This window comes from Paenibacillus sp. JT22N15 (genome assembly GCF_059383755.1).
Genome location: NZ_JBXENV010000004.1, coordinates 1 through 115,343 on the forward strand (window position 1 = coordinate 1; position 115,343 = coordinate 115,343).

91 protein-coding genes and 2 pseudogenes (1 of these 93 running past the window's edge) are annotated in these 115,343 nt (G+C 46.1%); 19 read left to right on the forward strand and 74 right to left on the reverse strand.

The window, feature by feature from the left end; translation table 11 throughout:
* Positions 1–342: 342 nt before the first annotated feature.
* The 8 genes from AC50X8_RS08595 to AC50X8_RS08630 all read right to left on the reverse strand — a co-directional run bounded on the left by AC50X8_RS08595 (position 343) and on the right by AC50X8_RS08630 (position 9,092).
* Entirely contained in the window at positions 343–1,077 is a 735-nt protein-coding gene (locus tag AC50X8_RS08595; protein ID WP_494857628.1) for an IclR family transcriptional regulator, read from the reverse strand.
* Positions 1,078–1,224: 147 nt separating this feature from the next.
* On the reverse strand, positions 1,225–3,039 hold the full coding sequence (locus AC50X8_RS08600; protein ID WP_056043096.1) for a B12-binding domain-containing radical SAM protein: 1,815 nt from the start codon (positions 3,037–3,039) through the stop codon (positions 1,225–1,227).
* A gap of 160 nt (positions 3,040–3,199) precedes the next feature.
* A complete protein-coding gene (locus tag AC50X8_RS08605) occupies positions 3,200–4,741 on the reverse strand; it encodes a stalk domain-containing protein (RefSeq protein WP_494857626.1) in 1,542 nt (513 codons plus the stop codon).
* A gap of 621 nt (positions 4,742–5,362) precedes the next feature.
* Entirely contained in the window at positions 5,363–5,737 is a 375-nt protein-coding gene (locus AC50X8_RS08610) for a hypothetical protein (RefSeq protein WP_494857624.1), read from the reverse strand.
* Between the two features lie 12 nt (positions 5,738–5,749).
* Positions 5,750–6,358, reverse strand: coding sequence for a hypothetical protein (locus tag AC50X8_RS08615; RefSeq protein WP_494857622.1), 609 nt, complete (start codon positions 6,356–6,358; stop codon positions 5,750–5,752).
* A gap of 181 nt (positions 6,359–6,539) precedes the next feature.
* Entirely contained in the window at positions 6,540–7,781 is a 1,242-nt protein-coding gene (locus AC50X8_RS08620; protein ID WP_494857620.1) for an IS110 family RNA-guided transposase, read from the reverse strand.
* 268 nt (positions 7,782–8,049) lie between these two features.
* A complete protein-coding gene (locus AC50X8_RS08625) occupies positions 8,050–8,304 on the reverse strand; it encodes a hypothetical protein (RefSeq protein WP_494857619.1) in 255 nt (84 codons plus the stop codon).
* An 11-nt stretch (positions 8,305–8,315) separates the two neighbouring features.
* Complete coding sequence (locus tag AC50X8_RS08630) at positions 8,316–9,092, reverse strand: recombinase family protein (protein ID WP_494857617.1); 777 nt, start codon at positions 9,090–9,092, stop codon at positions 8,316–8,318.
* Between the two features lie 151 nt (positions 9,093–9,243).
* Between AC50X8_RS08630 and AC50X8_RS08635 the strand changes: the two genes are divergently transcribed.
* A complete protein-coding gene (locus AC50X8_RS08635) occupies positions 9,244–9,450 on the forward strand; it encodes a helix-turn-helix domain-containing protein (RefSeq protein WP_338552529.1) in 207 nt (68 codons plus the stop codon).
* Between the two features lie 260 nt (positions 9,451–9,710).
* Here the strand turns inward: AC50X8_RS08635 and AC50X8_RS08640 are convergent, their stop codons facing one another.
* The 17 genes from AC50X8_RS08640 to AC50X8_RS08720 all read right to left on the reverse strand — a co-directional run bounded on the left by AC50X8_RS08640 (position 9,711) and on the right by AC50X8_RS08720 (position 36,637).
* Entirely contained in the window at positions 9,711–10,619 is a 909-nt protein-coding gene (locus AC50X8_RS08640; RefSeq protein ID WP_494857615.1) for a hypothetical protein, read from the reverse strand.
* Positions 10,620–10,733: 114 nt separating this feature from the next.
* Positions 10,734–11,402 carry a helix-turn-helix domain-containing protein gene (locus tag AC50X8_RS08645; protein WP_494857613.1) on the reverse strand — a complete coding sequence of 223 codons (669 nt, stop codon included), beginning with the start codon at positions 11,400–11,402 and terminating at the stop codon, positions 10,734–10,736.
* A gap of 142 nt (positions 11,403–11,544) precedes the next feature.
* A complete protein-coding gene (locus AC50X8_RS08650; RefSeq protein ID WP_494879336.1) occupies positions 11,545–12,060 on the reverse strand; it encodes a HEAT repeat domain-containing protein in 516 nt (171 codons plus the stop codon).
* On the reverse strand, positions 12,038–17,620 hold the full coding sequence (locus AC50X8_RS08655; RefSeq protein WP_494857610.1) for an RHS repeat domain-containing protein: 5,583 nt from the start codon (positions 17,618–17,620) through the stop codon (positions 12,038–12,040). The genes AC50X8_RS08650 and AC50X8_RS08655 overlap by 23 nt, the downstream gene beginning before the upstream one ends.
* Positions 17,621–17,635: 15 nt before the next feature.
* Entirely contained in the window at positions 17,636–20,254 is a 2,619-nt protein-coding gene (locus AC50X8_RS08660) for a carbohydrate binding domain-containing protein (protein WP_494879338.1), read from the reverse strand.
* A 19-nt stretch (positions 20,255–20,273) separates the two neighbouring features.
* Positions 20,274–22,514, reverse strand: coding sequence for a hypothetical protein (locus tag AC50X8_RS08665; RefSeq protein WP_494879339.1), 2,241 nt, complete (start codon positions 22,512–22,514; stop codon positions 20,274–20,276).
* A 569-nt stretch (positions 22,515–23,083) separates the two neighbouring features.
* Entirely contained in the window at positions 23,084–23,488 is a 405-nt protein-coding gene (locus AC50X8_RS08670) for a LamG-like jellyroll fold domain-containing protein (RefSeq protein ID WP_494879341.1), read from the reverse strand.
* 30 nt (positions 23,489–23,518) lie between these two features.
* Complete coding sequence (locus AC50X8_RS08675; RefSeq protein WP_494879342.1) at positions 23,519–25,036, reverse strand: LamG domain-containing protein; 1,518 nt, start codon at positions 25,034–25,036, stop codon at positions 23,519–23,521.
* Between the two features lie 620 nt (positions 25,037–25,656).
* The gene (locus AC50X8_RS08680) at positions 25,657–26,358 is read right to left on the reverse strand and encodes a metallophosphatase (protein ID WP_494879343.1); all 702 of its coding nucleotides are present in this window, start codon (positions 26,356–26,358) and stop codon (positions 25,657–25,659) included.
* Between the two features lie 20 nt (positions 26,359–26,378).
* The gene (locus AC50X8_RS08685) at positions 26,379–26,558 is read right to left on the reverse strand and encodes a hypothetical protein (RefSeq protein ID WP_494879345.1); all 180 of its coding nucleotides are present in this window, start codon (positions 26,556–26,558) and stop codon (positions 26,379–26,381) included.
* A gap of 5 nt (positions 26,559–26,563) precedes the next feature.
* Entirely contained in the window at positions 26,564–29,440 is a 2,877-nt protein-coding gene (locus tag AC50X8_RS08690) for a carbohydrate binding domain-containing protein (RefSeq protein WP_494879346.1), read from the reverse strand.
* 43 nt (positions 29,441–29,483) lie between these two features.
* On the reverse strand, positions 29,484–29,630 hold the full coding sequence (locus tag AC50X8_RS08695; protein WP_494879696.1) for an RHS repeat domain-containing protein: 147 nt from the start codon (positions 29,628–29,630) through the stop codon (positions 29,484–29,486).
* Complete coding sequence (locus tag AC50X8_RS08700) at positions 29,584–30,486, reverse strand: hypothetical protein (protein ID WP_494879348.1); 903 nt, start codon at positions 30,484–30,486, stop codon at positions 29,584–29,586. The genes AC50X8_RS08695 and AC50X8_RS08700 overlap by 47 nt, the downstream gene beginning before the upstream one ends.
* A gap of 603 nt (positions 30,487–31,089) precedes the next feature.
* The gene (locus AC50X8_RS08705; protein ID WP_494879350.1) at positions 31,090–32,370 is read right to left on the reverse strand and encodes a class II aldolase/adducin family protein; all 1,281 of its coding nucleotides are present in this window, start codon (positions 32,368–32,370) and stop codon (positions 31,090–31,092) included.
* A gap of 298 nt (positions 32,371–32,668) precedes the next feature.
* Complete coding sequence (locus tag AC50X8_RS08710) at positions 32,669–34,087, reverse strand: NAD-dependent malic enzyme (protein WP_494879352.1); 1,419 nt, start codon at positions 34,085–34,087, stop codon at positions 32,669–32,671.
* Positions 34,088–34,190: 103 nt separating this feature from the next.
* A complete protein-coding gene (locus tag AC50X8_RS08715) occupies positions 34,191–35,048 on the reverse strand; it encodes a response regulator (RefSeq protein ID WP_494879354.1) in 858 nt (285 codons plus the stop codon).
* Positions 35,045–36,637 carry an ATP-binding protein gene (locus AC50X8_RS08720; protein WP_494879356.1) on the reverse strand — a complete coding sequence of 531 codons (1,593 nt, stop codon included), beginning with the start codon at positions 36,635–36,637 and terminating at the stop codon, positions 35,045–35,047. Before AC50X8_RS08720 ends, AC50X8_RS08715 begins: the two co-directional genes overlap by 4 nt.
* Before the next feature lie 106 nt (positions 36,638–36,743).
* On the opposite strand from AC50X8_RS08720, the gene AC50X8_RS08725 reads away from it, so the two are divergent.
* Together AC50X8_RS08725 and AC50X8_RS08730 are read left to right on the forward strand one after the other, a co-directional pair.
* Positions 36,744–37,784 (forward strand): DctP family TRAP transporter solute-binding subunit, encoded by a 1,041-nt coding sequence (locus AC50X8_RS08725; protein WP_494879358.1) that lies wholly within the window; start codon positions 36,744–36,746, stop codon positions 37,782–37,784.
* A 115-nt stretch (positions 37,785–37,899) separates the two neighbouring features.
* Positions 37,900–39,222: a dicarboxylate/amino acid:cation symporter gene (locus AC50X8_RS08730; protein ID WP_494862959.1), complete on the forward strand. Its 1,323-nt coding sequence runs from the start codon at positions 37,900–37,902 to the stop codon at positions 39,220–39,222.
* Positions 39,223–39,386: 164 nt separating this feature from the next.
* Here the strand turns inward: AC50X8_RS08730 and AC50X8_RS08735 are convergent, their stop codons facing one another.
* The 12 genes and pseudogenes from AC50X8_RS08735 to AC50X8_RS08790 all read right to left on the reverse strand — a co-directional run bounded on the left by AC50X8_RS08735 (position 39,387) and on the right by AC50X8_RS08790 (position 47,812).
* Positions 39,387–39,794: a hypothetical protein gene (locus tag AC50X8_RS08735; protein WP_494879359.1), complete on the reverse strand. Its 408-nt coding sequence runs from the start codon at positions 39,792–39,794 to the stop codon at positions 39,387–39,389.
* 411 nt (positions 39,795–40,205) lie between these two features.
* Complete coding sequence (locus AC50X8_RS08740; RefSeq protein ID WP_494862963.1) at positions 40,206–40,622, reverse strand: DUF4279 domain-containing protein; 417 nt, start codon at positions 40,620–40,622, stop codon at positions 40,206–40,208.
* A gap of 297 nt (positions 40,623–40,919) precedes the next feature.
* A complete protein-coding gene (locus tag AC50X8_RS08745; RefSeq protein WP_494862965.1) occupies positions 40,920–41,324 on the reverse strand; it encodes a hypothetical protein in 405 nt (134 codons plus the stop codon).
* Positions 41,325–41,348: 24 nt separating this feature from the next.
* A complete protein-coding gene (locus tag AC50X8_RS08750) occupies positions 41,349–42,482 on the reverse strand; it encodes an RHS repeat-associated core domain-containing protein (protein ID WP_494879361.1) in 1,134 nt (377 codons plus the stop codon).
* Between the two features lie 69 nt (positions 42,483–42,551).
* On the reverse strand, positions 42,552–43,421 hold the full coding sequence (locus AC50X8_RS08755; RefSeq protein WP_494879362.1) for a hypothetical protein: 870 nt from the start codon (positions 43,419–43,421) through the stop codon (positions 42,552–42,554).
* 30 nt (positions 43,422–43,451) lie between these two features.
* Positions 43,452–44,330: a hypothetical protein gene (locus AC50X8_RS08760; RefSeq protein ID WP_494879364.1), complete on the reverse strand. Its 879-nt coding sequence runs from the start codon at positions 44,328–44,330 to the stop codon at positions 43,452–43,454.
* A gap of 185 nt (positions 44,331–44,515) precedes the next feature.
* Positions 44,516–44,887 carry a hypothetical protein gene (locus AC50X8_RS08765; protein ID WP_494862972.1) on the reverse strand — a complete coding sequence of 124 codons (372 nt, stop codon included), beginning with the start codon at positions 44,885–44,887 and terminating at the stop codon, positions 44,516–44,518.
* 13 nt (positions 44,888–44,900) lie between these two features.
* A complete protein-coding gene (locus AC50X8_RS08770) occupies positions 44,901–45,167 on the reverse strand; it encodes a hypothetical protein (protein ID WP_494879366.1) in 267 nt (88 codons plus the stop codon).
* A gap of 27 nt (positions 45,168–45,194) precedes the next feature.
* Positions 45,195–45,434, reverse strand: a pseudogene (locus AC50X8_RS08775) (polymorphic toxin-type HINT domain-containing protein); the annotation flags it as partial.
* A 192-nt stretch (positions 45,435–45,626) separates the two neighbouring features.
* Positions 45,627–46,864: pseudogene (locus AC50X8_RS08780) on the reverse strand (IS110 family RNA-guided transposase).
* A 133-nt stretch (positions 46,865–46,997) separates the two neighbouring features.
* Positions 46,998–47,246: a hypothetical protein gene (locus AC50X8_RS08785; RefSeq protein ID WP_494879368.1), complete on the reverse strand. Its 249-nt coding sequence runs from the start codon at positions 47,244–47,246 to the stop codon at positions 46,998–47,000.
* Positions 47,247–47,257: 11 nt separating this feature from the next.
* Positions 47,258–47,812, reverse strand: coding sequence for a recombinase family protein (locus AC50X8_RS08790; RefSeq protein WP_494879369.1), 555 nt, complete (start codon positions 47,810–47,812; stop codon positions 47,258–47,260).
* Between the two features lie 383 nt (positions 47,813–48,195).
* Between AC50X8_RS08790 and AC50X8_RS08795 the strand changes: the two genes are divergently transcribed.
* On the forward strand, positions 48,196–48,402 hold the full coding sequence (locus AC50X8_RS08795; RefSeq protein ID WP_494879371.1) for a helix-turn-helix domain-containing protein: 207 nt from the start codon (positions 48,196–48,198) through the stop codon (positions 48,400–48,402).
* A gap of 5 nt (positions 48,403–48,407) precedes the next feature.
* On the opposite strand, the gene AC50X8_RS08800 is transcribed toward AC50X8_RS08795, so the two are convergent.
* The 4 genes from AC50X8_RS08800 to AC50X8_RS08815 form a co-directional block, all read right to left on the reverse strand.
* On the reverse strand, positions 48,408–49,460 hold the full coding sequence (locus AC50X8_RS08800; RefSeq protein WP_494879373.1) for a replication initiation factor family protein: 1,053 nt from the start codon (positions 49,458–49,460) through the stop codon (positions 48,408–48,410).
* A gap of 327 nt (positions 49,461–49,787) precedes the next feature.
* Complete coding sequence (locus AC50X8_RS08805; protein WP_494879374.1) at positions 49,788–50,318, reverse strand: hypothetical protein; 531 nt, start codon at positions 50,316–50,318, stop codon at positions 49,788–49,790.
* Positions 50,315–56,644, reverse strand: a complete 6,330-nt coding sequence (locus AC50X8_RS08810) for a polymorphic toxin-type HINT domain-containing protein (RefSeq protein WP_494879376.1) — start codon at positions 56,642–56,644, stop codon at positions 50,315–50,317. Before AC50X8_RS08810 ends, AC50X8_RS08805 begins: the two co-directional genes overlap by 4 nt.
* 80 nt (positions 56,645–56,724) lie before the next feature.
* Positions 56,725–58,302: a carbohydrate binding domain-containing protein gene (locus AC50X8_RS08815; protein WP_494879379.1), complete on the reverse strand. Its 1,578-nt coding sequence runs from the start codon at positions 58,300–58,302 to the stop codon at positions 56,725–56,727.
* 409 nt (positions 58,303–58,711) lie between these two features.
* Here AC50X8_RS08815 and AC50X8_RS08820 point away from each other — a divergent pair, with 409 nt between their 5' ends.
* Entirely contained in the window at positions 58,712–59,674 is a 963-nt protein-coding gene (locus AC50X8_RS08820) for an RluA family pseudouridine synthase (RefSeq protein ID WP_056041445.1), read from the forward strand.
* Between the two features lie 117 nt (positions 59,675–59,791).
* Here AC50X8_RS08820 and AC50X8_RS08825 read toward each other — a convergent pair whose 3' ends face one another.
* The 6 genes from AC50X8_RS08825 to AC50X8_RS08850 all read right to left on the reverse strand — a co-directional run bounded on the left by AC50X8_RS08825 (position 59,792) and on the right by AC50X8_RS08850 (position 66,404).
* Positions 59,792–60,430 carry a PepSY domain-containing protein gene (locus tag AC50X8_RS08825; protein WP_494862988.1) on the reverse strand — a complete coding sequence of 213 codons (639 nt, stop codon included), beginning with the start codon at positions 60,428–60,430 and terminating at the stop codon, positions 59,792–59,794.
* Positions 60,431–60,559: 129 nt separating this feature from the next.
* Positions 60,560–61,375, reverse strand: coding sequence for a PepSY domain-containing protein (locus AC50X8_RS08830; protein ID WP_494879383.1), 816 nt, complete (start codon positions 61,373–61,375; stop codon positions 60,560–60,562).
* 127 nt (positions 61,376–61,502) lie between these two features.
* Complete coding sequence (gene ilvD, locus AC50X8_RS08835; protein WP_494862992.1) at positions 61,503–63,194, reverse strand: dihydroxy-acid dehydratase; 1,692 nt, start codon at positions 63,192–63,194, stop codon at positions 61,503–61,505.
* Positions 63,195–63,218: 24 nt separating this feature from the next.
* Entirely contained in the window at positions 63,219–63,884 is a 666-nt protein-coding gene (locus AC50X8_RS08840; RefSeq protein WP_494862994.1) for a GntR family transcriptional regulator, read from the reverse strand.
* A gap of 340 nt (positions 63,885–64,224) precedes the next feature.
* Positions 64,225–65,700 carry a sensor histidine kinase gene (locus AC50X8_RS08845; protein ID WP_494862996.1) on the reverse strand — a complete coding sequence of 492 codons (1,476 nt, stop codon included), beginning with the start codon at positions 65,698–65,700 and terminating at the stop codon, positions 64,225–64,227.
* Positions 65,697–66,404 carry a response regulator transcription factor gene (locus tag AC50X8_RS08850; protein WP_494862998.1) on the reverse strand — a complete coding sequence of 236 codons (708 nt, stop codon included), beginning with the start codon at positions 66,402–66,404 and terminating at the stop codon, positions 65,697–65,699. Before AC50X8_RS08850 ends, AC50X8_RS08845 begins: the two co-directional genes overlap by 4 nt.
* Positions 66,405–66,820: 416 nt before the next feature.
* On the opposite strand from AC50X8_RS08850, the gene AC50X8_RS08855 reads away from it, so the two are divergent.
* On the forward strand, positions 66,821–67,117 hold the full coding sequence (locus tag AC50X8_RS08855) for a DUF6509 family protein (RefSeq protein ID WP_099519187.1): 297 nt from the start codon (positions 66,821–66,823) through the stop codon (positions 67,115–67,117).
* Positions 67,118–67,184: 67 nt separating this feature from the next.
* Here the strand turns inward: AC50X8_RS08855 and AC50X8_RS08860 are convergent, their stop codons facing one another.
* The 7 genes from AC50X8_RS08860 to AC50X8_RS08890 form a co-directional block, all read right to left on the reverse strand.
* Positions 67,185–70,127, reverse strand: a complete 2,943-nt coding sequence (locus tag AC50X8_RS08860) for an S-layer homology domain-containing protein (protein ID WP_494863000.1) — start codon at positions 70,125–70,127, stop codon at positions 67,185–67,187.
* 1,132 nt (positions 70,128–71,259) lie between these two features.
* The gene (locus tag AC50X8_RS08865; RefSeq protein WP_056041432.1) at positions 71,260–71,529 is read right to left on the reverse strand and encodes a glutaredoxin family protein; all 270 of its coding nucleotides are present in this window, start codon (positions 71,527–71,529) and stop codon (positions 71,260–71,262) included.
* A 23-nt stretch (positions 71,530–71,552) separates the two neighbouring features.
* On the reverse strand, positions 71,553–73,583 hold the full coding sequence (locus AC50X8_RS08870; RefSeq protein WP_494863002.1) for an ABC transporter ATP-binding protein: 2,031 nt from the start codon (positions 73,581–73,583) through the stop codon (positions 71,553–71,555).
* Between the two features lie 62 nt (positions 73,584–73,645).
* A complete protein-coding gene (locus AC50X8_RS08875) occupies positions 73,646–74,542 on the reverse strand; it encodes an ABC transporter permease (RefSeq protein ID WP_494863004.1) in 897 nt (298 codons plus the stop codon).
* A gap of 28 nt (positions 74,543–74,570) precedes the next feature.
* Positions 74,571–75,497: an ABC transporter permease gene (locus AC50X8_RS08880; RefSeq protein ID WP_056041425.1), complete on the reverse strand. Its 927-nt coding sequence runs from the start codon at positions 75,495–75,497 to the stop codon at positions 74,571–74,573.
* Between the two features lie 48 nt (positions 75,498–75,545).
* Positions 75,546–77,228, reverse strand: a complete 1,683-nt coding sequence (locus AC50X8_RS08885; protein ID WP_081419077.1) for an ABC transporter substrate-binding protein — start codon at positions 77,226–77,228, stop codon at positions 75,546–75,548.
* 13 nt (positions 77,229–77,241) lie between these two features.
* Entirely contained in the window at positions 77,242–78,579 is a 1,338-nt protein-coding gene (locus AC50X8_RS08890; RefSeq protein WP_056041424.1) for an LLM class flavin-dependent oxidoreductase, read from the reverse strand.
* A 296-nt stretch (positions 78,580–78,875) separates the two neighbouring features.
* On the opposite strand from AC50X8_RS08890, the gene AC50X8_RS08895 reads away from it, so the two are divergent.
* The 3 genes from AC50X8_RS08895 to AC50X8_RS08905 are packed head-to-tail and all read left to right on the forward strand — an operon-like array spanning position 78,876 to position 81,230.
* Positions 78,876–79,274, forward strand: coding sequence for a hypothetical protein (locus AC50X8_RS08895; RefSeq protein WP_494879385.1), 399 nt, complete (start codon positions 78,876–78,878; stop codon positions 79,272–79,274).
* A complete protein-coding gene (locus tag AC50X8_RS08900; RefSeq protein ID WP_494879387.1) occupies positions 79,256–79,597 on the forward strand; it encodes an ABC transporter substrate-binding protein in 342 nt (113 codons plus the stop codon). Before AC50X8_RS08895 ends, AC50X8_RS08900 begins: the two co-directional genes overlap by 19 nt.
* Positions 79,566–81,230, forward strand: a complete 1,665-nt coding sequence (locus tag AC50X8_RS08905; protein ID WP_494879388.1) for a helix-turn-helix domain-containing protein — start codon at positions 79,566–79,568, stop codon at positions 81,228–81,230. The genes AC50X8_RS08900 and AC50X8_RS08905 overlap by 32 nt, the downstream gene beginning before the upstream one ends.
* Before the next feature lie 520 nt (positions 81,231–81,750).
* Here AC50X8_RS08905 and AC50X8_RS08910 read toward each other — a convergent pair.
* The 7 genes from AC50X8_RS08910 to AC50X8_RS08940 all read right to left on the reverse strand — a co-directional run bounded on the left by AC50X8_RS08910 (position 81,751) and on the right by AC50X8_RS08940 (position 91,287).
* Entirely contained in the window at positions 81,751–83,466 is a 1,716-nt protein-coding gene (locus AC50X8_RS08910; protein WP_056041417.1) for an ABC transporter ATP-binding protein, read from the reverse strand.
* 219 nt (positions 83,467–83,685) lie between these two features.
* A complete protein-coding gene (locus AC50X8_RS08915; RefSeq protein WP_494863021.1) occupies positions 83,686–84,567 on the reverse strand; it encodes a carbohydrate ABC transporter permease in 882 nt (293 codons plus the stop codon).
* A gap of 13 nt (positions 84,568–84,580) precedes the next feature.
* On the reverse strand, positions 84,581–85,462 hold the full coding sequence (locus tag AC50X8_RS08920) for a carbohydrate ABC transporter permease (RefSeq protein WP_494879390.1): 882 nt from the start codon (positions 85,460–85,462) through the stop codon (positions 84,581–84,583).
* 95 nt (positions 85,463–85,557) lie between these two features.
* A complete protein-coding gene (locus AC50X8_RS08925; RefSeq protein WP_494879392.1) occupies positions 85,558–86,883 on the reverse strand; it encodes an ABC transporter substrate-binding protein in 1,326 nt (441 codons plus the stop codon).
* Between the two features lie 110 nt (positions 86,884–86,993).
* Positions 86,994–87,782 (reverse strand): response regulator transcription factor, encoded by a 789-nt coding sequence (locus tag AC50X8_RS08930; RefSeq protein WP_494879393.1) that lies wholly within the window; start codon positions 87,780–87,782, stop codon positions 86,994–86,996.
* A complete protein-coding gene (locus tag AC50X8_RS08935) occupies positions 87,757–89,538 on the reverse strand; it encodes a cache domain-containing sensor histidine kinase (RefSeq protein ID WP_494879395.1) in 1,782 nt (593 codons plus the stop codon). The genes AC50X8_RS08930 and AC50X8_RS08935 overlap by 26 nt, the downstream gene beginning before the upstream one ends.
* Positions 89,539–89,913: 375 nt before the next feature.
* Complete coding sequence (locus AC50X8_RS08940) at positions 89,914–91,287, reverse strand: aldehyde dehydrogenase (protein WP_494863031.1); 1,374 nt, start codon at positions 91,285–91,287, stop codon at positions 89,914–89,916.
* A gap of 132 nt (positions 91,288–91,419) precedes the next feature.
* On the opposite strand from AC50X8_RS08940, the gene AC50X8_RS08945 reads away from it, so the two are divergent.
* From AC50X8_RS08945 to AC50X8_RS08955, 3 genes are all read left to right on the forward strand, one after another.
* Positions 91,420–91,755 carry a DUF1904 family protein gene (locus tag AC50X8_RS08945; RefSeq protein ID WP_494863033.1) on the forward strand — a complete coding sequence of 112 codons (336 nt, stop codon included), beginning with the start codon at positions 91,420–91,422 and terminating at the stop codon, positions 91,753–91,755.
* Positions 91,756–91,917: 162 nt separating this feature from the next.
* The gene (locus AC50X8_RS08950) at positions 91,918–92,070 is read left to right on the forward strand and encodes a DUF1540 domain-containing protein (protein ID WP_074905010.1); all 153 of its coding nucleotides are present in this window, start codon (positions 91,918–91,920) and stop codon (positions 92,068–92,070) included.
* Complete coding sequence (locus tag AC50X8_RS08955) at positions 92,046–92,387, forward strand: cysteine-rich CWC family protein (protein WP_494879396.1); 342 nt, start codon at positions 92,046–92,048, stop codon at positions 92,385–92,387. Before AC50X8_RS08950 ends, AC50X8_RS08955 begins: the two co-directional genes overlap by 25 nt.
* A gap of 23 nt (positions 92,388–92,410) precedes the next feature.
* On the opposite strand, the gene AC50X8_RS08960 is transcribed toward AC50X8_RS08955, so the two are convergent.
* The 4 genes from AC50X8_RS08960 to fur all read right to left on the reverse strand — a co-directional run bounded on the left by AC50X8_RS08960 (position 92,411) and on the right by fur (position 98,954).
* Positions 92,411–94,516, reverse strand: a complete 2,106-nt coding sequence (locus tag AC50X8_RS08960; RefSeq protein ID WP_494879397.1) for a putative bifunctional diguanylate cyclase/phosphodiesterase — start codon at positions 94,514–94,516, stop codon at positions 92,411–92,413.
* A 25-nt stretch (positions 94,517–94,541) separates the two neighbouring features.
* A complete protein-coding gene (locus AC50X8_RS08965) occupies positions 94,542–97,010 on the reverse strand; it encodes a putative bifunctional diguanylate cyclase/phosphodiesterase (protein ID WP_494879399.1) in 2,469 nt (822 codons plus the stop codon).
* 113 nt (positions 97,011–97,123) lie between these two features.
* Positions 97,124–98,275, reverse strand: coding sequence for a response regulator (locus tag AC50X8_RS08970; RefSeq protein WP_056041403.1), 1,152 nt, complete (start codon positions 98,273–98,275; stop codon positions 97,124–97,126).
* A gap of 196 nt (positions 98,276–98,471) precedes the next feature.
* Positions 98,472–98,954 carry a ferric iron uptake transcriptional regulator gene (gene fur / locus AC50X8_RS08975; protein ID WP_056041400.1) on the reverse strand — a complete coding sequence of 161 codons (483 nt, stop codon included), beginning with the start codon at positions 98,952–98,954 and terminating at the stop codon, positions 98,472–98,474.
* A 587-nt stretch (positions 98,955–99,541) separates the two neighbouring features.
* On the opposite strand from fur, the gene AC50X8_RS08980 reads away from it, so the two are divergent.
* Positions 99,542–101,143, forward strand: a complete 1,602-nt coding sequence (locus tag AC50X8_RS08980; RefSeq protein WP_494879400.1) for a sensor domain-containing diguanylate cyclase — start codon at positions 99,542–99,544, stop codon at positions 101,141–101,143.
* A gap of 97 nt (positions 101,144–101,240) precedes the next feature.
* Here the strand turns inward: AC50X8_RS08980 and AC50X8_RS08985 are convergent, their stop codons facing one another.
* Together AC50X8_RS08985 and AC50X8_RS08990 are read right to left on the reverse strand one after the other, a co-directional pair.
* Complete coding sequence (locus tag AC50X8_RS08985) at positions 101,241–102,023, reverse strand: SDR family NAD(P)-dependent oxidoreductase (RefSeq protein WP_494879401.1); 783 nt, start codon at positions 102,021–102,023, stop codon at positions 101,241–101,243.
* Positions 102,024–102,183: 160 nt separating this feature from the next.
* Entirely contained in the window at positions 102,184–102,603 is a 420-nt protein-coding gene (locus AC50X8_RS08990; RefSeq protein ID WP_162241938.1) for a helix-turn-helix domain-containing protein, read from the reverse strand.
* 216 nt (positions 102,604–102,819) lie between these two features.
* On the opposite strand from AC50X8_RS08990, the gene AC50X8_RS08995 reads away from it, so the two are divergent.
* From AC50X8_RS08995 to AC50X8_RS09010, 4 genes are read left to right on the forward strand one after another with little or no spacing between them, the layout of a single operon-like run.
* Complete coding sequence (locus tag AC50X8_RS08995) at positions 102,820–104,361, forward strand: spore germination protein (protein ID WP_494879403.1); 1,542 nt, start codon at positions 102,820–102,822, stop codon at positions 104,359–104,361.
* Positions 104,362–104,414: 53 nt separating this feature from the next.
* A complete protein-coding gene (locus tag AC50X8_RS09000) occupies positions 104,415–105,521 on the forward strand; it encodes a GerAB/ArcD/ProY family transporter (protein ID WP_494879405.1) in 1,107 nt (368 codons plus the stop codon).
* The gene (locus AC50X8_RS09005; RefSeq protein WP_056041391.1) at positions 105,518–106,738 is read left to right on the forward strand and encodes a Ger(x)C family spore germination protein; all 1,221 of its coding nucleotides are present in this window, start codon (positions 105,518–105,520) and stop codon (positions 106,736–106,738) included. The genes AC50X8_RS09000 and AC50X8_RS09005 overlap by 4 nt, the downstream gene beginning before the upstream one ends.
* A gap of 29 nt (positions 106,739–106,767) precedes the next feature.
* Complete coding sequence (locus AC50X8_RS09010) at positions 106,768–106,983, forward strand: hypothetical protein (RefSeq protein ID WP_056041389.1); 216 nt, start codon at positions 106,768–106,770, stop codon at positions 106,981–106,983.
* A 32-nt stretch (positions 106,984–107,015) separates the two neighbouring features.
* On the opposite strand, the gene AC50X8_RS09015 is transcribed toward AC50X8_RS09010, so the two are convergent.
* From AC50X8_RS09015 to AC50X8_RS09025, 3 genes are all read right to left on the reverse strand, one after another.
* The gene (locus AC50X8_RS09015; RefSeq protein ID WP_235533292.1) at positions 107,016–107,627 is read right to left on the reverse strand and encodes a DUF1349 domain-containing protein; all 612 of its coding nucleotides are present in this window, start codon (positions 107,625–107,627) and stop codon (positions 107,016–107,018) included.
* Positions 107,628–107,640: 13 nt separating this feature from the next.
* Entirely contained in the window at positions 107,641–108,105 is a 465-nt protein-coding gene (locus AC50X8_RS09020) for a GNAT family N-acetyltransferase (RefSeq protein WP_056041387.1), read from the reverse strand.
* 97 nt (positions 108,106–108,202) lie between these two features.
* Positions 108,203–108,766: a GNAT family N-acetyltransferase gene (locus tag AC50X8_RS09025; protein ID WP_056041385.1), complete on the reverse strand. Its 564-nt coding sequence runs from the start codon at positions 108,764–108,766 to the stop codon at positions 108,203–108,205.
* 85 nt (positions 108,767–108,851) lie between these two features.
* Between AC50X8_RS09025 and AC50X8_RS09030 the strand changes: the two genes are divergently transcribed.
* Complete coding sequence (locus AC50X8_RS09030; protein WP_494863046.1) at positions 108,852–110,915, forward strand: ATP-dependent helicase; 2,064 nt, start codon at positions 108,852–108,854, stop codon at positions 110,913–110,915.
* A gap of 56 nt (positions 110,916–110,971) precedes the next feature.
* Positions 110,972–111,976 carry an HD-GYP domain-containing protein gene (locus AC50X8_RS09035; RefSeq protein WP_494879407.1) on the forward strand — a complete coding sequence of 335 codons (1,005 nt, stop codon included), beginning with the start codon at positions 110,972–110,974 and terminating at the stop codon, positions 111,974–111,976.
* Positions 111,977–112,354: 378 nt separating this feature from the next.
* On the opposite strand, the gene AC50X8_RS09040 is transcribed toward AC50X8_RS09035, so the two are convergent.
* The 4 genes from AC50X8_RS09040 to AC50X8_RS09055 form a co-directional block, all read right to left on the reverse strand.
* Entirely contained in the window at positions 112,355–112,858 is a 504-nt protein-coding gene (locus AC50X8_RS09040) for a ferritin (protein ID WP_056041379.1), read from the reverse strand.
* 81 nt (positions 112,859–112,939) lie between these two features.
* A complete protein-coding gene (locus AC50X8_RS09045) occupies positions 112,940–113,170 on the reverse strand; it encodes a DUF1450 domain-containing protein (RefSeq protein WP_056041378.1) in 231 nt (76 codons plus the stop codon).
* Between the two features lie 139 nt (positions 113,171–113,309).
* A complete protein-coding gene (locus AC50X8_RS09050) occupies positions 113,310–114,725 on the reverse strand; it encodes a S41 family peptidase (protein WP_494879409.1) in 1,416 nt (471 codons plus the stop codon).
* A 74-nt stretch (positions 114,726–114,799) separates the two neighbouring features.
* A protein-coding gene (locus AC50X8_RS09055) for a Gfo/Idh/MocA family protein (protein WP_494879411.1) crosses the window boundary here: on the reverse strand, positions 114,800–115,343 show its 3' portion. The gene runs 443 nt beyond the window's last position; only the last 544 of its 987 coding nucleotides appear in the window; the start codon falls outside the window, past its right edge — the gene reads right to left on this strand; the stop codon is at positions 114,800–114,802.

Here is a 115,343-nt window from a genome sequence, read left to right on the forward strand (position 1 = left end):
TTGGCGAATTTGACGGTACACCCCCTCTTCTATCCGAATAGCGATTTATCTATTGGAGAGATCCTGCGAATAAGCGAGCATTCGTGAGAAAACTACATTTTACCGAGGGAGTTCAATAAAAAGGACGCTCCCGCGCCTTCGCTTGGGCTACGTCCTCCTCATTATATCCATTTCCAATTACTAATTAAAGAACGTACGCGGGTAGCATGTAGTGCTTAAACAGGGGACTTATCTTAGCCTAAGCACTAAGAAAATACTTTATTTACTTTTGACAATTGGAAAAAGAGGGCTAGATAACCGGCGAGCAAACGCCACCTTCCCTCAAATAACGGATTAGCGGACTCAGCCGCCAATCGTCGTCGTTATTTCGTGAGCACCTTGTATAACCTGCTTGCTGAGAAAATCCAGACGCTCCTCTGTCAGCTGGTCCGTCGTGACGCCGACCCCAAGAGCTCCCACAACTTTTCGCCCGAAGCCGATAATTGGAGCTGCAATCGCCGCCGTACCTTCCGTAAGCTCTGCATAGCTAACTGCATATCCCGCCTTCTTGATGCCGGGCAAAGCCGACAACAGCTGCTTGCGCTTCTCTTGGTCATCCACCAGCCGAATCAAAATCGCTTCCGCTTCAGCCAGTTTCATATTGGCCAACATCACTTTATTCGGCGCGCCAATATGCATCGCAATCCGCTCGCCCAAGCTTTCTACAACCCGGAGCTTCACCTTACCGTCTACTTTATCGATTCCCATCGAAAACTTGCCGTAAGGGATGCTTAAGAAAACCGTTTCTTTCACTTCAGCCGCCAGACGTTCCATTATCGGCCTAGCTGCCGTGCGCAAATCCATCTGCTCGACCTGCTGCAAGCCGACTTCCATCCACTTTGGCCCCGGCCGATAACGTTTCGTCTCCGGAAGCTGAACAACGAGCTCATGCCTTACCAATGTACTAATTAGTCTATGCGTCGTACTTAGCGGCAAGCCTACCCGCTCCGAAATATCTGATATCGCCCAGCCAATGCGGCTGTTGTCCGACATGAGCAGCTGAATAATTTGCATCGCGCGATCAATAGATTGAACCAATAGTATCCCTCATTCAACAGTCTCTGATCTTTTCTTCTCAAAACCTAACATACAATAATCGTTTTACGATTAATATAGGTGTCAGCATTTTGTTTGTCAATAAAAAAACAGCAGTTCACGTCACTTTACGTGACATGAACTGCATATTTACGCGGTTACCGCATCATTATGCAGCTTTAGCATGTACGGCTTTGGCGTCGGCTTGCTGCTGCCAGCCTCCATGGCATAGAGGACAACGAGCAGCGTATGCGTATTTTTCTGGATCGAGCCGTCCGCAAAATACGCTTCCAGATCAAATGGCAGCCGCTCGATAACGGCATGCTTATGCAGCTCCTTCTCCGACATGCCGAGCGCCGCAAACGAATCCGACACCTTCTCCGGCCGCTCGACGAGGCTGCGCATATGGCTTCCCCATACGGCTTTGTCCATCGTGAATTCCCACCATGTTTTGCGCGGCTTGTATTTGTGGTTGAGGAAATAGTCATATTTCATCAGCCCCATAATGACGTCCATATCCGGCCTAGCTTCGCCAGCCAATTGCTGCTCATGCTGATAGCTGTTCAGGAACGACCACAGCCGGGAAAATAAATCCTCCAGCTGATGCCCGATTTTCTGCCAGCCCCGCTCCTCCCAATAGTCGCCAAAGTCCTGGAAGAAATCGAACGGCGACGGGAAAACCTGCTCCACCAAATACATGAGCGTACGGTCCATCCGGTGCGCATTCCAATATTTCTCCAGCACATCCTCTACCCGCTTCATGCGCACAATGTCGCCGAAAGGCATCAGGTCATTGCCGAGCATTTCGTAAGGCGCACGGTCCATGTAGATGTAGCCCCATTTGTCAGCGTCATTGCGCAGCCCGGTGCCGCGCAGCATTTTCAGGAATCCGAGCTGCATTTCTTCAGGCCCGAGCGCAAACACATCGTTGAAGGTGCCTTTGAATGTATCGTAGTTTTCGAGCGGCAATCCGGCGATTAAGTCGAGATGCTGGTCGATTTTGCCCGATTCCTTCACCTTCGTCACCGTCCGCACAAGCTTGGACCAGTTCTGTCTGCGCTGAACCGCCTCATTCGTCGGATCATTCGTCGACTGCACGCCAATTTCGAAGCGGAACACACCTGGAGGCGCATGCTCAGCCAAATAGTCGAGCACCTCAGGGCGCATAATATCTGCCGTAATTTCAAATTGGAAGACGCAGCCGTTATGATTTTCGATCAAAAATTGAAAAATTTCCAGCGCGTAATCCCGCTTAATATTAAACGTCCGATCGACGAATTTAATCAGCTTCGCTCCGGCATCAATCAAATACAAAATATCCGCCTTCGTCCGCTCCTTGTCAAAATAACGCACGCCTACCTCAATACTGGAGAGGCAGAACTGGCAGCTGAACGGACAGCCCCGGCTCGTCTCAAAATAAACGACGCGGCTGGCCAAATGCGGCACATCCTCGGCAAACCGATGCGGCGACGGCAGCGTAGCCAGATCCAGCTTCGGACGACCCGGATTAACCAGCGCCTCAATATAGCCCTCGCGCTGCTTACGATAGGCGAGCCCGAATACCATATGGTACTTGCCCGCGCCCTCGATCTCGGTCAGCAGATGATGGAACGTCTCCTCGCCTTCGCCGACGACGATAAAATCAACCTCGGGAATGCGCTCCATCCAATGATCGGTGTCGTAGCTTACTTCCGGTCCGCCGAGTATGATTTTCACCTGCGGGCTGACCTTGCGCAGCATATTGATGACCGTGATCGTCTCTTCAATGTTCCAAATGTAGCAGGAGAAGCCGACTACATCCGGCTGGCGGGAGTAAATATCCGATACAATGTTCATAACGGGATCTTTAATCGTGTATTCGGCAATATCAATATCGAATTGCTCGCCGCTGTAGGCTTTCAGGCAGCGCAGCGCTAGCGATGTGTGAATAAATTTTGCGTTTAATGTGGAAAGTACAACCTTCATCTCGTTACCTCGCTCATTGTTTTGTCACTATTGTCTATCATTGTACTACAGATGAGGGTTCCCGCACAAAAGAAAAGGCTGCCGGTGGTCGCTTACGCTCCCGCCAACAGCCCGATCATTTAGCTGTGAAGATTAAGATGAAGGAATTAAATAATAAGTGCTAGTCTTTCATGCTAATATAAAGCTGGTCTTTCAGCTGCATATCGAGAACCGGGAAGCGAACCTTCCACTTGTTGTCGCCAAGCGCTGTCACTTCATTTTCTGCAAAGCCGCGCGGCTGGAAGCCGAACGTACGATCGAAGGAGATGATAACTTGAATCGTCTCGCCCGGAAGCATGCGGTTCAGCTCATGGCCAAGGTTAATGGCCCAGCTGCGAATATCGTTAGCGGAAGAGCCGCCATAATAGGTGTAAAAGCGCGGATCAATATCAGCCGTCAGCACGATCCAGCCCTGCGAATCCCGCTTCACTTCCCAATTGCTGAAGCTTGCTGTGCCATCGCCTGTCGATACGGAGCCAAATTCTTTCTTCATCAGCGCTGTGATCGTTTCCATCGAAGCGCCTTTCAGCGTATCTGGCAAAATCGCCGGCAGAAACTTCACATCCTCCTGCGGGCTTTCCGGCAGCAATCCCATCAAGAGACTTGCATGGGCAACCGATACAGCAAAGTTCAGGTCGGCCTGCGATGTATAGCCAGCGGTCGTAATGCCGACCAGATCGCCATATTCATCGAACAGCGCTCCGCCGGAGCTGCCGTGGTCGATTGGCGCACTTGTCTGGATATAAGTGAGGCCATCTTCGTATGAAATGTTACTTACCAGACCGTCAGATACCGTGTTTTGGATACCGAGCGGACTGCCGATGGCTACGACTTTATCGCCTTTCTCAGGAACCGTATAGCCTACGCTCACTGGCTCCAAATACAGCGACTCATCCGTCTGAATGATCGCAAGGTCTGAGCTTGGGCGGTTGACAACAACGCCTTGAACCTTGTATTCATCGCCATAGATCGACGTAATCGTTGCCGAGCTCGCATCCTCAATGACGTGATTGTTAGTCAAAATCCAACGATCGCCGATAACGACGCCGCTGCCAAGCGCCTTATTCGTTGTGATCAGCACGACGCTTTCGTCGTTTTGCTCAACGATTTCCTTAGGCGTCAGCTTTGTACGGTCATCCTCAGGCGTTTCCTCGTACTCCTCGTAAGCTTCTGCCCACTGCTGTTCTATGGAAGTAATGCGAACGGCTTGCGCCGCGTTATCCCATTTCACTTTGGCGCCAAGCGCTTCGGCTACGAAACGGGCCGGCACGAAGGTGGTGCCATTTTTCACGGCTGGGGCTGCATCAAGCTTAACGGTCTTCCCGTCGACAACCGCTTCTTTCTTGCCTACGGTCAGCGATACCGTCGTTGTGTTTTTGCGTACGATAATCGTCTGCGTCTTCTCCACCCAAGTGATGGAAGCGCCCAGCGCCGTGAAAATCTGACGCATCGGCACGAACGTCACGCCGTTTTTTACATAAGGGGCAGCCGGAAGCGAAAGCTTGCTCCCGTCAATATAGACTTTAATAGCCTGCGTCGTGGACGCTGCTGTCGTAACAGCGCTTGCAGCAGAAGCCGTCGAAGTCGTTCCAGCCAGCGGCGACAGCAGCAAGCCAGTAACGAGCAACGGGGCTAGCAGCGTTTTTGCTAGTTTTGTTTTCACGTATGTAGTTCCTCCAAATTTTTGTCGATTACCTGGGGCGTTTTTAATGATAGATTGAGTCCCGTCCGCAAATGATAGAGACACCAAAAGAAAGGCGGAACCTAGCCAAACAGATACTCTCATGGTACCATTTTCTGTTGTTGGTTGTCTATTGGAATGGGAGTGGGGACTCGAGAGATTTAGAGGTGGCAAAACAGTAAAACACTTTAAATAGAATTTATAATGCTCATAGTACTCAACCTATGATGAATTAAAGTTTAAAACTCATTAAGGATACGCTACTCAAAAAACAAAATAAGAAAGCATCGTCTTGTGGCATAAAGTCTGTTTTTGGCAGACTCCATTAACACTTTGCCCCCTACAAATTTTATAATATTTCTTTACAAATTCCCGTTTTTAAATTCGTAATTTTTGCGGTAAACTTCAACTAAAAGATGTTCCTCTCTTTGGGAAATGTACTCTCAACAAATAATAATCCACCAAAAGCATGGGTAATTTTTTTGCTTTTCACTTTCGTTATTCATGCTAGATTCAATTAGCGTATATCGTACTAGCGCATATCCATAAAATATGGACATGCGCTAGTACATTTAGCGATTGATCCTCTCAAAACATTGAGCCTTATTCCATTAATAATTCTTCGTTTTGGGCCTTTATTATTTGCAAGGATTGGTTCATTTGCTCCATATTAAAGCTTCCTTCTCGATTATAGGACAAAAATATTAGTTTTAACCAAAAAGCGTTTTCTTCTGCATAACTAGTGAGGGCGTTTCTAATATTATCTTCTGTAAGACTCTTAACAATAATTTTAGGTGGAGCTGCTGGAATATATTCCTTTCCCTCTTTATTCATATACCACTGTAGATTAAGAGGGGTACTTACTACTACACTATAGTTAATACCATCCTCTAATTCCACAAAAACATCAATATTATCATTATGAATATCCTCTATTTCATTTAATGGTACAGGATAATAAATTTTTATTATCTCCATGCTCTAACCTCATTATTTATAAATTTTTTTAATAATATCAATTACTGTTTGTTCATTGTGTTTATTTGCCTTTGCTAAAATCTGCATTGACCCATTTTCCATTCTAAAAAATACGCGAGCACCCTCATCTCCTCTTAAATAATTTATATTTTTAATCAAGTATTTATTACCTAATCCTGGATTAGTATTTCCCGCTAGAAACTTCGCAATAAGATCATCAGCTTCTTTTTGAACTCTAGGGTCCTTTCCCATTTCCTTGGCCGCTTTAATAAGTCTTGCTTCAGCTTTAATCAAACTTGATGCACGCGGCCCTACACGCCCAATACTTCCGATACCACCAACCATACCATCAACTACAGCATTTAAAGTATCTTCCTTACTCCCTGCTTTTTCAAACATTTTTTCTAGTTGAGCTTTAGCCCAATTCGCTACACCCTCTTTATTTTTTTTATTATGATTACCCGTTGCTAAATCAAATAAATACTTAAACTGATTATTGTTGAAATTGTCTGGATCAAACGAATATTGTGTTTCTTGACCCATGATACTTCTAATTTTCCACCAAGCATCAGTATTATGCCCTTCGTTACTTGCTATTTGAAGATAAATATCTAGCTCCATACTATTAATTTTATTTCCAGTCGGATCGTTATAAATTAACGGATTATTATGTACATACGTATATAAGTTTAAACTTAACGGGTTTGTAATTTCCCCCTCATACGTATCCTGATTGATAAAGCGCTCATACAGGATAGAAATGACGATACCTTACTAATAGAAATATCGCCACTCCATTAAATTATACAGCATTTTCCTTTGTTGTTACTGGTAAACGATACTCCGTCTTATTCTTCATCATCTTAAACACGATATTAACCAGCTTGCGCATCACGCATACAATAGCTTGTCCTTTCGTCTTGCCTCCCGCCTGTTTTTTGAGATAGTAATCCAACAATATTGGATTGCGCGGGGTTTGATTTCGCTTGGATACAACCAATTGGCGGCAAGCAAGCTGAAAAAACAATTCGTGAAGGGTTCGGTTGCCCTGACTCGTCTTCACATGCTTCACCTTACCTCCTGAGCCTACATCGACAGGAGCAACACCTGCGAACCTTGCAAGCTGATTGGCTGACGAGAAGCGATGTATGTCCCCTATTTCAGCAACCAAGCTTGCCGCGCTGACCAAATCAATACCCGTCATGCTCTCCAGCTTGTAGCCTAATCCCTCCATCAACGGCTTTAGTTCTCGCTCCGTTTGCATTATCTCTTTCTTATGGAAGCGAATTTCTTTCACCAAGCTTCTGACAATGAAATCTCGCTTATCTTGAAATTCATTCCTCTGCTGCCCGTCACTTTGGACAAGTGCCAAAATGGTAGCCGCTTTTTTCGTGGAACAAGCATAGTTGCTCAACCTCTGTAAGAAATAGGTTAGCTCCTCCAAAGAAATGTCCTCCAAGTGCAGAGGCGATGGGAAACGGTGAAAAAAGCCTAATGACGTTTTGCCATCCAACTCCGTAAAAAATTTGCGGTAGGTCGGATAATGATGCTGCAACTGTGCATGGAGTTTCTTAATCGAAAACGACAATCCCTTCGTGCTGGCTTTACGCCGCGATACCAATTGTTGAATCGCCCAATAATGGTCTAGGGGCTTCGCAATCGGAAGGCGATCCAATTCCTCCATTAATACCGTCGCTATACATTGCGCATCCCACGCATCCGATTTGACGACCGTTAGCTGACTCTTCCGTTTGGCGCTAGACAGCTTGCTGCTCACTTCTCTAACGGCAAACGACTTTCTGTCCAGAAATACAGCCAATGTCCTGCCAAAATTATTGGTATCTTCTAAACTGATTATGATTTGGCTCAGTCCCGATTTCACACGATGCTTCTCCATGATTTTCAACAGCTTTGGAAATTCCGAAGGTTTATTCGGAAACGTGTATTCAAATACCTTCTGGCGAAAAAAGTCCATACCTACAGCCGTATGCTGGTGCTTATGCGGATCAATGCCCACGTATAAATAATCCAGTCTCTCCTTCAAACACATCCATCCTTTGTATGTAAAATAATGCACTTGAGTGACTGCTAGAGAGCAGCTTGCAACCTCCCATTTCGAGCGTTAATCCGTTAGATTCGCAATGATACCTAAGCAATGCCGCCCTGTAGCAGTCACTCAAATACGTTTGATTTTAAATGACACAGACTCTTAAAGAGAGGTTTGCAACCTGAGAACAAGCGTTCACCGCTATTTTACACGATGCGCAACGATACTATAGCAATATCCATCTCTTCTTCAATCTGTTTCTTTCTCACGATGTGGCATTCATTTCATACGCAAGAAAAGCTTTCGTTAATCGTAACTGCAATAATTGCAAACGTAATTGAACTTCTGACTGATGTAAAGCGTCTAAAACTTCTTCTACTGAACACTTTTCAAACTGTTCTCCATATCGAAAAATATGATCGAATATGGCGCTTTGACAATGCTCTAACGTCTCCAAACGTTTATAGAAGCAATCTTCCTGTTCCACATAGCTGTTATAGGTCTTCATGGCTTCGTCCATGTCGTCACCGCCTATAGAATGGCTTGGTGAAGCCCTACAGCTTCAATATCGGCATAACGGTAGATGCCACTATAGAACGCTCTGCGGTCAAGAATACGCTTGATCTGCATTTTGGTAAACGCTTTGCCTTGCTGCGTTTTGTAATGTTCAAGATTCATTTGATACGCCAGTTGAGAAAGCGACCAATGCGGGAATAACTCGCGCAACTCAAACACGCGCTCCACAACAACCGCCTGTTCTGTATCAACCTCCAACACCTTTGAACCACGTTTCGCCTTATATCCGAAAGGCTTGCGACCTCCCGCATACCCGCCTAATCTGGCTTTCTGGCTGCGTCCCTTTCCGAGTTTCATCGCAATTTCCAACCGCTGGTACGCATCCAACAACTCCAGCAATCCATTCACCAAAAAATCATTGGGATTGGCTTTGTAGATGGAATAAGTGGGCTGTTCAATGGCTTTAACATCCACCTTGAACTTCTTAAACTCCCGATGAATCAACACTTTGACAATATCGCTGCGCCACAAGCGATTCGTATTCAGTACGATCACATAATCAACAGCATGGGTTGCCACCATCGCCAGCATGTCTTGAAAACCTTGGCGATTGACTTCCATCGCCTCTTCATCTACTTTTGCACCGCTGATTCCTTCATCCATAAATACATGAAGCAACTCCCAGCCCTGTTCTTTGCAATAGCATTCAATCTCTTCCTGTTGGTACGCCAACGAATACCCTTCTTTCGCTTGCCCCTGTGTGCTTACCCGTATATATCCAATGACATTCATCCTGTTTCCTCCCCTTCCGTAACAATAATCTGAATTATCGTTACGCTTATGACTACCACATCTTCATTATAGTACGGTTAAGACTACCATTCAATGATTTCCTCTGAAAAACATGGTATTATTTATTTCATAATGACGAAGGGGAAGCGCTATGAAAATAAAAATCCGACTACGAGAAATTTTGGAGGAACGGAACGTTTCGCAACGGGAACTTGCCCGAATGATGGGAATACGCCACCCGACAATTAATCACCTATGTTCCGACTCCGTAGACCGAGTCTACATCCGTACACTGGAACAAATCTGCGAAGCCCTGAATATTAAAATCCATGAACTCATTGTGGAGGAAACCGAATAGACTATCGCTCGGCTGTTTCATTTCAGGTTGCCTCGGCGGGTGAATGTGTTCCTCCCCTGCCGTAAATAGTGATTCATATTAATGATTTAAACTATCCCCCGATGGTGGGCTATCGTGGTTCTATACTTTTCTCCGCATCGGGGATTGTTTTTTCTTTGTTTTCAAGTACAATAAGAGCTATGTTATTAATATTTCATCCAACATACGGGACTTTTTATCGTTATCGGCAAAATAACGTGTCCGTCTGTGAGGATGTGTCTTTACTGGTTAATTGCCAGCGGTTTCAGACAGTTCCCTGCGGGAATTGTCATTTTTTTTGCTAACGCTTTTCGGCTGGCGAACGTGGATGATGAATACAGTCCTCTATGTGTCGCTTCGTCAAGCATATGTTGCAAGCATTGGAAACCGAGAATGGTTTCGATTTTGGATATATTAGCTTTGTTTTCCTGCAACCACGCTGTATCTATTGCGCTTTGCGTTGAGGGATATTCGATCTGACTTAGCGCTTTTGCCGTCATATAATCAAATAACGGTTTGCCGAGCAATTCAGCGGCATTTTTAGTCGATGAAAACTTCTTCATATCGCTATCGCTTGGTCTGATTTCAAGACGCAGAATACCTTTTGACTGCTCAACAACTTCAGGCAGTACTTTTTCTTTTTGTACCTGTCGCTGCTTATCATAGAAGATAATTCTGCTGCTCTTATTGGAAAACTCAACCGTCTGATCTTGGTTGTAGCTTCTTGTATTCTTAAACGCTAGCTTTTGCTTGCTTAGCATTCGTATGTACTCACTAACATCTTTGCCAACTTGAAAGTTCCAACATATATCTGCTCGGCTTATCGACCATGCCGAATGGGGAATACTAATCGAAAAGAGTTGTTGAATACGTTGCTGAACGCTCTCAAAGAAGCTAGGAATGTCATGTTCGGCAATAAGGGTTACATTGTTGCCATACAACAACTTTGGTATGGAGACTTGAATGGACAATGTCTGACTGCCATCAAGATACTTGATATATGACAATTGCTCATCATATATTTCATATCTCGTTTGGAGTACGCCCGTTTCCTTGTTTAGAAATGTAACTGACTTACAGTTCTTCATGCTTAATAATGCATCTGAATCAAGGTAAATCGGCTTTGCTTTTATCACAACCGTATCAAACATTCATTTCCTTCTTTCTATTTTCTGTATGGATTAATATTCTGGATCAAATTAGCTATGTTATAAGAAAAGAACATTTGCCTATCTCATCCTCACCTCCCTTCCGTTTTTCTTGTCTTACGCTTTCATCCACAGCAAATCATGCTTTTTCAGGAGCTTAAACAATTCGTTATGAAAGCTTTCTTCCTCTTCGTCCCATACCGAAAATCCTGTAATACCCATGAAATACATCATGGAACGCAACGCCTCAGTACGCTTATCGTGCTTCCTCTCCCATTGCAGTTGCTGCTCAGCATCCAGATTATTGGGAGCAGATTCATCTAACAGGTTTGAAGTCCTTTCCAGTATTTCATATGCTTTATTGCCCTGTTCAACAGCATAGAGTTCATTGTACAACGTACCTTGAAGCGTAAGGATAATCCTCTCTATCTTTAATTCATCGTACATCATTCGTTTATCTTCCTCATAAGGATCAATTAACCTTGTGTATTCATGTTCTTTTCCATCCATATCCGTAAAATAGTCAGGTATTTCAAACGAGTCACGTTTAGAAATTCGATTTAAATAATCCAATCTCAGCTCGATCTCTTCTATTTTCGATAACTCTTTTTGAAAGTATTCTGCTTCCAGATTGAATAGCTTAGACAGCGCTTCTAGCTTGGCTTTTGGAATGGGTCTACGCTTACTCAGCCAGTCCGTAACTGTTGATGGTGTAATCCCCAGCTTCTCCGCTAATTTCTTATATGTTCCGTTGTACAGCCTTACGATGTATTCTAAACCAATCATAAATACCCTCCCCAAATGACGTGACGATACGTCTTAACACAATATAGCACTGACGTTTCAATACGTCAATAGGGGATTAGTAAATATTTTAAGCAAAAAAAGAAACCACATGGAGTTGTTACACTCTCATGTGGTAAAGATATTATTGGAATAACTCTAATGCCTCTTCAAGAAATTCATCTTTATTGTTCTCAATTTTTGTTTCGATAATATTTATGCATTGGTTTCTTGTTTCTTCTGAAATTCTATCTACAATAGAAGCCAATAACTGAAACGAATGTCGGCTAACCTCAAAACTTGAACTATCTAACAAATTTGTTAACAATTCAGCATGCAAGCAATAATCGAGATTCTCTAAAGCATATAATAAAGTCCCTCTGCTTCCTTCAGTTTTTGGATTTGTTAATAATTCTATTATAGGCTTTACCACAATATTATCTCCAATATCAGATAATGCAATTGCAATTGAATTTCTTAACATTTTGTTTTCAGTGCTTCCTAAATGTTTTAATAATATGGGTAAATATGCTCTATTTCTCATTTCACCAATATTTTCAACCATTGAAATAGCCATTTCAATGTTTCCTTCACATATATATTGATCTAGGTTCTTTAAATCCAAAATATCAACTCCTTTATTTAACTCTTGGCTTACCAATTGATACCCAGTAATCATATACTGCTTTTGCCTCATTGGAATCATCTATATCATTACCACCGAACTCTTTTTTCCCTTGCCTATGCCACCAATTTTGAAAATCTTTATCATTATAACCATACCATTTATCTCTGGACGATTTAGAACCACCTCTAAGCTCTCTCCCTTTTTTTATAGCTAGCATAGCTGTAATACCTTGCTTAGCTAACTTTTGTCCCCAAAGAAAACCACTAATAAAATCAGGGAAACCTCTATTAATTTGATCTTCCATGTAGTTTGTGAGATGCCTGTCTCTCAATCTTAACTGTGTTTCCCGATCAAGGCTATAGTAGTAATCATTATCTCCTGCTAGCCATCTAATATAAGAGTAGTCATCAGTATACAAACTCCAATAGTTACCTGAATAAAAAGAATACATGCCGTTACTACTGGAACCTAATTTACCTACAACAAAACCATTTTCGATAATTGGCCTACCTGCAAACTTACTATCTTCACCCAAATAAAGACTATCGTCTGAACGACAAGCCCCCGCTTGAGCCCAGTTGCCATTTTGTGAAACACAGTAATTTCCTGATGGGTCAGCATACATTAATGGACTATTAAGAACGTAAGTATAGAGGTTGAGGGACAATGGATTTTCAATCTCCCCTTCATACGTATCCTCATTTATAAACCGTCCTATACTCGGATCATAATACCTTGCACGGAGATAGTAAAGTCCGCTTTCCTCATCATATACTTCTCCCGTATACTTAAAGGGATTCGGCATCCCTTCTGTCTGCGAAAGCATATTTCCCCAGATGTCATAATCATAAGAGTTTATGGTTTTTCCGCTGTCATTAGTAATTTTCACTACATCTCCATGACCATTATACGAATAGTATCCTTCTTTTCCTGATACATAGTCTTGTCGATACAGCAACTCGTTGCCCCAGACATTTCGAGCCTTTACGTTACCACTTCCATCGAGCTCTTCAATGATATGACCATTTAGATAAACGTATCGAGTTAATTTCCCATCTACTTTCTTCGTTGCCCGGAGACCATCACCGTAATACGAATAGATAGCTTGTTTACCATTTGAAGAGGAGTACGTTTTAAGCATGTTCAAGGCGTTATAAGTATACGTCGTCGTGTCCTCTGTTAATTCAGGTGAATTTCCACTCACCGTCAAACGATTACCTCGATCATCGTACGTATACATACGTTGGCCTTCTGCGGTGTTCTCCTCCTTGATTCGATTAAGCGCATCATAACTGAATGCCTGAGTCGAGCCATTTCGATTAATGCTGGTAATGTTACTAAAACCATCATATCCAAACGTTTCATTCCAGTTGGATACGTTCCCAGGCGAAGCTTGAGTGTATGATTTCAATTCTCCAAAACTATTTGTTTTTCTTTGCTGCGTTACACCATTGGGATACGTCAATGTATTTGTATACTCATTTTGACCTACCGTATAGTTATATCCTACCGTGCCCATATCCGGTGTCGTTACTGTCAACAAACGGTCCAAGATATCATAAGTATAAGTTACTTTTTGATTATCTGGATACTTCAATGCAGTCATGCGATCAAATCCATCATATTCAATTCCATATTGTCGACCTGCCACCGTTTGACTGCTCAGACGTTTCCACAAATCATATTGATAACCTAGCGTTTCTCCTTCTTTTGTAATTGTAGCCAATGGAAGACGCGTAGCCGAATCATAGTTATATTGCTCCCAGTAGGTCTCTGTTCCAGCCGAATCTTTTACTGTTAATCGATTGAGCTCATCATATGGCGTATACGAATATTGATGTTTTTGCAGCATTTCGTCGGTACGTGTATCCAATAGTCCCGTATTCGTATACTGGAAGCTTTCTTTTTTCCCTTCTGCATTCGTCTTCGTCAATTGCCAACCAACTTCGTTATATTCGCTTTGCTTTTGCAGCTTATCATTCGTATAAGTAGCAATAAGCTGGCCCATGCGATTATACACATAACGATTGACCTGATTGTTGTTATCCTTCAAATAGATCAGATTTCCATTCGTATCATAGCTGTACTGTGTCGTTTGCGTAACACCATCTGCAATGACTTGACTCTGTGATAAGGCTCCAAGCGGAGTGTATGTGTTTAACACCGTTCTCGTCTTTGTTCCAGCTTTCTCCACTTGCTTTATTGTTCTACCCAAACGATCCTGGTAATTCCAGGCTTCTTTCCCATCCGGACTAACTACTTTAGTCGTGTTTTGCAAATAATACGATGAGCCATCCAGCTTGGCCGCAGCGTTCGAAAAATAAGTATTCGTTACTTGACCCAATGGGTCCGTTACTCTTCTAACTTCACCATTACGATCATAGGTATATTTTACTTCTTTTTCAGTCACCCCAAACGGTAATGTGCTTTTCAATACCTTACCTGTCAGATTCGTTTTATTCACAACAAGCACACGAGAACTGTTCCCTACGACTTGCTCTTGTCTTTCAACATCGCCATAAGGGGTATAATACGTATTCAATTTCTCTCCATCTGGCTTTGTTTGCACAACAAGGCGCTGAGCGTCATTATAAGAATAGCTCGTCGTTCGAACAGCTCCAGGATTCGCCGCAGATGGAGTATAACTTTCGGTCGCCAACCGGCCGCTCAGATCGTAGCTATACGTAACTAGACTGCCATCGGGGAAAGTCTGCTTCTTTAGCTGATCCTTGTTATCATACTCATAATGCACAACTAGCGGAGTAGGCGTCTTTCCTTTTCCTAAAGTGACATTCGTTGTTTCTTTAATCACATGCAGGTTGCTGGCATCATATTGCAGATCCACAATTGTTTCTGTAGGCTGCTGGTCGTACTGACTGCCTGACCCGGTCGTCCGAATACGTGTTGGCTGCTTGACACTGTTATAATTTAAATATTCCATAATCGTTTGATCCTGGCGGGCAACCGCTTGTGCAGCAGGATCCCGATAAGTTCCCACCTGCGTTGTACGCAATAACGTTCCATCTGCATTATAATCGTACGCTATTTCCGTTTTCGTTAATCCATCTGCTGCTGTCTGCTTCTGAGAACTAATTTGATGAAAAGGACCACCATACGTTATTTCTGTTTTGTTCCCATACGGATCTTCTTGATAGATGACATAGCCGTAATTATCATATTCCGTACGGTAAAGCGTTGCATATTTGTCCAAATTATTGGGCAAGGTGCGCGTATTGCCATACCACAAAAATGTGTTAATATCCGCCGGTTTATTATCTAGTCCAAATTGTTTAGTTAAATACGGCTTCGTCTTCCCCGCATCATATTGATAACTTTGCATCTCTTGTCCAGAGACACCATACTTCGTATCTCCCTCCTCCTGAAACAATCCATTATCATAATAGAAAGGTACCTTCATTTCATAATTCGCAACGAATGATCCCTTACCTATTGGACGATAGCTATAACTCAGTCCTTCACTATACTCTAAGAAGTCTAAACTAATGGACACCTCTGCCTCAGGCTGACGAAATTTATTGCTATTTTTCAAGCGAAAATTTTCTACAATGCCTCCTGTTTTCGGAGTGGACCAAATTTCTTGCGCAACCGATCCTTTTAATGCAACATATTGGGTAAGCGCCTTTTTCTCACCGGCTTGATTAGTATAGCTATAATACACATTCGTTACCGGGTGATAGCCAATATAGGTTAGGTTCCATGGATCCAAGTACAATCGCATCGTCCCTCTTCGCTCTTCTCTTTTATACCCATTTGTTTCCATAAACCAATCCCAATTGTATTGACGATATTTAAATTTGGTTTCTAATCCACTGGAATCAGTAGCCTTTTCTAATAGCAGATAATAGATTTCACCATGAACCGCATTATCACGTTGAATAATAGGGCTTGCTTCCGCACCGTCTAAAAAATCCAAAACGGGTTGACCATTTTGAGTGTAATAGAAATAATCGTCCTCAAAGTTGAAATCCGCTCTAGTTGTAAGATCGGGAGTAAGATAGGTATACGACTTTAAGGTTTTGCTAGCTAACAAATCAACTACACTATTCAGCTTATAATATAAAATGCTTCTTGGCTTCTCATCGTTTCGATACTGATCGTAGCTTCCGAATACATATGTTCTAGCCTGAAGGACAGGATTATCAGAAGTAATGTTATATTTCATCTTATGGGTCACATTCCCTTGCGGGTCAGTTACCGTAAATCCCTGTATGCCATAAGGCTGAATGCTATAAGGCCCATCCGTCTGAATCTTTCGTCCAATGGAGTCTGTAATAATGATTCGATTAGCCGAATATTGATAGTCATACGTAATTTGGTCGCCATAACGATTGCTTTTAGATAATATTTGCCCATCGCTATTAAATTTATAAGTGATTTTATCATCTACAACCAAGCTGTAACCCGTTCCATTATGGAAATAGGTCACATTGCTATATGGATTGTTATAAGGGGTCTTTATATTATTTCTGAACTCATATGAAGATCCATCGTCCAGATCGAACGTAATTGTATCGGTTGTAGAATAAGTAGCACGGTTGTAATAATTAACATTAGTGCTGGTTAAAGTAGAGCCTATTGTCGCACTAACGCTTCCCTCTGTCATTTTAGGAATATTCAAAGACCAGCCTGTTGCAATAAAGCCTAAATCATCGCCATAACCGTAATCATAGTAGCTAGGATATGGAAAATTGCCCAAACAATCTGGAGCTCCAGCCGCATATAAAGAATTATCAGGATGACAGCTTGGATAGCCTATATCTCCATCTAAACTTGGCTGCATAATTTTTGCACTCATTGAACTATAGCTGCGTACTAAGGTGAAATCCAAGCCATTTCTGCCTGGCAAATATAAATCGACATCTTTTTGATTACTTGTCTTATAAATAGGGTCAACGTTTCCATCTGTATTTGATTGATACTTAAATTCGCTATTCTTCTCAGTGAAACGATAGCTATTTCCTGTGCTTGCAATAGCTACTTTACCGCTTGCTTTAGCCTGAATGCTGCTATAAGTGGATTGTGTCACACTCTCGTGCTGCTCTACGATTGCTTCCAATTTCGGATTTCCGTCCGCTTCGATAAAAGGAGCTTCCACAGGTGTATTCTGTGAAGCCAGTACTTCCTCACGATTGTGGTCATAATCGTACTGTTGCATCGTTAGAGGCGTAAGCTCTCTTAATAAAGCACGTTGTTCCTCCGAAAGTTTTATAATCAGCGCTGGAAGCTCTTTTCCATTCCAGTCTAATACTTCGAAAAATTGTTCGGTATCCAAAAGCGGTGTCAATTCGGTATAGAAGTAAACCGCCATCTTTTTCATATCGGCCGTATACTGCTGAGTAATCGTTTCTACTTGCTCCTCTGAAAAAATACCCCATTTTTTCTCATATACCGACTCGTCGACAGAGAGTTCCCCATCAAGCAAAGGATTAACATCAGGAACATAGACGGATTCTTCTACCGTTACTGCAGCTTCACCGGTTTCCAAATTAGCATAGGCAACTGGATTTCCCATGTCTGCGAAAATAGATAATAGCAAGCTAATGACTAATAAATAACTTATGACCTTCTTCAAGTTGACCGATCTCCTCTATTTATCTAGTAAAATAATAAAATCATCGATATAAAAGCTGCTCGTTGCATTGTTGCTTTCTACGTATAAAGAAAGATTTTTTGCGGCAATATCGCTATATTTATAAGTTCCGTTAATGATGACCCATTCGCCATCTGTTACCGTTGCTGCACTAACATTTTCGTAGAAATGCGTGCCGTTTGGAGATTCACGATGGATAGTAAACAACAAATCTGATGGTGCTGTACCTGAAACTAATCTTACAGCTGCCTTGATTTGATATTTAGTATCTGGTTTAATCAGGCTTGTTAGATCAAGAAGCGGACCTTGCCACTGAGCGGTTCGATTGGTTACCTTCATGCTTCTAACTCCATTTTTTGCGGTATCTCCTGAGATTTGAAGCGTTACTCCTTCTCCTTGAGCCGTCCAGCCCTGCAACGTTTCATCTTCAAAATCATGACTGACGACAGGCGGGGCTTCTACATATTTCTCTACTTTGAACTCATCTAAATAAAAACTTGCAGTCGCATTAGAGCTTTCCATATATATAATTAAATTTGCTATTGAACCAGTAAAGGTATATTTCCCTTCAAAAACAACCCATCCATCTGTTGTCACGTGACTTGCACTGATATTATCGTAGTGGGAAGCACCATTTCCGTCTCCCCTGTTCATTGTAAGTAAAATATCAGAAGAGGTTGTTCCTTGAGGAAGAAGGAGTTTGCCCGAGATCGTATAAGTCACACCCGGCTTCATATAACTGGTTAAGTCAAGAGCAGGACCTTGCCAATTCGCATTGCGATTTGTTATTTTCAGACTGTGGCTTCCCTCGCTTGCTGCCTCATCTGTATTCGTTACCAATACTCCATCTCCCTGAGGGAACCAGCCTTGTGTAGTTCCATCCTCAAAATTATGAATAAGCGGTGCCGGCCCCTCCGTGTATGCTTCTAAGCTAACATTATCAATAAAAAATGAAACATTAGGACTAGCACTCTCCAAATATAAATACATACTCGTTGCCGGTTCATTTAATTGATAAATGCCCTCAAGCGTGACCCATCCTCCAGAAGTAACCATTTTGGTACTAATATTATCGTAGTAGCTATTACCATCTGGCATTGTTCGATGAATGGTCATCATCACTTGAGATGCAGCTGCACCTTGTGGAAGACGTACAAATGCTTTAATTTGATAACTCTTTTGTGCCACTATATTATTTTTCACATTAAGAATAGGGCCATGCCATGTAGCATTTCGATTGGAAACTTTCAAGCTTTTGTTTCCCCCATGCGCTGCCTCTAAGGAAGTATTGAGTATTACCCCTTCCCCTTGCGGTAGCCAGCCCTGCACATTGTCACCTTCAAAATCAAAGTACAAATTACCAGATGGAATAGTAGGTGGTACAGTCGTATCATCTATTCCTGATTTAATAAAGGTCTTGGATAATGTATTGCCATTAGCATCATATTTAAAAGTGTATGAGCCTTTTTTTGTATCCAATTTAATTAATCTACCATTTGCATCATAATTATATTCACTTGCATGTTTAATATTATTGATGACCAACTGCGATACTTCGGACACATTTCCTAGTTGATCTGCTGCCCTAGCATATATAATCGTGTTGTAATCAATATGCAGCTCTTTCGTATACGGCTGCCAAGTGCCGCTGCCAATTCGAAACTCTTTTTTTGTTGAATCTGAAGAGTAATTAATAGTAACTGTATAATCATAAGCAGGTTCAGCCGGACTTTTCAAAATAACGGGTTTAGTTGGAGGATCTCTGTCAATATTGGAAATCTGTATGGTTTTCACTGACATTAGCCCTGCATTGTTTTTTGCATATACGGTATATGTCCCATTTTCATAAACTTGAAAATTTGTTGAAAAGCTTGATATTGAGGTACCTATTCCATTTTGAGACATATACGCAGCACTATAATTACCTAGAGCATATTTTTTATCTAATATACCAAGCTTATCTGTAATATTTGCTGTAATGGTTACGAAACGAGCAAGCGCTGTCGTGTTAACACCTAAATCAATTTGTGGCGGAGTTGTATTTTGAAAATAGCCTATACTCGATACATGCCCAAATTTATCTGCACCTACCGCTTCAATTCCGCTCGTCGTTGATAAGGGGACTGTGTAATTTTGCCATACTCCTGAAGCAATACGGTATTTTCTATGAATCGCATTCTCAGGAAATATAACAGAAACTAAATCGCCACTTTTAGAGAAAGTCGGTGTAGTTACAGTACCAGCAACAAGTCTGCTTATGTTCTCCTGATATATTTTTTGGATCGATCCCGTATTTCGGTATTGCGTCCAAGTAACGACTAAAACAGGTTGAGGTATTGAATAACTATCGATAATGGTCTGTACAGTAACATTATTGATAGACATAATATAGACATCATAATCCTCAACCTCTTGTTTCGTATTCACTAGCGTCCTAGTCCGTTCTACTCCATCAATATAAATGTCAATATAGTCTTGATTATGACTAACACTAAAAGTTTTCCCTTCGTATGCAACAGAGGTAGCAGCAAATACAGCTTTTGGTGCAGGTAATACAGATAAAATCAATAATGCACATAATAGTATGATACTAGGAGTTTTAAAGAATTTACTCATTATCTCATTTCCCTTTCATCTAGCTGTAATAAAACGCTGCTTTATCCACATAAAAAATCCCCGCAGCATCTGCTTCATTGGCTCTTAGTAAGAAATGCAGCTTTGCAAAACTAGCTTGGTTAGGCGTTTGCCCTTGATTCTCTAGCAACATATATTGCCCATTCGTTAGTACAGCATTGGTTATATTGCTCGAAATATAATTTCCGGAAAAATCAAAGAAATCAATATACAATTGCAGCTTTGAGTTATGAAGCATTTCCACATTTACATGACCTGACACTTTAAAGGATAGATTCGGTTTAACTATGAAGGTTTGAGAAATGCTATAAAATTCTTTTTTAGGAATCCAAGAGCCGGCTACCTTCTGCGACTTACCCCCTTGATAAATTAGTGATTGACTATTAATAGCTAACAAGCTAAGCTTTTTTATCAAGTTTCCATTTAAATCATATTTATAAAAGGTGTTTAATCGTTTTTCATTTTTAGCTTGGGTCGAATAATTAAGCAAGCCTGAACTGGAGTAAACATTCATTTGTCCATCAGGCTGGAACTGATACTGAATCACCTGATTAACCTCAATCGAACTTACAGGCTTCACAAGCTTCCAATCCTGAACAACATTTTCCCCGAATTTTTCCCGTTCAAAATTTGCATTACGCAAGAGATTGGATTCCTGACTAAATCTCATGTCATCTACGAAGAATGTGCCCGCTCCGTCTGAATCTAGCGAACGGATAATAGCGTATATTCGAACAAACACTGCGTTTTGCGGCACTACCCCCATATTAGAAACATTAATATATTCGCCAGAGGTCGTAACAGGGATGTCGATGATATTGGCCGAAACAAATGAATTAGTAGTTGAAAAATCTAAATATAGCTGTACCTTGGCATGATGAATTTGATCAACTTTAAATCGTCCGCTTACTGAATAGGCTTCACCAGGGGTGACTTTTAAAACTTGACTGATACCTACATACTGATTATTAGCTAACGTAGAAGTCGTAATTTTTTGTGCATAAAGCCCATCCGATACTTGATCTGTAACAAGCTCAAATCCAGAATGGGCACTGCTTGTATATAACCAGCTGTCTGCATTCATGCCCGAATTATTATTTCCCTGATTTAGTAATTCAAAGCTGCCATTTTTCAATTGATTTTCTTCGGCCGCATATTCAAAATTTATATTATCAATATAAACTACACCTGAAGCATTATCATTTTGTGCCCTAATCATCACATGCAGAGTAACACTTGTCGTTGATTCAGGTATTTCACCAAAACCAGATATTGTCGCATAGCCTCCGGAAGTAATATTTTCTAAATCTACTATTTTCGCGCCCACAAAACGGCTTCCATTCATAAAGTCTGCATAAATTTGGACCTTGGCATTTGTTAAAGATTCAACTAATACTCGACTATTAACATTAAACAATTGTTTTGGGGAAACATTAATCACTTGATATATACTGCTGAATTCGTTTTTCTTTAGATTAGATACCGCTATTTTTTGAAGCTTTTTTCCAATTGATGATGGGTTATCCACTAATGAAAATTGAGAAGTATTAGAATAAACCTGGGACCATGAGTTTGCTAGATTATTGCCCGGTGTAGACTCTTTAAAATCCGAATTCACAACTAAATTTTTGTCAGTTGTATATGCTAATTTAATAGAATCTACATATATGTTGCCCGCTCCGTTACCTCCTGTAGAACGAATTAATGCATAAATCCTCATTATAGTAGCTTTGTCAGGAATTTTATCATGACCAGATAGAGTGATAAAACCATTTGTACTTATTTGAGGAAGTTCAAGTACTGTTGAAGAAAGATAGGCATCAGGGCTATAAAAATCAGCATGGAGTTCAGCTTTAGCATTCGACAATGATTGGATGTTAAAGCGTCCACTCAATACAAATGGAGTGTTCGGAACTACTTCAACAATCTGATCCACAGAAACTGCATTACCTATAGCTAGATTAGATACCGTTATTTTTTGAGCCTTTGAGCCGCCTATCCCTTGATTACTGACTACACTAAAATCTGCAGCACCATAAATCCCCCAATTTTTAGCCCTTCCATTTTGCTCCATCAATTCAAAATCTGAATTTATAATAAGGTTTTCATTATTATGCGCTAATAATGCCTCTTTGGATGAATTTGATAAGTTCGCAAATGTCTTTGGAGTAAGTGTTGCTATAATTGAAATTAAAAGCAGTAAAGTGATAGTTATTTTTTTATAACTAAAATCGGTAAGCATAATACCCCTCCAATTCGGATAATCTCGAAAAATCCAATAATTATATAAAGTAAAACCTATAAAGTGGCATATATTATTTCCCTACGCAAAAAGACCCAGTGATAAATATATCATGGTTATATCCTTTTATTCATTAGGAGATTTTGTCGAATTTTGTCTTTAGATGTCTATTTTCAATATGAATTTATTATTTTTGCTCAACAAAACAAAATCTTCTATCTTTTTCATCTTATTTCTACAATATTAGCTTTGATTTTCTATTGAAAATCTAGCCCATTTGATATTTTTGGGCAGAGTCCTAACTGTGATGTGCAAGTTTTCCCATTCGGGTCACGATCTTATCCTAGATATTTTATTAGGCTCAATCTAGAACTAAAAGACAACAGCCCTCAACCATTCGACATAGCAAGAGCTGTTAATTCCAAACATGATGATATTTGTATATTACTTATCATTTATTTAAAAACAATTTGTTTTCCCTTAACATCGATATAGTAATAATACGAACTACCGACAAGCATATATGAAGCTAGCAACTTCATCATATTGAGGTTCTTATTGAAGCTATATTAAGTTTCAGACAGTATATACTCGTAATCATTAACTTTCCAATTCATGACTAATCCCGTTTCATTACCATATAGTTTTTTGAAAATATTGAACTTAATTTGGCTTTGAGATAATCCCGTATTCCATATTCGCAAATCAGACAGCTTGCCTTTAAACGTGTAGTGGTTCGTTCCGCCTTCTACATACCCGCCAATATTTACTTTATTCCCAACACTTACAGGGTGTTTGCTAGACGTTGCTGCAAAATCCCTTAAAGTTTGTTTTACACCGTCTATATACAGTTCGACATTGGTCGGGGTTATTTCTCCGTTATAAAAAACCGCTGCTACATGCACCCATCGGTTTTTCAATGTTGCCGACGGCACTCCCATAATATCTCCGTTGAAAATATTAAATCCGAACATACCCCCCGCTATATATAAATCATATCCTGGTTACCAAGCAAACGGCATCGCAGCTTCTGTACCATCCCAGTACATCCAAAATTCGACGGTATTTTTCCCACCTACTGCTGTATTGACATCGTTACTTGAGAGCTCTAGTACCTGATTCCCGTTAAATTGCTTAGACTCTAGAGGGTTGTCAGACAAGACCCATTCTCCCACAAGCCCCTGCTCATTTCCTGCTAGCTTGCGATACATGCTGGATTGAATTTGACCAGCAGACAACCCCGTATTCCATATTCGCATATTGGCCAGCTTGCCTTTAAACGTGTAGAGATTCGTTGCGCCTTCTGCATAACCGCCAATATTTACTTTATTGCCCACACTTACAGGTCGTCTGCTCGAGGCTGGCGCAAAATCCCTTAAAGTTTGTTTCACTCCATCTATGTAAAGCTCGACATTGGTTGGGTTTATTTCTCCGTTATAAAATACCGCTGCTACATGTACCCATCGGTTTTTCAACGTTGCTGACGGTACTCCCATAATATCTCCATTGAAAATATTAAATCCGAACATACCCGATGCTAAATACAAATCATATCCTGGATACCATGCAAATGGCATTGCAGCATCTGTACCATCCCAGTACATCCAAAATTCGACAGTGTTTTTTCCGCCTGCTGCTGTATTTACGCCATTACTTGAGAGCTCCAGCACTTGATTCCCATTAAATTGCTTTGATTCTATCGGGCTTTCGAACAAGACCCATTCTCCCACAAGTCCCTGCTCGTTTCCTGCTAGCTTGCGATACATGTTAGATTGAATTTGATCAGCAGAGAGCCCTTTATTCCATATTCGCATATTGGACAGCTTACCTTTAAACGTGTAGTGGTTCGCTCCTCCTTCTGCATACCCGCCAATATTCACTTTATTGCCTACACTTACAGGACGCCTGCTTGAGGTTGCTGCAAAATCCTTTAAAGTTTGCTTCACTCCATCTATGTAAAGCTCGACATTGGTTGGGTTTATTTCTCCGTTATAAAATACCGCTGCTACATGCACCCATCGGTTTTTCAATGTTTCCGACGGCACTCCCATGATATCTCCGTTGAAAATATTAAATCCGAACATACCCGATGCTAAATACAAATCATATCCTGAATACCATGCAAACGGCATCGCAGCATCTGTACCATCCCAGTACATCCAAAATTCGACGGTATTTTTCCCGCCTTCCGCTGTATTTACACCACCACTTGAGAGTTCCAGCACTTGATTCCCATTGTAAGTCAACCTATTAGTCGGACTCATTAAAATGCTCTTTTTTTGAAGCAAATTCCCATTCTCATCATAGTTATTTTTCATAAACCGCCCTGATGGTAAATGAATATATTCAAGTAAACCATTTTTATCATATATATATTTTGTTCCTGATTTAATAGCAGGCTGCCCTTGTGGAGCTTGAAGATTAATTGTAGAAGCATAAATACTTCCAACCGAATGGTACTGATCTAACATCACAAATATACAAATACTTATTATCATTTTGTAGCCATATGAATTTTTCACTTCTCTGCTCCTTTTATAATAATCTTGTTTCCCTTCATTTCCCTAAAAGACCCAACAACAAATATACCATTCTCCATTCCTATATTTCATTAAGATATTTTGTCGAATTTTAGCTTTAAATGTCGTAAAAATAGAAGTATAAGGTTATTAACACTTATTTTGATGGATTTCTAGATGTACTCTTCAACTATTAATGAGAGTACAATAAACTGAACATTAAAAAAAGCCCAGAGCCAATTCTTATGCAGGAGGAAGTCATTTACCCCTACACAAAATCAGCCTTGGGCTAGAAACAAGTTAATTAAACATCTTTCAATCTGTTTTTTACGGTATTTTCCTTTGTATGAACTCAATATTATCTATATCCAAGTAAGCCTTTTCCGCACCACTAGTTCCATTATAAACCCTATTCATTCTTGCTAAATTGCACTAAAGCGCAAGCGTCATAGGAGATAGTACTCCTGAGTGTAACCTACGCAGATATTCCTTTGGAGGCCTGTCTTATAGACTGCCGTGAATACGATCATTTTTGTAACAGCGAACGAAACGGTCCACTTCGGCAAAGATTAACCATTTATTTCACCTATTCGTAATTTTGTAACCGCAGCTTACTTTTATAATCAGGTCAACCTAATCATATCGTCATACAACAAATGTTGATGCTCTGGCAGCTCTTGATTATGATGAAAATGACCAAAAAACCATTTTTCATACTCAAGCTTACCTTTGATTTCATTGAAATAGTCATGCATTTGATCATTGTCTACGTGATTTAAATTCTCGAAGTTCAAGGATAGCCACTTCAAAGCGTCTGCTGCACAGGTATGGATAATGATATAGTCCACTTTCCATGAGCTTTGATCGAGGTTATGGAGACCCTCTTCATATTCCGCATAAGATGGCATTTCCCTCGGCCACCAAGAGATGTCAGCCTTGCAATATGGTTTGTCATGTGAAGCTGCTCCGCCAAATGTAAAAAGCTTTTTCCCTTCAAGCTTGAATATCTGGCCTCTCATCAAATGAATGATGCTTGGAGTAATTTTATGAACCTTGCCGCCATTCCACTGCTCAACCGGATAGGCTTCAAGAAGATTGAAATTTTCGTGGTTCCCATCTATAAATAAAGTAGTCCAAGGTTTATTCGTTAGCCACTTCAGCCAATACCAGTCTTCTCGATCCCCCGCCCACAGCAAACCAAAATCACCAGCAATAATGACATAATCATTTTTGGTCAGCGTTTTTCCGACAGGAAAATTTTTAGAGTTAAAACGTTTCCCAACGCTGATTGATCCATGAATATCGCCCGTTATGTATATGGACATCCTACCCATCCTTTTCTAAACTAACATTCTTCGGAAAATATTACCCATTCTTCAATGTTTTGTGTTTTCTCGACAGGCGTTTGCCCCTTGATCAACTGATTATTCCCATCATAAAAGAACGCAATCACAGAGAACTTCGAATCCTTCATGTCAGCCAGCTTCATGATCCCTTTTACGTTATAACTTTGACTGCCTTTCATAATCATCACCTGTGAGACATTCGCACCATCTCCAATATTGGGAAAGCTAGTTTCTGAGCTTGTCGTCCTTCGGGTATCGCTGCAGTGATGATTCCGTAAGTTCCCGTGACCCCTGACGCCATATATCGATCCCAGCCATCTGCTCCCCCATTTTCTCTTTTATCTGATTCAAAACCACCATTGAACACTTGATTAGTATCTTTCTGTAAGGTCGCAGTTACTCCATCCAGATATACCGTGCCTTGGGCATTGCTTGCCATTGCGCTTAAGTGAAGATGTACCCGTGCTGAGGTTGCATTTGCTGGGGCGGTGACATTTCCAGAAAACGTTGCCCAGTCTGCAGTGTTTTGGGTATACTCGACAGGCGTTTGCCCCTCGATCAACTGATTATTCCCATCATAAAAGAACACAATCACAGAGAACTTCGCATCCTTCATGTTAGCTAGCTTCAGCATCCCTTTTACGTTATAACTTTGACTGCCTTTCATAAACATCACCTGTGAGACATTCGCACCATCTCCAGTATTCGGAAATGAGGTTACCGTTAGTTTCTGGGCTTGTCGTCCTTCAGCTACTGCTGCGGTGATGATTTCGTAAGTTCCCGTGACCCCTGACGCCATATACCGATCCCAGCCATCTGCTCCCCCATCTTCTCTTTTATCTGATTCAAAACCACCATTGAACACTAGATTAGCCTCTTCCTGTAAGGTAACAGTTACTCCATCCAGATATACCGTGCCTTGGGCATTGCTTGCGGTTGCGCTTAAGTGAAGATGCACCCGTGCTGAGGTTGCATTTGCTGGGGCGGTGACATTTCCAGAAAACGTTGCCCAGTCTGCAGTGTTTTGGGTATACTCGACAGGCGTTTGCCCCTCGATCAACTGATTATTCCCATCATAAAAGAACACAATCACAGAGAACTTCGCATCCTTCATGTTAGCTAGCTTCAGCATCCCTTTTACGTTATAACTTTGACTGCCCTTCATAAACATCACCTGTGAGACATTCGCACCATCTCCAGTATTCGGAAATGAGGTTACCGTTAGTTTCTGTGCTTGTCGTCCTTCAGCTACCGCTGCGGTGATGATTCCGTAAGTTCCCGTGACCCCTGACGCCATATACCGGTCCCAGCCATCTACTCCCCCATCTTCTCTTTTATCTGATTCAAAACCACCATTGAACACTAGATTAGCCTCTTCCTGTAAGGTGGCGGTTACTCCATCCAGATATACCGTGCCTTGGGCATTGCTGGCAGTTGCGCTTAAGTGAAGATGCACCCGTGCTGAGGTTGCATTTGCTGGGGCGGTGACATTTCCAGAAAACGTTGCCCAGTCTGCAGTGTTTTGGGTATACTCGACAGGCGTTTGCCCCTCGATCAACTGATTATTCCCATCATAAAAGAACACAATCACAGAGAACTTCGCATCCTTCATGTTAGCTAGCTTCAGCATCCCTTTTACGTTATAACTTTGACTGCCTTTCATAAACATCACCTGTGAGACATTCGCACCATCTCCAGTATTCGGAAATGAGGTTACCGTTAGTTTCTGGGCTTGTCGTCCTTCAGCTACTGCTGCGGTGATGATTTCGTAAGTTCCCGTGACCCCTGACGCCATATACCGATCCCAGCCATCTGCTCCCCCATCTTCTCTTTTATCTGATTCAAAACCACCATTGAACACTAGATTAGCCTCTTCCTGTAAGGTAACAGTTACTCCATCCAGATATACCGTGCCTTGGGCATTGCTTGCGGTTGCGCTTAAGTGAAGATGCACCCGTGCTGAGGTTGCATTAGCTGGGGCGGTGATATTTCCAGAAAACGTTGCCCAGTCTGCAGTGTTTTGGGTATTCTCGACAGGCGTTTGCCCCTCGATCAACTGATTATTCCCATCATAAAAGAACACAATCACAGAGAACTTCGCATCCTTCATGTTAGCTAGCTTCAGCATCCCTTTTACGTTATAACTTTGACTGCCTTTCATAAACATCACCTGTGAGACATTCGCACCATCTCCAGTATTCGGAAATGAGGTTACCGTTAGTTTCTGGGCTTGTCGTCCTTCAGCTACTGCTGCGGTGATGATTTCGTAAGTTCCCGTGACCCCTGACGCCATATACCGATCCCAGCCATCTGCTCCCCCATCTTCTCTTTTATCTGATTCAAAACCACCATTGAACACTAGATTAGCCTCTTCCTGTAAGTTGGCGGTTACTCCATCCAGATATACCGTGCCTTGGGCATTGCTGGCAGTTGCGCTTAAGTGAAGATGCACCCGTGCTGAGGTTGCATTAGCTGGGGCGGTGATATTTCCAGAAAACGTTGCCCAATCTGCAGTGTTTTGGGTATACTCGACAGGCGTTTGCCCCTCGATCAACTGATTATTCCCATCATAAAAGAACACAATCACGGAGAACTTCGCATCCTTCATGTTAGACAGCTTCAGCATCCCTTTTACGTTATAATTTTGACTGCCTTTCATAAACATCACCTGTGAGACATTCGCACCATCTCCAGTATTCGGAAATGAGGTTACCGTTAGTTTCTGTGCTTGTCGTCCTTCAGCTACCGCTGCGGTGATGATTTCGTAAGTTCCCGTGACCCCTGACGCCATATATCGATCCCAGCCATCTGCTGCATTCTCGGAACCCGAATAATTCTCAAACCCAGAATTAGATAATAGATTATCGATCATTGATTTACTCAGTAAATTCCCATTTCTATCGTATTTCATCTCAATGGTACCGTTCGAATTAGTTAATTCAACTAGCTGCCCATTTTTGTTATAAATATAATTTGTTCCTGATTTCGCTCCTACAACTGGAATAACTAATATAAAAACTATTATTAAGCAAATAAACAAAAAGGCTGATTTTCTTAGCATCATTTTTCTCCTTCATTTTACAAATCCCAATCTTTCAAACTTTTCAATCCACATTGGTAGTTATTAAATTTCCGTTCTGATCATAAGAGTATCTAATAACTTGATTATCCGGCAATCTAATTTGAACTAATCTTCCATTATCATCATATTGATAGGTTGTTAATTGCCGAATGATAGTAATTATCTTGATCTCCCGTTGTGAAAGTTACGGTTTTCATTCCTTTGGTGCCTGTAACATCGTTCCATGTGGTCCAGCCTTGCATTTCAGTATTATCTATTCCACGGGCAGTAAAATAAAAATAACGATTGATATCACCAGGCTGCATATCTACTGCTTTATAAGCAAAGCTCACGGTGTAGGTCGTATTGCGCTGAAATTTCACTTTGTTAATATCCGTGCTTGCGAAGTCTTTTCCTCCATTGGCTGTAGTATGACTTAAGAAGGCGGAGTATGATCCGCTGACTACTTTTGAAGGATCGCTAGTAATTATTCCGGATACCGAAAAAAAGTTGGTTGCGCTGTAAGATCCTTGCTCAAAGGATTCACTGACTTTCTCGATTTTGATATCATCCAACGATAGAGCCCCGCCTTGATGTATCCCCCAGATTAAATAGTAATTCTCTTTATTTCCTGTTGTAAAAGTCATCGTTCTGATTCCGCTATTCCCGACTTCATCCGTCCAAGAGGTATATCCTTTGTCCTCCTGAGTATCATTATCAGTGCTTCGAGCTAGAAAGTAGAAAAAGCGATTAGCATCTGAGGGATTCATCTCTATTGATTTATAGGAGAAAGTAACAGAATAGGTTGTATTCTTCTCGAATTTAACTTTACTTGAATCTGTATAATTAAATTCTTTCCAGACTTCTGACGGAAGAGAGCTTAATAATGCCGAGTATCTCCCATTCACTACTTTTTGTGGATCGCTAGTAATCGTTCCATAGATCGGAATATAGCTGGTGCCAGCATAAGCCCCACTCTCGAATGTTTCTCTAGGCGTGATAATATTTTCTGCTGCAAATGCTTTAATCTGACTAATACTTAGCATAAAAATAAAAAAGACGGTCTGTAGCAAATAAATTAGTTATCTAGTTCTTTTCAATACATTCACACTCCTGAGGTTATTTAGGTAATCTGAAGACAATTAGCAGATACCGCATTATTACTGCTTTGAATTTTAAATTCTTTGGGGAAAGAAAACGTTTCTCGAGGGATCCGGCTAATTCTCTCTCCATGTACCAAATTGTTTAGAGCCATAGATAAGCGTCCTAACTTATGGAAACAATAACTTCCTCAACAATCATAAGTCACCATCTCATCTTTTGAAACGGTGGTATTTTGTCGATTAATCAGTTTTTTTGTCAATTAAACAGATTTATTGTCGATTAAAATAAAAATCAATTAAATTTTAAAAGAGTATTAAATGATTTTTAGAGTTAATGCGAAAAACCCGCAACTTTCTAATAAATTATTGTAACTACTTAGGTAGATTAAAAACTGAACTAGTATCTTTGAGCTTACTATTGCAGTGTTATTATCTGAATTTTCATGACTTTCTACTGAAATGGCAAGGGAGCATAAAAAAGCCCACTCCACAAATTCATGGACTGGACAATTTCTACTATGTCATGTCTATCTACCTAGCATCCTGCTACTTCAACCCAAAAGCCTGCTCCAGCTCCACAATACGCGATTGCTCCATATGCACAATAGCACCAATGTTTTTCGCTGATATGGTCGCCTTCGCGCTATATTCGGCGACCTCCAGGCGGTCGAAGGCGTTCAGCAGGCTTTGCCCGGTGACGATGACACAGTCATTTTCGGCAATGACGATGGGCGTATTCTCCTGAAAAAGCTGCGCCGCCTCCTGCGGCTTCGTATACAAATCCCCATACGGAAGCTTCGGAATATTCCGCAGCAAAATATAGCTTTCCGGGATCGTCCGCGAATCCAGCATCTCCTCCGTAACCGCAAACGCCATAATGTTGGGCGGATGGGCAATAATAACCGAATTTACATGCGGCTGTGTCTCATAAATATGCTGGTGAAACTGTACCGAGCGGCTTGGCACCTTGCCTGCCTCTTTCTTTCCACCGTCAATACGCACGAGATCCGCTGGCTCCACATATTTACGGTCCTGATTAAACGGCGTAATAATGAAGGAATTTTCACCGACCCGATGGGAAAACGTTCCCTGCGTACTCGTAAACAGCCGCTGATCGTAAGAACGCTTAATAAGCTTGCACATCTCCCGGCGTGCTTCCTTCTCCTCACTGCTGTAAAAATCCGGTACAAACTCCTCCAGCAGCACCTCGCGCGTATCCGCCAGCTGATCGGCCAGCGACGTTACCGGCTTGCCAATCCGGTTCGCCTGAATTTCCATGCGCGCGCAATATTCCAGCGTTTCGAATCTTTGAAAGGCTTCAAATAAATCGCGGCCGCCTACAACAACACCGTGATTTTCCAGCATAATCGTGTTCAGCCCTTCGCTGAATACGTCCGCTATATTTTCGCCCAGCTCCGCGCTTCCCGGCAAGCCGTATTTCGCTATGCCTACCTCGCCGCAGATCAAATAGTCATTCGGCAGCAGACGAACATTAGGCACTTTACGCACCATGCTGAACGCCACAAGTGCAGGTGGATGTGCATGAACAACCGCCCGAATATCCGGCCTTCTGCGATAAATCATCTGATGAAACGGGTATTCGCTCGATGGCCTGTGATTGCCCGCAATCGTACCATCCGCCTTCACACAAACGATGTCCTGACGCGTCAGCTCTCCCTTGTCGATCCCCGCAGGCGTAATCCAAAGATCGCCGTTATCGTCCAAAATCGATAAATTGCCGCCTGAGGTCGTCGTCATCCCATAACCGTAAATGCGCTCCATCATCATGACAAGCTGATCGGAAGGATGTAATAAGGTGAATTCCATGTGCGTGTCCCCCTTTTTTGCATTCAATATCTTTGTTTATATTGTATTACTTTTGTTTGTTTTTGAAAGTGACTTTTCTTACATATCTTTTAACCTTTTCTCGCAAAAATAAAGCGGCGTCCAGCAGCGTATCATCTTGCTTTACACGTCAAAAAGGAATGCCTCAGGTTCATAGATAGCCCCGAAGCATTCCCACTTTTCAATCTATATACAAATCTATATACAAATCTATATACAAATCTATATACAAATCTATATACATCATTGTCCCATATCCAACACTTTCACCAATTACAAACTACAGCTTACGCTCCCGCCTGCGGGCAACGCCTGAAGCATAAGCCGCTTCAATGACCGCCTCTTTGACGCGATCCGCTACATTCGGATTAAAAATGCTCGGAATGATGTAATATTCATTCAGCTCATCCTCGGTAACCACCGCAGCAATCGCTTGGGCGGCAGCGAGCTTCATTTCCTCCGTCACCCGCGAAGCCCGGCAGTCCAATACGCCGCGGAACAATCCGGGGAAGCATAATACATTGTTAATCTGATTCGGATAATCCGACCGTCCCGTCGCAATGACGCGCACAAGGCCTTCCGCCTCCTCCGGCGTAATTTCCGGCGTTGGATTCGCCATCGCGAACACAATGGCATCCTTCGCCATTTTGCGAACATCATCAGCCTTCAGCACGCCCGGCCCCGATACGCCGATAAAAATATCTGCGCCCGCAATGACTTCACTCAGCTTGCCCTGCTCCCGGTTCGGATTCGTATGCTCCGCATACCAACTCCACGCTTCATGCTCGTAGCTGTTACCAGCCACGAGTGCGCCGTCACGGTCAACCCCGATGATGTTCCGCACACCTGCTGCTAACAAAATCTTCGTGCAGGCAATTCCTGCCGCCCCTACGCCGCACAGCACAACCTTGCAATCTGCGAGCTGCTTGTCTGCCAGCTTGACCGCATTAATAAGGCCTGCGAGCAGCACGACAGCTGTACCATGCTGGTCATCGTGGAATACCGGAATATCCAGCTCCTCAATGAGACGCCTTTCAATTTCGAAGCAGCGTGGCGACGAAATATCTTCGAGATTAATGCCGCCGAATGTGGGGGCAATGCGCTTAATGGTCGCAATAATCTCTTCCGTATCCTGTGTATCGAGGCAGATCGGGAAAGCATCGACTCCCGCGAGCTGTTTGAACAGCATCGCCTTGCCCTCCATGACCGGCATCGCTGCGAGCGGGCCGATATTGCCGAGCCCTAATACCGCGGTTCCGTCCGATACGACGGCAATCGTATTTCTTTTTATCGTGAGCGAGTGTGCCCGCTTCGGGCTTTCATGAATCGCCATGCATATATTCGCCACGCCCGGCGTGTACACTCGCGATAGATCATCGCGCGTTTTAATCGTCATTTTTGGCGTTACTTCGATTTTGCCGCCCAAATGCATAAGAAAGGTCTGGTCCGATACCTGAAGCACCTTTACGCCCGGCGACTTATTTAATACGCTTACAATTAACTCTTTGCGCTGCGTATCCGTAATATTGACCGTCACATCACGAATCGTCGATGTTTTGCTTGTCCCGCTGACGTCAACGGCTACAATGTCGCCGCCCGCTTCCCCAATTGCCGTAGCAATCCGTCCAAAGGTTGACGTTTCCTTGTCCATTTCCAAACGCAGTACGATATTCGTGCTTCCCGTTGCTGGCACCGCCATCCTGACCACACTCCCATGCAAACGCTTATGCGCTTGCTATTTGCCTTCATGTTAACGGTTACATGAAAACGTGGGAAGCTTTTGACCATATTGTTGGTTTTGGTCATTTTGGTCTTTGCTGCAATACGTAGCGATTGATCGGACGCCCAACCCCGCCATAGTTGATTTCCAGCTTCACATAACCGCTCTTCTCCAAAAAATCCAAGTAACGCCGTGCCGTCACTCTGGCGATACCGATTCCCTCGGCTGCTTCCTCCGCGGAAACCCCACCCTCCAAGCGATGCATGACCTCGACGATTTGCCGCAATGTAGCCGCATTAAGACCTTTCGGCAGGCTGCTTTGCTGCTCATCCAGCCCAGCAAGTCCGGCTTGCCTTGCTTGTCCTGTTTGTTCAGCTTGTCCAACTTGTCCTGCTGGCCCTGTTTGTCCAGCCTGCCCAGCTTCCTGCTGCCCATAACCGTGCTTCTGCCCTTGCACCCAGTTTTCCCCACTCAGCAGCATTCGATCAAGCTCATCCTGGGTAACAGCATCTTCTGCTGCCAAGCTTTCGTGGCGGTCACGATAACGCTCCAATGTCTGGCGAATCCGCTCCAGCTTGAACGGCTTAATAATATAATCCATCGCGCCTCCGCGCAGCATTTCGCGAATCGTCTCCGGATCTTTCGCCGCCGTTACCACAATAACGTCAACCGGCATTGCCGCCGAACGCAGCTCCCGCAGGGCAGCCATCCCATCAAGCGCAGGCATAAAAACATCAAGAAACACCAAATCCGGCGCAAGCTCACGGATGAGACGCAAGCCCTCCTGCCCGTTCCCCGCAATGCCCACGACCTGAAAACCGTCTACTTGCTCGACAAACTGGCGGTTCACCTCCTGCACCATTGGATCATCTTCAATTAACACCACTTTGAAAAAGCGTCCGTCATGCACCTTGTCCTTGTCCTCCGCTTTCACGTTCATCCGCCAGCTCCTCCCATTGGAAATGTTAGCTCTATAGCCGTGCCGCTTCCTAGCTCCGACTGAATGCGCAGCTCCCCATCGCCCTTATCCACGATGCTGGCCACCAAATACAGTCCAATGCCGCGATTATCGCTGCCTTTCGTCGTAAAGCCCCGCTCCATCACACGAGCCTGTACTTCCTCTGTCATGCCGCAGCCATTATCTTCAACAAGAATGGACAGCAGTTCTTCATCCTGCTCCATACTAACATAAATTTCCTTTTGGCCACGTTCTACTTGTGCCAGTGCATCAAAAGCATTTTCGATCAAATTGCCGATAAGCAGCACCATATCATGCTGATCCAGCATGGCGGGGAATTGCTTTACCTCCATATGAGGATCAAGTTTAACTTGAATGCCCAGCTCCTTGCCCCGGCTGATTTTGCCAAGCAGCAGGCCCGCCAGGCTGTCATCGGCAATATGCTGATGAAGAAACTGCATCAGTTCCTCCTGCTGACCGGAAATATCATACACATATTGGAGCGCCTGCTCTTTTTTATCCAGCTGAAGCAGCCCGGCAATCGTATGCAGCTTGTTGCTATGCTCATGATTTTGCACCCGCAGCGCATCGATGAACTCCTGCACACCCGTCAATTCCTCTGCCATTCGCGCCACCTCGGTCCGATCTTGAAAAATCGCGATGGCCCCGATCATTTTTCCCTGCTCACGAATTGGAATGCGGTTGCTCCAGATCAGCGCATTGCCCACTCGCAGCTCCTGATTGAACACGGGCCGCTCCAGCTCCATAATTTCCGGCAGCCGCGTATCCGGCAGCACTTCACGGATTGGCAAGCCCACTACGTCGCGGGATACGCTGAAAATCTGCTTTGCCCGCTCATTAAAAATCGTAATCCGCTCAAGGCGGTCAATCGCAATGACCCCTTCATGCATCGCCTGAAAAGCCGCCGAGCGTTCCCCATACATGCGGGCAATTTCATGCGGCTCCAAATTGTACATTTGCCGCTTAATATGGCGGGCAAGCAGCGCAGACCCGAAAATCCCAAACAATAAAGCGATCAGCAGCGTAAGCGCAATCGAGCTTTTCTGCTCCTCAATAAGCTTCGCCAGCCCAGGCAGCAGCCCGCCGGCCACGACGACGCCTACCTGCTCATGCGCCTCATTCATAATCGGGACATAAGCGCGCAGCGCAACGCCCGCCTCCCCTTTCAGCTTGGACATATACGTGTGCTCGGCAAACGCCGCGTCCGCATCCGATGATTCAAACCTGCCGCCGATCCTCGCCGCCAATGGATGCGAAAGCCTCATCCGGTTCATGTCCAGCACGACGACATACGCCACATTGTTGATGATGCGGATATTGTCCGCCACAGGCGCAATCCAGCTTGCGCTATCCGGTTCATTGATCTGATTTTTAATGCTCGGCAGCTCGGCAACGGTGCGGGCCGTAATCAGCAGCCGCTGCTTAAGCTCGTCCTCCTTCATGCGGGTGACGCTCCCAATGACGACAATGCCACCGATAAGCAGCGAGAGGAGAACGAGTCCAAACGATAGTAAAATCATTTTCCAATAAATTCGCAGGCGGCTAAGCATCGCTTCTCCTCCGTATTTTACGTTTTTTCTCTATTGTGAAATAATGAGGGTAAAATAGCAACTGCGGCAAACGCTGCTAATCTGGCCAAAGGGAGGTGGTTCAAAAATGAAAACCGCAATCGGAATAATCAGCTTTATTGCTGTTGGTTTGCTGGCGGCCATTTTGTTCGGCTTTCGTCCCGAGGCGACTCGTTCCCTGCCCTTTGATGATGAACAGACGGGACTGAAAGAGCGGATCGTCATTAAATTCAGCCATGTGGTCGCGGAAAATACACCGAAAGGACTGGCGGCAAGCCATTTCGCCAAGCTCGTGAAAGAAAAGACCAATGACGCCGTCGAAATTCAAGTATTTCCGAACGGCATGCTGTATACCGAGGATACGGAGGTCGCGGCACTCAAACGTGGTGATATCCAAATGATTGCGCCGGCTTACTCCAATCTCAGCGTTATTGACCCCGCTTGGCTCATTATGGACCTGCCGTTTGCTTTCGCTGATCAGCATGCCGTCGATTCGGCGCTTGATGGCACATTAGGCGAGCTTTTATTTGCCTCAATGGAGCGGCATCATATAAAGGGTGCTGCCTTCTGGAGCAACGGCTTCAAGCAAATGACCGACAGCGTCCGTCCACTGCGGGTTCCCGAGGATTTTAAAGGGCTGAATTTTCGCATATTGCCAAGCGACGTGCTGGTCAGCCAGTTTCAGGCACTAGGTGCCACTACAAGCAAAATTCCCTTCAACGAAGTATTTGCAAGCTTAAAGAAAGGCACTGTAGATGGACAGGAAAATACGATTTCCAACATTTTTACGAAGCAGCTTTACCAGACGCAGCATTATATGACGATTAGCAATCATGGTTATCTCGGCTATGGCGTCATGTTCAACGAAAGCTTCTGGGACGGGCTCCCCCCGGGCATTCAGGCCGAGCTGCAAAGCGCGCTTGCAGAAACAACCGAGTGGATGAAGCAAAATACAGCAGCCATGCAGGAGCAGCAGCTTCGCCAGCTCAAGCAATTGAAGGATATTGACATTCATACGCTAACTCCGCAGGAGCGTGCGCAATGGGTACAGGCTTTTCTGCCGATTTATGACCAATACCGCGAGATTATCGGGGAACCGCTGATGAATGAAATCGCGCGACCAAAATAACCAAAACGAACAATATGACCGTATGCTTGTGACAGGGGCTCTCCTTCTTTTACAATGAGGACGCAAACGAAAATAAAGCGTTTTCATTTTGATAAAAGAAAGTGGGGACCTCCTCATGAAGCTGAAATTCAACCTGAAAAACCTAACCGTCCAAGTCGTGTGTGCTATCGTTGTTGGTATTTTATTCGGCCATTTCTTCCCGGAGTTTGGCGAGAAAATGAAAGTGCTTGCTGATGGATTTATTAAGCTGATCAAAATGGTTATTGCGCCCATCGTCTTTTTCACCGTCGTAAACGGCATTGCCAATATGGGCGATATGAAAAAAGTCGGCCGCATCGGCGGCAAAGCGCTGCTCTATTTTGAAATTGTGACGACGGTGGCGCTTGCGATCGGTCTCCTCGTCGTCAATATCGTGAAGCCGGGCGCAGGCATTGATGCCAGCAAGGCGAGCGGCGACATTACGAAGTACACCGACGCAGCTGCCCAGTCCAGCCACAGCATGGTTGATTTTATTCTCGGCATTATTCCGGATAACGTCATTTCGGCCATGGCTGGCGGCGATTTGCTGCCGATTCTCCTATTCGCAATTTTGTTCGGCTTGTCGCTAACGGCGATGGGCGAGTCGGCAAAACCCGTTATCCAGCTGTTTGACAAGCTGTCGCATGGCTTTTTCGGCATCGTCAATATGATTATGAAGCTTTCGCCGCTTGCGGCTTTCGGCGCTATGTCCTACACCATCGGCAAGTTCGGCATTGGCTCACTGACCTCGCTGGGCAAGCTGATGGGCTCCGTCTATATTACGATGGCGCTGTTCATTATTATTGTGCTTGGCTCGATTGCCCGTTTTTATGGCTTTAGCATTTTCAGCTTTATCCGTTATATCAAGGATGAAATCTTCCTCGTGCTTGGCACTTCATCCTCCGAATCGGCGCTGCCGCGCATGATGGATAAGCTTGAAAAATACGGCTGCTCCAAGCCGGTCGTCGGGCTCGTCGTTCCAACCGGCTACTCGTTCAACCTTGACGGTACGGCGATTTATTTGTCCATGGCCGCAATGTTCGTCGCCCAAGCCTCCGGCGTTGAGATGTCGCTGTGGCAGCAAATTACGCTGCTCGGCATACTGATGCTAACGTCTAAGGGAGCCGCAGGCGTTACGGGCTCCGGTTTTATTACGCTGGCAGCAACGCTTGCCGCATTCCCGAGCATTCCCGTCGCTGGCATGGCGCTGCTGCTCGGCGTTGACCGCTTCATGTCCGAAGCCCGTGCCATCACGAACCTGATCGGCAACGGCGTCGCAACCGTCGTCGTCGCCAAAATGGAAAATGAATTTCATCCAGGCGGCGCGCCGGAAGCGCCTGTAGCCGCGAAAGTTGAGCCTACTACTGCAAGCACAAGTCTCGCTGGTAAGTTGGTGAAGCCTGCTGCGGAGCAGTCTTAAGCTGGTCCCCAACTAACTTGCTCACAAAAGCATAAAAAAGCGCAGCGTCCTGCAAATACAGGGAAACTGCGCTTTTTTTAGATAGTAGAAACAATCAATATACATATAGCTCGGTTTATCATTTCAATTTCATATTCATGTTGCTGGAAAATCCAATCTGTTCATTATTTTATGATCAAGATCATTTCTAGATATTCTTCACCAAGTTCATCTAATGGGCCAAAAATAAACCTTGCTCCGTTTATAGAATACTCATCTTCTATAACGTCGTAGACTAACTCCCTAGAATAAATTCGTTTTAATTCCGTAAGCGTTGAGCCTAATCCAATTCCGTTAGATAGCTTACCACTGAAATTCTTTTCAACAGAGATGCAGATAAGTTCCTCTTGATCAATTGAAAACCATAATGTAATGGATTCAGATTCATAAGCAATATAATCATGATAAGTAACGATGGAATATTGAAATTCAACATAGGAATCGACTATAGCTTTATGATTCCCTAATTGAAACGGTCCAATTCCAACTTTGGGGTATGTATCATAATGCAAATAGTAATTCAAACTGAACATCATCTAACCTCCCCAATATGTGCTAACCTCTCTTCAAATTCATGGCGGATTGTCAATCTAAGTGCGACACTTCAACCCTAAAAGCTTCGTATGGTGTTTTCCATCCCAGACATTTTCGTAGTCGATTATTCAGGAGAAACAAAGCGCACGTTAAGTCCTCTTCTGAAACATCTACAAAACCAAAGCCTTTGGCAAACACTCTCTTAGCAGTCAGTCTGCATTTTCATTTGTACTTCGCTGCTAGGATGAATACGGATCAGCAAAATAAATCTTTATGCCTTGTAGAGCGGTTAAGCGCTCTACAAGGCATACGCTCTAGCCGACCATCCCAATTGATGCAGCAATTCTAGCTGACTTCGCTCTCTTGTGGTAAGATGTTGATAGCTCATGGCTGATACTCCTGTGTAGGGTTTATGTGGTAACTTCATCCTCCACCCCTCCCCAAGACAATATTGAAACTTCAAACCGTATTTTTAATTTTGCTAAATCGTTTAAAACACTGGGCTGTAATTCAAAATACATTTGAGCCAAATCAGATTGTAGATATAACCGAATACAAATATTTTCGAAGGATGTTTCGGAGATATATTTTTCAGATTGCTGTAACTCTGAAACAAGTTTATGCAGAATAGTGTTTGGAGACTCGTTATTTTCAATTTCTATCTTATAACTCCAAACGTCCTTAGGTGCTTTGTATTTTGTCTTGTTGATAGTTTGTCCTTTGAACGTATAATTTGATGGATTGATATTCAATCCTTCGGAAATACTTTCTTTGTTTAGGTTCTCGCCTCTAATTATTAATGAGCAAGCTCCAGAAATAAAACTCAATAGTTACACCCTCCTTATTTTTCGACAAATTGTCTAGCTATCTCCTGAAGTTCTTTCCATGTGAAGTTATCATCCCCACGTTTTCCAACTTCACCTTTCAGATTCAATCGTGAGAAAAGATGAAATATCGAGCAATTCTATGCAATAAATCGAATAAGAAGTGCAGTATCTGATATTATAAACAAAAAGAAACCACACGGAGCTTACACTCGCATGTGGTCGGATTATTTCATGTGAAATTATCTTAGAATATTATAATCAAACACATAATAATGAGAGTGGTAATTTAGCTGAATGTCATTCTATCGATTTCCATATTACCATATACTCTAAAAACCTTTCACCCTGTTCATTTTTTAATGAAAAGCAAAATGTAAGACCTTGCATATTATATTCGTTTTCCATTGAATCATACTCTAAATCTACTATATCTAAATCCTCTAAATCCATTAATGTTGAACCTATGCAAATCTTACTTAAGTATTTCCCTTTATAATCACCAAATACAGTTATCGTTGATAATTCTCCCGTTTTTTTCGATACAAAGAAGTGAATATTATCTATATCTATATTTATTGTATTCGAGCTCTCTGATATGACATAAGGAGATTCAATCACTTCAAGTAATTCCTCCAAACTACTCCCCAATTTATACTTCCCTACTCGCTCGCCTGCAACTATGTCACCGAAATTAACATTCATATTCCCCGACCTTTACTATAAGTATTATTTAACTGCAATGCTGACCGTCATAAGGATGGCTGTATAAAAATGACGAGTAGTATTCGCATTATCGTAGCTATTTCTCCAGTCCGCCATAGTCCCAAATGCCTTCTGTGCGGCGGCAGTCGGAGCAATTGAAACATGTCCGTTACCATCAAAAACGACGCTAAATAACCCCGTTGCAGTAATAGCTTCTGCAGTAGATACCCAACCAGGCAACATCATATTAGTCGACCAAGATAATGCCTTATCATCCTTACCTTTTGCTTGCAATACTCCTTTCCTCATTTTCAGAACATCTCTATGTTCTGCTGTCATACTTTGAGAATCGGTATTGTCATATCTCCTATAAATGAAGGTTACATCATCGTCCATAGATTTAACAAACATTTTTATTATTGACTTTGATGCATTCTTTATGGCACTCCTTGGGTTAGGTATGGAATCAGCAATTGCCTCAACAAAATCATCATTTAGCTTCGCCCTAGTTTGATTAGCTACGTTTATAAAGTGATCTATCCTAAGATTTTGAGCTGCTTGACTTAAATTTGCTTGTAAATCTTTATTGCCTTTGGCCTTATACCAATCAGAAGTAAGTTGCCTTATTTTAGTCTGATCCGATACTGATAATTGATTATCAATACCTTCAATCCAATGACCTAGAGAGTCAACCCAGTTAAGAGGATTATTATGCACATACGTATAAAGGTTTTGACTTAAAGGATTCGTCAGATCCCCTTCATACGAATCCTCATTAATAAACCTTCCCATCCCTGGATCATACCAACGAGCGCGAAGATACTGTAAATCTGTCGTATCATCCCAGTACTCGCCGGAATAACGGAAAGAATTTGTCACACTCTCGGTTGCTTTGAGCGAATTTCCCCAAAGATCATATTCGTATTCATTTAATATTGCACCAGATGTATCTCGTATTGATACTACATCACCATGCCCGTTTTGCGAATAGTATCCTTTTGCTCCTGTAACATTCTCCTGCATGATAAGTCCGTTCCCACGTAAATAACTCACTTTTTCCTTGACTGTCCCATTTGATTGTAAACTACCCTCTGCAATCAAATAATTACCATCATAATAATAACGAGTCGTTACGGCATTTTCCTGCCGCTCCACCATTAGATTATCTCCGTTATAACGATAAGTCACATTCTTCCCATCAGCCTTAACGACTTTCTTTAAGCGGTCTCACTCATCATACTCATAGGAAACATTATCTGTAAGCCCTACTTCACTGTCACTAGATAGAGTTTTCCTATTTCCCCGACTGTCATAGGTGTACGATTCATTTAACTTCGTAGATGTCTTAATACGGTTTAATATATCGTATGTGAAAAGGCTATCCACTTCTGGCTTATCTGAACCCTGCTCATTAATGCTTGTGATGTTGTTGTTCGCATCATACTGGTAACTATAATTAGATGAAATCCCACCATCCATTTTCAACTGCTTCAAGTTCGTCAGTTTTAAATCGGTATAACTATATTCTGTCAATAGCCCATTCGCCTGCTGCTTCCTGGCAAGTTGACCGCCTGCATCATAGGTGTAGCTTTCCTGAACGGCCCCATTCCACGAAACAAGGTTTAGTTGATTGTTATTGGTATAGCTATAAGATGCAGTATCCCCAAATGGTGTGGTTACACTCGCTACTTGACCACGTATATCATAACCATATTCTAGCTTCTTCCCGTCTGGATAGATTACGGAAGCCAACTCCGCTGTATATGGCTTATACGTATATTGAGTCGTCCCCGTGCTATCCGTCATCGTTTTTCGTGAACCATTATCGGTATAAGTAAAGGAAATCGTTTCACTTGGTCCTTGCTTAGACAACAACAAATTTCGGTTAGTATAAGAATATTGAAATACCTTACCTGTTTTATCAATCACTTTGCTTCGATTACCATTGGCATCATAATAGAATTTTTCACTATTCTGCTGTGCATCGGTACTACGAATAACGCGTCCAAGTTCATCATAAGCCTTCGTTTGCACATTTGCATCAGGAAAGATTGTTTTTATCAAATTACCTGCATGATCATATTCATAACGCGTCATTTCATTCTTCGTATTCGTAACCGAAGCAAGCTATCCCAATATTGTATACGTAAACGTCGTAACTTGCTGCTTAGCATCCAACTGCTGCACGATTTGTCCATTAATTGGGTGATACGTGTTTTTAAGCAATGGAGTAATAATTCCTGTCGCTTGTGCCTGTTCTTCTGCTTTCTCCAATCGGCCAAACTTATCATAGGTTTCAATGTTTCTATTGCCTAGTGGATTAGTTGTCATCTTTCTATGCAGGCTATCATCATAAGTTGCTGTCGTTTCTGATCCATTCGGCAAAATAGTTTTGGTTGATCGCTTCCAATTATCAAATTCATAGCGAGTCCGATATCCTAAAGCATCTTCCGACCATTCCACACGTCCATAGGCATCATAATCGTTTCTGGCTTTCATCTCATAACCAGCTTGATTGATTATACCGGATTCTATTTCCCAACCTAAACCATTCCAACTTCTCTGTGTTTGATATCCTCCTTCATCTGTAACAAGCAAGGTATTCCGAACATCATTATATGCCGCCCGCAGCAATTTCCCATCGGGATGAGTGACTTGTTTAATACGCCCAAGTTTATCATACTGATAAGCCGTACGTGCATTTTTCCCATCTGTGGAGGCAATCATCATACCAGTGCCTAAGTCGTACTCCGCTTTCGTCACTATGGTACTCTTTTGATTGCTGGCATCCGTTACCGTCACTCCTTGGCTCGTTGGGAATGCAAATTGATAGGCGCTATCATATGCTACTGTCATTTGCAGCGTCTTATCCCCATAGGAGATCGTACGAAGGGTCACATTACCGTATATCATTATTTTAATATTATTATATAGGGTTGAATGGTCACTATTAAATTTGTGAATCTCCATAAGTTCAAATATATTTTTCAGATGAAGACCGCCCATAAAGGCTGGTCTTCTATTTTTTGAGCAAAAAGAAACCACCTGGAGTTGTTAGACTCACATGTGGAATATTAGTTCAATCCGTTTTACATAAGTTGGATGTGTTATTGGTTGAATAATGGATTAATTCGGCACTGGGTGGGGGTAAAAGAAAGACCTTGAGGATGACATCCCCAAGGTCACTAAGACTATTTTTCCTTTAGTTTGCTTCGAAACATATATTCCGAGTATGCTTCTTGTATCTTTTTTTTGCAAACCTCTCTCCAGAGTTCCTTTAACTCCACATCTTTAATTTCAGAATAAATTTCCGGCTCCATGTCCCCACCAAATCCAATCCAAGCGTCATCCTCTACTTCTCCGTTGTCATCTGAAAAAGCTATTTCATGTGGAGCAGGAGCGTGCCCAACATAAGGACAATTGTTTTTCAAGCAATGATAACCTGGATTTTTAACTCCGTATCTGCAGTACTCAGGAATAGTCCCATGTTCCTCACTCTCAACTAAACCATACAAACAGTGCACTTCAACAATAACATGATTAAATGGAATAACAATCTCCACTCTTTCCTATTTATTATTTCATATGTTTCAAATCAATTTCAGTAATAGTTATTTTACCATTTTCCATTTTGAAGTAAATCCTCGCATTTCCGCGCCCTCCTCCAAAACCTTTGAAATCCGCTGACCATAGCCCTTTTTTATCTGCAGTTAATAGGTGAACATTTAATCCTGAATGGTCTCCGCTTGCTAGCTTTGTTACTATATTATCAAAACTTTCCTGTTGTTTCGCACTTAAACTCTTTAACTGATTAGTTACACTCTTCTCCTCTACAACCGTCATCCAAGAACAATTTGTATTATGAACCCAAATGCCCAAATCCGTTACATAATACGTATGGAAGTCAGCAACCGTAAAGTTGTAAACCGTTACTGGCTTATCCAGTTTAACGAACTCAACCTTATCGATCGTCAGATTGCTTCCGTCTGCCTTTTCGAGTTTATTGCCAACCTGGAGGTCGTCTGCGAAGACCCACCCTTTACCTTCTACCCAAAACGGATGGTTATCTGTCGTTTCGATTATTTGCTTCCCAACATGTAACTTTATAATATCATCACGTTGGTTGCGCTATAAAGCCAATACTTCTTTGTAAGCTAATTCTCCATTAGGGTTATTCTCATCCTTGGCAAGAACCTTATCTCCGACCTCAATGTCTTCGATATTTTTCTCCCCTTCGTTAGTTATAAACTTGATTCAGGGAAGAATGAAGGCGGCAACTGTTTCAGCTACCACCATTATATCTCAACTTGCCAATGGTTCGGGTAAAGAAGCAAGCCTATATTCTGTCTTGTACTTCATCATGCTGTAAAGGATGTTCACAAGCCTTCTCATAATGCAAATGATTGCCTGTTTCTTCTTTTTGCCTTCATTCAATCGCTTCTCATAGTACGCATGGAACAGCGGATTGAGCGGCTTTTTGGACGTTCTAGCGGTCTGCACTTGTCTAACGGCTAGCCCCCACAGAATCTTGTTCAACGCCCTGTTTCCTTGCCGTTGATTGCGGTCTTTACCTCTACCGCCGCTACTCATTTGACTTGGTGTCAGACCTGCATACTTGGCTAGCTTGTCAGCATTCGTAAAGCGGCTTATGTCTCCGATTTCCGCCACGATAGCCGAAGCGGTTATGTTATCAATGCCAGTGAACGTGTTCAGCTTAAAATCTAGCTTCTGCATGATGTCACGTATATTGTCCTCCACGTCATTCATTTCACGTTGAACGTCACGAATTTGGTTCACATGGCTTCGGACAAGGAAATCACGGTATTCTTGACCGTTCCGTTTCGTATTGCCGTCCGCTTGAACACTTTCAAGGATGAGTGTGGCTTTCTTCGTTGAACATACATTATTGCTGTTTTCTCGAAGAAATTTCGTCAGTTCTTCCAATGAAACGCCCTCCAATAGATACGGTGAAGGATATTCATGCCATACGGCTAAGGCTGTTCTCCCATCCACTTCGGAGAAGAATTTGCTGTAACTCGGATAGTTGTAGCTTATTGCGTATGAAGCTGATTCTTGAGCATGACAAGCGTATCTCGTAAGCTGTACCGCCGCATAACCAACTGTTTTAGAATCCAGTAATCATCATGCGGTTGAGCCGTTGGCAACCTGTCCAACTCATCCAGTAACAGCTTGGCAATGTTCTCCGCATCCCAACTGTCATGCTTCTCCGTCATAGCATAGCTTCGACGCTTCCAGTTGGATAAAGCGGCGTTAACCTCTTTGACAAGGAAGTGATTTTCGACCAAATAAACGGCTAATGACCTGCCATAGCCACCCACATCCTCAAGTCCAAAGACAATCGTCATACCGTCCTGCACATGCTTCTTAACTTTGTTTATCACCGCCGGAAATGCCTAAGGCTTTTTCTCGAACTCGATAACTTCTAGCTTCTCATTCCAACAGTTGATAACAACAGCGGTATGCGTCCGCTTATGTAAATCAACGCCAACATAGATAAATTGCTCTTTACGGTGTCTCACTGTTATTGTCCCCTTCGCCCTTATAGCGTTTAGGGAAAAAGAATAGCCGCATCGTCTGTTTAGTATTCGCCCGAAGGCGTACATTGAAGGGTAAGCGTGTCTATTCTTCCTCTTTAAACGCTATAAGACAACGTTATTGATGTTTCATGTCATACGCTAGAAATGCTTTCTCCAAACGCAGATGCAACAATTCCAATCGTACATTCACTTCCAGTTGATGGACGTTCAGTAATACTTCCTCGACCATCGGTCTATGAAACTGATCGCCATACCGAAAGATATGGTCGAGCATGGCACTTTGGCATTGTTCTAATGTTTCCAACTGCTTGTAAAATGTATCTTCCTGTTCGACGTAGCGATTATAAGTCTTCATCTTCTCCATGCCGCCACCGCCTATATAATCGCTTGGTGAAGCCCATCCGCTTGAATATCGCCGTATAGATAAAGTCCTTGGTAGAACGCCTTGCGGTCAAGGATTCGTTTGACCTGTACTTTCGTAAACTTCTTGCCTTGAGCCGTAGTAAAACGGTCATAGTTCATCTGATATGCCAATTGGGATAATGACCAATCAGGGAATAATTCCTTTAGTTCAAATACTCGTTGTACGGCTAATGCTTCATCGAGATTAATTTCAATTGCCTTGTGTCCTTTACTAGCTTTGTAGCCAAATGCCGCTCGTCCACCTGCATAGCCGCCCTGCTGTGCCTTTTTGTTACGCCCTCGACTTAGCTTCATCGAGATTTCCAAGCGTTGGTACGCATCAAGCAGTTCCATAAGACCATTGATTAGAAAATCGCTTGGGTCTTTCTTGTAGATGCTGTAAGTCGGTTGTTCGATGCTTTTCACGTCCACGCCGTGCTTCTTAAACTCCCGATGAACAAGAACCTTCACGATGTCAGACCGCCATAAACGGCTTGTATTGAGGACGACGACTGCATCCACATTCATGGGCGACAATAGCGCTTAACATCGTTTGAAAGCCAATTCTGTCCACCTCAAGCGCATCCTCGTCAATCTTTGCCCCACTAATTCCTTCATCCGTAAAGATGTCCTGCAAGTACCATTCTTGCTTTCACAGTAGGAACGGATTTCGTCTTGCTGATAGGACAAGCTGTAACCGTCTTTCGCTTGTCCGCTTGTTGAAACTCTGACATACCCGATGACTTTCATACTGTTTCCTCCCCCACCGTTACGATAACTTTGATTATTGTAACGGTATTCCGATATTGAAACAATTATATATCGCAATACCGATATAATCAACCTTATTTTATTGAATCTCACTCTGTAACGGTATATAGTTATAGAAACACTACTGGAGGAAATTTTATATGCCTGTACGACTACGGTTGAAAGAAATCCTTGAGGAAAAAGGACTGTCTCAAAGGGAATTGGCTCGGCTAATGAATGTCCGTCCAAATACTATTAGCCATCTCTGCTCCGATAAAGTTAATGCCGCTTATTTTGATACACTGGAGCAACTATGCAAAACACTCAACATTCAACTACACGAACTGATTGTTATGGAGGATGACTAGTCTTACTATGCGACAGGGACTTTATTAATTCCGCCGCCCAAAATCGCACATGGAATGGTTGTTGCTTCCTCCCACTGTTCTGCCGCTACCGTATCGAAGTCGAGAACCTTACGTTTGTTCATCTCTGCTTTTATCTGACTCCGATAATAGTAAGTCACGTCCTTCTGCTCCAGTTCACCACGCATCATGCCTTGAACCTGCCGCAACAACTTTGGCTTTACTTGTTCAAGTTCAGTTGCATGGGCGCATAGATATAACCTACCGAACTCAGGTGAATGCTGAACAAGCTTGTCCATCGGTATCTTGTCATCCGGCTTATACACGATTTCAAACCTCGTTAATTCTCCTTTAATGGCTATTCCTCGCCTTTGTAACAGTTCCAACCTTTTGTCATACACCCTGCAATATCCGGCAACTTGCCGTTGATAACGCTCGTTTGAGTAATACGTTCCTTCTCTTTTCTTCATGTTCCGCCCAGTCAACGACAGAACGAACAGTTCAGATAAAGACAGAGGGATGTCAAAGGCCACCTCGGAACGAACATGCAGAATGTCTGTCGCATGATCTCCAATCTCAGAAATCCACGAACGAAAGTGAATGAGCGATTCCGGCGGACATTCTAGCCGAAGCGTATGCTTCCTTGCCATTTTTGCATAGACGAGCTGATAAGAAAGATGCACCCAATATCTGCCTTCCCTCACTCTTACATGATACTTAAATCCTCTATCTTTCACGTAGAATGCGGCATTGCAGTAATGACATAGTCTTTGACGAAGTGGATTAAAGAACGTCCACTGTACATTCATAAAATCCACAACAATACGGTCTATTGATACTTTCACGCCTTCCATGTTCAGCCCCCATCGGAAATTTTTAATGAATTTCCGTCTATAATTAGAGGGCAAGGCGGCTAGCCTGAACGTTACCTTACCTGTATATGTAAACTGGTCGTCACCAAATTGCTTTTGCACAGTAACTATCGGAGTAAATGGACAAATCGTTGCAGATGAAAATCCTCGAATTTCCTTACCCTCGCTATAGTGGTCGAGTTCTCTCATTGCAGAGTTGCGGCTTAATCGGTAAAACAGCAAGGATTTCTTACATTTTCATTGGATTTTGAGAAAGCTGTGAGAAAACAAAGGTAAGGTTTTGACATTCAAATACGGTGGTATCTGACGATTTTAAGGCTATAACGGGAATGCAGATTTAGACAAAGGGGTTATATTATCAAGCATTTTGTGTGTGCGTACAGTTGTTTCGGAGAAATATCATACGGAGGTGATGAGGGTTAAGTTCTTCCTGTATATGCCACCCGATTCACTCGGCACTGGGTGGGGGCAAAAGAAAGACCTTAAGGGTTGCCGCCCTTAAGGTCTTCAGATTAGCTATTCTATTAATAAGACCTCGAATCTCTTTTTAATCTCATCCAATGAATTAGCAAGAAACAAATCCTTATTTGTAAAACCTAAATAATAATCGTAATCTTCCTCATCAATAGAAGAATAATATTCCTGATGAAATAACACAGTAGAATATTGTTCAAATATTGCCCCCTTCTTAATAACAATACATCTAAATAAGTTATCAATTTTGATTGCTTGAATTATATCTTCTTTTTGTAATACCGAAAACCATATGATTTTCGGCGGTGTTTGATTGGGTTCATCCCAATGTGGTGGAGTTTCACTCCATGGTAATACCCATTCAGAATTCTCAAAAACACATCTCTTCCAGATAAAATCCTGTGTACTTGCGTCAAATAACTCCATATTCCTTTCATAAAAGGAAAACAATAATATCGAATCATTTACGGTGAGTAAACTTAACAAGTCTGCAATTTGTTCTGTTGACATATTGTGCTTAATCACACCATAAGTTCTTTTAAGATTTATTTCCAAATTCATCATCCTATTCATTTGAAATAATAATGTTGCGATGCGGTTTGACCTGTCTTAGGGTCAATATATTGAAAATGCGTTGGAGTAAATTTGCTAGGATCATTATAGTCCTTTTGGAAATAATGAATCTCGCCGATCTTTTTACCGTTGCTATCAAACACATCCGTTTTTAATATATCGGTTCTATATTGCTTTCCTTCTTTATAACCCTTATCTTTCAACCAGTCTTTTTGAGTCCCTGCAAAAGTCCATTTCTTGTAACTACTTACATCGACAACCTCACAACCCGTATTATGCACCCAAATGCCCAAATCCGTCACATAATACGTATGGAAGTCCGCAACCGTAAAGTTGTAAACCGTAACTGGCTCATTCAGTTTAATGAACTCAATTTTATCAATCGTCAGGCTGCTTCCATCAGCTTTTTGGAGTTTATCACCTACTTGAAGTTCATCAGCGAACATCCAACCCTTACCTTCCACCCAAAACGGATGGTTATCTGTTGTTTCGATGACTTGCTCCCCGACGTGCAACTTAATAATATCATCACGTTGGTTACGAAATAAAGCAGTGACTTCCTTGTAAGCTGTTTTTCCATTAGGGTTATTTTCATCCTTGGCAAGAACCTTATCTCCGACCTCAATGTCTTCGATATTTTTCTCCCCTTCATCTGTTAATACCTTTGTTCCGGATGTAAAACAATTACAACCTTTATTTTTGTTATTTTTACCTGTTTTACCAAATCTGCCTATTGTAACGCCTGCTATGAAGTATTCCAGTGCCATACCATTTTTAAAAACTTCGGAAAATGCAGAACTTTTTAATATTTGCTGCAGCTCTGCAGGAGCATTCCGGTAAACAGCGTCTCCATAAGTACTCCAATCATTGTATATAGATCCCATTTGAGTTTCTGTGTAATAATTATATGTTCTCAATGGTCCCATGAAGTTTTTCCCGTTTTTTACTGATTTTCCGTTGTTTTGGTAGTCGGGACTCTCTTTTGAAGAAGAACTGTTACACGAACCTGGATGAGACCACGTCTTATCTTTAGATTCACACCAATTCCCCGTAGGATCAAAATATATTAAAGGGTTATTATGCACATAAGTATAGAGATTCTGACTTAATGGGCTGGATAACTGCCCTTCATACGTATCCTCATTAATAAACCTTCCCATCCCTGGATCATACCAACGAGCACGAAGATACTGTAAGTCTGTTGTATCATCCCAATACTCGCCGGAATAACGGAAAGAATTGGCTACACTCTCGGTCGCCTTGACCGAATTTCCCCAAATATCATATTCGTATTCATTTAATATAGCACCTATTGTATCCCGTATTGAAATGATATCACCATGACCATTTTGCGAGTAGTATCCTTTGGTTCCTGTCGAATTTTCCTGCATAACCAGGCTATTTCCACGCAAATAGCTCACTTTTTCCCTAACGGTTCCATCGGATTGTACGATACCTTCCGCAATTATTTGATCACCGTAATAATAATAGCGAGTCGTTACGCCATTCGCCTGTCGCTCCACCATCAAGTTATCTCCGTTATAACGATACGTTACATTGTTCCCATCGGCTTTAACGACTTTCTTTAGGCGATCCCGCTCATCATACTCATAGGATAGATTATCTGTAGGCCCTGCCTCATTATCACTTGATAACGTATTCCTATTCCCCCGATTGTCATAGGAATAAGACTCATTGAATGGAGTAGCTGTCTCGATTCGATCCAATACATCATACGTGAACAGTTTATCAACCTCTGATTGATCGTTATTCTGTTCATTAATACTCGTAATATTGTTGCTCACATCATATTGGTAACTATAATTTAATGTTATACCACCGTCCAATTTCAACTGCTTCAAGTTCGTTAGGTTTAAATCGGTATAACTATATTCAGTCAATAGCCCATTCGCCTGCTGCTTCATTGCAAGCTGACCACCTGCATCATAGGTATAGCTTTCCTGAACAGAACCATTCCACATAACATTATTTAGTTGACTGTTCTTAGTGTAGCTATAAGCTGCAGTATCCCCAAATGGTGTCGTTACACTTGCTATTTGACCTCGTATATCATAACCGTATTCAATCTTCTTACCGTCTGGATAGATAACGGAAGCCAGCTCCGCAGTATATGGCTTATAAGTATATTGAGTTGTCCCCATGCTATCCTTCATCGTTTTTCGTGAACCGTTATCGGTATACGTAAAGGAAATGGTTTCACTCGGTCCTTGCTTCGACAACAACAAGTTACGGTTACTATAAGTATACTGGAATACCTGACCTGTTTTATCAATCAATTTGCTTCGATTACCATTGGCATCATAGTAGATTTTTTCACTATTTTGCTGTGCATCCGTGCTGCGAATAACGCGTCCAAGTTCATCATAACCCTTCGTTTGCACATTCGCATCAGGAAAAATGGTTTTCGTCAGATTACCTGCCTGATCATATTCATAATGCGTCATTTCATTTTTCGCATTCGTAACGGAAGCTAGCTGTCCTAGCATGGTGTACGTAAACGTCGTAGCTTGCTGCTTTGCATTCAGTTGCTGCACAATTTGTCCATTAACCGGGTGATACGTATTTTTAATGATTGGGGTAAGGATTCCTGTCGCTTGGGCCTGTTCTTCTACTTTTTCCAATCGGCCAAACTTATCATAGGTTTCGATATTCTTATAACCAAGTGGGTCACTTGTTATCTGCTTACGCAAACGATCATCGTAGTTTACTACAATTTCTGAACCATTCGGTAAAATCGTTTTGGTTGATCGCTTCCAATTGTCATATTCATAGCGAGCCCGGTTTCCTAAAGCATCCTCCGACCATTCCACACGCCCGTAGGCATCATAATCGTTTCTGGCTTTCATTTCATAGCCAGATTGATTGATTATACCTGATTCTACTTCCCATCCTAGACCATTCCAGCTTGTCTGTGTTTGATATCCTCCCTCATCTGTAACAAGCAGAGTATTCTGAACATCATTATACGCCGCTCTCAGCAATTTACCATCAGGATGCGTAACTTGCTTAATACGGCCCAGTTTGTCATACTGATAAGCCGTACGTGCATTTTTCCCATCTGTGGAAGCAGTCATCATACCCGTGCTAAAGTCATACTCCGCTTTCGTCACTATGGTGCTCTTCTGATTGTCAGCATCTGTCACCACCACTGCTTGGCTAGTAGGAAATGCAAATTGATAGGCACTGTCATAGGCTACCGTCATTTGTAGTGTCTTATTCCCATAAGAAATTGTACGGAAGGTCACATTACCATATGCATCGATATTTTTGTTGTTAATCTGCTGGATAACTTCTCCAGACGCATTATTTTTACGTATTGTGGTTTCAATGATATCCCCTTGCGCATTACGACCAAAGGAAGTGTACAAGAAAGTACCCGTATCAACAGGCGTCGTCTCGCTGACTTGCCATTTTTTCACACTGTCATAGCCGTACGTAGTAGTTAATCCCGCCGCATCCGTTGCTTGCAGCACATTACCATAATCATCATACTGAGCGCTCATGATTAACGTAGAACTAGACATATTATCACTTAAAACGGTTTTTGTTGGAACTGGGACTGGGTAACTTCGACTACCAACATTTTTGCCATACGTATACGCCGTTGTCTTCTGGAGAGTCCCACCCTTGTCCACCTGCTGCTCCAGGTAATACATTGCCCCGGTAGCTTCATCAATATAATCCTTCTTATAGTTAAAGGTCGTTTGCGTCAATCCAAAATCAATTTGTGTGGAGAAGGACATGTCCTGTCCATAAGGACCGCTGAAATCATTTGTATAGAACATAGACTGTCTATTAAAAATCTCGGTTGTTCCATTTTCATAGGTCAGCTTGTCCCGACGCTCTGACACGCGATAAGCCTGATTGGTCGAGCTTTCACCCAAATAACGAGTCACTGCACTCGGCTCATATACATATTCACTCAATGCGCCTGTCGGATGCTGCACACTCGTTAACAAAGCATACGGATTTGATCGTGCCCGCTCTGGATATGCGCCCATTAGATTAAACTTCGCTTCACTTAAACTATAAGAATAGGATGTTTTTCTTCCTTCTGCATCGGTTACGGAATCCAGCAATTCTATGCCTGAGGCGGCATCTTTACGCTTCTGGTAAGTTACGCTTTGGTTTCCTTTTGTCACTACAACTTCGGATGCACTATAGGAGATTGTAATGGTGTTTCCAATCGCATCCTTGATTTGCGAGAGCAGCCTACGTCCATAAGCAGCATCTTGAGCATACAAAAACTGAAGTGTATTTCCATAGGCATCCGAAATCCGAATTAGCCTTCCATCCACAGTAAAATGCTGTTTCATCGTGCCATCCACGGTCGTTACGACATACTGTGACGTTTCGCCGTTGACTTGTACCGTCGTATCCGTTGCAAACGAAACACCTTCCCAATCCATTCCCTTAATCGTATTACCCACAACTTCATAACGTCCGCCATCTGCCGGATAAAAATATTGCTTATTGTTCGCTGTCACTATATGTGGCAATCGCCATGACCAGCCTTTTCCAATTGGATACCACTGTTCATTTAATGGCTTTGAAATATCATTGAAATAAGATACCGTTGTATAAGAACCAACTTGGTAACTCATAACAGTCGCTTGAGGAGAATAGGAGATATAGTAATTATATCCACCTTCACTTTTATAATGAATTCCCGTGCTGCTGTTAACGGTATTTCTGAACTGCGTTGCATCTGTGCTACTTTCAAATAAATCAGTAGTTTGTGGAACCTCCCTACCAGCACCCTCATATAACTCTATATCTACATATAAGTCTCCCTTAGGGGCATACGCATATCTCCATCTTTTACTTCCATTAGGCATCCAACCGCTAAAGTTTGTATTACTAACATAGCTCGGCTTCGTTACTGTACCTCTATAGTTCTGCTCCCAAGTTCTCGTATCAGAACCAGGTTTCGTTACGGTACCCGAATAATTAGCCCGAAACTGTTTTGTACAAACATAATTTTTTGTCCCATTAGTTGGGCAGCTTTTAATAATATCTGGTGGACCCGACAATCTATATAGCGTGCCTTTAAAGCCGCCACTATCATAGATTTTATAATTTGGGCAATCCACACCTGATGAAGTAGCTTGCCAAACCCCATTATTATTATATACACCCGGAATATTGTTATAGCATTCCGCCTTTTCTATTCGAGAAGCAGCAAACGTTTCGCTTCCTGAAATTGCAGTAGCACTTCCAGTAGGATACAGAGTCCCACTATACCCATTTTGATTATAAAGAATATACGTATTTGCAAAATTATTTGTTGTGCTCGTCTTTTTTGCTGTCTCAGTACGTGAATCTGCTGGTATCGTATAACTAATTCCAGCTGTCTTTACTTGATTGGCCTGTGCCTGATCTGCATAGGTTCCTTTCGTCTTAATTTCTGTTCTCATCACTTCCGTATTTAAATCCGGTATTCCATCCCCATTATTATCTTCTTGCACCCATGTTTTCTCCACATATCTCACATGATATTGGGTAAGCAGTTGTTTGCGTGTGGCATTAAATTGGACATAGTATTTATATACACCTTGATTATAATAATTCGCCCCAAACTCTGGTTCATAGAACTGAGAATCATTTGAATCATATTGCCGAGTTAAAGCAAACGACAATCCGTTTCTGCCAGGCAGCGTCATATCTGCTTGGTTCAAGGAAAGGCTGCCCGACAAACTGGAAATGGATTCATTATTCCCACCTACGCTATAAGGCGCCTCATTCATTGAAGTTTTAGAATAAACAGGTGGCTTTTCCATAACAGGTGCAGGGGTATCGGCTAAGGCTTGCATCGCCATTAAGTTGCCTTTTTCAGAAGCACTATTTTTCCCAGCACCAAAATCTTCTTCGTACACACTATCTGTGACCGCAGCATCAGGATCGTAAACACTTCCAGCTACAGATGATTCGCTGAGATCTACCACTGTCGTATTTCTAAAAACAGGATCAATTAAATCGTCGTATACACTTCCTGTAACGGTAGAGGATACGTTTACCTCTGCTGGATACATGGCTTGAACAGCTTCCTCGTAAGAAATACTTTCAAGCTCCGCCTTAAATAGCGCTGAATATACTTGGCTAAGCGTAAAACCAGCATCCAACTGTTGCTGTACAAAAGATTCCGTTACAGCAAATCGGTCTATTACGGTTTGCATTGTAAAATCAATATTCTCTTCTTGCTCTTGCGCGCTTACGGTCTGTCTTTCATAGCCGCCTACGGTTCCTACTAAGAACGAAAGAATAAGTATGATGGCTAGGTTGCGCATCAAATGCTGGAATTTCAACGATGATCTCTCCCATGACTTAACAGAATAGGTTTTGTTATTTAATAGTTAATCTAGATCTCATGTATCTTCCTATTTTTTTATAGCTTCGTAATAATGAAATCATCGACATAGAAGCCGCCCGTTCCATTTACACTTTCCACATACAAGGAGAGAGTAGTCGCGGTACCACTGTACTCGTAATTCCCTTCCATATAGACCCATTCGCCATCCGTAACCGCAGTAGCGCTCACATTGTCATAATCATTAACACCGCCCTGAGACTCGCGATGAATCGTCATCAATAAATCGGTCGAAGGAACTCCTTGCTGCAAGCGGAACGCCGCTTTGACCTTATATTTGGTACTAGGAAGCAATTTGCCTGTTAAATTGAGTAGTGGTCCCTGCCACTGTGCCGTACGGTTGCTCACTTTCAAGCTGCGTAGCCCACTGTTGGCTGTCTCACCTACATTGGTCAAGACGACCCCATCCCCTTGCGCGTTCCAGCCCTGAAGGGTCTCATCTTCAAAATCTGTCTTCACAACTGGAGGTGGAACAACATACTTCTCAACCTTAAATTCATCCAAATAAAAGCTTGCAGAGGCATTAGCACTTTCCATATAGATGTTCAAACTAGCGACTGGTCCTGTGAAGGTGTACTTCCCTTCAAAAGCAACCCAGCCGTCCACGGTTACATGACTTGCACTCACATTGTCATAATAATGCAAACCGCTGCCATCACCGCGATTCATGGTTAATAGAATATCTGAAGCTGCTACTCCTTGTGGTAAACGAAGCTTGCCAGAAATCGTATATGTTAATCCTTTTTTCATATAGCTAGTTAGATCTAGGGCTGGACCTTGCCAAGTGGCTGTCCTATTACTGATTTTTAAGCTGTTGCTTCCACTGCTTGCAGCTTCTTGCGTATTGGTTACCATTACGCCTTCACCTAGCGGGTACCAGCCTTGCGTAGTGCCATCTTCGAAATCATGAACCAGCGGTGCTGGCTCTGGCGTATAGGCTTCAATGCTAAAGTTATCTATAAAAAATGAAGCATTAGGGCTAGCGCTTTCCACATATAGATATAGGCTGCTTGCCGCGTCATTCAATTGATAAATGCCTTCAAGGACAGTCCAATCACCAGACGTTGCTGTTTTTGTATTAATATTATCGTAGGAGTTGCTGCCATCTGGCATCGTCCGGCGGATTGTCATCATCATCAAGGAAGCAGGAGTACCTTGAGGTAAACGTATGAATGCTTTAATCCGATAGCTTTGTTTCGGAGCAATTTGATTTTTCACATTCAAGATCGGCCCCTGCCATGTAGCGGTTCGATTGGAAACCTTCATACTTCGCATGCCTCCGTAGGCAACTTCTTGCGAATTGGAAAGTAAAACTCCGTCCCCTTGGCCTATCCACTCATAAACACCTTCATTTTCAAAATCTTGGTATAAATCAGGCCCCACTTCAACTGGAGGTTCTGTCGATGGTTCTTCCGTTGTTTTGGTGACCGCAGCGGTTAACCTATTCCCATTAGCATCATAGGTGAACTCCACATGATCCCCATTCGAATACTCAATTTTGGTCAAACGATTTAATGAGTCATACGTATACGTTGCCGCAAAAATCGAGGAACTGGCCAAACAAAAAATAATAACAGCAAGCATACCGATTTTCACGATAAATGCCCTGTTATTACCCTTAAAAATCTGTTCTCTTTTTAACTTTCCCTCTCTTGCCAACCCTTATCACCCTTTTGACTTCGAATTATGTACAAACATTACTATATGTTAATGTTTATTATTTTTCCTTAGCTTTTTTTGTCGAATTAACAATTAATTTGTCGAATTCATAAAATATTTTACTTGATTCGACATTTCACTTATGCTCGCTACTAAAACCACCCTAACAATAGTAAAAAATCACAGTTTCTCTACCCATATAGGGGCTTTGCGCTTTTCCTATTGCATACACACAAGTTAGAGATGCCTCAGCCCATCCGCCATTTTTCAACCGCCCTACATAGAATTATCCCTTCCAACCGTGGTATAGTGATAGCAGCAGTGAACAAGCAGGGGGTATTTAAGCATGTCTAGGAAACAAAATGAAGGCGGCAAGCCGCGTAAAGCCGCGCAGGCCAAGCAATTCACGGTTAACGAGCCGTCGGAGCTGCTGGCTTTTTTATTGATCCACTTGGCCAGCATGGGACGCAATTCGGTAAAATCGGTTTTGGCGCGTGGGCAAGTATCGGTCGATAAGCGCGTACAAACGAAGTATAATTTTCCGCTCGAAGTCGGGCAGACGGTTTCCATAAATACGGAAAAAGCGGTAGAAGCGCCGCCGCTGATGGGTCTCACCATTTTGCATGAGGACGACGCCATTATCGTCGTGCAGAAGGATGCGGGACTGCTGTCCATCGCTTCCTCCAAGGACGAGCAGGAGGTTACCGCTTACCGCCAGCTGACAGCGCATGTTCGAACCTTTGATCCGAAAAATCGGATTTTCGTCGTGCATCGCCTGGACCGTGACACCTCGGGTGTCATGATGTTTGCCAAAACCGAGAAGGTGCAGCAATCGCTGCAAAACAATTGGCAGGAAGCCGTCAAGGAACGCTCCTATGTAGCGCTTGTCGAAGGCAAAGTACGCAAGCCCGAAGGCACGATCCAATCGTGGCTCAAGGAAAGCAGCACGCTGAAAATGTATTCCAGCTCCCATCCGAATGATGGACAGCATGCTGTAACCCACTATAAGATGATTCAGGCCAACGACAGCTTCTCCTTATTGGAAGTGCATCTGGAGACTGGCCGCAAAAATCAGATCCGCGTCCACATGGAGGATATCGGCCATCCGATTACCGGAGACAAAAAATATGGAGCGCGGCTCAAGCCAATCGGCAGACTTGGCCTGCATGCGCGCGTGCTTGCTTTCGAGCATCCGCACACCGGCAAGCTGCTCCGTTTTGATACGGGCATTCCCAAGCTGTTCCTTAATCCGTTTAAAAATGCTGCTCCAGCCCCGCAGGCTGGGCAAGCACCGAGAAAACAGCGCTAAAGCTGCATAAGCAGCTTTATGCCTGCTTATAAAAAAGGGAGCATCCGCAGATGCCCCCTTTTTTTTCCATTCCATCGCTTTATTTTCAAAATAAATACGCTCGCTTGCTATGATTGCTTAATCCTCATCATAATGATCATCGTCATCGTAGTCATCATCATCGTGGTAATCTTTATCCACGGACAGCACTTTTCCCGTTGCTGCATCGACTTCTACTTCAGCTTTACCGCCAGTAATGCGCAAATCGACCTCGTAAATGATTTTGCCATCTTCACGATCGCGTTCAACCTTAACTACCGTTCCTCCAACTTTAGCAACCGCAATGGCTCCGGCTTGCTCAGCCGTCTTTAAAGCTGCCGTTCCCGTACTTGTTGATGGGCTCGCTGCTGGCTGATTCACTGTCCCTGCGTTCGACGCTGTTCCTGCTCCAGTTGTCGCTTGATCTGCACGGCGATCGTCGTCATCATCGTCGCTGTCATAAATGCCTAGCAGCTTGCCGCTGTAAGCATCGATATGCACATCGACTTCATTCTTATAGGCTCCGCGCTCGACTTCCACCTCGTAAAAGATGCCTGTTTGATTCCGCTCCAGGTCTACACCGTCAATACGGCCGTCTACATGCTTCAAGGCGATTTTTTTGGCTTCGGCTTTGCCGATCAAGGTTTTCGTATTTGAAGCAGCCGTTGCTGCACCGCCCATTGCGCCGAGCGCCAAAGTAACCGATACAACGCCTATCCAGATTTTTTTATTCATCATCATCATGTTCCTCCCATTCTCAAATGTCGCTCGCTTGTCTCACCTTTACTTTACCTGCGGCAAATGAGATGACCATGACAGCAACATTAGAATTTGATGATAAAAAGCTGAGCTGGCGCTCATTTACACTTAGTCGTCTTCTCGATCGTCGTCGTCCTCATCCCATGTGATCGACATAATGGCTCCCGTTACAGCATGCACCTGTACCGTTGCCTCACGGTCATCTGGCGTATCGATTTCGACTAAATAATACCGGCTGCGGTCGGAGCTTTTCAGCTCAATATCCTCCACCTTGCCTTTAATTTGCTTGAGCGCAATCGCTTCCGCTTCATCTGGAGATATGCCCTGTTTGGCAGGAGACGCCGCTGGTGTTTTTCCTCCGTTGCCGTTGCCGTTTCCGTTTCCGTCACTCGGCTTCGGACTTGGTTTTGGGCTTGAATTCGTTGCTGGACTTGAGCTTTGCCCTGGGCTTGAATTTGGTCCCGGACTTAAACTTGTCTCTGGGCTGGGATTTGGCGCTGGACTTGTGCTTGGCTCCGGGCTCGGCGTTGCCACTGGGCTCTGGCCCAGCGTCGGCTCTGCCGCTTGCTCTGAAGCTGAGGGATCAGTTGGCTGATTTGATGAGGAAATAGGAGGTGTTTCCCCAGCAGCAGGCAGCCCGCCATCTATTAGCTTTATCGAAACGATGCCTCCGCCTTTCGCATCGACAGCGACATCGTACATACCCTTCTCAGCCTGCAGCTTAACTTCATAGACGTTGTCGCCCAGCTTAGCGCTAACGATTTTCCCCGTATATTGCTGAAGAACCTGCTCGCTTGCTTGCTCCTCCGAAATAGAAGGCCGCGCGTCAGCAACGGATTGCCACCATAATCCTCCCGCTATACAGACAATGACCATACAAGCTATCGTTATACCAAGCATCAGTTTCTTTCGCTGTTGTCCCATCGTTACACCCCATTTAGATCAGAAACATGCCTTTCAAGCTCATAGCTCGAAAGGCATGCTGTATTACAACCTATTATATAACCTGTGGATTAGAATTTGGTGAGAACTACAACCTAGTCCATGCTGTTTACAAATCCAGATCGGTTACCGCGCCTTTTGAAGCGGAGGATACGAGCCGGGCATATTTGCCGAGCACGCCTGTTCTTACTTTGAGCGGCGGCTGCACCCACTTCGCAAGTCTCGACTCAAATTCCTGCGACGAAATTTCCATGTTCATTTCCTGCGTCTCGCTGTCGATCGTAATGATATCGCCCTCTTGCAGCAAGCCGATTGGCCCGCCAACCTGGGCCTCAGGCGTGACGTGTCCGACAACAAAGCCGTGCGAGCCGCCCGAGAAGCGGCCATCGGTCATAAGCGCAACTTCGCCGCCGAGCCCTTTTCCGCTAATCATCGCCGTAATGGAGAGCATTTCCGGCATGCCGGGTCCGCCCTTCGGCCCGACATAACGAATGACGAGCACATCGCCTTTTTTGATGTCATCACGCGCAATCGCATCGGCAGCCTCCTGCTCGCTGTCGTATACTCGGGCGGGGCCGCTAAAACGCATCTTTTTAAGGCCCGACATTTTAGCCACTGCCCCTTCAGGCGCCAAATTGCCTTTCAAAACAACCAAAGGTCCTGTCGGCTTTAATGGCTGCTCGAAGGAACGAATCACATCCTGTCCGCTGTCCAGCGGATCGGCTTCCGCCAAATTCTCTGCAAGCGTTTTGCCTGTTACGGTCATGCAGTCTCCGTGCAGCAGCCCTTTTTCCAGCAGCAGCTTCATAACGCCCGGCACGCCGCCGATATTGTTCAAATCCTGCATCACATATTTGCCGCTTGGCTTCAAATCGGCCAGATGGGGAACGCGGCTGCGCACCCGTTCAAAATCATCCAGCGTCAGCTTCACGCCAGCCGAATGCGCGATCGCCAGCAGATGAAGCAGCGCATTGGTTGAACCCCCGAGCGCCATCACGACGGTAATCGCATTTTCGAAAGCTTTCAGTGTCATAATGTCGCGGGGCCGAATATTTTTTCTCAGCAGCTCAATAACCGCTTTGCCCGCTTCCGTACATTCCACCGATTTATTCGGGGCAATGGCTGGCGTGGAGGAGGAGCCGGGGAGTGCCATGCCCATCGCTTCTGCCGCCGAAGCCATCGTATTCGCCGTGTACATTCCGCCGCAGGCGCCAGCACCGGGACAAACGCTGCACTCTACCTCATGCAGCTCCTCATCCGTCAGCTGTCCTTCCTGATATTTCCCTACCGCTTCAAAGGCAGTAACGATATCAACATCCTTGCCATGCAGCTTGCCTGGCTGAATCGTTCCGCCATATACATAAACAGACGGAAGGTTCATCCGCCCAATGGCCATCAGGCAAGCCGGAGTATTTTTGTCACAGCCGCCAATCGCCACCAGCCCGTCAAACCGCTCAGCATTAACGACCAGTTCAATGGAATCGGCAATCGTTTCCCGGCTCGGCAGCGAGAACAGCATCCCCTCATGTCCCATCGAAATGCCATCCGACACCGTAATGGTATTAAAAATAAGCGGAGCCCCGCCGTGCTGCTTGACCCCCGCCTTCGCTTCCCGCGCCAGCTGGTCGATATGAATGTTGCAAGGCGTTACTTCGCTCCATGTGCTGGCGACGCCAACCATCGGTTTTTTGAAATCCTCATCCTGAAACCCTACCGCCCGCAGCATGGCCCGGTTCGGCATCCGGTTTACCCCTTCGCTTATATCCTTGCTGCGTCCACGCAAATCTTCCTTCTCGGACATGTCCATCCATCCCCTCATCGTTGGTTAAATAATGGCATAAAGCTCGCGCATAGGGCGCAATAAATTTTGCTTCATCATGGCTGCCGCCCGTTCAGGGTCGCCAGCCTCCATAGCTTCAATAATTGCCTGATGTTCTTCGACTGATACATGCGTCGCCTGAACAGGCTGTTTTAGAAACACATATTTAAAGCGGCGAATATGTACCTGAAGCGAGGCGCTGTAAGAGGCCAGGTATTCATTATCTGCGGCTTCCACGATCACATTATGAAACTGCTCGTCCAGCTCCATCGCCTGAAAGGGCAGCCCCTGTTCAATCGCCGCTGAGAATTCGGCATTCAGCTGCTTCAGCTGCTCAATTTGTTCGGGCACAATGACACTGGCAGCCGTCTCTGCCGCTAAAGCGTGCAAGGAGGCCAGCGTCGAATACATTTTCAAAATATCGGACTTCTCCAAGCTTTTGACCTTCGTATAGTTGCCCGGATACACCTCGACGAGCTTCTGCACTTCAAGAATTTGCAAGGCTTCGCGGACAGGCGTCCTGCTGACCCCTAAAGCTTCCGCCAGCTCTGCATCGCCAATCTTCTCGCCGGGAAGCAAGGTACCATCAATAATCCATCGCTGAATTTGGGAAAGCGCTCGTTCTTTCGCTGAAATTTTAATCGGTGTTGTAAAATGGCTCGGAATAGGCATGCGCATCTTCCTTTCTTGTATGTAATATATCGCATACATATACGTATATCAATCTTTTTTTTATCCATTCCTTTGTTTCCCCGTTTAGACAAGGTGAAACGGCTTTCGCCGTCCTCTGGCGGCGCAGCGCGTTTCAGTCCGAGAAATATAGAGAAAGGATGGAAAAATCATATCCTTCCCTATATTTCAAGGTGAAACGGCTTTCGCCGTCCTCTGGCGGCGCGGCGCGTTTCAATCCGAGAAATATAGAGAGAGGATGAGAAAATCATTTCCTTTCCTATATAAAAAAAGAAAGCAGCCCTCCGGACTGCTTCGGGCTGCTTCTAGCATCGGGTAGCTGTTATTTTCCAGCTTCCGTTCTTTTCACTTTAATCGTCGCCGTCGTTCCGACGCCCTCCTCGCTTGCAAGCGTTAGGCTTGCGCCAATAGCTGCCGCGATTTCCTTCGCCAACGCGAGCCCAAGACCAGCGCCGCCAACGTCCTGGCGGCTTCTTGCCTCATCGACCCGGTAAAAGCGGTCGAATACTTTAGAGAGCGCCGCTTGCGGAATGCCGATTCCCCGGTCAATGACCCGGATCACGCTGTAATCGCCGCTCGCGCCAATTTCCAGCGTAATCGCAGCGCTGCTGTATTTGCGCGCATTATCCAGCAGGATGAACAGCAATTGACGCAGCTTATTCGCATCTGCATACCCGTAAATGCCCGGCTGGCGGCCTTCCACCCCGATCTCCGAAGTGTGCGAATACTCTGCTGCCTCTAAGTCCGCCCCAGCCAGCTTGCCGCCACTGCTGTCGCTGCTTCTGCTGCTTTCATTGCTTGCAAGTCGCACCTGAATATCTCGTCCATACGCCTTCTGGAAGGCTTTGGACGACTCGCCGGCGAGCTGCGCCAGATCAACGCTCTCCATCGTTAAGTTCCACTGCTCCTTGTTGCGAGCCAGCATCAGCAGCTGTTCGGTCATCTCCTTCATTCGCACCGCCTCGGAGTGTATCGCATCGATCGATTCTACGAACAGGTCGGGACGATCCAGCCCCCGGCGCTTCAATAAGCTGGCGTAGCTTTCAATGACCGTAAGCGGCGTTTTTAGCTCATGGGAGGCATTCGAAACAAACTGCTCCTGCTTCTCAAAATTCGTTTCCAGCAAGGCGATCATCTCATTGAAGGTCGCTCCCATTTCCGCAAGCTCATCCTGCGACTGGCCTTCCGGCTGGATTTTGATAAACGTGCCGCTGCGCTGGATTGCCCGCATCGTATGCGTCATATGGGCGATGGGACGCACGATGATGCTTCCGAGCAGACGCCCTGAAGCCACAACAGGAATCATCGCGATGGCCGTTACCGCCAGCAAAACAATTTGCAGCACCTTCAGCTGGTCTGCCGTGCCCTGCACACTTTCCGTCACCTGAATATTGACGACCGCGCCATCCGTCCAAATGACGGGAATCGATACAAGCGCGTAGCTATTCCCCTTGAAATCAATGTTTTCAATCCGCTTCTCCGCTGCATAAACAGCTTCCCGCTCGCTAAGCAGCTGCTCGCCTGGCGCAGTGACCAGCAGCTTGTCCGCCCCTTCGGCTGTCACCATGCGCAGCATGCCATTCAAGGGCACATACGCACGCAGCAAATCTGCGATCGGCACCGTCCCGGCCGACTTCAGCATGCCTTCGGAAATTTTCAGCGCTTCTGCCTCCACCCGCTCCATTTGGCTTGTCATCGTCAATTTGCTGAATAGCGCATAAACGGACAAGTTCATAGCTACGAGCAGAACCGCGAATAAGGCAGAGGAATAAAGATGAATCCGGCTGCGCAGCTTCATTGCGCTTCCTTGAGCACGTAGCCGACTCCGCGCACCGTATGGATGAGCTCGCTGGCAAAGCCTGTATCGACCTTTTTGCGCACATAGCGAATGTACACATCAACGACGTTCGTGTCGCCGTAGTAATCGTAGCCCCAGACTGCCTCAACTATTTGCTCGCGCCCCAGCACTTGGCGCTGATGCTTCAGCAGGTAGCTGAGCAAATCAAATTCGCGCGGCGTCAGCTCGATGCTTTTGCCCGAACGAATAACCTCGCGCGTCGTCTCATTCAGCTTTAAATCGCCAGCCAGCAGCCATGTCCCGTCCACTAATTGTGCGCCGCCTGCCTCTGCGGGAATCAAGCGCTGTCTAAGTGCCGCCCGAATTCTCGCCAGCAGCTCCTCAATTTGAAAAGGCTTCGTCATATAATCGTTAGCGCCCAGATCAAGCCCAGACACCTTGTCCTCTACGGAGCTTTTCGCCGTCAGCAAAATAACAGGCGTAGCAGCATCGGTCGCCCGGATTCGCCGTAAAATTTCGATGCCGCTAATGCCTGGAAGCATAACGTCAAGCAATACTAAATCCCATTCGCCTGTTCGGTACAGCTCAAGCGCCTGCAAGCCGTCATTCGCCTTGGAGACGCGATAACCTTCCGCTTCCAGCTCAATCTCCAGCACCCGGGCGATTTTTTGCTCATCCTCTACAATTAATATGGACTCATTCATTGCTGTCCCTCCCTGTCTCTCCGCTCCTGCCCACATCCTCAATCCAGCATGTGTGATTACGTTTATATTAGGCTATTTGTGGCAGAGGAAGCAACAACCGAGCCAAGCAGCAACCGCGAATACCCAAATGACAAACTGTTATTCCAATAAATTGGAATACTTCTGTTTCAAATTTCGACAACGCGATTAATAATAACTACAAGCTTGTATATGATTATGCGAGGGGGTCCATGTGATGAAGCTCCGCCGTTATTTGGCACAACTTGTAATCGCTATCTCCGTCCTGCCGCCTAAAGGCGACAATACCGACAAAGCACATAAATCGAGCTAATAAATCCAGCTTATACATAGGAAAGCCTGCCTTCGCGAAGCAACTCTGCTATAATGGAGGGAAAACCACATCAAAGGATGATACGATGATAGAAATTTCCAGCTATAGCGTGCAATATATTAAAGACCCTTTCGGCATTTTAACCGGTAAACGCTACGAGTTTATTATCGATATTGAAGCAGCCGAGGACGATGATATTTATTCGCCTAAAGGGCTTTATGTACGTGCTGTATTTGCCAAGGATGGCGACCAAGCCAAAATTGCCAAGCACGAAATCATCGAGCGCGAGACGGAGCGCATTTTGGATTTTGAGCTGGAAGACGAGGAGGAGCAGCTTGTGCTTGCCTTCTGCCAGGAGCATTGGCACGAAGCAGACGAATAAAAGGCTGTTGAAAAATAGGGCTGGCCCGCAAGCATATACATCTGCTTGCGGGCCAGCCCTTCGTTTATTACTCTGTTTTTGCAGCCTGAGCTTGCGAGAATAGCGTATGGAGCCTGTAGATGACGACCGTCGCATCCGCACGGTTGGTCGGATCAATCGCGCCGAAGCTGCCGTCCGGCTTGCCTTTCATTAATCCCGCTTGTGCCACAAGCGCTACAGCGTCCTTCGCATAAGCAGCAATGGTCTGACTATCGGTGAACACAGGCACACTGCCAGCAGGCAGTTCCGGCAGCGTCTGGCCTGTCGCTTTCCAGCCGCTGGCAAGCATTACCGCCATATCCTGCCGTGTAATCGGCTCGTTCGGCTCAAATAAGCTGCCTTCTCCGCCGCTTGCTTGCGCCAGAAGCGCTGTAATGCCCGCTTTCTCAGCTGCGGCAATATAAGGCGCATACCATGCGCTTGCAGCTACATCCGCAAAGCTTGACGTACCCTCTGGCACAAGTCCGAGCGTACCCACCAGCAGCTTGACGAACTCTGCTCTAGTTACCTGCGCACCCGGCTGGAACTCCGTATCATTTTTCCCTGTTATAACGCCCTTGCCATATAAAAAAGCAATCGCTTGCTGCGCTTCCGCGTACACGCCGCTCAAATCCGTGAATTCATAGCTAATGCCATCCTTCAATTCGCCAACGACAATCCCCAGCCCATTCGTCGCCATATACACACGGCCGTAGACCCTTGGATCGCCTGTAATCGCCGTATTAGCCGAACCGAATTGATGCTGGTCATCATTGATGCGAACCCAGTTTTTGCCGAGATCCTTCGAGCGGAAAATGCCATATGTGCCGCCGATCTTCGCGTAGGAATAAAGCGTCATATTTGTTTTTCCCGGTGCCGCTTTGCCAAAACCAATCGTTGCCGCTTCCTCCACGCCTGCAACCTTCGCAAACGTCTTGCCTGCATCGGTCGAATGCCATAAGCCATAGGCACTTTCGACTTTTTTGTTGTCTTTGGCTCCAGCGATCCAAATGTCGCCTTCTTTGCCTGGCATCGCCTTGAAGTTGCTTGTAATCACTTGCGGCAAGCCTGTCGCCTTCGATGCAGTGAACGTCGCTCCGCCATCCTTGCTGACGTAGAACACACCCGCGGCGAAGCCGTAGAAGAGCTTCGGATTTACCCGATCTGCCGATACGCGAGCCTTTTCCGGCAAGCCCTTCGAAGCCGTCCACGTTTTTCCTAAATCGGTGGAGTAGCTGACTGGCCGCGCTGTCTGTTCATCCGCGCTGCTCGGGCTCCATACGATTGTACTGCCGTCTGCGCTTACAGCAGCAAAGCCGCCGCTTGTTTTGTCCTCTTCCGCCGCTGTCCAGGCGTTCGCTGCCGGCGTCCACGTTTTGCCGTTATCTGTGGAAACACCCATTCTTGCTGCTGTCCCTTCCGCATGTCCGACACGTACGACGATATCTGGCTTCAGCTCGGCAAAATCAATATCCGTGCTCGTACCGATATACGGGCTCGTGATCATCTCCGGCGCTTGGTCCAGGCTTTCATGGCGGAAGCCGCCAATATCGCCCATCGCGCTCAGCAATGGCGCCCCTGACGGCGGGCTGATGAGGCCAAGTACAGCTGTTTCTTCAATACCGTCTGCCATGACGGTAATATCGACCTTTTTGTCTTTATCAAAATCCGTTAAGTTGCTCGCGCCGAACAGCGTTGCGCCCGTGCCGTACATCATATTGTCCGAATTAAACGGATCAATTTCCAGATCGCCAATCATCCAGCCAAGCTTCGGCGCGATTTCGGGAAGCTCTTTTTTCTCGCCCCAGTCCAGCCAAGGGGAATCCGCATATTCAATCGTAAAACGATTTTCCCGGTTCGGATTTTTCGAGAAATCGAGCGTCCAGAAAGGCTCCCACGTCGCACCGCCATTTGTACTGCGGTAAATGACATCATCCGGCCACCACTTGTTCATCGTCGCTACCATTAGCGTATTCGGCTGCCGCGCATCTACAGCCAGTCCGCCATACGGATTGTCCGTATTTCCGGTAGGGCTAATATCGGTCCATGCGCCGGTTGCCGTATCCAGCTTCCACACGGCGCCTTTGCCGCCATCATAAGGGCCGACAAATTCATTGTATGTAACGTATAGATGGCCTTTGCCGTCCAGCACCCCATGATGCGGTACAAAACCTTGCTTCGGCTGCCCCGCTACTGCTTCCCATGTTTCCCCGCCGTCCGTGCTGCGGTATATGCTTTGCTCATTGTCAGCCACGCCGACATAAATCGTTTGCGACTTTTTGCCCTTCGAGCCCGTCGCTTGATCGAACGTAATCCAAGCCACGCCAACGATATCGTCAAAATAATCCTTTACGTTGCCGCTCGCTGTAAAGCTGTCCACTTTGCTCCAGGTTTCGCCGTAATCCGTACTGCGCCACAGACCATTGCCGCTGCGCGCCCCGAGATACAAAATTCGATTGTCATTCGGATCGATGACCAGCCGCTCGCCCATCGAGCGCCCCGGCATATTGCCGCCAAGCTTGAACGGGAGCACTGTCCGCTGCCAGCTGTTTCCTTTGTCCGTCGAGCGCAAAATCATGCCCGGCGTATCTGTCCAATCATTCGTGTACGTGCCTACCGCCGCATAAACCCGATTCGTCTCCACAGGGTCCGTCGCGATGCTTTCCACGCCCAGCATGCTCCATTCCTCGAAGCCTACAAAATCCAAGAGCTGAATCCAGCTTTGCGTCGCGGAATCGAAGCGATAAGCGCCGCCAATGTCCGTCCGCGCATAAATCAAATCCTTCTCGGAAGGATTATACACAATGCCGGGAACAAAGCCACCACCCACGACCTTCGCCCTTCCCCAATCATAGGCGGGCTGCTGCCCCGCTGTTTTGCTGCTGTTTTTGTCTGCCGCTGGAGCTGGGGCCGGAGCCGCCGCTGCGCTTCCTACTAGCGAAGCCGTTAATGCCGCTGCTGTCAGCAGACTGCCAAATGTCCGAATAACCATTATAAATTCCACCCTTTCCATCATAAAGTTCCTGTTTCTGTAAGCGCAAACATTTGTGCGAATCGACATTTGCCTGCGCCAGCTTCGTTATCTAAACTATTTTACTCTATTTAAGGCTGGTATTTATACCCTTAAAATTGATTTTTATATCATGGAAAAATCAGGGGAAGAAAATTGTAAGTTGAACCATTTTCGGTGGTCAGGTGCGATCGTCGCTGCTGCGAGAAAGATTGGGCTTCCGGCCGCTGTTGTTTTCCGATTTCTTTTATTATTCCTCGCTGAGGAAGAAATCCGAAAACAATAGTCCATGCTTACGAAGATGCTTTCCTCCGGAAAGCTTTAGGCGGACACTGAGCATATGCTTACGAAGCAGCTTTCCTTCGGAAAGCTAAGCTTAGCTTTAACTCCTCCAGCTCCAACCTTTCTCTCCGCCGCTCTCTGCACCTTCCCACTCAAACAAAAAGGGAAAAACCATCCATCAGTAACATAAACCTACTGACGGACAGTCTTTCCCTCTTAAAGCTTCAAAAGGTTACGCTTTTGGAATCTAAATACTTTTCACCATAAGCCCTACTAAGCTACTAATTTAGAGTTTTTAGGGTGTATATGCAAACATAAGCAAGCCAGATCCAGATCGAATTTAGCGTCAAATGCATTCCCTCTCCTGCTGGGAATATCCGCCTCATGAATAGAATCATATGACCGAAAATATGTACCGGAAGGAAGTCTCATGTTTTTGTTTCAGTGGTTAACTCCCGCGTATAGCTAGACTTGGCGGACACAGCAGCCGCTATTTCAACAAAATCAAGGGTTAAGGCACAGGCTGAGGACTCAGGAGCCGCTAATGAGCTGCTTTTAACCATTTTGACGGGTTTATGAGGACGATAGCGGTTTTCCTGTCCGCTTACCGCCTAAAATCGAATCAAAATCCAGAATAGCGGAAGCTGAGTCCTCCAAAAAAAAGGGAGCGCCAAGAGCTCTAGGCTCTTAGCAACAATTGCATGCTCCAGTTTGCATATACACCCTAGAGCTATAAGTGCTTCTTCCCGTCTCTGCCCCTAGACCGTCAACTCAGGTGTAGCAAGGTACATCTGAGTTGACGAGCAGTGGGCTTCTCACGATTTCGAACCCCTTAGCCTGCTACGGGAGCAGGTGAGATTAGCGCTTTGATTTTTTCCAAATCCCAGTCCGTAACGGCGGTGTAGACGCCGTCGCTGCCGATTTCCACTACAGGAACGTGGCGGATGCCATATTTGGCTTCAAGGACGTCGCGCAAATAATCTTTGCCTTCAATATCGATATTTTCATAGGGCTGGTTGTTTTGCTCCAAAAATTGTTTCACTGTGCCACAATACTGGCAGCCTGTTTTGCTCCATACAATTACCTTTTTTGCTGCGGACATCGTTACAGCCTCCTTTATAAATATTAACCTAATACATAGTGGCAAGCGGCATAATGCTCGCTGCCAATGAGCTGCAGTTCGGGCTCCGCCTCCCTGCAGCGCTCCGTTGCCATAGGGCAGCGCGTATGAAAGCGGCAGCCGGAAGGCGGATTGGCCGGAGAGGGGATTTCTCCTTCAATCGCGCGAAATGTTCGCGTTCGCCCGGGGCCGGGCTGGGGGATGGAAGCAATTAATCCTTGCGTATACGGATGCGCTGGGTGGAGGAACAGTTCCTCGCTGGGCGCAATTTCGACCAGCTTGCCCAAATACATGACGCCGATCCGGTCGGAAATATGTCTGACGATATTCAGCCCATGGGCGATAAACAAATAGGTCAGATTCATTTTTTGCTGCAAATGCTGCATGAGGTTGACGATCTGTGCCTGCACCGACACATCCAGCGCCGATACCGCTTCATCCGCAAGAATAAAGCTTGGATTAAGCGCTATGGCACGGGCAATGCCAATACGCTGGCGCTGCCCGCCGGAAAATTCATGCGGATAGCGGCTGTACCAGTCTGCCTTCAGCCCGACAAGCTCCATGAGCTCCTCTACGCGCGCTTTTCTTTCCTTGCTGCCAGCATGGTCATGGACGCGCAGCGGCTCGCCGATAATGTCGCCGATACGCCAGCGCGGATTAACCGAGCCATACGGATCCTGAAAAACAATTTGCATATCGCGCCGCGCCTGCCGCAGCTCCGAGCTGCTTTGCCCGGTCAGCTCCCTGCCCTGAAACTTAACGCTGCCAGCCGTCGCCTGCTCTAATTGCAAAATGACCCGCCCAAGCGTCGATTTGCCGCTGCCAGACTCCCCGACGAGGCCAAAGGTTTCCCCTTTTCTAATGGAAAACGAAACATTGTCCACCGCTCTGACCTGCGGGCCTGAACGATGCAGCAAGCCTCTCTGGATCGGATAAAATTTGCTTAGCCCGCTTACCTCGAACAGATTTTCGCCTTGCCGGCCAGCTTCTTGGAGAGCCACAATCGGTGACTCAGCGCTTGTTGCATTTGTTAGCTCAGCACTAGCCGTCCACTCCTCGGATTGAACGAGCTGCTCGGCATGCCAGCATGCGCTCAGCCGTTCGCCTATCGCAAGCAGCGGCGGGCTTTCGCTGCGGCATCTATCCGTCGCATAGGAACAGCGAGGGTTAAAACGGCAGCCGGACGGCAGCTCCGACAAGCTCGGGATAGAACCCTCGATGGAATGAAGCTTGACGCTGCGGTCGCTGTCCATCGTCGTAATCGATTGCAGCAGCCCTCTCGTATACGGATGATGCGGCTGCCCGAACAGCTCGGCTGCGGTCGCCTGCTCGACAACCTGCCCGGCATACATAACGATAATGCGATCCGCCATCTCGGCGGCAATGCCCATATCATGGGTCACTAGCAAAATCCCCATATTAAATTCTTCTTTAAGCTCTTGCAGCAAATGTAGAATTTGCGCCTGAATCGTCACATCCAGCGCCGTCGTTGGCTCATCCGCAATCAGCAGCTCTGGCCCGCAAGCGAGCGCCATTGCGATCATAGCCCGCTGCAGCATGCCCCCCGACAGCTCGCCCGGATACTGCTTCATTCGCGCCTCCGGCTCAGGAATGCCGACCCGGCGCAGCAAATGGACAGCCCGTTCCCACGCCTCGCGCTTTTTGCCACGCTGATGGCGCTCAATAACCTCGGTAATTTGGCTTCCAATTGTAAAAATCGGATCAAACGCCGCCATCGGCTCTTGAAAAACCATCGCCATCCGCTTGCCCCGCAGCGCGCGCAGCTCCTTCTCCGGCATCGCGACGAGATCCGCATCTCCCAGCCGCATGCTGCCTCCGGCAATAACGCCGTTCTCATAGTCGATCAGGCGCATAATGGCTTTGGACGTAATCGTTTTGCCGCTGCCGGATTCGCCAACGAGACATACCGTTTCTCCAGGCGCAATATGAAGCGAAACGTCCGTAATGGCTCTAAGCAAGCCCCGTTTCGTCTTAAAATCAACCGTCAGATGCTCCATCGTGAGCAATTGGCTCATTTACGCTGCCTCCTTTCGCCTTCCTTCTATCAAGCCCGGCGTCTATGCTGTCTTATACTGTCTTATGCTCTGCTTTGCTTTGGATCTAATTGATCGCGAACCTTGTCACCCAATATGTTGATGGAGAGAACAAACAGCGTGATGGCAAGGCCCGGGAAGGTGCAAATCCACCAAGCTACGGTCAAATAGCCGCGGCCCTGAGAGAGCAGCGCCCCCCAGTCTGGAATTTCTTTTATCGTGCCAAGTCCTAGAAAGTTAAGGCCTGCTCCGGTCAAAATCGCCGTGCCAATGCCGATTGCCGCCATGACAAACATCGGCGATAAAGAATTCGGCAGCACATGCCTTACAAAGATCGATAGGCTGGACGTTCCAATTGAGCGGGAGGCGGTAATGAAGGGTCGGCCTTTAATGCTCATGATTTGCCCGCGCATCACCCGCGCGTACCCGGGTATCGATGCCGCCGCAACAGCCAGCACGACATTCATCAGGCTTGGCCCCAGCGCCGCTGCAATCGCAAGCGCCAGCAGCACGCCCGGAATCGTCATCAGCACGTCGATCAGCCGCATAAATACAGCATCGACTACGCCGCCAATGTATCCCGCTATCGCTCCAATCGCTCCGCCCGTCATACAACCGACAAGCACCGATACGAAACCGATCAACAAGGAATCCCGGCTGCCATGCACGACAACGCTGAATACGTCACGGCCAAAATAATCCGTCCCGAACACATGCTGAAGGCTTGGCGGCTGCATAATTTGCTCCGTATCCATCAACGTAGGCGAATAAGGAGCAATCAAGCTCGGAAATAAAGCACAGCTGATAATAAACAACACGATAACGGCTGCGGCATAAATCAGCAGATCCGCAGGCGCCAGCCTTATTTTTTTGCGGGATTTCGCAGCACCTTCTGTCCTGCTCCCTTGCCATATCTGTTTGCCAATGACGGCTTGCTTCATATGAATCTTTTGCCCCTTTCTACCTGCGCTACTGGGTACGCCTTACGCGCGGATCGATCAAAGTATAGGAAATGTCCACAAGCAAATTCACAACAATATACACGATCGCCGAGAAAAAAATAACGCCCTGCACGACTGGCAAATCCTTTGCCATAATCGCGTCAGCAATAATTCGCCCAATGCCTTGGCGTGAGAATACCGTTTCAATAACGACCGTTCCGGCCATCAAATCGCCAATAATAACGCCAACCATCGTCAATGCCGGAATTAGCGCATTTCGCAGCGCATGCTTATACATGATGAACCGCCCTGGCAGCCCCTTCGCCCGCAGCGTGACGATAAACGGCTCATTAATGACCTCAAGCATGCTATTGCGAACCATCCGCACGATAAAGCCTGAGCCAACGAAGCCCAGCGTAATGGCGGGCAGCACCAGCGTGCTGAAGCCATCCGAGCCCATAGCCGGAAACCAGCCCAACTGCACCGAAAAAATCAGAATAAGCAAAATGCCCGACCAAAATGTCGGCATCGAAATGCCGAACAAACCAACCATTCGCGCGACGATGTCAATCCAGCGATTGCGATGAATGGCCGACAGCACGCCTAGCGTGACGCCGATGATGACCGCAAGAAGCGAGCTTAACGCCGTCAAAGCGAGCGTGGCGGGAAAGTGCTCAACGATCTTCGGCAGTACCGGCTCCGAATTAACGATTGATTTTCCAAAATCGCCCTGCAGCACATGCAGAAAATATTCGCCAAGCCGCTCATAGAACGGCTGGTTTAGCCCAAGCTGCTCCCGCAGGTTAGCAATCATCTCCGGTGTGGCCGAAGACGGATCAAGAATAAGGAGCGCAGGGTCGCCGGGCAGCACATTGACGATACAAAAGACGAGCACCATCGTGCCGACCAGCACCAGCAAGGACGTATAAAGCCGAACGCTTACCGCTTTTAACATACTCCATCTCCGCTCCTTTCCCACTTTTATTGTCAAATTACGATATGATTACTTGGTTATATACACATCATTAAAGATCGGATAGCCCAGCGAGTCAAAAGCTAATCCTTGCACCTTTTTCGAGGCGGCTACTGTATAAGGGAACACATAAATCGGAATAATGACGGCCTTATTAATAATAAGCTGCTGTGCTTCCTTATAGATTGCTTCACGTTTCGTCTGGTCCTTCTCGATTGCGCCATCCTCAAGCAGCTTATCCAGCTCAGGATCGGCTAAATTCGGCAAGTTTTGACGGGACCCCGGCGCTGTTGTGTGATAGATGGAATAAAGCGCGTTAGGATCAGAATTGACCTGGCTGTTGCCATAAAGATCATAGTTATTGTTTCCATAAACGACGGTTGCGACATCCTTTGTAATTTCCACGTCTACCTGTATGCCCAGCGACTTAAGCTGCTGCTGCACGATAGCGGCAATATCATTGCGCTTCTCGCGGTTCGGCGAGCCATCGACATAATGGAGCGTCAGCTTCTTGCCGTCTTTTTCCCTGATGCCATCGGCCCCTGCTTTCCAGCCCAGCTCGTCAAGCAGCTGCTTCGCTTTCTCGATGTCCGGCTTGATGCCGCCTTCCAGCGAAGCGTCATAGCCGAAAATGCCCGGAGAAAGCGGCGACCACGCCTGCTCATACGTTCCGAGATACAGCGTTTTGACAATTGCCTCGACATTGATGCCCAACTGCAGCGCCTGCCTAGCCTTCAGCTCATTCCATGGCGCCTTGCTATGATTGATGAACAGCGTATACGGCAGGCCAACGGTATTGGCTTGGTATAGCTGGCTGTTCGCATCATTTTTCAAGGAAAGAATATTTTGCGGGGGTACCGTCTCAGCGGCAAGCACCTGCCCGCTCTGTACGCTTCCGATCCGCGTAGCCTCCTCAGGCACAATTTTGAAAATGATTTTATCCAAATTCGGCGCGCCCTGCTGGCTGACCGTTTCCGGCGCCCAGTTGTAATCGGGGTTTTTCTCCACGACGATTTCCGAATTTTCATCCCATTTTACAAACTTGAAGGGCCCTGTTCCGACGGGATGCTTGGTGAATTGATCGCCGTCCTTCTTCGCCGCCGTCGGCGACACAATGCTAAGCAGCGCTTGGCTTACATTTCCCAAGAACGCCTGCGACGGCTCGGATAAGTTCAATTTGACCGTAAACTCGTCAATAACCTCCGAGGATTCATAGGGCCTAACGAGTGCTAAAGCATTCGCCGCTTTTGTCTCCGGGTCAATGATCCGGTCAAAGCTATATTTCACCGCTTCGGCGTTGAAAGGTGTACCGTCCTGAAACTTTACGTCCTGGCGAAGCTTGAACGTATATGCTTTGCCATCCTCCGACACCGACCATTCCGTTGCCAGCCAAGGCTTGATTTCTCCGCCTGGAAGCTGGACGACCAGCGTGTCGTAAAGTGTACGGATGACCCTGACCGCAACGGCAAGGCCGCTGCGATGCGGATCAAGCTGATCGGGAGAGGTCGCAAGGGCATAGCTCAGTTCGCCGCCTAAAGCAGGCGTGCTGCTCTGCTCCGCCGAAGCTGCTGGCGCCTCGCCAGTACTGCTTCCGCCAGTCGCCGCGCTGTTCTTGCCCGTCCCCCCGCTGCAGCCTGCCAGTACGAGGGTAACCGCTAGCGCGACGCTTGCCATTTTCATCCAAACGACTCGTTTGTTTAATGCTGCGCTCATATCTCTCATCCTCCTAAACGGTCGTCACCTTGGTTTTGGCATAACGGTTTTCCGGCACAGGTACGCCGAGATGTCCGCGCAGCGTGTCATGCTCGTATTCCTCACGGAACAAGCCGCGCTCCTGCAAAATCGGCACAACCTGGTCAACGAACTCCGTCAGACCCGTCGGTATAGATGATCCGACAATAAAGCCGTCCACCGCGCCCTGCTCAAACCATTGCTGGATTTGATCCGCAATTTTAACGGGAGTGCCAATGAACGTCGGCCGCGGCGTCGTTTCTTGGAGCGCCACTTGGCGAAGCGTCAAGCCGCCTTCCTTCGCCTGCCGCTTAATGCGGTCCGTCGTGCTGCGGAAGCTGTTTTGACCAATTTCACCAAGCTCAGGGAACGGCTCATCAAGCGGGTATTGCGAAAAGTCATGGTGGTCGAAATACCGTCCCAAATAATCAAGTGCCTTCTCAATATTTACAAGCTGCGCCAGCTCCTGATATTTGCGTTCTGCTTCTTCATCCGTCGCACCAATGATTGGCGCAATGCCTGGCAAAATGGCGACATCCTCCGAAGAGCGTCCATGCGCAGCTGCACGTGCTTTCACATCATCATAAAACTGCTTGCCCTGCTCGATGGATTCAAAATGGGCAAATACCGCATCCGCTACTTTGGAAGCGAAGTTCTTGCCATCCTCCGACGAGCCTGCTTGAAAAATAACCGGATGACCCTGCTTCGATCTGGAAATGTTCAGCGGTCCCTGCACCGAGAAAAACTCGCCTTTATGGTTTAAGGTGTGCAGCTTCTTCGGGTCAAAAAACTGGCCGCTTTCTTTATCGCGAACAAAGGCGTCATCCTCCCACGAATCCCACAGCCCCCGAGTGACGTCCAAATATTCATTCGCGATCCGATAACGGGTCGGATGGTCGGGATGCTCGGTCTTGCCGAAGTTTTTCGCTGAGCCTTCAAGCGGCGAAGTCACGATATTCCAGCCTGCACGGCCGCCGCTAATATGATCAAGCGAGCCAAATTGTCTCGCTACGGTGAAAGGCTCGCTATAAGACGTCGACAGCGTGCCGACTAAGCCAATCTTCGATGTAACCGCACCAAGTGCTGATAAAACCGTCAACGGCTCAAAGCGGTTTAAAAAATGGGGAATTGATTTTTCATTAATATATAAGCCATCGGCAATAAATACAAAATCAAACTTGCCAGCTTCCGCCTTCTGTGCCTGCTGTTTGTAAAATTCAAAATTAACACTCGCATCAGGCTGTGCGTCGGGGTGTCTCCATCCGGCAATATTGCCGCCTACTCCGTGCAAAATGGCGCCTAGCTTCAATTGTCTCTTTTTAGTTGTTGTCAAGATTGTTCCCTCCTGTTGGTTGTTTGCTTTTAATTTTATTATTCCTAGTGGTTTTGTCGTATTTAATAATGATTGAAACGAGTTTACCATCGATTGCCGAATAAAAGCCAATAGAGCTTTTCTATTTTGGCATTAAAAAAATCGATGATCCCCTATTAAGAGGAAGCGGCGCTTGATTTTGTCCCAAGCATTAACTGCTGTTTGTCCATTGAACGTATTTGCAGCCTCCATTATGATAAATGATGTTCGATAATGATTATCATTGTCTAAAGATAAAATAAAATGGGGGTACCAAATTGAAAACAACTAGAAATGTTGTCACGACTGCCGCAAGTCTTGCTCTTATGATGGGAATGCTATTGTCCTCATGTTCGGCAGAAGCGAAGCGCATTATTTATACCGGGAGCGATGTTGGCGACATGCTGGCGCTCGGCGTAACGCCTATTGGCGCAGCACTGGGCATTATTAAAGAACAAGTCGCATTTCCCGAGCTGCTGGATGGCATAAAGGATATTGGCGATTTGCTTGGCGATGCCGAAAAAATAACGGCGCTTGATCCCGATTTGATTTTGCTTGATAGCGGCGGTACTTATTATGAAGAAGGTGCTTTCGACACCTTGTCCAAAATCGCGCCAACGGTCACTTATGATCGTCTCGAACGAATGAGCGCCTCCGCATGCTTGGCGATATTGTAGGCAAGCAGCAGGAGGCTGAGGAGTGGATTGCTTCCTATGAGGCAAAAGTTAAAGAGGCTGTGGCCAAGCTTAACGTCCAAACGGGAGAAAGCGCATCTGTCTTCCTTTTGCTTGGCAAGGATTTCTATGTCATGGGCGATAAAAGCTTCGCAGCTACGCTGTACCATACACTTGGCTATACGCCAGCCCCAGAAATACAGAAAAATCTGATTGACGCAAATGAACGATTCGCTAACATATCGAATGAACTGCTGCCTGATTTTGCCGGCGATTGGCTATTCGTCCTGACGGATGAAGACGATGCGGCGCGCTCTGCCACTTGAATCTTTATTTTTCTCTTTTAAGGCGGCCACTCCGCTGCTGGGCAACAATCCAGCAGCATTAATAGATGAAGATACGCTCTCCCATCACACACTGTTTGCTATTACAGCAGGCGATGCTTTAGGACAAATGGAGGGAAGAACGCCCATACAGGTTCGCCAAGGCGATTGCCTGCTGCTGCCCTCCGGGGAGATGCTGCGTTTCGCGGCTAAATCAGAGAGCAGCTTCCAGTGCATCCGCATAACCTTCGACCTTTATAAAATCGGACAAGCCTGCCCCGAAGCAAGCCTTGGTGATCGCTTTCCCTATTTTGTGCCGATTGCGATTCGGCCTCTTTCGCTGATGCTTGACGCTTTGGAGCAGCTATCGCTTATCGGACAAAACGCCCTCCCGCTCGCTCGCTTCAAGCAGCAAGTTAAACTGCAGGAGCTTTTTGCTGTACTGCTGGAGCAGCACGAGCGCAACAATCAGGAGGACAGCGCTGTCGCTGCGGTTGAATCGACGGTAGCTTATATGCAGGAGCATTATCGCGAGCCGATTACGGTCGAGAAGCTGCTTCAAATCTCCGGCGTAGGCCGCTGGAAGTTCAGCACCTTGTTCCAGATGCTCACCGGACACAAGCCGCTCGACTATTTAACCGAGCTGCGAATGAACCGGGCCAAGGAGCTGCTGCTGCTTCGCCAGCAGGAACCGCTCCGTGAAATCGCCCACAGCGTCGGCTTTCAGGATGAATATTATTTTAACCGCCGTTTCCGGAAGCAGATTGGGCTGTCTCCTAGACAATACGCAAGAAGAATCACGGATGCCGCCGCCTCTGCTGACTGGGCAGGCCGCGAAGTCAAGCTGCCGCTGCAATCGACACGCATTGTTGCAATAGGCTATGCGCTTGGCGACATGCTGACGCTGGGCATCAAGCCGATCGGAGCGGATTTGTCGCTTATCGGCAAACAGGTCGTTTTCCGAGGCGAGCTCCAGCATATTGCCGATATTGGCAGCAAGGGCGATACGGCTATTATTGCTGAGCTTGAGCCTGAGCTGATTCTCCATTGCAATCTCCAGCATGAGTCTCCAGAAGCACTAGCGAGCATCGCCCCAACTTTGTTTATTGAAAAAAATGCCTCCACTTATGTACGGCTTCGGCAAGTCGCCGACATTTTAGGTAGAACCGAGCAGGCAGAGCGCTGGATTTCCGGCTTCGAATCCCGTATGGACGCGATGTGGCAAGCTATACGCCCGGAATTGCTGCCCTGTGAAACGGCATCCATCTTCGTTGTTGTCAGAGGCGATTTGTATTTGATGGGCAATCACGGTATGGCGCTGTCCATTTACCATCCGCATGGTTTTGAGAAGCCTGACAAAGTCCAGCAGCTGTTTCACGCCAACGTCCCCTTCATGAAAATCGATGCTGCACAGCTGGAGGAATGTTCAGGCTCGCGGATTTTTCTGCTGAGCACAGATGATGCTTTATCCAGAGAAACGATCCGCCACATCATAATGAGCAAAAGCTGGCAGCAGTTGCCTGCTGTACGCAGCGGCCGCTTCCACATGGCAGATGCGATGTGGAACTTCGATGATCCATTAACGCGGGATCGGCTGCTGAGTGTGCTGCCCAACCTTTTGCGCCAAAGCTCCTGAGCCGAAATTTCACACTATTAGGGCGTGTATTTGTGTTCACACGCAAGAACCTACGTACCACTAGCCAGCTTTATGTACTTCGTTTCAGGAGTTACTCCCTGCACAAAACTAGTCTTGGTGGACACAGCAGCCGCTATTATAGCAGGAACATGAGTTATGCCACTGGCTCCGGACTCAGGAGCCGCTAATGCGCTGACAATCACCACTTTGACGGGATTAGGAGGACAATAACGGCTTTCCTGTCCGCGCACGGCTAGAAATCGGGTCAAAAGCCAGATTAGCGGAACCTCAGTCCTCAAAAAAAGAAGGAGCGTCCCGGGCTGCGTGATCTCAGCCATCATCACAAGCTGCGGTTTCTCAACCTTGATATGAATGGCAAAAGGCTCAGCATGAGATTAATTCCCTCATACTGAGCCTTTTTTCCATCCACTTACGCTGTTAGTGTCTAGTTAGCGTTTTCTTTAGTAGTATCAAGTTAGTGGTGCCTATTAAGTGCCTAGTTAGTGCTTAGTAGCCTCTACTAGGCGCCGAACTGCGCTTTATGCAGGCGATTATATACACCTTTAATCGCCAGCAGCTCATCATGGCTGCCCTGCTCTTTAATGCCTTCCTCCGTAACGACCACGATGCGGTCAGCGTTCTTGATCGTCGCCAGGCGATGCGCAATGACGAGCGTCGTGCGCCCTTTGGACAGCTCAGCCAGCGCCTGCTGAATCGCTGCTTCCGTAGCCGTGTCAAGCGCCGAGGTCGCTTCATCAAGAATAAGGATCGGCGGATTTTTCAGGAACATGCGGGCAATGGAAAGACGCTGCTTCTGTCCGCCAGACAATTTGACGCCGCGTTCGCCGATAAGCGTATCAAGGCCTTGGCCCTGCGAAAGAATAAGCTCCTCCAGCTGCGCTCTGCGAGCCGCCTCCCAAATTTCTTCCTCGGTAGCATTCAGCTTGCCGTAAGCAATATTTTCACGAATCGTGCCATCAAACAAGAACACATCCTGCTGGACGATACCGATTTGGCCGCGCAGCGAATCGAGCTTAATTTTCCGAATATCGAGGCCATCAATCTCAATCGCCCCGCCCGTCACCTCATAGAAGCGCGGCAGCAGGCTGCATATCGTGGTTTTGCCGGCTCCCGATGGTCCAACAAGAGCTACCGTCTCTCCTGTTTTCACAGTCAAATCAATATGATTCAAAATCGATTTGCCTTCCTCATAACCGAAGGAAACATCGCGGAATGTGATTTCTCCTTCTAGGCGGCTAATCGCCTTCGCATCCGGCGCATCCTCAATATCCGGCTCCGTCTCGAGCAGCTCCAAATAACGCTTGAAGCCGGCAATTCCCTTCGGATACGTCTCAATAACCGAGTTGATTTTTTCAATTGGACCGAGAAACACATTGGAAAGCAGGACAAATGCCATAAATTCCCCGAACGTCATTTGACCTTGAATGACGAACCATGTACCGCAGGCGAGTACAAACAAGGAAACGAATTTCATCAGTATGTAGCTGATCGATGAGTTCCAAGCCATAACGCGGTAAGCGACCAGCTTCGTTTGAAGAAAACGGCCATTGTTCACTTCAAATTGCTCCACTTCATGCTTCTCGTTGGAGAACGCTTGAACGACGCGAATGCCGCTAACTGTATTTTCAACGCGGGCATTATAGTCAGCAATATCGGAAAACATCCGATGGAACGCCTTGGACATTTTGCGGCTGAAATACAGCGACAGGTAGACCATCAGCGGAATAATAATAAACGTCAGCACCGCCAGCTGCCAGTTAATGGTCAGCATGAGCCCGAATGCGCCCAGCAGCGTCATAACGGCGATAAACATGTCCTCCGGCCCATGATGGGCAATTTCCCCGATATCCATCAAGTCATTAGTCATCCGCGATACAAGATGCCCCGTCTTATTATTGTCGAAGAAACGGAATGATAGCTTCTGAATGTGGTTGAACAGTCTGCTGCGCATATCCGACTCAATCTGAATGCCCAGCTTATGACCCCAATACGTCACGACATAATGGAGAAACGCACTTACAATATAAATGCCAATCAAGCCTACACAGGCCCATAAAATCCATTTCCAATTGCCCGAAGGCAGCAGATCATCCACGACCCGGTTCAAGGCGAGCGGGAACACCAGCTCCAGCAAGGCTGCAAAAACCGCGCAGGAGAAGTCCAGTATGAACAACCCTTTATAAGGTCGGTAATATTCAAAAAAACGGCGAAGCATGTCATCATTCCTCTTCTGTCATAATGGCAAGACTAATTGGAAAATAATCCAATGCTGATAATGATTATAATTATCAGCATTCCCAGTTTATCGCAGCCCACTTTTTAAAGCAATGGACAAAATGGAGATTACCAAAAAAATAATACATCCCCTTTTACAATATTTAAAAAACAAAAAAAGACCTACATGAAGAGTTAGGTCTTAGAATTAATTAATCGCTTACCCTTTAACCGAACCTGCTGCAATCCCTTCAACAATACGATTGCTAAGGAACAGAAACGTGATCAAAATCGGAAGAATGCTAATCATGAGAGTGGCTCCAATGGCCCCCCAATCCGTCGTATACTGACCGATAAAATTTTGCACGCCGACAGTCAACGTTTTATAAGAATCAGAGCTAATAAACGTGTTAACAAAAATAAATTCATTCCAGTTATAAATCATGTTGATGATCGCCGTTGTAGCAAGCACGGAGCTTGTCATCGGGAATACAATTCGGAAGAACATCCGGTTGACCGAGCAGCCGTCAATGATAGCGGCTTCCTCCACCTCGCGCGGCAGCGCATAGTAGAACCCCAGCAGAATCATGATCGTTATCGGCATGTTAAAAGCAACATAAGATAAAATCAGAGACAGGGGATGGTCCGTTAGCCCCGCTTTATTAAACAGGCTGAACAGCGGAATTAGCGTGGAATGAACCGGAATCATCATGGCCACCATGAATAGGCCCAGGACAAGCGAGCTGCCCTTCCACTTCATTCTTGTGACGGCATAAGTGACTAAACTGCCCAGCATCACAGTGATAACCGTAGCTGAAACGGTGATCCAGACGCTGTTAAAAAAATAAACATCAATGTTCCCGGCGCTCCAAACCTTCTCATAGTTCTCCCATCGAGGATTCATCGGCAGTGACAAGGGCGGTAGATTGAATACCTCCTGATTGTTTTTAAGAGAGAAAAACAACAGCCAAACAAGAGGAAATAGCTGCAGCGCAGCTACCATAATCAAAACAGCATATAAAACGCTATACCCCAGCTTGATGCCGATCCCCGGTTTTAATTCCGGCAGCTCATTCCGAATTTTTATATTCCTAGTAACCATGAAGTCTTCCTCCTTACGAGTATTGGATCGTATCCTTTGAGGCCGTTAATTTGCGAATGACCCAAGTGACAGCCAAACAAATAACCAGCAGAAAAAAGCCGATTGCGCTGCCATATCCAAAATCGTAGGCTCGAAACGCTTCATGATACATGTACGAGGCCATAACTTCGCTTGCCCCATTGGGACCTCCATCTGTCATAACAAAGATCAAATCAAAATATTTCAATGAGCCCACAACAGCCAGTACAATCGTTACTTTAATTACTTCCATCACAAGCGGCAGCTTAATCATCCAAGCAATTTTCAGGGCATTCGCTCCGTCAATTTTGGCTGCTTCCTCAAGTGACGCCGGGATGTTTTTCAGAGCCGCATAATAAATCAAAATATAAAAACCCGCATACTGCCACAAAATCGGAATAAATAAGGCATACAATACGAGCGATGGCTCAGCGAGCCATGCGGGAGGATTGGCAAAACCAAGTGATTCCAACATGCTGTTCAGCACGCCGTTAGTTGGATGATAAATTCTGAGCCAAAGCTGCGCAATCGCTACCGATGATAGAAGCATAGGGATGAGATAGATTTTGCGAAATAAATTCGCTCCGTTAATTCGCGCGGCTAACACCATTGCTACAATAAGGTAGAGCAGAAGGCTTATTCCCGAGAAAACGGCAAGCAGCAGAGAATGCCATGCGCTGTTCCAGAAAGTTGCATCCTTGAACAACGCGAGGTAATTATCCAACCCAACAAAGGTCATCGCACCAATGCCATTCCATTTATTCAAGCCATAATAAGCGGTTAAAACAATCGGAATGTATACAATAGCTAATATTAATAACAGAGACGGCAGCACATATAAAGCAATTATTTTTTTGTTAGAAAGCACTTTGTCCAAATGGGCCGACTCCTTTCCTTCATAATGAATGAGCGGAAGACATATTGGAGCCATGCCCACAGCTATGTCTTCCACCGATCAATCTCAGGGGACGATTATTTCCCTTCGGAAATGGCTTTATCATGCTCTTCCGAGAATTTCTCAGGTGTCACTGCCTTTCCAAACAGAGCTTGAATCATATTCAGATGAGTTTCGGCTGCACTCGCCTGCATTTGAACATCTGCAAACAAGGTAATGCTGCTTGCTTGATTCATTTCGTTAAATAAATCAATGTAAAGCTGCGGCAGCTCCATGCTGGATGTATCCACTTTAGTCGCAGGAATAACGCCTGCACCCGTCACCGCTTGCTCTCCCCACTGGGTTACAAAGTATTCGATGAATGCTTTCGCTTCCGCTTTTACCGCAGAATTTTCGGATACGAATAGACCGACACCCGGACCGCCTACCCAGCTGTTAATGTCACCTTTTCCGCCCTCAACTTTCGGGAATTTAAAGAAACCAACACTGTCACGGAATTCTTTCGGGATATCTTCATTTGTCGTAAAGTTTGGCAGCTCCCATGTGCCCATCATATACATAGCAGCTTTGCCATTCAGAAACTCCGACTTTGCTTCCTCATTGGACAAACCGTTGAAACCCTTCACGAATGCATGGCTGTCTACCAGTGTCTGTACTTCAGTCGCTGCTTGCAGCAATCCTTCGTCTGTAAAGGCTCCTTCGCCGTTTATCGCACCGGATAATGTCTGCTGCCCGGCGATTCGATCAGCTAGGTACATATACCAGAGCGAACCCGTCCAACGGTCCTTGTTGCCAAGCGCAATCGGCGCGATTCCATTTTCAGAAAGTGTTTTTGCAACAGCCTTTAATTCCTCGTAGGTTTGCGGGATTTCAAGCTTGTATTTCTCGAATATGGATTTATTATAGTAAACCGGAGCAATGTTGAATTCAAGTGGGAGCGCATACGTTTTACCATCAATCGCATATGCCTCTGTCGTACCGGATACGAACTTGCCGTTCAGCTCGCCGCTAAGCAAGTCGTCTACAGGTGTAAACAGCTTTCCTTCCACGTACGGCTGCAAGAACCCGGCCGCCCACGTTACACCGACATCCGGCAGTTTATTGGATGCCGAAAGCACCTTCAGCTTGTTTTTATATTGCTCGTTATCCAGCACTTCTTGCTTGATCGTCACATTCTTATGCTCATCCTGATAGGCTTTAATTATTTGATTTACGATTTTGTTTTGGCCTGCTGACACACCCTCTGGCCATAAATGCATAAAGTTAATCGTAACCTGCTCACCGCTCTCGCCTGCTGTCTCCTTACCGCCGCTGCTGCTTTCATTACTGTTTGTGCCGCAGCCAGCTGCTACCAGAACCAGACAAAACGCCAATAAGAGCATCAATCCTTTTTTCTTGAACACGTTTACATCCCCTTTAATTCTAATGTAAGCGTATTAAATCCGCTTTAATTAAATTGTAGCAACACTGTTCGCAAGCCGTAAGGATATAAGCATTGGGAGTAATACCATAATTATTGGATACTTTTTTCTGAATTAGAGACGCTTTGACGATACTGGCTTGGACTAGTGCCCTCTATGGAACGAAACACTTTGACAAAATATTTTGCTGTTTGGTAGCCCACCTGCTCTGAAATTTCTGCTATAGAGTCTCTCGTATTGACCAGCAGCTCCTTAGCCCGCTGCACTCGTCTGCGACTCAAATAATCGCTGAAGGTTAGACCTGTCTGCTCTTTAAATAGAACGCTGAAGTAGCTCGCATTCATATGCAAATGGTCTGCAACTGCACGCATGGTTACCTGCTGGCTCAGATGATCATCAATATGGCGCAGCGCTTCACGCACCTGAATGCTGTACTGCTTCTCCTCTTGCACCGTCCCCAGTAATTTGGGGTCAAAAAGTTTCTGCATTCTTACCATCCTGCTTATCTCTTCTTCCCTCTTCAAAGCCAGCTCGACTGCCTGCACTAATTTTTCTTTAACTAATGGCTTTAGCAAATAAGAGACGACCCCAAGCTGGAGCGCTTTCTGAGCGTAATCGAATTCAGGATGCCCGGAAATAACGATAACCACAGGGGGAGGTGTCAGATCGCCTAATCGTTCGACCAGCTCCAGGCCACCCACCTCCGGCATTCTAATATCGGTTACAAGCAGATGAGCTTCATTTTGCTGTAACCAAGCTAAAGCTTCCACCCCGCTGGATGCCATTTCGATCCGATGCCGGCCGCAGGACCACGCTTCCAGCGTTTTACGAATCCCCTGCCTTGTTCTAGGTTCATCATCCACGACTAAGATGGTCTTCATCTCTTCCATTCCCCTCCAATCTATCAGGTATTTCAAACGTAACGGATGTTCCGCGACCAGGCTCGCTCTCAATACTCATCCCGCTTCCAGCCGCATGATAATAAAGCCTCAATCTTCGCTCCACATTTGACATGCCAACACCTGTACCTTTATTGCTGCTCCCATAACCTTCTTTCATGAATGCCTGAAGAGACTCTACTGCGGCGGCATCCATACCCGGTCCATCGTCCGTTATCATTACTCGCATAAACCCTTCCCGATTTGAAGGCTCGGCACGAAGGACGACCGTTCCCGGCCCGACTCGCTGCTCGACTCCATGCAAGATAGCGTTCTCTACGAGCGGTTGGATTAATAGTTTGGGCACGGGTACAGTTCTGCACGCCTCTGCCGCCTCTATTCGCCACGACAGTCTGTCCACCATTCGCATCTCCATAATTCTTAAATAACGCTCCGCATGATCCAATTCATCACCTATCGTAACCCACTCATCATCTTCCGTTCGGTTGATTACATAACGAAACAAGCCTGACATGGCAAGTACGACTTTCGCAAGGTCCTCTTCCCCTTTATCATCAAGCTCCCAATAGAACGCTTCCAATGTGTTAAACAGAAAATGAGGATTAATTTGGGCTTGGAGCGCTTTCAGTTCTGCTCGACTCTGTATAATTTCCTTCTGGTAGACGACCTCAATGAGCTCATTCAAGGAATCGACCATTTGGTTATATGTATGGTTGAGCTCATTGATTTCCATAGTTGAGGAGGTATTCGGGTTCGCCTTCAACGTGCCAAATCTAGCACCCCGCATCGCTTTAATCAAGTTTAATATCGGTCTGGTAATCATCGTTGACAAAATAAAGCTCAATACCAGAAACAACAACCCCCCGACCGCACCAGATACAAGAATAGCAGTCCGTAGAACTGAAATGCCTGCCGTTGCATAATTTACAGGTGTCAATATCGCCAGCTTCCACCCCGTTTCCTTCGATTGCTGCTCAATCGCTATATACGATTCATCGCCCACCGTAATCGCTTCTCCACCATGATCAAGAATATTTTCCTCCCTTGCATCCACAGCTAAATCCGAAAAAATTTCTTGGCCCGCTCCATCAAATAAAGCCATATGCTCCCGCGTTTCATTCTCATTTTCCGCTACGGCATTTGTAAGCTCAAAATAGCTTTTTTCAATATGAACGACCAAATAGCCAGCATGAATGAAGGAACGGTCCACTAAGCGAATATGGCGAATAGCAACGACAACGTTTGCATCCTGGGGGTCAAAGCCAAGCCATACCAAGCGACCTTTGCCGTTATCTGCTTGGTCAATCCACTCCTTCGGCACCCGGCTTTCCAGACTAATGTCATCTAGCGGAAACAGCCTTCTATAATCACTGCTGTACATTTCAAGCGCTCGGATGCCCGTGACATATGCTTCATATTTCCGCGCTTCCTGCTGCAGCGACTGACGCTCTTCAAAGCGGATCGTATTGCCAAATATCTCCTCTGTCAATAATCGCTGGATAGACGCATTCGTAGCCACCTGCGCGGTAAGCGTATCGATTTGTCCCAGAAGCACATCAAGCTTCCCCATAGCTTGAACCGCGGTCTGTTGAATATGCTTCTCCGCACTGTTTCGCAAGAGCACGGATACCTGACCATACGTAAAGTAGCCGACCGATGCCAGCACGATAACCATTACAAGCATAAATCCAATTAATATTTGATTGCGCAGCGTATTCAACTGTCCTAGCTTCTTCAAGAGATACATTCCTTTCTATCGTCACTTTATCGAAACTACTTGAATAAGCCGTCACTAATAGGGGCTTGCTGCAATTTTAGCTGATTCTCAAAAAATGCTATGGAGTTAGCTTCACGATACGACCTCATTTCCATCCTATTGTTTGTTCGTATATTCTACTTTGTTTTCCATAAATTTAATATAGATAGTAATTATACAGTAATTACAAGGTTTAAATTTTCTGTTTGCTTTCCGAATATTGTATAGCTTCTAAAACCGATTTCCGCTAACATTTTTGACTAGAGAAATCATTATTTTGCAAATCGCTTTAGAACAGTACCGTTTTCGTAGTATTAAAAAAAACCTCCTAAAATTCAGGAGGCTTTACGATTGCAATTATCTGAGCAGCTTGCGTATCAGCTTCTTGCCCCACTTGGACGTCGGATAGCGGAAAGGCATATCAAAGCGCGTTGTTTGTTTAAGCAAGCTTTTCTGATGAGAGAAAGTATAAAAGGTTTTCTCCCCGTGATAGCTGCCCATGCCGCTGTCTCCCACTCCGCCAATCGGCAAATGCGGCGATGCCATATGCATTAAGGTATCGTTGATGCAGCCGCCACCAAACGACAGCTCCCTCGTAATCCGGCGCTGCACCTCCGTGCTCTCTGTAAACAAATACAGCGCTAACGGATGCGAACGCGCGGCAACGGCCGACATAACCTCCTCAATCGATTGAAACGTCATAAGCGGAAGCAAGGGGCCAAAAATTTCTTCCTGCATAACTGGCGCCTGCCAATCCACACCTTCCAGTACCGTTGGCGCAATGACCCGGCGCGCAGCATCCTTGTCTCCGCCAATTATAATGCGCCCGTCGTTCATAAAGCTGGCAAGCCTCGCGAAGTGCCGATCGCTAATAATATGCGTGTAGCTGTCATTATGGAGCGGCTCGCTGCCATACAGCTCTTCAATCGCAGCCTTCAGCAGCTTGACGAAGCGTTCCTTTACTTCTTGATGAACGTATAAGTAATCCGGTGCAACGCAGGTTTGTCCAGCGTTTGTAAACTTGCCGAATGCAATCCGCTTCGCTGCAAGCGCCAAATTCGCATCTTTATGCACGATGCAGGGGCTCTTGCCACCCAACTCCAGCGTTACCGGCGTCAAATGCTTGGCAGCTGCCGTCATTACGATTTTGCCAACGCCAACGCTCCCGGTAAAAAAGATATAATCAAGCTTCTCTGCCAGCAGCTCCGTGCTAACCTCGGCATCGCCAAGTACTGTCGCAGCCCACTCCGGCTCAAAGGCTTCTGCTATGATCCCTGCCAGGGAGTCCGCAACATTCGGCGCCAGCTCCGAAGGCTTCAAAATGACGGTATTGCCTGCTGCAATCGCTCCAATAAGCGGAACAAGCGCCAACTGGACCGGATAGTTCCATGGCGCAATAACGGCTGCAACGCCATAAGGCTCCGAAATGACTTTGCTCGTACTGCCAATATGCGTCATTGCTGTCTTAATGCGCTTTGGCTTCGCCCAGCCTCTTATATGCTTAATCGTATGCCTAAACTCCGTATAGATGAGGCCAAGCTCCATCGCATACGCGTCAAACTCCGATTTATTCAAATCCGTCTTTAAAGCTGCAAGCAGCTTCTGCTCATGCCTTTGCATCACCTCGCGCAGCTTTTCGAGCTTCTGAATGCGCGCCTCAACCGAGCGTGTCTTGCCGCTCTCGAACCATTGTCGCTGCCTAGCAACGACTTCAGCCACCGTTATTGCCATCGTTGTCCAACATCCTTTCCTTGCAATGAACCCCCGCTAAATAGGAATTTCTGTTAAGATAAAGATAACTTGCTTTATAGTAGACTGCAAGTTATGCAATTTAAAATGACGAACTAGAAGGAGAACTTTCATATGCCTCATTTATTATTTCGCGGTGTGCCTGCACCTAGCTTGCGCAGCATCGCGCCTGAGCTTGTTCAAGAGCTCGCTGTCCTCTGTGATTGCGGAGTAGATAATTTCACTATAGAGTGCCTCGCAACCACTTCCATTTATGGAGGACTTGCCGATGATTGTTCGTTTCCTTTTATTGAAATTGGCTGGTTTGAACGCGGACAGGAGGTTCGGGACCGCTTTGCCGCTATTGTTCACCGTTACATGGAGAGACTTGAGTTGGCGGAAGCAGAAATCGCCTTTCGTACCTACAGCGAGAATGCTTATTACATAGAGGGCAAGCCTTTCAGATCCTGATAAATCAGGCCAGCTGCAGGAGTGGACAGGTTGTAAATGATGGTTTCATTTGGTAAGATAGACGGGTAACTATCTACAAAGCACAAATAACCCCTTACGCCAATAAGAGGTCAATAAGCTTTATATTTGTGCACCGACTACTAACCATGGGAGGTGATAGTAATGGCTAAAGACGTATTGTGCGAAGTCGACTCTTGCCGTCATTGGGTAGATGACAACAAATGCAGCGCTTCATCAATCTATATCGTCAGCAATAGCAGAGATGCTGCACACGAAGCTAGCGAAACAGATTGCCGAACTTTCGAAACGAAATAACTGATCTGATGGAAGGGATGTTGCGGTCCCTTCTTTCTTTATGTATTTTACCAATAATGATTATTATTATCAAGTTTTTTATTGAAATTTTTTTTACCCTTAGAGGAAAGGGGCTTGCCGCCTTGAAAAAATGCCCATTATGCGGCGGACCGGGTGGCTGCGCCATAGAAGCGGGGCAAGTGCCCCACTCCTGCTGGTGCTTCCGGGAGCGCGTTCCACAAAGTCTGCTTGAACAAATTCCGCCTGCACAGCGCAACCAGTCATGCGTCTGCCAAAACTGTGTCCTACAAGCTAAAGCCGACCTTCAATTGGATTAAACGCTGCCACAACCAAACTGCCGTTAATGTTTCAAATCGCCCCATATGCCATCATTTTCCTCTTGGATCGCCAAATACTTTTCCTCCAGCACCTGAGCCGGCAGCGGACGGCAATAATAGTAGCCTTGAATTTCCTTGCAGTCATGACTGGTTAGAAAATCGAGCTGCTCCTTCGTTTCAATCCCTTCCGCGATTACTTCCAGCTTTAAATGCTTGGCCATGGAAATAATCGTGGCGACAATCGCTTGATCGCTCTCATCCGTTGTAATATCTATGATGAAGGAACGGTCAATTTTCAGCTTATATATTGGATAATGCTTTAAGTAGCTGAGCGAGCTGTAGCCCGTCCCGAAATCATCGAGGCTGATTTTAACACCGCAGCTATTTAATTCATTTAATATTCCAATGGAATGCGAGGCGTCCATCATCATGCTCTCGGTAATTTCCAGCACTAGAAAGCTCGGATCAAGCCCCGTTTCTTCTAAAATAACATGAATTTGCTGAACCAGATTTGGCTGAAGAAACTGTCTTGCCGATAAATTGACGGATACCGATGCGAAAAAAATGCCCTCATCATGCCACTTCTTCATCTGCCTGCAAGCCTCGCGCATCGTCCACTCGCCAATGCTGTAAATCAAGTCGCTTTCCTCAGCTACCGGAATAAATACACCAGGCGAGATTATGCCTTTTATTGGATGCTCCCACCTAATCAGCGCTTCGACGCCAATCATCTTATTGTCAATGGAGCTAATTTGCGGCTGGTAGTACAATCTAAATTCCTCGCGCTCCATCGCCTTGCGCAGCTCGCTCTCCAGTTCCAGCCTAAGCTGAAGCTGCTCATTAAATTCATACGAATAAAACTGATATCCGTTTTTACCGTTGCGCTTCACTTCATACATCGCGGTATCGGCATTTTTGAGCAGTTGTACCGTATCCTGTCCATTGTCAGGGTAGACGGCAATTCCAATGCTGACCGTCGTATAAAAATCGCTGTCCTTCAGTCGGTAGGGCTGCTGAATAGCAGCGGTAATCCTTCCTGCGAGCAGACCGAGCTGCTGCTCATCCTGAAAGCGATTAATTAATAACGTAAATTCATCTCCTCCCATTCTGGCTACTAAAGTTTCACTGTCTCTTACACAAGATTGAATACGACAGCCCATCTCCTTCAGGAACACATCCCCGTAGGCATGTCCAAGTGAATCGTTAATATTTTTGAAACGGTCAAGGTCAAGTACCATAACGGCAAAACGGGAAACCTGCTTGCTCCCATCGCTAAGACTTGCACTGCTTCGCTCAATCATTTTCGACAGCTGTTGGTTGAAATGGGAGCGATTCGGCAAACCGCTTAAAGAATCATGAAAAGCCTGGTGAATCATATCACGCTCCGCTTTTTTTCGGGCGCTATTATCGCGGATGATCGTCAATACGGCTGGACGGCCGTTATGGTCAATCATTTTGCTCATCGTTTCAACCTCAAAAACCTCATCGCGAAAGCTAATAAGCTGAATTTCTTTAATATTGGTACGCTGCTTCGTCTTATACATCATTTTTATGCGCTTAGCTACATTGTCCCAATCGCTAGGATGAATAAACCGAAAAATATCCTGGCCAAGCAGCTGTTCACTGCTCCCGCCAATCGTCTGCTCAGCCACATGGTTGATGAAAACAATTTTTGAGTCCTGATGAATGACAATCGGATCTAAGTATATGTCTAGCAGCTCGTTGTAACGCGCCCTAATAGCCTCGCTTTCCATCTGCTGCCTAATCGATTCCGAACGATCCCGAATGAGAAGATGGCTGCCTAAGCTGCTGTTGCTGGCATCATAAGGGAGCTTGTACAGCTCCCAACTGATAACTCCCCCTTCCGAATCGTCAAAATATAAAAAATGACGCTCCGAACAGGTGCCATCTGGCCGGCTCAAAAATTGCTCAAGCCTTGCGCCCTCCTCCTTCGTTATCCGTCTCAGCTCTGACAATCTGGCTCCCGGAAGCAAATCGCGGATAGCCCCCCGCTGATATTGTTTAGCAGCCTCATTCATATGAAGAATGACGCCATTTTCTCCGATTGTAATGATCGGCTCAGGAAACTGCTTGTACATATTCGGCAAAGATTTCTTCCAATAGTCCACCTTATCACCTCCGCTCTCTGTTGAATCAGGAATGAAATGCTGTTTTCTCTTGGCGACCAGGTATGAAAAATTCCTCTTCTACATCAATAGCGGACAAAGGACGGCTGAAATAATAGCCTTGTATTTTCTCGCAGTCCTTGTCAGTTAAAATGTCCAGCTGGGCTTTCGTTTCAATGCCTTCGGCAATAACCTCCATATTTAAATGCTGGGCCATGGAAATAATGGTGGATACAATCGCCTTATCGTTGTCATTTTCCGTAATATCGCGAATAAAGGAACGATCGATTTTCACCTTGTGAATCGGGAACATCTTCAAATAGCTAAGCGAGCTGTAGCCCGTTCCAAAATCATCGAGACTAATTCGCACGCCAAAATCATTGAGCTGGTTCAAAATCGCTGTCGATACCGAGGCGTCCATCATCATGCTTTCGGTAATTTCCAGCTCCAAAAAATGCGGCTCAAGCCCCGTCTCCCGCAAAATATCCTTCACGTATTCGGCCAAATAAGGCTGATGGAATTGCTGGGAGGATAAATTGACCGAGACTGGGATGAGCGGCCCGCCCGCTAAATGCCATTTGCGCATTTGGCGGCAGGCTTCCCGGAGCACCCAGGTCCCCAGCTCGTAAATAATGCCCGTCTCCTCCGCAATCGGAATAAATATGCCTGGCGACAGCACGCCTTTCGTTGGATGGTTCCAGCGGACGAGTGCCTCGACCCCAATCATGTGCTCATCCTCGGCTCTTATCTGGGGCTGGTAATACAGCTCAAGCTCGCCCAGCTCCACCGCTTTTCGCAAGTCGCCTTCCAGCTCGATTTTATTGCGCAGCTTGTCGTTGAGTTCGGCCGAATAATACTGAAAGCCATTTTTTCCTTTTTTCTTCACTTCGTACATCGCCGTATCTGCATTTTTTAGCAATTGGCTCGTATCTGTCCCATGCTGCGGATATAAGGCGATGCCGATGCTGGCCGATACATAAAAGTCGCTTTCCTTGAGACGATAGGGAAGCTGGATCGCATGAATAATTTTCTCGGCAATTTCCGTCACAATGCCTGAATCAGAATGAGGCACCAGCAGGGTGAATTCATCACCGCCCATTCGGGCAAGCATCACATTATAACCTTCTACACTTCTGCTGATTCGGTTGCCCATTTCTTGAAGAAACAGGTCGCCATAAGAATGGCCGAGCGAGTCATTAATCATTTTAAATCGATCGATATCAAGCACCATTACAGCGAAAACAGAATCGTCTTCCCTTGCTGCCTCGCTTGCCGGCTTCGGTCTCTCAATTTCTTCATCCAGCACTTGATTGAACATTCTGCGATTCGGCAAACCTGTCAGCTCATCGTGAAACGCCAAATACCTTACCTTTTCCTCCGCCTGCTTCTCCTCTGAAATATCTTTGGCGATGACATAAATACCTACAACTGCATCGCCTACAACAACCGGAGCACTTACAACGCTAATATCTACGCGCTCCTCTCCATTTCGCAAGATGGCAGAGGTATAACGCTGAGCCTCGCCCTGAAAAGCTTTAGTAAACATCGCTACTGTATGATCAAGCTGGTCTGGCGTAATATAGGGCAAAAGCAGATTTATAGGCTGATTGAGCAGTTGCTCGCTTTTTAGACCTGTAATTTCGAGTGCCATTGGATTGAAGCCAATAATCTGGCCTTGAATATTAACCGAAATAATGCCATCCAAATTGTTGTCGAACAATGACTTGTACCACTTCTCATGCTCATCGAGCTGCGTTTCCTTGCTCTCCAGCCGTTTGGAGATAAACAGAACCACCAGCGACATCATGCACGTAATCAGTGTTCCAGCAATAATGACATAAGCAAGCAGCTTAGTAGCCAGCACCATTTCAAAAAAGATCGCCGTTTTGATTTCCGAGCTGAACGTTGCCGCCATCATTCCGGTGTAATGCATGCCCGCAATAGCCGCTCCCATGATCATGCCAGCGCTAAGCTTTTTCCAAAGCATGACCTGCTTGCTCGTTTTACGGAAATAAAATACGAGCCATAAAGCGGTAACAGATGCGGCAAACGCAATAAAAATAGAAAGCAGAAACAGCAGCGGATCATAATGAATCTGAATCAGCATAGCCTCCATGCCTACAAAATGCATAACCGACACGCCGGTGGCCAGCAGCAAACCTCCTGCCAGCAGCCTGCCGATTTTCAATTCATCCCTTCCAATGACATACAGCGCAATGAATGCGGCCACAATGACGGCGAGAAGGGACAGCAGTACAACGATCAGGTCATAGGCTACGACGATTGGCAGGGAGAAGGCCATCATGCCGACGAAATGCATCGACCAAATGCCCATTCCCAAAATAACGGCGCCAATCGTAATACCCAGCCAGCGCTTGCGGCCACCGGAAATGCCGACCTTCTCGGCCAGATCCAGAGCTGCAAACGACGCTAGTGCTGCAATAATGTAGGAGAAAATAATCAGTGAGCTATCATAGGTGCCATGGAGATGCCCCATTTCTTTCCCTCTTTTCAGTTGGTAAATATTTGAATTTTCAGTAAATTTAGTCCATGATAATGAAAGATTAAAAATCTTCGCATAGACGGAGCAGCTATGCAATGGCCTTTCGCTTATTGCGCCGACAAACGCTGGCTATGCTTGTATTGCCATTGCTCGTACCATTGCTGTACCAATGTCAGCGGTTCGGCATCAAACTCCTGCCTCAGCATCTTCAGCAGCTGTTCGTATTGCCGCTGCACAGCAAACCGCTCATTCATTCGGTCATACAAGCGCATCAGATCAAAATAAATCTGCTCCTCGGAGGGCAGCTGTTTTTGAATGAGCAAATATTGCTGGGCCGCCTTTGCCTCATTGCCAATGGAATCAAAATGCTGGGCAATGTGCTGGGCATGGCGCAGCCATACGGTGCGAAGCCGCCGACGCTCCCTTTCGGCCCATTCATACGAATATTCCAGCAAGTAGTCGCCAGGATACATTTCCAGCATCTGCTGATGCTGTTCCAATGTTTCATCTGTTAACGGAGGGATTCTCTTGATTTTCCGTTCCCACTCCTCCGTATCCAGCAGTACGCCATTCAAATCGAGCGTGTAGCCCTCATCACGGTTAACGATTCGGATACCGACACCCTCTTCACGCATGATTCGCCGAATTTGATAAATCGCTGTATACAGCTGGGAGGTGCCTCTGCGCCATTCGATTTCCGGCCACAGCTGATCCAGCAAATCTTGCTTGCGAATCAGCTTCCCGCGATGCTCCAGCAAATAGGCGAAAAGCTCCTGCGCCTTCAAGGTTTTCCATTTGAGCGTAGCGCTCTCATCGCCCTTCGGCCCGATTCGCAGCGATCTAAAGCAGTGAATCATTTTAGCTGGTCCAGAAGCCGGCAGCACAGCAGGAGGAGCAATCCGAGCCCGCTTTAATAGCCGTTCAACCGTCATGCACAACCGCTCATGGCTGAATGGCTTCATTATATAATCATGAGCGCTAAGCTCGAATGCTTTCACCGCATATTTCTCTTGCTCAGTCAGGAAAATAAGCATAACTTCTGGAAATTGCTGCATCACTTGCTCTGCAAGCTGCATCCCGCCATGCTCCTGCATATCGATATCTAAAAATAAAGCGATCGGAGGATCGGCTAAAATATGCTGAAGCGCCAGCTCAGGATTGGAAAAGCTTCCCACAACATCAATGCCCCCAATTTTGCCTAACTCCTCTTCCAGGAGCTTGAGCGTAAGAGGCTCGTTATCTACCAATATAGTCTTCATGTTTTTGTCACCTTCTTAACTGGTAGTTTAAGCCGCAAGTCCTATACCTATATAACGGTTTACTAAGCCTTATTATCAATACCAAATAAAAATATGCAGTAAAAAAAAAACGCTGAATCACCTTTATTTGGTGGAATCAGCGTTTTTCAGCCCAATGGCTGGCTTCTATGCATGCATTTCTCCATAAAATGAGCAATTAACTCGCTTTCGTATCTTTGCCTCGCTTGCAATCGCCGGCGTTGCAGCCTTGGAACATGCCTGTAAAATCCAATCGGTGGTCGGTAACCGTGAAGCCGAATTCGCGCTGTACGCGCTGCTCCAGCTCAAGCAGCCAATCCTCCTGAATTTCCTTCAGCACGCCGCACTTGGCGCAGATCAGATGGTGATGCATATGTTCTTGGCTGGCGTCACGCAAGTCGAAACGGGCAACGCCATCGCCAAAGTTCATTTTTTCTACAATATGCAGCTCGGTCAGCAGCTCAAGCGTCCGATAAACGGTCGCCAGTCCGATTTCCGGGTATGACTTCTTGACCAGCATATATACGTCCTCTGCGCTGAGATGGTCCTGCTCGTTCTCCAGCAGCACTCTTAAAGTCATTGCGCGCTGATGCGTCAGCTTGTAGCCCTTCGCTTTCAGCTGCTGGTTAATATTATCCATTTGAATGTCCAGTTCGCTCATCGCTCATGAGCCTCCTTTGCATCGTCCTGCGGCTTGTCATTTCTCAATTTGTAATCATTATCATCTTAATTTTATTATAGATATATCAAAAAAGCAAGCATACTAGCTTTGGACAGCCAAAACACTGCCATGCCGGATTCCAAAAGGAATGCTGAACAGCCAATAAGTCGTTGCAGCAGGCATCGTTTTCTTTAGCACTGCTACTGTTTGAATCACAGCTCACGCTGTATAATATAAATCACCAGCCTAGCTTGTCCACAACGGTACGAGCTTATTTCTCCAGCTTCACTTCCATTCAGAATATATTCAATACATGCTCCCATTTCATTAATATGCTTTCAAAATAGTGCATTTAGCAGCATCAGCTAGTCATTTCACAAATCCAATTTTAGCACAAAACCGATAATAACAATAGAAGCGACATTTCATAGCTATAACGCTATTAAATTTTCCTCTTTCATTATCCCTGATATTACATATAATTACTTTTATAGGAAGTTAAAAGGACTTTCAGACGATACAACAAAATCACTTTATACAACGTTTTCCTTTGGCATACTTCAGCGAAACGAAAGGAAGTCATTACGATGAAAGCCCCTCTCTCGGCGTACAAAAAGCGCAAAATTAGCTTGGCAACTGTACTTAGCGGTCTCGTTTTTTTATGCGTCTTGGTCACGATTATCCTCGTGCTGCTTTCGTCCTTCCAATCCAGCAAGCTTTTAATGGAACGTACAGCATTATCCACCAATTTCTCCAAAGCGAGCAAAATGAGCGATACGCTTGACGCGCTAACCAAAACGATACGGCTAAGCTTGAAACACAGTGTGCAAATAGAACAGGAGGGCATGTGGGACGAGCCTGATCAAGTTCAGCGGATGAATGAGGATTTAAATTTAATGAAGCATAGCAGCAATTTTTTCAATTCTATCGTAGTCGTGGATAAACACGGAATTATAAGAGGAGCTACGGAGGAAATAAGCAGCTTAATCAATGAGCCGATTACGTCAGCTTCCTTGAAACAAGCGCTGGCATCAAAGCGATCGAGCATTTCGGACCCCTTTTTTGATGAACGGACAGGCAATTTATTTATTATGGTGAGCGAGCCGCTATATGACAAAAACCAGCAATACGAGGGTTTTATTGGCGGCAGCATTTATTTGAAGAAAAATAATGTTATGAATACGATTTTTGAGAAAAATACGAATGATTTTTTGGAGTCTTATTTTTATATTGTAGATCAGCAGGGCAACCTGCTCTTTCACCCCGACCCCATGCTCATTGGCAAAAACATAAGCAAAAATATGGTAGTGAAAAAGCTGATGGCTGGGCAAAGCGGCAGCGAAATGATTACCAGCTTGAACGGCAGCAAGCTGCTCGTCGGATATGCCAGTGTTAAGGAAAATGGCTGGGGCATCGTGGCAGCCACTCCTATGCAAAGCATTAAGGACCAGCTCGTTTACCATTTCAAAAATGCTGCCGTCACAATTGCCATCCCGCTGCTGCTGCTTATATTCGCGGTCATTATATTGGCGCGGCGCATTGCCAAGCCGTTTCTAAAGCTTTCGCAGTTCGTCAGCCAGCTCGGGGACGCAGGCGAGCTTAGCTCCTGGCGCAAAAACCACTGGATTCGGGAAACGGATCTGCTTATTAAATCAACGATCAATGTTGGATCGCTTATTCAGGCTCAGCATCATCAATTAACGAAAGATGCGGAAACGGACCCGCTAACGGGACTCATGAATAGGCGCACCTTAATCAAATTTTTGACGTTGTGGATGGAAGAGAAGCTGCCCTTCTCCATTATTATTATCGACATTGACCGCTTCAAGCGGGTCAACGATAAATTTGGGCATCAAGCAGGCGATGCGGTACTCAGGCAGCTGGCGCAAACGGTCATTCATGCCATTCGGCCAGAGGATATTGGCTACCGCTACGGTGGGGAGGAGCTTGTTATTTTGCTTCAGCAGACGGCGCTGCCCGAAGCATATTTAGTCGCCGAGCAGCTGCGGATTGCTGTTGAGGAAGGCGTAGATCCGGTCGTTGGGCGCGTAACGATTTCACAGGGGGTTGCCCAGTATCCGCTGCATGGCACCAGCCCCGAGGAGCTGCTCCAGAAAGCGGACCAAGCGCTGTATCAAGCAAAAAATGCGGGCCGCAACCAGACGATTGCAGCGGCGGCAGACATATAGAGGGGTTAGCTGCGACAAAACAAGTCGCAGCTAACCCCTCTGCTTGCATACATAAGGAAAGAAAATGGCGGATGCCGGGTTTATTTTTCAAATGAAGCTACAGCACCGCTGCTTTGCCCCCGTCAATATTGACGGAAGTTCCCGTGACGAAGGAAGCCGCTTCCGAGACGAGAAAAGCGATGACATTCGCAGCTTCCTCCGGATTGCCGATCCGTCCAAGCGGAATATCATGTTTCGGGCTCGCCGCGAACTCCTCCCACGACAGATCGGGAGCGGTCTGTTTCCACTTGCGCTCAATTTGATCGCTGCGGATGAGGCCGATGCAGACAGCATTCACACGGATGCCATCGCCCGCCAAATCCTTGCTCATCGCTTTCGTCAGCGCAAGGCCAGCCGCCCGGCTTACCGAAGTAGGCAGCGAGGAGCCTGCTGGCGTCTTGCCGCCAATAGCCGTCACATTTACGATGGCGCCGCCTCCTGCCTCGCGGAGATAAGGAAGTGCCGCTCGCGCGAAATGAATGGCCGCATACAGCTTAAGGTCAAGATCGGCTGCCCACGCATCCGGCTCAACCTTATCGAACGGAAGCGCTGCCGACGTTCCAGCATTGTTTACGAGAATATCAACACCGCCAAGCTGCTGGACCACCTCGGCAACTGCCCGCTGTACGTCAGCCTCAACTGATACATCGGCGGAGATGATCAACGGCTTTTTGCCTGTCGCTTGCTTAATCCGTTCTGCTGCTTCTTGCAGCGGTCCCTCCTGTCTGGCAACTATCGCTACTTCTGCTCCCTCAGCCGCCAGCCGCAGCGCGGTGGCAAGCCCAATTCCTTTGCTTCCCCCCGTCACAATGGCGCGTTTCCCTTGTATACCCAAATCCATCTTAATTCCTCCTGTCCATGAAGTAATCGAACTCAATCCTTATTACCGCAACCCATTCAGTCTAAACCTGCTGTCTCTTATTTTCCATTATACTATAAAAGCTGGGCTGTATAAAAAAACATGCCGGGTCTATTAAGCCCCGGCATGTTTCATCTATGAATTATAATCCTGCGCTATATCCAGGCACCGCGTAGGCGGATGGCGCTACACCAACCTCCTGCTTGAAGCGGCGGCTGAAATAATACGGGTCCTCGTAGCCGACCTGACGAGCGATGCTGCGCACCGTCGCATTCGTCTCCTTCAATAGACCTTTAGCCCGGTCAATGCGAATGGCGATTAAATAATCGATCGGGCTGATGCCCATATGCTTCTTGAAGGCGCGGGAGTAATGCTCCGGCGTAATGCCAACCATGCTGGCGAGCATGTCCCGTGTAATTGGTTTGTGATAATGGCGTTTCATATATTCAACCGTCTGCCCAAGCTTGCTTCTTCCTCCTGCAACAGATTCGGTGTTATGCCTAAAGTGTGTATCCTCTTCTTGGAAGCCCATCCGTATCGAGTTTCTCATATGCTTTATCATTTCCCACCTTCCCGGCCTATTGGCACTGCTGAATGATCGCTCATCCATATATAATGATTATCATTATCAATTATAATTCAAGGCTGCTTTTTTTTCAACACCTCGCCATAATAATTCATCACTTCTGAAAATATTTGTTTCCTTACATAGGAAAGGAACGTGCTGGAAACGCTAATGGCACGGACTTGTTCTATCTTCTGGAAGCGAGGTACTGTCATGCGCGGATTCAAACGCAGCAATTGGAATCACAAAACAGCGAGGGCCGATTGGCAGCAGTCGGACAAGCGCCAGCCCGACGAGCAGCAGCCGCTTTCACAGCGATTGGATGAAAATATAACAGAGCTGCGGCGTGTGTATGCAGACTGCGCTGACCTCTCCTTCCATTCCTTGCGGATCGGGGAGCTTGCTGAAGCCATGCTCATATTTCATATCAGTATGTGCGATGATGAGCAGCTGAATATGTTCATTTTGCGACCCCTTGCGAGCGATGCCGGCCGCTTGACTGCTGCGACCCCTGCACAGCTGCTAAACCTTCTGCCCATCGCCGCTGCCAATACCGTGCGCACGCTGGAGGACGCTGTCGATATCATTAGCAATGGCATGCCGCTGCTCTTCATCGATGGCAGCGAGGAGGCGCTGTCGTTCGGCTTGCAAAAAATCGAGCATCGCAGCATTGAGGAGCCTTCAGCGGAATCTACCGTTCGCGGCCCTCGCGAATCGTTTAATGAAGTACTGTCCATTAATCTGTCACTGCTGCGCCGTAAAATGAAAAGTCCGAAAATGAAGCTGCTAACGATGACGATCGGCGAGTATACACGAACCGATATCGCTATTCTCTACTTGGAGGGAGCCGCAAATCCCGCCACCGTCGATGAGGCGTTGAAGCGGCTTGCCGCGATTGACACCGATGGCATTTTGGAAAGCGAATATATTGAGGAATGGATTGCCGACTCGCCTTATTCGCCGTTTCCACAAATGATTGCAACCGAAAGGCCGGACGTCGTCTGCGCAAATTTGCTGGAAGGGCGCTTCGCTATTCTAATTGATGGGACGCCGTTTGCCCTCATCGCTCCCGTGACCTTATTTTCCATGCTGCAGTCTGTCGAGGACTACTATCAGCATTTTATTATGAGCACCTTTGTACGCTGGCTGCGTTATGTTTTTTTTCTGCTGTCCCTGCTTCTTCCATCAGCTTATGTGGCGATTACAACCTACCATCAGGAAATGATTCCGACGGTGCTGCTGCTCAGCATCGCCAAGGCAAGGGAAGAAATCCCTTTTCCAGCGCTAGTTGAAGCGCTGATTATGGAAATCGCCTTCGAAGCGCTGCGCGAGGCTGGGGTCAGGCTCCCAAGACAGGTCGGATCAGCTGTCAGCATCGTGGGCGCGCTCATCATCGGACAAGCTGCCACGTCGGCAGGCATCGTCTCTGCGCCAATGGTTATTGTCGTGGCCACAACCGGTATTGCATCGTTTATGATTCCGCGTTATGCGGCTGGCATTTCCTCCCGTTTGCTGCGGTTTCCAATCATGCTGCTGGCAGGAACGCTGGGACTGATCGGCATGATGCTTGGACTGATTTTGATCGTCATCCATTTATCAAGTTTGCGTTCCTTCGGCGTTCCCTACTTGTCACCTGTTACGCCAGCTTCGATGGGGACTATTCGCGATGTCATCTGGCGTGCTCCTGCCTGGATGAACGAAGCCCGAAAAGAACGGCATTCCGGGCGCAGCAGCCCAAGCGGGAACAAAAAATAGCCGGCAGTGGCCAAAACCTGCCCTACATTATAACGGAGGAGGCTGAAGCTCCCATGCTTGAAACTGGAAAAATATCATCGTCACAGATGGCTATTTTGCTCTATCCGTCGATTCTCGCCACATCCATATTGTCTGTTCCCAGCATTACGATGACCCATGCCCATCAGGACATGTGGATCTCCCCGATTTGGGCAGGCTTGTTTGGCATGCTGACCGTATGGGTGGCGGTCAAGCTCAATCGGCTGAAACCAGACAGCACCCTGATTCGAACGAGCTTCAGCCTGCTTGGAGCTGTTCCGGGTTTTCTGGTAGGCTTGTTTTATATTTTTTATTTGCCCCATTTAACAGGCATCATTATTCGCCAATATGGCGAGTTTATTATTAGCAATGCGCTGCCGATGACACCGCAGTTCATTGTAACCGGATCGATGGTGCTCGTCTGTGCAATCAATGCCCGCCTCGGCATCGAGGTTATTGGGAGAAGCGCGCAGATTTTTACAGCCGTTTTTATTTTTCTCGCAGCCTTTATATTTGTTCTGCTGATCGGCCAGCTCCATCCTTCCGAGCTGCTGCCCATTGCCGAGAATGGAATTGGCCCTTCTATTAAAGGCGCGCTCGCGCCGGCTGCCTGGTTCAGCGAATATATTTTGATAGCGTTTCTGCTCCCCTACGTTAACGACCGTGAGAAAGCGATGCGAAAAAGTATGCTATCGGTACTGTTCGTCACCATCACGATGGTGGTCACCAATCTGGTGTGCTTATTCCTAATGGGCGATTTGACCTCCAGCTTTATTTATCCGGTGATGATTGCTGCCCGTTACATAACCATTGCCGATTTTATGCAGCATTTGGAAGCTCTCGTAATCGCTATTTGGATATCGGGTATTTTTGTGAAAATATCTGTCTTTCTGTACGTCTATTCGATTACTGTTGCCGACTGGCTTAAATTAAAGCACTATCACTCCGTCGTTATGCCGCTTGCCTTTCTTTGCACCGTTTTTGCTTACTGGTCGGCCAGAAGCCAAGCGGATATCGCCAATTTGATCAGCGTATCTGGCAATACGTATACGATTGCCAGCCTGTTCATCCTGCCCTTGCTGCTGCTGCTGGTTAGTCTCATTAAAAACAAGCTGACCCGCAAAAAGAAGGCATCCTCATGATAAGCAGCAAGCTGCACAACCTGCGGCGCAAAATCGCACTCCTGCTTCTGGCGGCATGCAGCATGGCGCTTTTGCAAGGCTGCTGGGATCGTGTGGAAATTAATGACTTGGCAATGGTGCTTGCAACCGGCATTGACCGAACCAAGGATGGTAAAGTCCATCTTTCGATTCAAATTTTCATTCCACGCCAAAGCGGCAGCAGCGCGACCGGAGGGACCGGTGGCAGTGAAGGATCTCCGAGCGGCGTTACGATGGTGCAAACCGCAGAAGGGCTTAATATTGCAGACGCAATGACCCGGCTGCAGCGCAAAATTTCCCGCCACGTTTTCTGGGGACATTGCGAGGCCATTGTCATAGGAGAAAAGACAGCAAAGCTCGGCATTCGCGAGTACATGGACTTTTTGCTGCGCTTCTCCCAATTTCGTGAACATGCTTATGTTTATATTAGCGAGACTAAAGCAGAGGATATCCTCTCCCTGCTGCCTCCTCTTGAGCGAAGCTCGGCGGAAGCTTTGCGTGAAATGGGCAATATGAAGCTGGGTACCAAAATGACGGTGCTTGATTTAGCCCAAGCGCTGGAAGGTCTAAGCAAATCAGCCGTACTATCCAGGCTGAAAATTGCTCCACCCGCGCCTGGACAAAATAAGAAAGCTACGATGCCCTTTGTATTTGGACTGGCCTTAATTAAGGATGACCGGGAAATTCGCGTCGTAACCGAGCCGATGAGCCTAGGCATACTTATGATGCTGAATCAACTGGACAATATCGTTTTGACGGTTAACCCGGATAAAACCAACAAGCAAGCAGCTGTCACCATCAAACCGCAATTCATTCGTACGGAGTTTGTTCCCGGCTTTGCTGACGGAAACTGGACGATGAAGGTCAACATTAAAACAAAGGGCGACGTCATCTTGAATACAACTGATCTGTCGCTGCTGCCACCGCCGAATGTAGAAAAAATTCAGGCTTTGTTTGAAGAACAGTTTAAGCAGCGAGCGGAAGCCGCACTGCAATTAACCCAGCAAAAGCTGAAAACCGATTTTTTCGGCTATGCGAATGCGTACCGCAATCATTTCCCACACAAATGGAAAGCAAAAAGGGCCCAGTGGGAAAGCGACCTGCCAAAAATAAAAACGACAATCCATGTAGAGGCTCGCATTTTGCGCACAGGAAAATCCGGTGATCCGCAAGGGATACCGGGCCAATCCAATGAATAAATGCAACAAAACATACAGGAGGACTCTCGATGAAGGTGCTGTTTATTACAGGTATTCTGCTCGTCTCCGTCATTATTATATATGGAGAAACTCGCGGGCAGGACAACGGGCGCCGGGAAATGACTACGGCAATCGCCATAACAGCATTAACGGCAGCTTTGGCTATTTTGCTCGTTTTTTTCCCCGACATGCCTGGCCCCACCGAGCTTATTACCTTCCTGTTCAGCAGCATGGGCATGAAATAACCCCTCCTGCTTGCTGCTCAAGTTGCAATTCGTTAATTAACGCTGCGAATGTCGCCAATTACGTTTGTGCTGATTTTTAAATAATCAAATGTTGCGGTACTGCCTTCTCCAATCGGCGATTGGGCGACGACGCCAACTTTAATCGTTGCGGGAATGTCCATTCCAAAATAACGGACCATTTTCCATTTGACGCCATCCACTGAATAATGGAACGCAAAGCTATTGCCAGCCCGGGCAATACGCAAAAAAGGCCGAACGATCTGGGCATCGCTGGAAACACAATCATCGGATGCGCCGCGTGTCACAACGCTGAGAATGGACGGCATATCGTCAAAAAACTCCGAGCAAAGCTTGGCCCAGTGATCTTCGTCTGCCATAATCATCAAGCAGCCGGAATCGTACGTCTGCTTCATATCAACCGCAACGCGAGTGACGGCATAGAAATCGCCTTCAACTAATGTGTAAAGAAAAGGAGCGGAGTTTTTCGTGTTGCCTCCTGCCGGATCGATGAAAAAATCGCCCATCGGCGGCGCTTGCACGACCAACTGCTGGTGCTCATTCACTTCCCAGCTCTTCGGCTCATTAATCCAGGACAGCTCCTTGCTTAAGCTTTGCCTGCTGCATCCTTCAAATACGTTCATCATGTTCGCCCCTTCTTTATGCGCCGAAGCGCTTCTCATAACACATGCTCAGCTCATAATCGACATATTCGCCAAATTTCCCGATAAATATGTAGCCATGCTTTTCATAAAACTTCAACGACTCGGGCTGCTCGGGCCCCGTCTCCAGCCGGATGCCGGCAAAGCCGCGCAGCTGCGCCTCATTCTCCAAAAAGGAAAGCATAGCGGCAGCAATGCCGAGCTTCCGGCTTTCTTTATGCACGAAAAAGCGTTTCAGCTCCGTATATTGGGCATCCAGCGGCCGGATGGCACCGCACCCGACCGGTTCGTCCCCGGAAAAAGCGACAATAAATACAGTGTCTTGGATACCTGGATCGGTAAAATCCAGCCCGTGCACCTCTTCCGACGGATATCGCTCCAGCAGCTCCTCGTCTAGCAATTGAATCAGTTGGTGCAAGGTTTCATCCAGTGGCTCTACTATACGAATGCTGATGTCTTTCATTTGTTATGCCTCCATAGCTGCTTCTAGCAAGTTAGTAAATGAATGGAATATTTGCCATATGGCTATCGTACCTGTTTGCTCTCTACTTCGCAATCCATTATTGCGTCAGCTGCTTTACCATTCGAATGTAGCGGTGCCCTGCCAGCTCCAGCTCTCCATCCTCGGCATAGCCCATCCGAAAATAAAGCGCCGTCGCCTTCTCGTTATCATCCAGCGCAATGAGCGATAGGCGCGGCCAGCCCGCATCCTTCGCCTTATTCTCCAGCGCGCCGATCAAAGCCCGCGCTATCCCCTTCCCCTGATAGGCGGGATTTACCGCCACGGAATCCAAATAATATTCGCCGGGCCTTGCCTCCGTCATAATTTGATAGCCGGCATGAGCTGGCTCCTGACGGATGCGCGAAAGCAGCGGAGCATCAAGCTTCGCAGCTGCATCACCGCCGTAACCGAGCGCCATGCCCGCGATGGCATCCCCCTCCCAGGCGACAAGCACATGCTCGTAGCTGATTCTGTTTCCTTTTTCCACATAAAAATCCGCTAATCTATTCATCGCCTCCTGCTCGTCTTTAGCGCCCGTCAGCGTACAGGCGATATCGCCAATTGCTGCATGCAGAAGCGGCATAATTTGCTGTACATCTTCTTTTCTCGCTGGCACAATCATCTAGCTCAACTCCTATCGTTATTCTTTAATTAGTTTATCCTAATCCATTAAGCCATGCTATAATCAAGCACAGGTGATTATACATATGGAACAAACACGTACAAAATATTATCCCAGACCTTACGGCGTAACAACAAACATAATGCCACGGGCCAATCAGGCGGCAGCTGATACGAGCAAGCAGCTTGTCGGACGCGGCGAAAGCGATGCCGTTTTTTTTCGCTCGCTGGAGCAGCACGGCATTCAGCTCAATGAGGCGCAAATTGCCGCTGTCCGCCATACCGAGGGACCGCTGCTCACGCTCGCTGGAGCCGGCTCCGGCAAAACCTCCGTTCTCGTCTGCCGAACGGCTTATTTGCTGTCTGTCCGCAGCGTAATGGCATCCCAACTGCTGCTCATGACATTTTCCAAAAAAGCGGCAGAGGAAATGAAGTCCCGCATTGCCACGCTGCCCGGCATTTCTGAAAGTGCTGCAGCTGCGGTAGAAGCCAGAACGTTCCATTCGTTCTGCTTGCAGCTGCTGCGCAGGCGGGGCATGAGGCAGGCGATATTAGGCGACAGCGGCCGGAAGCAAATTTTTTTCAAACGGCTGCTGCGCGAACGGAATTTGCATGAGACGTATCAGCCGGAGACGCTCATTACGTTATTTTCAGCCTACAAGCTGGAAATGCTGGAGCTTCATGAGCTGCCGGCCAAAACAGAAGAGGACAAGCAGCTGAAAATTCTTTTTGAATGCTACGAGCAGTGGAAGTCGGAGCAGCAGCTGATCGACTATGATGATATGCTGCTTGCCGCTTATCGGCTGCTCACGACCGATCAGAATCTGCTCGAAATGCTCCAGCGCCGCTTCCGCTACGTCATGATCGATGAGTTTCAGGATACGAATAAGGTGCAGTATGAGCTGATTAAGCTGCTTGTCTCGCAGCATGGCAACTTGATGGTCGTTGGCGATGATGACCAGACGATCTATTCATTTAACGGGGCGCGCAACGATTATATATTAAATTTCGAGCAGCAATTTCCGACCAGCAAAAATGTCGTGCTCGATATTAACTACCGCTCCGGAGCTGCCATTGTCGGGCTGGGCAATGCGATTATTAGCAGCAACAAGCAGCGCCGTCCCAAATCGCTCAAAGTAGCCAAGACGCAAAGCCTCTCCCCAACATTTGCAAGGCCGGGCAATACCGACGATGAAGCGCAGCTGATTGTTAATAAAATTACGGAAGCGCAGAGCCAAGGAAAACGCAGCTATGAGGATTTCGCGATTCTGTTTCGTACGGCGAGCAGCAGCCGCGCCATCTTCGACCAGCTGGTCATACGCCAAATTCCGTTTATTGATTACGGCGGGGGCGAGTCCTTTTATGAGCAGTGGGTTGTGAAGCCAATCATTGCCCATTTGCGGCTGGCGATCGATCGGCGCCATTTTGACGCGATGCAAAACATTCTGGCAACGCTTTATGTCAAGCCGGAGCAGGCGATGGCTTTCATCTGGAACGAAGAGAAGCAGCAAGCCAAAAAATGGCCGCTGATCCATCTCGTCCGCTTCCCTGGCATTAAGGAGTTTCACCAGGAAAAAATCAAAGAGCGGCTGCGGCTCATTCGCTCCTTGCCTAAGCTAAAGCCCGAGCAGGCGATTCGCCTGCTGCGCGACGGCTTTTATGACAATTACATTCAAGCCGATAAAAGCCAGACGCTTACCGAGCATAAGGACGCTTTGAAGGAAACGCTCGACGAGCTCGAAACCGCCGCCAAACGTTTTGCGACGATCACCGAGTTTTTGGCATTCGTGGACGAAATCGCACTGAAGCTGCAGGAGATGAGGCAGCTCAAGCTGGCGAGCCGCGGCGCTGACGCCGTTCATTTTATGACGATCCACAAATCAAAGGGGCTGGAATTTCCCGTCGTGTTCGTCAGCGGAGCATCCGATGGCATTTTGCCGCACAGCTCCGCGCTGTCCGCGAGCAAAAATAGCGACCGGAGCGCCATCCAGACCGGGGATGACGTCGCCGAGGCTGCGCTGGAGGAAGAGCGGCGGCTCGCTTATGTCGCCGTCACGCGGGCCAAGGAAGAGCTGTACATCAGCTCGCCCGGCTATTATCGCGGCAAACCGGCGCCCGTATCTTCTTTTTTGCTCAATGCTTTTAAATAAATACCTTAGATAAATATTTCAAATAAATATATGCCTATAAATGGGGTGTCTACCGGATGAACGATCAGCTTAGAACCTTTTTACAATTAGGTGATGCCGTTATTATTACGGATGATCAGCATCAGATATTAGAAATCAATACGAGCTATGAAGCGATAACCGGCTACAACCGCAGAGAAATATTAGGTAAAAAGGCCGGTATTGTTCGCACCAGCCTTACCCCCGTGCATATTCATGAAAGCATGAAGGACGCGTTAAAGGTAAAGCGGCCATGGTCTGGCGTATTCATTAACCGCCGCAAGGATGGACAGCTCTGGCATTCCTCCATTACCATTACACCTTTATATATGGAGGAGAGCTGGTATTATATCGGTATTTTCCGTGAATTGGAGCAGCTCCCTAGCGGCTTCTATATGCCTCAGGAACGGATTGGGCATATTCAAAGCTCGCTGCTCAAGGTGCTTGCCATTTCCTGCGAAATTCGCGATCCTGGCATTGAATCGCATCTTGTGCGGGTAAGAGATCTTACGGAGGAGCTTGTGCGTTATCATAATGAGCGGATGCAGCTAGGCTGGAACGAAGAACGGCTCAGCCGCATCGCCTCGGCGAGCATTTTGCATGATATCGGAAAATCGGGCATTCCCGAGGGGATTTTATATAAGCCCGGTCCGCTCGCTGACTATGAACGCACCATTATTGAGATGCATACGTTTATTGGTGTCGACATTATTGAGAAGATTTTCAACGAGTTTAATGACGAGCTGTTTACTAGCGAGCTGACGGCGAGCAAGCATATTATTTTGTACCATCATGAACGGTGGGATGGCCAGGGCTATCCGCATAAGCTTGCGGGAGAAGCTATTCCCATTGAAGCGCGCATCGTAAGCATCGTTGATGTGTTCGACGCCCTTACCAGCAAACGCCCCTACAAGGAAAAATGGTCGGTGGAGCAAGCGCTCGCTTACATTAAAGAGATGCACGGCACCCAGTTTGACCCGGACTTAGTCGATTCATTTATTCAGCTGTTTGGGCAAGGTGAAACGGCTGTCGCCGTCCTTTAACGGCGTGGCGCGTTTCATTCCGAGAAATATAGAGATAGGATAACGAAATGATATCCTTTCCTATATTTCAAGCGTAAACGGCTGTCGACGTCCTCTGGCGGCAAAGCTACCGTTTCGCGTAGAAATCATAGAGAATGGATGAAATCATCATATCCTTTCCTATATTTCAAGGTGAAACGGCTATCGACGTCCTTTAACGGCGTGGCGCGTTTCATTCCGAGAAATATAGAGAATGGATGAAATCATCATATCCTTTCCTATATTTCAGCAAAAAGAGGGATTGGCGTAAGTGCCAATCCCTCTTCTTCATGTGCAGTACGTTATAAACGGTGTGCAGCGGACAATGCTAGAAACCTTTAACCGTGCAGCATGCTTCGCTTATTCCGCAGGAGGCGTGAACGTGCGCTGCGCAAATTCAGCATCCAGCATATAAAACGCGTTGCTGTCTTTATCAATGCGCTTCAGCTTCGAAATGATGCCGTCGAACAAGGACTCCTCTTCTACCTGCTCATCGATGAACCATTTCAGGAAGTAGATCGTCGCATGCTCGCGCTCGCTGAGCGCAAGGTCAGCAAGGTTGTAAAACTTGCGTGTGTTTTGTTGTTCATGCGCATAAGCACGCTCGAATGCATCGAGCATCGACGCATATTCGTTCTTAGGCTCGTGCAGAGCAGACAAAGTAGCACGACGGTTGCGGTCGTTCAGGAATTTATATATTTTCATGCCATGGAAACGCTCTTCCTCAGCCTGGATAATAAAGAAATTCGCAAACCCGTCCAGACTTTCGCCAGAACAGTAGGCTGCCATTGCAAGATACACATGCGCCGAATAAAATTCAAAGTTCATTTGTTCGTTTAAAGCTTCAGCTAATTGATCATTCATCACTTATGCACCTCTTCTTTTTCGGAGTTGCCTCTATCTTAACACAAAAAAGGAGGGCGGCAAAAGCCGCCCACCCTATATTTATCCAATTAATTTTTTCAATTCCTTATAAAGCTTCTCGGCTGACGGAGCGCTGACCACCTTAGATTTCACCACGGCAAAACATTCATGCCTGCATGTTTTGCAATTTCCGAGACAGTCGGACTTCTTCATCTTGATGTCGGGAAACTTATCCTTCATCGCCTTGTAAACTGGCTTCGTCCCGTTTTTGAAATTTTTGGTGCAATATTTGATCTTCAATAGGTGTGTCACCCCGCTGCCGCAATGGCCGTATGATTACGGTTGGCACTTTTGTGTACACACGCAATCGTCTGCTCGATCCAAAAGGCTCCCTATCAAATGATAGTAATAATCATTACCGTTGTCAATAGCCGCGGGGCGGCGGCCAAGCTTATTTTTTCAATAATTGTACGCCTCGCTGCAGCTGGGTATCTTCCTTCTCCAGCTTTTCCTTGAGCAGCTCGACTATTTTGTACGCCGTCTTGTCATTGAGCGAGCCGGTAACGTCCAGCTTCTCTGCCTTCTGAAAAGCGCGCATCGCCGCCTCCGTCTCATCATCGAACAGGCCGTCTTTGCCGACGGGCGCATAGCCGAGCTCCTTCAGCATCGATTGCAGCGTCTTGACGTCTTCGCCGTAGCTGCCGTTTTTCAGCTCGCTGCCGACCGGAAGCGGACGCAAGCTTGCAAATGCAGGCAGGCTGACAACCTCATTTGGCATGACGCCAACTTTGTGAATCCACGTGCCAGCAGGCGTTTTCCACTGCGCCTCGGTCAAGCTGAGCACTGAGCCGTCTCTAAATTGCTCAAATGCTTGTACGACGCCTTTGCCATACGTTTTCTCGCCAACGACCGTTGCTCCCGCCGACTCCTTAAGCGCGGCGGTCAACACCTCGCTGGCGCTTGCCGACTGGCCGTTCACCAGCACAACGATAGGGATCGTCCACTCTTCTTTTTGCGTCGATTTATAAACAATCGGGTTGCTTTCTTCCTTATATACGACCTCTAGAATCACTTTCCCCTTCGGAATGAGCTTGCTGCCAATCGCAATCGTCGGCTGCAGCAGGCCGCCCGGGTTGGAACGAAGATCCAGCAGCAGCTTCGTCATGCCCTGTGCCTTCAGCTTCTTTACCGCTTCATCAAACTCCGTAGCCGTCTTCTGGGCGAAGCGGCTAATCGTAATATGGCCGATACCAGCCTCCAGCATCTCCGAGGTTACGGTGTAAACCGGAATCGCTTCACGCTTAAGCGTAATCTCGATAGGCTCCGTCTGGCCCGGGCGCTGCAGCGTCAGCGTCACCTCGGTACCTGTCTTGCCGCGCATAAGCCCGATAAGATCCTGAAATTTAGAATCCTTCGATTCCTTGCCGTCAACCGCCATAATGATATCACCAGACTTGACGCCTCCGCGCTCTGCTGGCGCACCCGGCGTCAGCCCAGAAATAACGAATTGGCCATCCTGCTCGCGCACCTCGGCCCCTATTCCGGAAAATTCGCCTTCATACCCTTGCGTATAGGCATCGCCCTGCTCCTCGATCAAATAGCGGGAGTACGGATCTTCCAGCGATGCTACCATTCCCTCAGAGGCGCCATTGATCAAATCCTCGCCATCCGCTCCATTTAAATATTTATCCATAATGGTATTGTAGGATACCGCAAAGTTCTGAAATGCCGGCTCCTTCAGCATCGGATACCGATGCCCCATCCAGAGCCATCCCACTGCGAACCCGGCAACCATAAATAAAATAGCCCCAACTAGGCCAATTAACAGCACTCTGCGCCGTGCAGCAGCATGTGTAAAATACCTCAACTCGTCATCTCCCCAGGTTCAACTCTCATCCGCTTTCTTTACTGTATCTTATTGAAGGGGGATGGAGCAAATTTTCAAAAAAGAACCCGCCGCTTCTCACGTGCCGAGGTGAGACAGGCCTCAATAACCGCTGTTCCTGCTATCGCATCCTCAGGACCAAACAGCGGCTGTGCCTCGCCCGCGGCAATCTGTGCGATTCTGTTGATTTGCATCACATAAGTGTTCAGGTTGAAAGGCCCTTCCTTACGCTGGCCATCCTCCGTATGTACGATAAAATAATCCTCTTCCCCCGGCCCAAAAGCGTTCGGCAGCTCAATCCGCCCCTTCGTTCCGAGAATTTCCAAGCGGTTGCGGTAAGCCGCCCACATGCCGCAGTCGAATACGAGGCTTACATCGTTTCCGAACTCCAAAACGCCAGAAGCCATCATATCTACCCCGCCATGCTCCTTGGAAAATAAACCATGGACGCTGGCTGCTACCGGCTCACCGTCCAAAATAAGCCGCGCTGCACTTATGAGGTAGCAGCCGATGTCATACAAGGAGCCGCCGCCCCATTCCGCGTTGTAGCGAACATTGCCTGTGTCTGCTGCATTATTGAAGGTGAACGAGCCTGTCATG

What these genes read in the sequence shown, in the direction of transcription:
- AC50X8_RS08995 (WP_494879403.1), top strand. Translation starts at nt 102,820, where the DNA reads ATGCGCGGATTCAAACGCAGCAATTGGAATCACAAAACAGCGAGGGCC.
- AC50X8_RS08795 (WP_494879371.1), top strand. Translation starts at nt 48,196, where the DNA reads ATGCCTGTACGACTACGGTTGAAAGAAATCCTTGAGGAAAAAGGACTG.
- AC50X8_RS08760 (WP_494879364.1), bottom strand. Translation starts at nt 44,330, where the DNA reads ATGGGCGGTCTTCATCTGAAAAATATATTTGAACTTATGGAGATTCAC.
- AC50X8_RS08715 (WP_494879354.1), bottom strand. Translation starts at nt 35,048, where the DNA reads ATGAACGTGAAAGCGGAGGACAAGGACAAGGTGCATGACGGACGCTTT.
- AC50X8_RS08945 (WP_494863033.1), top strand. Translation starts at nt 91,420, where the DNA reads ATGCCTCATTTATTATTTCGCGGTGTGCCTGCACCTAGCTTGCGCAGC.
- AC50X8_RS08940 (WP_494863031.1), bottom strand. Translation starts at nt 91,287, where the DNA reads ATGGCAATAACGGTGGCTGAAGTCGTTGCTAGGCAGCGACAATGGTTC.
- fur (WP_056041400.1), bottom strand. Translation starts at nt 98,954, where the DNA reads ATGAGCGAACTGGACATTCAAATGGATAATATTAACCAGCAGCTGAAA.
- AC50X8_RS08830 (WP_494879383.1), bottom strand. Translation starts at nt 61,375, where the DNA reads ATGGGACAACAGCGAAAGAAACTGATGCTTGGTATAACGATAGCTTGT.
- AC50X8_RS08970 (WP_056041403.1), bottom strand. Translation starts at nt 98,275, where the DNA reads ATGAAGACTATATTGGTAGATAACGAGCCTCTTACGCTCAAGCTCCTG.
- AC50X8_RS09035 (WP_494879407.1), top strand. Translation starts at nt 110,972, where the DNA reads ATGAACGATCAGCTTAGAACCTTTTTACAATTAGGTGATGCCGTTATT.
- AC50X8_RS08885 (WP_081419077.1), bottom strand. Translation starts at nt 77,228, where the DNA reads ATGAGCGCAGCATTAAACAAACGAGTCGTTTGGATGAAAATGGCAAGC.
- AC50X8_RS08790 (WP_494879369.1), bottom strand. Translation starts at nt 47,812, where the DNA reads ATGAATGTGGATGCAGTCGTCGTCCTCAATACAAGCCGTTTATGGCGG.
- AC50X8_RS09010 (WP_056041389.1), top strand. Translation starts at nt 106,768, where the DNA reads ATGAAGGTGCTGTTTATTACAGGTATTCTGCTCGTCTCCGTCATTATT.
- AC50X8_RS08770 (WP_494879366.1), bottom strand. Translation starts at nt 45,167, where the DNA reads ATGACGGTTGTAGAGGAGAAGAGTGTAACTAATCAGTTAAAGAGTTTA.
- AC50X8_RS08645 (WP_494857613.1), bottom strand. Translation starts at nt 11,402, where the DNA reads ATGATTGGTTTAGAATACATCGTAAGGCTGTACAACGGAACATATAAG.
- AC50X8_RS08735 (WP_494879359.1), bottom strand. Translation starts at nt 39,794, where the DNA reads ATGTTCAGTTTGAATTACTATTTGCATTATGATACATACCCCAAAGTT.
- AC50X8_RS08635 (WP_338552529.1), top strand. Translation starts at nt 9,244, where the DNA reads ATGAAAATAAAAATCCGACTACGAGAAATTTTGGAGGAACGGAACGTT.
- AC50X8_RS08880 (WP_056041425.1), bottom strand. Translation starts at nt 75,497, where the DNA reads ATGTTAAAAGCGGTAAGCGTTCGGCTTTATACGTCCTTGCTGGTGCTG.
- AC50X8_RS09025 (WP_056041385.1), bottom strand. Translation starts at nt 108,766, where the DNA reads ATGATTGTGCCAGCGAGAAAAGAAGATGTACAGCAAATTATGCCGCTT.
- AC50X8_RS08710 (WP_494879352.1), bottom strand. Translation starts at nt 34,087, where the DNA reads ATGGCGGTGCCAGCAACGGGAAGCACGAATATCGTACTGCGTTTGGAA.
- AC50X8_RS08750 (WP_494879361.1), bottom strand. Translation starts at nt 42,482, where the DNA reads ATGGTGGAGCGGCAGGAAAATGCCGTAACGACTCGTTATTATTATGAT.
- AC50X8_RS08910 (WP_056041417.1), bottom strand. Translation starts at nt 83,466, where the DNA reads ATGCTTCGCCGTTTTTTTGAATATTACCGACCTTATAAAGGGTTGTTC.
- AC50X8_RS08670 (WP_494879341.1), bottom strand. Translation starts at nt 23,488, where the DNA reads ATGTTCGGATTTAATATTTTCAACGGAGATATTATGGGAGTGCCGTCG.
- AC50X8_RS08980 (WP_494879400.1), top strand. Translation starts at nt 99,542, where the DNA reads ATGAAAGCCCCTCTCTCGGCGTACAAAAAGCGCAAAATTAGCTTGGCA.
- AC50X8_RS08685 (WP_494879345.1), bottom strand. Translation starts at nt 26,558, where the DNA reads ATGAAAGGCAGTCAAAGTTATAACGTAAAAGGGATCATGAAGCTGGCT.
- AC50X8_RS08755 (WP_494879362.1), bottom strand. Translation starts at nt 43,421, where the DNA reads ATGACGCGTTATGAATATGATCATGCAGGTAATTTGATAAAAACAATC.
- AC50X8_RS08660 (WP_494879338.1), bottom strand. Translation starts at nt 20,254, where the DNA reads ATGAGTAAATTCTTTAAAACTCCTAGTATCATACTATTATGTGCATTA.
- AC50X8_RS08870 (WP_494863002.1), bottom strand. Translation starts at nt 73,583, where the DNA reads ATGAGCCAATTGCTCACGATGGAGCATCTGACGGTTGATTTTAAGACG.
- AC50X8_RS08720 (WP_494879356.1), bottom strand. Translation starts at nt 36,637, where the DNA reads ATGCTTAGCCGCCTGCGAATTTATTGGAAAATGATTTTACTATCGTTT.
- AC50X8_RS08845 (WP_494862996.1), bottom strand. Translation starts at nt 65,700, where the DNA reads ATGAAGCTGCGCAGCCGGATTCATCTTTATTCCTCTGCCTTATTCGCG.
- AC50X8_RS08705 (WP_494879350.1), bottom strand. Translation starts at nt 32,370, where the DNA reads ATGGAATTCACCTTATTACATCCTTCCGATCAGCTTGTCATGATGATG.
- AC50X8_RS08640 (WP_494857615.1), bottom strand. Translation starts at nt 10,619, where the DNA reads ATGTTTGATACGGTTGTGATAAAAGCAAAGCCGATTTACCTTGATTCA.
- AC50X8_RS09015 (WP_235533292.1), bottom strand. Translation starts at nt 107,627, where the DNA reads ATGATGAACGTATTTGAAGGATGCAGCAGGCAAAGCTTAAGCAAGGAG.
- AC50X8_RS08860 (WP_494863000.1), bottom strand. Translation starts at nt 70,127, where the DNA reads ATGGTTATTCGGACATTTGGCAGTCTGCTGACAGCAGCGGCATTAACG.
- AC50X8_RS08905 (WP_494879388.1), top strand. Translation starts at nt 79,566, where the DNA reads ATGAAGACGATGCGGCGCGCTCTGCCACTTGAATCTTTATTTTTCTCT.
- AC50X8_RS08625 (WP_494857619.1), bottom strand. Translation starts at nt 8,304, where the DNA reads ATGGACGAAGCCATGAAGACCTATAACAGCTATGTGGAACAGGAAGAT.
- AC50X8_RS09005 (WP_056041391.1), top strand. Translation starts at nt 105,518, where the DNA reads ATGATAAGCAGCAAGCTGCACAACCTGCGGCGCAAAATCGCACTCCTG.
- AC50X8_RS08730 (WP_494862959.1), top strand. Translation starts at nt 37,900, where the DNA reads ATGAAGCTGAAATTCAACCTGAAAAACCTAACCGTCCAAGTCGTGTGT.
- AC50X8_RS08680 (WP_494879343.1), bottom strand. Translation starts at nt 26,358, where the DNA reads ATGTCCATATACATAACGGGCGATATTCATGGATCAATCAGCGTTGGG.
- AC50X8_RS08930 (WP_494879393.1), bottom strand. Translation starts at nt 87,782, where the DNA reads ATGAAGACCATCTTAGTCGTGGATGATGAACCTAGAACAAGGCAGGGG.
- AC50X8_RS09020 (WP_056041387.1), bottom strand. Translation starts at nt 108,105, where the DNA reads ATGAAAGACATCAGCATTCGTATAGTAGAGCCACTGGATGAAACCTTG.
- AC50X8_RS09040 (WP_056041379.1), bottom strand. Translation starts at nt 112,858, where the DNA reads ATGAATGATCAATTAGCTGAAGCTTTAAACGAACAAATGAACTTTGAA.
- AC50X8_RS08985 (WP_494879401.1), bottom strand. Translation starts at nt 102,023, where the DNA reads ATGGATTTGGGTATACAAGGGAAACGCGCCATTGTGACGGGGGGAAGC.
- AC50X8_RS08610 (WP_494857624.1), bottom strand. Translation starts at nt 5,737, where the DNA reads ATGGAGATAATAAAAATTTATTATCCTGTACCATTAAATGAAATAGAG.
- AC50X8_RS08725 (WP_494879358.1), top strand. Translation starts at nt 36,744, where the DNA reads ATGAAAACCGCAATCGGAATAATCAGCTTTATTGCTGTTGGTTTGCTG.
- AC50X8_RS09030 (WP_494863046.1), top strand. Translation starts at nt 108,852, where the DNA reads ATGGAACAAACACGTACAAAATATTATCCCAGACCTTACGGCGTAACA.
- AC50X8_RS08915 (WP_494863021.1), bottom strand. Translation starts at nt 84,567, where the DNA reads ATGGTTACTAGGAATATAAAAATTCGGAATGAGCTGCCGGAATTAAAA.
- AC50X8_RS09000 (WP_494879405.1), top strand. Translation starts at nt 104,415, where the DNA reads ATGCTTGAAACTGGAAAAATATCATCGTCACAGATGGCTATTTTGCTC.
- AC50X8_RS08840 (WP_494862994.1), bottom strand. Translation starts at nt 63,884, where the DNA reads ATGCCTATTCCGAGCCATTTTACAACACCGATTAAAATTTCAGCGAAA.
- AC50X8_RS08690 (WP_494879346.1), bottom strand. Translation starts at nt 29,440, where the DNA reads ATGCTAAGAAAATCAGCCTTTTTGTTTATTTGCTTAATAATAGTTTTT.
- AC50X8_RS08900 (WP_494879387.1), top strand. Translation starts at nt 79,256, where the DNA reads ATGCTTGGCGATATTGTAGGCAAGCAGCAGGAGGCTGAGGAGTGGATT.
- AC50X8_RS08990 (WP_162241938.1), bottom strand. Translation starts at nt 102,603, where the DNA reads ATGATAAAGCATATGAGAAACTCGATACGGATGGGCTTCCAAGAAGAG.
- ilvD (WP_494862992.1), bottom strand. Translation starts at nt 63,194, where the DNA reads ATGTCCGAGAAGGAAGATTTGCGTGGACGCAGCAAGGATATAAGCGAA.
- AC50X8_RS08875 (WP_494863004.1), bottom strand. Translation starts at nt 74,542, where the DNA reads ATGAAGCAAGCCGTCATTGGCAAACAGATATGGCAAGGGAGCAGGACA.
- AC50X8_RS08800 (WP_494879373.1), bottom strand. Translation starts at nt 49,460, where the DNA reads ATGAGAGAACTCGACCACTATAGCGAGGGTAAGGAAATTCGAGGATTT.
- AC50X8_RS08630 (WP_494857617.1), bottom strand. Translation starts at nt 9,092, where the DNA reads ATGAATGTCATTGGATATATACGGGTAAGCACACAGGGGCAAGCGAAA.
- AC50X8_RS08600 (WP_056043096.1), bottom strand. Translation starts at nt 3,039, where the DNA reads ATGAAGGTTGTACTTTCCACATTAAACGCAAAATTTATTCACACATCG.
- AC50X8_RS08820 (WP_056041445.1), top strand. Translation starts at nt 58,712, where the DNA reads ATGTCTAGGAAACAAAATGAAGGCGGCAAGCCGCGTAAAGCCGCGCAG.
- AC50X8_RS08700 (WP_494879348.1), bottom strand. Translation starts at nt 30,486, where the DNA reads ATGCTAAGTATTAGTCAGATTAAAGCATTTGCAGCAGAAAATATTATC.
- AC50X8_RS08825 (WP_494862988.1), bottom strand. Translation starts at nt 60,430, where the DNA reads ATGATGAATAAAAAAATCTGGATAGGCGTTGTATCGGTTACTTTGGCG.
- AC50X8_RS08965 (WP_494879399.1), bottom strand. Translation starts at nt 97,010, where the DNA reads ATGGGGCATCTCCATGGCACCTATGATAGCTCACTGATTATTTTCTCC.
- AC50X8_RS08615 (WP_494857622.1), bottom strand. Translation starts at nt 6,358, where the DNA reads ATGGAGCTAGATATTTATCTTCAAATAGCAAGTAACGAAGGGCATAAT.
- AC50X8_RS08865 (WP_056041432.1), bottom strand. Translation starts at nt 71,529, where the DNA reads ATGTCCGCAGCAAAAAAGGTAATTGTATGGAGCAAAACAGGCTGCCAG.
- AC50X8_RS08745 (WP_494862965.1), bottom strand. Translation starts at nt 41,324, where the DNA reads ATGAATGTTAATTTCGGTGACATAGTTGCAGGCGAGCGAGTAGGGAAG.
- AC50X8_RS08665 (WP_494879339.1), bottom strand. Translation starts at nt 22,514, where the DNA reads ATGCTTACCGATTTTAGTTATAAAAAAATAACTATCACTTTACTGCTT.
- AC50X8_RS08850 (WP_494862998.1), bottom strand. Translation starts at nt 66,404, where the DNA reads ATGAATGAGTCCATATTAATTGTAGAGGATGAGCAAAAAATCGCCCGG.
- AC50X8_RS08805 (WP_494879374.1), bottom strand. Translation starts at nt 50,318, where the DNA reads ATGAATAGGATGATGAATTTGGAAATAAATCTTAAAAGAACTTATGGT.
- AC50X8_RS08950 (WP_074905010.1), top strand. Translation starts at nt 91,918, where the DNA reads ATGGCTAAAGACGTATTGTGCGAAGTCGACTCTTGCCGTCATTGGGTA.
- AC50X8_RS08855 (WP_099519187.1), top strand. Translation starts at nt 66,821, where the DNA reads ATGATAGAAATTTCCAGCTATAGCGTGCAATATATTAAAGACCCTTTC.
- AC50X8_RS08785 (WP_494879368.1), bottom strand. Translation starts at nt 47,246, where the DNA reads ATGGAGAAGATGAAGACTTATAATCGCTACGTCGAACAGGAAGATACA.